The sequence below is a fragment of the Arthrobacter sp. V1I7 genome (assembly GCF_030817015.1).
In the GTDB taxonomy this organism is placed as follows: domain Bacteria; phylum Actinomycetota; class Actinomycetes; order Actinomycetales; family Micrococcaceae; genus Arthrobacter.
Genome location: NZ_JAUSYS010000001.1, coordinates 3713021 through 3826514 on the forward strand (window position 1 = coordinate 3713021; position 113494 = coordinate 3826514).

Here is a 113494-nt window from a genome sequence, read left to right on the forward strand (position 1 = left end):
CAGGCTAAGCCCGAAACCTCAACCGCGGCTGTGAGCGATCAGCCAGCCGGCCATCTCGCGGGAGCGGCCTGCGGCGGCGCGGTCGCCCTCCGCAGCGGAGACGATGGATCCCTTCATGAGGATGTGCCAGGACCGGGAAAAGTTTTCCGGATCGCGCAGCCCTGCCTCTTCGGCCAGTTGCTGAACATGGGTACGGATTTTCGCAAGGTAGTCGATACTGGCCTGGCCAAGCGGATGGTCCGGACCCATTTCGAGGAGGATGTTCACGAACGAGCACGCCTCGAAATCATCGCGTGCGAACCAGTCGGCAAAGACGTCAAAGATGGCGAGCAACTGCTCCTCCGGGGTCTCGCCCCGACGCCGGGCCTCTGTGATGATCTTGTCCACGGTCCACTGCTGGTCCCGGCGTTCGAGGAAGGCCAGCACCAGATCGTCCTTGGAAGCGAAATGCCGGTAAAAGCTCGCCTTGGCCACTCCAGAACGGCTGATTAGTTCGTTGACACCGACGCCCCGGACGCCCCGCCGGGAAAACAGCTCATAGGCGACGTCGAGAATCCGCTCCCGCACTCCCGGGACAGCGTCAGCGACAGACGCACTGTTCGGCAGCTCGGGCGGCGGGGACGATCTCCGAACGGGACTAGTTGAAAGTGACATCAAAAATATTCTAGCGTGTTGCGAGACAGAGTGGTCTGTCCGGAGTAGACTCCCTATTCGGGCCTTGGACTTGCAGTCCGCAGTGCTCGAAACTACTACGCACGCGGGAGAGCCAGATGTTGCATCAGCTGATGTCAGAGGAGTCACTGAGTCCCGACGCACCACGCTCCACGCCATCCTCCGTAGCCCGGTTAAACGACTACCGGCGGGCCAAAGGGGCTGACCCTGATGTCGAGCCCCTGCGCAGGCAGGTGTCGGCAATCATTGATGCGATTCTCGCTGACAACGCGCCCGATGAGGCGGAGGTGCGCGAAAAGCTTCGCCGGCATGTCGCCCGCAACCCCGGTCGGCCGGAAAAGGCGCTCCTGGGCCACTTGATCTCAATGTCAGACCGGCAGGACGAAGCAGGGTAACTGCGGAAATCGCCTGGCCGCCCCAACTCCCGCTCGGCGACCTTACTTTCACGCCAGCCTCCACGGAACCCTCATCGCCACGCCTACCGGCTGATCGTGGCCTGCCGCACGACTTCGCCCCAGGATTGTTGTGCAAGATCCGCCACGGAGGCCAGGATCTCCGCGGGCGACTTGGACAGATCCAGGGGAAACTCCACAATGTCGATGTCCGTGTTCAGGATCCGACGCAGCTTGATTTCCCCGGCACCCGGGTAGATGAGCCACGCCGTCGGGACGCGCAACGAGGTGCAGTACGCCAGCATCCGGTAATGGTCGCCGGAGAGTGAAGCCCCGACGTCGGATGCCGCCTGGTACTTCGCGTCGTAGACCATCACCGGCCGTCCGCCCAGCAGGTGCACGGCGCCCGGCTGCACGATGATCCGGTCCGAGTCCCGGACGGCTTCGTTGAGCAAGGCGTTGTACCGCAGCCGCATCTCCCCCGGGAAGGCGGTCATGGCCTCCCGCAGTGCGACCCCGACGAAGTCCTCGAACACGCTGGACATGTCCACCACAAACGACGCCGACTGCTGCTTGCCGTCGCCGGCTTCCGCGGAGGCGTTGCGCAGGATCAGTTCGGCGAGCCGCAGGGCAGCGTGGTAGCGGGTATTCATCCGGCTGGCCCGCCAGGCCGGCAGTGGCGCACCGGACTGAAGGCGGGTCACGGCGGCGAGCTTCCCGTTCAGTTGGCGCAGCCTGCTGAGGACTTCGGGGCGCACCCCCGGGACCTGGGACATCCGCTCGAGCGCGGCCCGAAGGATCCGGTTTTCCGCAATGTCTTCGGTGAACTCGTCATAGGAGACCTCCAGCGGGACCAGCATGCCGGGTCGGCGGGAGATCTGGTCCGAGATCCGGATCCTGCCCTTGACCGTCCGGAGGGATTCGTCCACGCTCAGGTAGCCTTGCAGGACTCCGCGGCTGAGGGCGCGGTTCGCGAGTTGCGCCAGCGATTCGGCCAGGGCGCTCCAGAGGTCTGTCTCCTCGACGGCGGAGACGGAATCCTCGCGGAAGCCCTGGTCCCCCGCGTAGCCCAGCAGGAACAGCAGCCGGCCCAGCCCGAGTCGCTCCTTGGGCCGCACCTCCAGTTGCACCGTCGGGGTGCGAACGGACCCGACTCTCCCGACGGGCTCGATTCGGTACAGCCCCATGCCCATCGGCGAGGCCTTCGCGAGCCCGCTTCCGTTGATGTAGGCCGCGCTGGCCGGGTCGAGCCGCTCCGCGACCCCGACGGAGAGCTCGTCCAGCACGATCCGGCGCAGCGAAGCCGCGCCCATGGCGCGCGCGCCCTGGCTAGGCGTGCTCAAGGCGGGCGAGCAGTTGGTCCAGTCCGAACCGTTCCTCCAGCTGGGCCCGGCTGAGCTGGCCGTGATAGTGCTCCTCGAGCAGCGGCATCAGCTCGTACTTCCAGATTCGGCGCAGGCCCTTGGGGCTCTGGGCGGACTTCTTCATGAAGTAGGACGGCCCGATCATGAGGTCGCGGTCCCACTCATCGATCGCATCGTTGAGTGCGTCCATCAGCAGCGCCGGCGTGGTGTCCAGCTCCCTGGCCTGCAGGAAGCGCAGCAGCGAGCCTTTCACCGGCTCGGTTTTGGGGTGCAGCTCGATGAAGTTGAAGCGTCGCCGGATGGCGGCGTCCATCATCGCGATGGAACGGTCCGCGGTGTTCATGGTGCCGATGATGTACAGGTTGTCCGGCAGCGTGAAGGGCTCGTTGGGGCTGTACTGGAGATAGATCCTGTCGTCACGGTACTCGAGCAGGAAGTACAGCTCGCCGAAAACCTTCGCGAGGTTCGCCCGGTTCATCTCATCGATGATCAGGAAGTACGGCTTGCTCTCATTGCCGGGTTTGGCCGCCTCCTCGGCGATGCGGCGCAGCGGACCGGCGACAAGCTTGAAGGACACCTGTCCCTCATCCGTCTTGTCCGGGCGGAAACCCTCGAAGAAGTCCTCGTAGGCGTACGAAGGGTGGAACTGCACCAGCTTCACCCGCTCGTCGGTGGTATCGCCGGCGAGCTGCGCCGCCAAGTGCTTGGCCAGATAGGTCTTGCCGGTACCGGGCGGCCCGTACAGCACCAGCTGCCGGTTTTCCTCCAAGAGTTCCGCGATCTCCTGCAACGGCTCCAGGTCCATGTGCAGGGAAGCGGCGAATTCCGGAGTCAGCGGGCGGAAACCCTCAGAAGCGAGTTCGACGACGATGTCAGCTGCGGCGCCGTCGCCGGCTTCGGCTTCCGCTTCGGCCGGCAGGAGGGCCTCGAGCGACTGGATCACCCGGGTTATGTCGACAACGATCCCCGAGGACGCCAGCTGCCGCTGCACGTGCCGGGGCAGCTCCGACATGCTGTGGGTTTCGTCGAACCAGCGGACCTTGCGGCGCAACCGCCGGTTGTCCTGATGGTGTTCGGGTTCACCCAGGACAACGCCCACCCGTACGGTGCCCGAGCTCTGGTACAGGGCGAGGTCGCCGGGCTTCATCACGGTCAGGAAGGCGAAGACGGCGGTCTTGGTGTCCTCGCGCTCCACGTAGCTGAGGTGCTTGTAGTCCTCATCCACGGCGTGCTGGACCAGCCCGGCGGTGACGCCCGGATCGAGCAGGCGGAGGTGTTCGACGTCGAGCGTCACCGTTTCATCGGCCTGCCAGGTGCCGAGCATGTCGGCGTTGTCCTGATGCGTGCGCAGCAGCCAAGCGCGGCGGCCGGGGTCTCCCACCTTGCGCCACTGGCTCACGAGCTGGCGGGAGTACCAGTCGATCCGCTGGCCGGCCTGCTCGTCCAGGTGCAGGCGGATGCGGTGGATGTCGGCCGAGATTTCCTCGTCGCTGTCCCCCTTAGCCCCGCCCACGAGCGAGGCAAAGGCGTCGCGGATTTCCTGGCGCTCGATGTCGGCCACGACCGGCTCGAAGTAGCTCGGCCAGACCAGGAATTCGATGCTGCGGCGGATCGCCGGCTGGTCATCGGGAGTGCCGGCAACCAGCAGGTGGAAGGCCAGCGGGTCCTTGACGGCGGCGGCGACGACACCAGCGGGCCGCCGGGCGACGTGCTGGACGAAACGGCAGAGCCACTTCAGGTGATCCCAGATGGTCCAGTTGAACTCCGCGGTACGGTCCCGGATCACGCCGTGGTCGGTCATGCCCGCATACAGCTCGTCCGGAAGTTCCAAAGGCGGTTCCAGCCACGTTGCGGCCTCGGCCACCCGGGCGCGTTTCACCTTGAGGGATTTCACCTCATGGGCCAATGGAAGGGACTGAAGAAACAGCAGCTCAACTGCCAGTTGCTTGGCTCCCCGGGAAGCATCCGCCAGGTTCTCCCGGAGGTTGGTCATCATGGGCGCCTTGGAGTCCGGCACACCCCGCTCGAGGCGTTCCAGCAACTCCGCGGCGGCCTGCACCGACCAGGTTTTGGTGCGTCCGTCCAAGGCCGAGGCCTTGCCGTGCAACCCCGGCCCCAAGACAAACCACGCCGCGTCCTCAATCTCCTTGGAGATGCCGAGGGCGCGGTGCATGGCAGGCTTTTTGGATGGGGTCATCCTTTCAATTTACAGGCTTAAGCTGAACGCCGGCATCATGGGTGCCTCAGGGCTCCTGCCAGGAAGGCGCTGGCAGCAGACCGGCCGCGCGGGGACCGACCCGCTGCTCGTGGCAGCAGACCGGCCACGAGGGACCGACCCGCTGCTCCTGGCAGCCGGCCCAGCACCGCGGCCCCGAACTGTCGCTATCGGACTGTGGGGTCGCGCCTGACGCCGAAGGTGAAATAACCGGCCGGGCCGATGAAGTTGACCAGGGTGGCCACCCGCCACAGCGCCTTGCTGCCACGGATCTGCTCGGCCGGACGGCGCGAGATATCACGTTGCGCCGCAATCAGGAGCGAGAGGTGAACGCCGGCCGCCGTGATGGTGCCGAACTTTGCCAGCGGCGGAAGTTCGGCCCAGGACTTCTTCCGGGCATTCATCTTGCTTCGTCTCGTCATAGGTCGTTACTCCTTCCTTCCGCGGGAGTGGATGCTTCCGCGGGAGTGGGTGCTTCCGGGGTGTTCATTCTAGAGGCGATCCGTGGCCCCGAGGTAGAGTCGCGGCGTGCAGGCAGAAGGGCGTACTGGCCGGCCGCGGGCCTACGGTGCAGCGCGGACGGCGTTCGGATGCGCGGGAGTGAACCGCGCAAGCGTCTCCTTCTGCTCCGGGGTCAGCCGCAGCACGCGCCCGGTGGCTTCTTCCACGAAGGCAAGGTGGCTCGTGGCGCGGACGCAGTCCTCCCGCGTCACGGGGTCCTGCACCAGGTAGTGGATGTCGAAGCTCGCTCCCTTCACCGCGCCGATCCAGAGCTGGACCAGCGCAGGAATGTTGCGGTATTCGAGCGTCCGCACGTAGCGGATCTTGTGCTCCACGACGAGGGCCAGGGTGCCCTCCGGGACCTCGCTGAACAGCGGCACCGGCGGCTCGATTCCGGGTAATCCGGCACCGCGGGGCGGGCCGAACGCCGCAATGCGGGCTTCCTCCAGGATGCGGACGACCTGCACATTGTTGATGTGGCCGTAGGCATCCATATCGCTCCAGCGCATCGGCACCTGCACCTCGATGCGCCGGGGGTCCTCAACGGCGCCCGGCCCGGAGGCGCTCAGCTGTGCACCGCCGTCGCATCGTCGGCTGTGTTTTCCGAAAAGGCCGCCTCGGCATCCTCGCCAGCGAACTGGGACATGTACAGGCGGTAGTAGGCGCCCTTCAGCTCCAGCAGTTCCGCATGACTGCCCTGCTCCACGATCCGCCCGGCTTCCATCACCAGGATGGTGTCGGCGTCGCGGATGGTGGAGAGACGGTGGGCGATCACAAAACTGGTCCGGTCCGTGCGCAGCGCCGCCATGGCCTTCTGGACCAGCACCTCGGTGCGGGTATCCACCGAACTCGTCGCCTCGTCCAGGATCAACAGCGACGGGTTCGCCACGAAGGCACGCGCGATGGTGATCAGCTGCTTCTCGCCGGCGCTGACGTTGTTGCCTTCCTCGTCGAGGACGGTGTTGTAACCGTCCGGAAGGGCCCGGACGAAGCGGTCCACGAAGGTGGCCTTGGCCGCCTCCATCACCTGATCCTCGGTGGCGTCCAGATTGCCGTAGCGGATGTTCTCGTAGATGGTGCCGCCGAACAGCCACGCGTCCTGCAACACCATGCCGACCTTGGAGCGCAGTTCCGCGCGGCTCAGCTGCGTGACGTCAACGCCGTCGAGAGTAATGCTGCCGCCCTGGAGTTCGTAGAAGCGCATCACCAGGTTCACCAGGGTGGTCTTGCCGGCACCGGTGGGCCCGACGATCGCCACGGTGTGGCCGGGCTCGGCCGTGAAGGACAGCTCCTCGATCAGCGGCTTGTCCGGGGTGTAGCTGAAGGTGACGCGCCGGAACTCCACGTGGCCGTCGGTCTTCGCGGGGAGCTGCCCGGTGGCGGTCTCCGCGTCCTGCTCATCGGCGTCGAGGAATTCAAAGACCCGCTCCGCGGACGCGACGCCGGACTGCAGCATGTTGGCCATGCCGGCCATCTGGCCCAGCGGCTGGGTGAACTCGCGGGAGTACTGGATGAACGCGGTGGCGTCGCCCAGGCTCATGCCGCCGGAAGCGACGCGGAGGCCGCCGACGACGGCGATGCCCACGTAGCTGAGGTAAGACACAAACTGCATGACCGGCATGATCATGCCGGAGACGAACTGCGCGCCGAAGCTGGCCTTGTAGAGGGCCTCGTTGCGTTCGTCGAAGCGGGCGAGCATGTCGGCGTCGCGGCCGAAGACGCGGACCAGGTCGTGGCCGGAGAAGGATTCCTCGATCTGGCCGTTGAGTTCGCCGGTGTTCTTCCACTGCGAGGCGAAGAGCTTCTGGCTCCGGGAGCCGATGATGCCGGCGGCAACGCCGGAGAGCGGCAGCGCGATGAGGGCGATCAGGGCCAGCTGCCAGGACACGATGAACATCATGATCACGATGCCGATCACCGTCAGCGCGGAGTTCACCAGCTGGGCGAAGGCCTGCTGGAGCGCCTGCTGGATGTTGTCCACATCGTTGGTGACCCGGGAGAGGATGTCGCCGCGCTGCCGGGTGTCGAAGTAGTTCAGCGGCAGCTTGTTCAGCTTCTTTTCGGTGTCATCGCGCAATTGGCGGACCACGCGCATGACGAGGACGTTCAGGACGTAGCCCTGCAGCCAGAGGAAAATATTGGCCACGAAGTACATCACCAGGACCACGCTGATGAGGAAACCGAGTTTCTGGAAGTCGATGCCGACGCCGGGGATCAGGTCCATCTTGGCGAGCATGTCCGCGAAGTTATTCTCGCCCTGGTCCCGGAGGCCCTCGACGAACTCATCCTTGGTGACCCCCGCGGGCAGTTGTTTGCCCACCACTCCCCCGAAGATCACGTCCATCGCCTGGCCGAGGATCCGGGGCGCGATCACATTGAGGACGACGGCGACGGCGACCATGAAGAAGACCGCGATGATACCGGTCCGCTCGGGCTTGAGCAGGCCCAGCAGCCGCTTCGCGGAGGGCCAGAAGTGCTCGGCTTTCTTGGATGCCACGGCGCCGAACATGCCGCCGTCGGCCTCGCCCGGGGTGTATTCCTCCTCGTAGAAATCATCGTCGGGGGCAGCGTCCGGAGTATTGGTAATGACCTTTTCGTTGGTGCTCATGCCACTGCCTCCGCGTTCAGCTGGGATTCGACGATTTCCTGGTAGGTGCTGGAGCTGTCCAGGAGTTCCTCGTGGGTGCCGCGGTCCACGATCCGGCCGTTGTCGAGCACCAGTATCTGGTCGGCGTCGGCGATGGTGGACACGCGCTGGCCGACGATGATGACTGTCGCGTCCGTGGTTTTTGCCTTCAGGGCGCGGCGGAGCCTGGCGTCGGTGGCGACGTCGAGGGCGGAGAACGAGTCATCAAACAGGAAGACCTTGGGTTCGGTGACGAGTGCCCGTGCGATACAGAGCCGTTGCCGCTGGCCGCCGGAGACGTTGGTGCCGCCCTGGGCGATGCGTGAACCGAGCCCGTTCTGCTTGTCCCGCACGAAGTCCGCGGCCTGGGCCACGGTCAGCGCCTCCCACAGGTCTTCGTCCGTGGCGTCGGGCTTGCCGAAGCGGAGGTTGTGCTCGATGGTCCCGGAGAACAGGTAGGGGCGTTGGGGCACCATGGCGACGCGCCGGGTGATGTCCGAGCGGTCAAGGTTGGTGACCGGGACGCCGTCGAGCAGTACTTCGCCCGAGGCGGCGTCGTAGAGGCGCGGCAGCAGGGCCAGCAGGCTGGTCTTGCCGGCGCCGGTGGAGCCGATGATGGCCACGGTCTGGCCGGGTTCGGCGGTGAAGCTGATGTCGCTCAGCACCGGCGCTTCGGCGCCGGGGTAGGCGAAGGACACGTTCCGGAACTCCACCCGGCCGGCCTTGTAGGCCGGGGCCACGGGGGTGAGCGGCTCGTGGATGGAGGGTTCGACGTCGAGCACCTCGCCGATGCGGTCCGCGCAAACCGAGGCGCGCGGAATCATCATCGCCATAAACGTGCCCATCATGACGGCCATCAGGATCTGCAGCAGGTACTGCAGGAACGCCGTCAAGGCTCCGACCTGCATGTCGCCGGCTTCGACCCGCTGGCCACCGAACCACAGCACGGCGGCGGTGGAGACGTGCAGGATCATCCCGATGGTGGGGAACATCAGCACGAACAAGGCGCCGATTTTCAGCGAAACATCGGTGAGTTCCTTGTTGGCCGCGCCGAAGCGTTCCGCTTCGTGCGGTTCGCGCACGAAGGCACGGACCACGCGGATGCCGATGATCTGCTCGCGGAGGATCCCGTTGAGCCGGTCGATCTTCGTCTGCATGGAACGGAAGAGCGGCATCAGCCGGACCACGAGGTAACCCACGACCACCACCAGCACCGGCACCGAAACCCAGACCAGCCAGGACAGGTTCAAATCCTCGCGGAGGGCCATGAAGATGCCGCCGATGCACATGATGGGCGTGGCCACCATGAAGTTCAGGCCCAGCAGCATGAGCATCTGGACCTGCTGGACATCGTTGGTGCCGCGGGTGATGAGCGTGGGCGCGCCAAACACGTTGACGTCCTTGGCGGAGAAGCTGGTGACCTTGCGGAACACTCCCCGGCGGAGGTCGCGGCCGAACGCCATCGCGGCCTTGGACCCGTAGTAGACGCCGGCGATCGCGGTTGCGACCTGGATCAGGGCGACACCGAGCATGACCCCGCCGGTCCGCCAGATGTAGTCCGTGTCGCCGCGGGAGACGCCCTCGTCGATGATTTGCGCGTTGAGGCTGGGGAGGTAGAGGGCGGCGATGGTCGATGCCAACTGGAAGATGATGACTGCCGCGATATGCGGCAGATACGGCTTGGAATAGCGCCGTATGAGGGTGACAAGCATGCCCACGCGTCCTTAGGAAGACCGAATAGATGAGGCTGGCGGGAAGACCGGAGAGGAACAATGAATCGTTGCTCCCAGTATTAGCAGAGGGGGCTGACAGCCTTAGCCCTCCCCACTCTACGAAATCCGTTGCCGACCGGGGAACACCGACACCAAAAATCATCCCCAGGGGTTAAGCCGCAGCCCGGAACGCCGCCGGCCCCGCTGCGCGGACCGAGGCTGCGCTTAAATACCGAGCGCGAACCGGCAGCGTGTGCTGCCGCTTCGCGCTCGGGTGGGTTCCTCAGGAAGTACTCAGACGTCCAGGTGGGTCGGGGCGAACATCTTCAGCAGGGTCTCGACGACGACGACGTTCGGTCCGTCCGCGGCGAAGCCCGCCTTAAGCGCCTCCCCCACATTCTCCGGCGCAACCCGGACGGCGGGGACGCCGAAGGCCTCGGCGAGTTTCACGAAATCGGGGCGGGCGAGCTCGGTCGCCGTGGCCTTGCCGAAGGCGCCCACCATGTATTCGCGCAGGATGCCGTAGCCGCCGTCGTCCACGATCAGCCAGGTGACCGGTACGTTGTGCTGCTTGGCGGTGGCCAGCTCCGCAATCGAGTACATCGCGGAGCCGTCACCGGAGACGGCCAGCACCCGGGCCGAACCGCCCGGCTTGCCCGTGGTCTCGAGGCCGACAGCACCGCCGATCGCGGCAGGGAAGCCGAAACCCAGCCCGCCGGCGCCCTGCGCGGAGTGGAATTGGCCCTCACGGGCATCCCAGCAGCTCCAGGCCCAGTAGGCGGAGATCGTCATGTCCCAGAACGTCTGCATGTCCGCGGGCACAGCCTCGCGGAGGTCCGCCATGAACTTCAGTTCCTTGGCCAGATCCTGGGATTCCAGCCGGGCCGTGACCTTGGCCAGGGTCTCCTTGACCAGGGCCTCGGGCACGGTGCCGTGCCAGTCGGCGCGTTCTCCGTGCGGTTCCACGAGCGCCTCATCGAGGGCCGCGAGCGCCTGACCGGCGTCGGCCCGGATGCCCAGTCCGGGGCGGTTGGATTCGAGCACGCGCGGTTCGGCGTCGATCTGGATGATCCGCCCGCGCGGTTCGAAGGTGAAGTAATTGGACGTGACTTCGCCGAGCGAGGATCCGATGACGATCAGCACGTCGGCGTCCTCGAGCAGCTCGGTCATGTACTGGTCCTCGATCCAGGACTGGAGCGAGAGCTCATGGTTCCAGGGGAACGCGCCGTTGCCGCCGGGGGTGCAGATCACCGGCGCCCGGAGCTTCTCCGCGATGGCGAGCAGCGACTTCTCCGCCCCGCCGCGGCGAGTGCCGCCGCCGGCGATGATCGCGGGACGTTTCGCCATCGAGAGCCATTTGACTGCTTCGCGCACCAGTTCCACACGGGGCGGGTTGTCCGCCGCTTCGGCGAGGGCGTCCTCCACCGGCGGCACCATGATGGGGTCCAGGAGCACGTTCTGCGGGATCTCGAGCCAGACCGGACCCTGCGGCGAGGAGATCGCCTCGGTCCAGGCGTCCTGGATGGCCGAGGGGATGCCGGAGGCGTGCTGGATCAGCCGCTGGCTCTTGGTGACGTTGGCCGCCGAGGCCTTCTGGTCATCGAGCTGGTGCAGCATGCCTTTGCGGCGTGCGCCGAGCCCTTCGAGCGGAATCTGGCTGGCGACCACGACCATGGGCACTCCGGTGGCGTAGGCCTCCTGCAGTCCGGCCAGCGAGGTCAGGGCGCCCGGGCCGGTGGAGAGGAACAGCACGCCGACTTCACCGGTGGCGCGGGAGTACCCGTCTGCGGCAAAGGCCGAGTTGTTTTCCACGCGGGAGGAGACGAAGTGCAGGTTCCCGCGGCCCATGGCGTCGAAAAGTCCCAGCGCGTGCTGGCCGGGGATGCCGAAGACGGTCTTTGCGCCGAGCGCCTCGAGGGTTTCGACGACGAGGTCCCCGCCGTTGCGCACGTCGCTCACCGGATCACTGCCGACGGCGCCGCGAAGCCGGCCGGACGGCGGGATTCCTGGCCGAGGGCCTGGGCCGCGTAGCCGTTCGCTGCGCCGAGCCTGTCCCCCGGTACGGCGCGGTCCGCCATCAGGGTGACCAGTTCATAAGCGACGTGGCTGGCGGCCACACCCGTGATGTCGGCGTGGTCGTAAGCGGGGGCGACCTCGACGACGTCGGCGCCCACCAGGTTCATGCCGCGGAAGCCACGGATGATTTCAAGCAGCTCCCGGCTGGTGATGCCGCCGGCTTCCGGCGTTCCGGTGCCCGGTGCGTGCGCCGGGTCCAGGACGTCAATGTCCACCGAGATGTAGAGGGGGCGGTTGCCGATCCGGTCCCGGACCTTGGCGACGGTCTCCAGCACGCCCTGGTAGTAGACGTCGGCAGAGGTGACGATCCCGAAGCCGAAGCGGTGGTCGTCGTCGAGGTCCTTCTTGCCGTACAGCGGCCCGCGGGTGCCGATGTGGCTGATCGCCTCGGTGTCGAGGAGGCCTTCCTCGACGGCGCGGCGGAAGGGAGTTCCGTGGGTGTATTCGGCGCCGAAGTACGTGTCCCAGGTGTCCAGGTGCGCGTCGAAGTGGAGCATCGCCACCGGTTCACCGGCGCGTTCCGCAGCGGCGCGCAGCAGCGGCAGCGCAATCGTGTGGTCGCCACCAAGGGTCAGCAGCTTGCTGCCGGAAGCCGTCAGGTCCAGCGCGTTCTGCTGGATGGTCTCGATGGCATCGTTGATGTTGAACGGGTTGACCGCCATGTCACCGGCATCGGCAACCTGGATGTTCTCGAAGGGGCTGACGTCCCACGCCGGGTTGTACGGGCGCAGCAGGCGGCTTGCCTCACGGATGTGGTTCGACCCGAAGCGGGCGCCGGGCCGGTAGGAGACGCCGGAGTCGAAGGGAACGCCGACCACCGTGACGTCGGCCTTGGCCACCTGGTCCAGCCGCGGCAGGCGGGCGTAGGTGGCAGCTCCGGCGTAGCGCGGGATGCGGGATGAATCGATGGGGCCAAGGTTGCCATTGGCCTCGATGCGCAGCTCTTCCAAAAGAAAGCCTCTCCTTCGAGGATTGACCGACGGGTGTGACAGCCATCATACACTCGAAGTTTCGCAATGCGCACCCTTTGTTTACTCAAGCACTCTCGGCAGGCACTGGCGGAGGCGCCCCGGTCCCCGGCGGGTTCTCCATCCCATCGCCTGGCTCACTGGTATTTGACGCTGAGCAGCAGCTGTTTCAGGTCGCCGTACTGCTTCGTGGCCATCCAGGCCTTCGCTGCGTCGACCGAGGCGAAGGCAGGAGTGTCGAAGAGCACGTGCGTGTCCAGGAGCCCGTTGGCCAACGGCACGTGGGTCGATCCGGAGCTCTCCGGCGAGGGCTCGAATTCGCGGCTCTTGCGGATGCCCATGTGGAACGCCGGGTGGTCGGCGAAGGAGTCAAAGGCGAACCCGAAGTCCAGCTGCTCGCCGGACGTGTCCTTGAGCCCGGGCACCGGGGCGTTATCGAGCACGGTTCGGAGCACCGGACCCGACGCGCCACTGCCGTAGGCATTACTCGTGATGGCGAGCAGTTCATTGCCCGTCTCGTCGGCCAGCACGGCCAGCACCGGATCGACCCCCGGGGGCTGGTTAGCCGACGGGGCGGTTTTCTCGACCCGGACGGTCCAGTTCTTGGGGTAGGAAAAGGACAGGTGGCCGTCGGGGAAAGTAAACGATGTCAGCCCGGCCGAGCCGTCCGGGCCAGGCGTCCCCGTTGACGTAGCCGCCGACGGAGTGGCCGCCGCCGACGGAGTGGCCGTCGCCGAGGGATTGGCCGTCGCCGAGGGAGAGCCCGTCGAGGGGGCCGCCGGTGACGGGGAGGACGCTGATGCGGCGGAGGACGCGTCCGACTCCTGTCCGGCCTGCCCGGTTTGCCCGGGCGCACCGCACGAGCTGAGGCCGAGGCCCGCGGCGAGCGCCGCGGAGAGGAAGACGGTCTTGGACTGGTTCATTTTGACCCCCGGTGGACTGGAAAGCGGACTGAAAAGTGGAAAAGGACAGGCTGCGGCAGAAGAGCCGACTGAGGCGGCCGGCCGGCGATTGAGGCGGCCTGCAGCTCGGCAGGCACGCCCGCGGCTTGCGGCGGGGCGCTAGCGGCTCGCAGCGGGGACCAGCACCCAGAGGACTTCGACGGCGTCGTCCGTGGGGTTCACCCAGGTGTGCGGCTCCCGGCCGGGGAACGTCACAGTGTCTCCGGCCGTGAGCTCAAACTCCTCATTGGCGAGGATCAGCCGGATGCTGCCCTTGATCACATGCAACACATCAACGTCGCAGTCCACGGCGTACAGCTCCGATTCGCCGCGGCCCCGCGGCTCGATCACGGCCTGGATGATCTGGACCCGGCGCTCCGAGCGGGCGGTCAGCAGCCGCTCCACGATCCCCTCACCGCCCAGGGAGATCCGCGGACCTTCATTCTGCTTGGTCAGGTGCGTTTCGGGGGCAGCAAAAAGGTCACCGATCGAAATGGAGAGCACCTGGCACAGCGTCACGAGCGAGGCAACGGAAGGCGAGGTCAGGTCGCGCTCGACCCGGCTGAGGAAGCCCTTGGTCAATCCCGTGGCGTCGGCGACCTGCTCGATGGTCAGCCGCTGCGACTGCCGGGCGGCACGGATCCGGGAACCTATAGCAACGGGAACATTGCTCGGTTCTACTGGTAAAGCCTTCATCATGGAACCTTTCACGGCCGGCCGCTCGGCCCCATCATTGGAGCCATACTAGCGGGGCGGATGGCCGCCGGCGCCGGAAGTGACACCGGCAGCGCAATGAGTCTTGACTGTTACCCGGATCACAACCTATCCTTTTGGCAACAAGTGTTGCCTATTGGGCAAATGGCGGTTTCCAGGGCAGTAACGTATCAGGAACCGCCCGGGACCGTCCCCACAATCCGTTATGAAGCAGCGGGACCGCCGTTCGCGCTCGTGCAGCGAAGGTTCGGCACTGCTCCGAACAGCTCCAAGGAGCCCCTTATGGAAGCAAATTTCGTCAATATCGCCATCGTGGTGGTGTACCTGGTCGCCATGCTGGCGTTCGGGTGGTGGGGTAAATCCCGCACCAAGAACAATAGCGACTTCCTCGTCGCCGGGCGCAGGCTCGGCCCGTTCCTCTACACCGGCACCATGGCCGCCGTCGTGCTCGGCGGTGCATCCACCGTCGGCGGCGTGGGCCTTGGCTACAGGTTCGGCATCTCCGGCATGTGGCTCGTTGTCGCGATCGGCGCCGGCGTGCTGCTGCTGAGCCTGCTCTTCGCCAGCACCATCCAGAAACTGAAGATCTACACGGTCTCGCAGATGCTGAGCCTGCGTTACGGCAGCCACGCCACCCAGACCTCCGGCATCGTGATGCTGGCCTACACGCTGATGCTGTGCGCCACGTCCACCGGAGCCTACGCCACGATCTTCGTGGTGCTCTTCGGCTGGGACCGTGCCCTGGCCATCGCCATCGGCGGCGCGATCGTGCTGGTCTACTCGACCATCGGCGGCATGTGGTCCATCACACTCGCCGACCAGGTCCAGTTCGTGATCAAGACGGTCGGCATCTTCTTCCTGATGCTGCCCTTCACGCTCAACGCCGCCGGCGGGCTCGACGGCATCCGTGCCCGTGTAGACGCCAGCTTCTTCCAGATCGACGGCATCGGCGTCCAGACGATCATCACCTACTTCGTGGTCTACACGCTGGGCCTGCTGATCGGCCAGGACATCTGGCAGCGCGTCTTCACCGCCAAGACCCCCACCGTGGCCCGCTGGGGCGGCGCCACGGCCGGCGTCTACTGCATCCTCTACGGTGCCGCCGGCGCCCTGATCGGCCTTGGCGCCCGCGTCGCGCTGCCGGATATCGACGTCGCCAACCTCGGCAAGGACGTTGTCTACGCCGAGGTGGCCACCAACCTCCTGCCGATCGGCATCGGCGGCCTCGTGCTGGCCGCTGCCGTCGCCGCCATGATGTCCACGGCGTCCGGGGCCCTGATCGCTGCCGCCACGGTGGCACGCGCCGACGTCCTCCCGTTCGTCGCCAGCTGGTTCGGCAAGGACATCAACACGGACGACTCGGACAACCCGGAACATGACGTCAAGGCCAACCGGATGTGGGTCCTGGGCCTGGGGATCGTGGCAATCGTCATCGCCATCATCACCAAGGACGTCGTCGCGGCGCTCACCATCGCCTACGACATCCTCGTCGGCGGGCTCCTGGTCGCCATCCTCGGCGGGCTGGTCTGGAAGCGCGGGACTGGCGTGGCCGCAGCGGCCTCGATGGCCGTCGGTTCCGTGGTCACCCTCGGCACCATGATCGTCCTCGAGATCAATGCCGCGGTTCCGCTCGACGGGATCTACGCCAACGAACCGATCTACTACGGCCTGGCTGCCTCAGCGGTTGTCTACGTCGCACTGTCCCTGCTGACCAAGCCGACCGATCCTGCGGTGATGGCGAACTGGCGCCGACGGGTTGCCGGCAGTGCCGCCAAGGAAGAACTCCCGGTACCGTCCCGCTAAGGGCCTGCGTCGCTCAGGCGCGCTGCCCCGAACGTCTGCGCTCCTAACGGCGGCCCGCGCCGCCAAGGCACCAGGGCGTGAAGTCCGACGGCGGTGCCTTCCCACCCGGGGAGGCACCGCCGTCGTTGTTCACGAGGTGGTGATCACTCCTCTTCGTCCGGCTCGAGGAATTCGTCGCCGTCCAGCGGCACTACCGTCTGCTCATCGCCGAGGAAGTCGTCCTCATCCAGCGGAACCCGGCGTTCGGCCTCGTCGAGCAGTTCCTCCTCCTCCGCGGGGACGGCAACGTCCACGGGGGCGTCGTCGGCATAGTCATATGCGGGATCCGACTCGAGGGAATCCCGGGCCGGCTGGATTGGAAGTGATCCGTTGCTGCCCATAGTGAAACCTCCATGCTCGGGCTGACGGCAAGGGTTCGAGTGAACCCGCCCTGGGTTTTCATTCGAACACCGGGAACCCTGACGGTCAAGGGTCCGCGCAGCTGCCGGAAGATCCCCGCCGGGCCGCACAGCGGAAGTGCGCGCTTTGCGGTCCACCTAAACTTTCCCCTGAGGATTGCCAGCCGGAAATCCGCGGAAAGACGCGGTAGGCTGGGTGAGCAATGGGGCCGGACCATGCCCTATCAAGCCCAGGAGTTTACGTGTCCCAGCACGCCAAATCTGACCCGTTCAACCCGGACCGCCACGATTCCGAAGCCAGCGCCGAAGCGGCCGGCCGCGCCGGCCAGCCGGACTCGTCGCCGAGCCCCGCGGACATCAAGCGCTGGCGGCAGCATCTCGCGGACGAACGTGCCGAAGCCGCCGTCTACCGGGACCTGGCGCAGAACCGCACCGGCGAGGAACGGGCCATCCTGCTTGCCCTGGCCGAGGCCGAGGGTCGCCACGAGGCCCACTGGCTCAAGCTGCTGGGCGACCAGGCCGGCCGTCCCCGCCCCGCATCCCTCCGCAGCCAGTTGCTCGGGTTCTTGGCACGCCACTTCGGTTCGGTCTTCGTTCTGGCCCTGGCCCAGCGCGCCGAGAGCCGCTCGCCGTACGCCGCCGACCCGTCCGCGACCCCCGCCATGGTCGCGGACGAACAGATCCACGAAGAAGTTGTCCGCGGGCTCGCCACGCGAGGCCGCAACCGCCTCGCCGGCACGTTCCGCGCGGCCGTCTTCGGGGCCAACGACGGGCTGGTCAGCAACCTTTCCCTCGTGATGGGTATGGCCGCCTCGGGGGTGGGAAGCTCCGTGGTCCTCCTCAGCGGCATTGCCGGACTGCTGGCCGGAGCACTGTCGATGGGCGCCGGAGAGTTCATCTCCGTCCGGTCCCAGCGGGAACTGCTCGCCGCGACGCGCCCCACCCAGATCACCCTGGCCGCCGCGCCGTCGCTGGACATCGAGCACAATGAGCTCCTGCTCGTCTACCTTGCCCGCGGTATGTCCCGGGAGGCCGCCGAGCACCGCGTCGCCGAGCGGATGGGCCTGCTGGACTGTGACTGCGACCCCAGCCTCTCACTGCATCCCGAGCTGCCCGGGGCCCAGGACCAGCACGAGGCCGTCGGCACGGCCTGGGGTGCGGCGTCGTCGAGCTTCTGTTTCTTCGCTTCCGGCGCCATCGTGCCGATCATCCCCTTCCTCCTCGGCATGACCGGCCTCGCCGCCCTGGCGGTGTCCGCCGTGCTGGTAGGCGTGGCGCTGCTGCTCACCGGCGGCATCGTCGGACTGCTGTCCGGCACGTCACCGACCACCCGTGGAGTCCGGCAGCTGGCCATCGGCATGGGCGCTGCGGGCGTGACGTACCTGTTGGGGATGGCGTTCGGCGCGGTGATCGCTTAGTGGACGGTCCTGAGTTCCGGGACCGGACGCCGCGGCACAGCCGCTCACGAACCACCTGGCGGATCTTCCGCGACCTGGCGGCGGCCGCTGTGATCGCCGGCGCCGCTTTCCTGGCCGCCGGGCTCATCTACGGCGACCCCCGCTTCATGGGACTTTTCGAGGTCAACCGCGGCGCCGGAGCGGACGCCCGGACGGCGGACCCGAACACCGCCCGGCCGGTCACCGGGCAGGCCGGCCACCCACCAGGGGTTCCCGCCGCTGCTCCGGGAATCGACGCTCCCCCGCCGGGGTTCGAGGAACAAGCCGAGCCGCTCGGCCGGCCGGAGACACCGGCTGGCGCCAGCGATTCGTATAACTTCCTTGCCACGAATGACGATGGCAGGCCGGTGGGCTATTCGCCATGCCGCCCGCTGCACTATGTGGTGAATTCCGAACTCGAGCCGGAAGGCGCAGAGCGCCTTGTCGAGGACGCCATCGACTCGATATCCCGCGCGACCGGCATCAAATTCATCAACGACGGCCCCACCACGGAGGCGCCCAGCCAGTCCCGCGCGCCGTATCAGAAGGACGCCTACGGCGAGCGGTGGGCCCCGCTGCTGATCGCGTGGACCACGCCGGAACAGGCGCCGCAGCTCAGGGGTCCCGTCATCGGCACCGGGGGCAGCACGCACTTCAGCTTTGGCGACGGCCCCAGGAGCTTCGTCACCGGCAGCCTCGAGCTCGACGCCCCGCAAATCACCGAGGACCTCCGCCGGGCGGCCGGCGCCGAGTATGCCACTGCCGTGATCCTGCACGAACTGGGCCATGTCATGGGGTTGGAGCATGTGGATGACCCGCTGCAGCTGATGTACCCGGAGATCGGGACCCCCGACGGCCTGGCCGACGGCGACCTGAACGGCCTGCACGAACTGGGCCGCGCGCAGTGCCGCAAGGATTTGTAGCCTTGCCGTAGAGGAGCCCTGGATTCAGAGGGCCCGGCGTTAACAGGAGGGTGCCCCCGCCGGAAAACCGGCGGGGGCACCCGTTCCTGGTTCAGTCCCAGGTCCAGGTCCCGGTCAGGAAACCTGGAGGCCGCCGTTGATGTCATAAGTGGCCGCGGTGATGTAGCCCGAATCCTGCCCGAGCAGGAAGGCGATCAGGGCCGCCACTTCCTCGCGGGTGCCGACCCGGCCCATCATGATGCCCTCGGACAGTTGGGCCTTGCGCTCATCGGTGAGGGTTCCCCCCATGATGTCGGTGTCGATCGGGCCGGGGGCAATCGCATTGACCGTGATCCCGAACTCGCCGACTTCGCGGGCCAGGGCACGGGTGAACCCGAGGATCCCGGCCTTGGTCGCGCTGTAGGCGACCTTCGAGAACGTGCCGCCGCCACGCTGGGCGGAAATGGACGAGATGCTGACGATGCGACCGAGCTTGCGCTCGATCATGCCCTTGAGGATCCGCTGGGAAACGATGAAGGTTCCGCGCATGTTGATGGCGAACACCTTGTCCCACTCCTCCACCGTGGTCTCCATGAACGTCGTCGGCGAGCTGATCCCGGCGAGGTTGGCGAGGGCAACGATCGGCGGGAGTGAGGCTTCGATCTCGGTGATGGCCCGGTCAACGGACGCCTCATCGGACACGTCGGCTCCGACGCCGATCGCCTTGACGGCACGGTTGGAGCCGATCTCCGCGGCAGCCGCCTTGGCGTCCTCCGCGTTGATGTCCAGGATGGCGATGGACCATCCCTCGCTGGCCATACGGTCAGCGGCGGCGCGGCCGATGCCACGAACCGACGCCGCGCCGGTCAGGACAACGGTGCGTTCGGAGGGGAAAGTGGTTGAGGTCATTGCGTGTTTTCCTTCGGAATTTCGGGGATTAGGAGACTTTGGCGGGGGCAGCGTCGGGGGCGACGGCGGCCGCTACAGCCGGATCCAGCGCCGCATCGCCTTCGGGGCGCTTGCGTGCATAGAGGTAGGTGGCCACCGCCGTGACGCAAAGGCAGAAGGACAGGAACAGCAGGCCGCTCTGGTTGTTGCCCGTGGCATCGTTCAGCAGGCCGACTGCGTACGGGGCCACGAATCCGCCGAGGTTACCCAGTGAGTTGACCAGGGCCAGGCCGGAAGCAGCGGCTGCTCCGGTGAGCGCCGCGGACGGCATGGACAGGAACGGGGCGATGGCGCCGTAGATACCCATGGCCGCGGCGGTCAGGGCGATCAGGGCGAGGATGGGATTGACCGGGAGCAGGTATCCTGCAGCAAGCAGGCCCATGCCGGCAAGAACCATGCTGACCGAGCTGTGCCAGGCACGCTTTCCGGTCTTGTCCGCACGCTTGCTCCAAAAGAATACGAAGACGGCAGCTATGGAGTAAGGAATGAGAACGATGAACCCGACCTGGGCGGTGGAGAACTTGCCCAAGGCGGCAACGATGGTCGGCATCCAAAGACCCAGGCCGTAGATGCCGCAGACCAGCCCGAAGTACAGGGCAGAGTAGGTCAGGGTGCGCTTGTCCTTGAGGCCGGCCAGGAAGTTGTGGCTGCCGCCCTTGGACTTGGCTGCCAGTTCGGCATCCATGGTGGTGGTGAGCCATTCGCGTTCGTCCGCGTTGAGCCACTTGGCGTCGCGGGGGCGGTCCGTCATGAGGATGGGGGTCAGTATGCCGAGGAGAATGGCCGGGATGCCTTCAATGATGTACAGCCACTGCCAGCCGTGCAGGCCCATGATGCCGTCCATCTGGAGCAGGAGTCCGGAGACCGGGGCGCCGAGGGCGTTGGAGATGGGCTGGGCGAGGATGAAGATGCCCAGTACCGTGACGCGCTGGGCGGCGGGGAACCACAGCGTGAGGTAGAAGAGGATAGCCGGGAAGAAGCCTGCTTCAGCGGCTCCGAGCAGGAACCGGATGACGTAGTAGGTGGTTTCGCCGTTCACCAGGGCCATGGCCGTGGCGAAGATGCCCCAGGTGATGAGGATGCGGGCCAGCCATTTGCGGGCGCCGAAGCGGTACATACCGGCGTTGCTGGGCACCTCGAGGAGCGCGTAGCCCAGGAAGAAGATACCGGCGCCAAGACCGTAGGCCGCGGCCGTCAGGCCGATGTCCTCGCTCATGGTCAGTTTGGCGAAGCCCACATTGTTGCGGTCAAGGTACGCAATGAAGTAGAGCAGGACAATCAGAGGCATAACGCGCCGGCGGACCTTGCGGAGCGTACGCTCGCCGAGCTCGCCGAGTCCGGCGGACTTTAAGGAGAGTGAAGTCATCATCGACCTTCTGTCTAACGGAAGCCGGCACCTGCGATGGTGACGGGAATCCGGAGGGATATTTGGGAGGTTCAATCCAGATGGAACTGAATCAGCTAGCGTTGAGTCAGATGTCAGACATCTGACGAAAGGACATGAGAAAAAGCATAAAGAGTGGCGTGGATTACGTCAAGCCTGTGCTGGTGTCAGTTGTTACGTCAGGATGCAGCGTTATGCACGTAGCGTTCGTAGTCCCGGTACGTCTGGTCCATGTGTTCGTCCATGGCGCGGCGGGCCAGTTCGGCGTCGCCGCTGAGGATGCTGTCCATCACCCTTTGGTGGTACTCAATGGCATGCAGTTGGATCTCTTCGACGGCTGACGTCTCGCGCCGCTTCACGTAAAGGAGCTGACCCAGCTGTGCGAACAGCGCCCGGATAAAAGGATTGCCGGAGGCCTTCAACACCGCGTCATGGAAGCCGATGTCCGCCATCACGAAGCCATCCAGGTTGCCGGAATCATGAAAGCGCTTCATATCCGCGATGCACTCACGCATCTGTTTGGCATGCTCGGAAGTATGGCGTTTTGCCGCCAGCGCGGCCGCCCCGGTTTCCACCATACGGCGCATTTCAATGAGCCCCACGGCCACCTGCTCCGCTCCGCTGCCGTACGAGGCGGCTTTGAAGATCGCGTCCAGCCCGGTCCAGTTGTCGGTTGGATTGACGAAAGTTCCGCGGCCGGCTTTCACGTAGAGGATGTTCTGCGCCCGCAAGGCCTTCAGCGCTTCGCGCACCGTGAGACGGCTGACATCGTAGGCCTTGGCGATGTCGGCTTCGGGCGGAATGGCCTCGTGGGGCTGCAGTTTGCCGTCAAGGATGTCGGCGAGCAGGCCGTCGACGAGATCGTCAACGAGTGTCCTGCGGCCCATCGTGGTTCCCACCTTCAGTCTTGCTTTTTGCTCCCGGTCTTTTTGCTCCCGGTGCCATCCACATTACAGAAGCCACCGGACGGACCGGGACCCGGCAATGCCACGGCCCGTATCAGCGCGGCCCTTAGCGTCAGGAAACCGCCGCGTTGTCAGAATCGTGCCCGGCGGCCGAAAGGTATGCGTCGAGCTTGGCCAGGGTCTTTTCCAGGTTGGCCGGGTGGCGGCGCAGGTAACCCGCGAGCCGCAGAAGGAATTTCCCGCGGACCTGCCGGGCGTCCCACTGTTCGGTCACCAGGGTGCCGGGCCGGCCGGCGTCGTCGGTGGCGGGCTCGAGGAGGTACCGCCAGACATGGCCGTAGAAGTGCCGCCACGCGATCCGGCGCCCTTCCTCGAACTCGCAGACGGTGTTGAGGATCTTATAGTCCACGCGGACGTTCATCTCCATGCCGAACCTGGTGCCGAGGGCCAGCCGTTCGGGGCCGCGGGGCTGGGCGCCCTTGACTGTGTCCGAGCCGTCGATCACGCTGTGCAGCGCAGGGCTGGCGAGTACCTCAAAGATGGCTTCCGGAGCGGCCGCGACCAAGCGGCTGCGGGACACGACGTATCTGTTGTTCATCCGGCAATCCTAGTCCGGCCGATCTGTTGCAGAATGAACCATGCAGATTCCGCCCCTCCCCCGCAGCAGCCGGCCCCGCATCGGTATTCCCGTCCGCCTGAGCGGCTCAACGGACCCGGACCCGGACCCGAGGGTGGGTGAGGCCAATGCCTTGTTCGACTACATCGTGGAGCTGGTGCGCGACGGCGGCGGCGAACCGGTGCTGCTTGCCGCGGTACCGGCGCCCGGCGAACTGGCGGACCCGGATCACCAGGCGCTCGACGGCGTCGTCCTTCCCGGCGGCGGCGATCTGGACCCCCGGCTCTACGGCGAGCAACCCGGCGGAGCCTGTTATGACGTCAACCAGGCCCAGGACCAGCTGGACCTGGGCGTGGCACGGCAAGCGATCGACGCCGGGCTGCCGGTGCTCGGGATCTGCCGGGGACACCAGCTCCTCAATGTCCTCTACGGCGGAACGCTCATCCAGGACATGACGCCCGGCCCCGTGGTGCACCACGAGCCCGCCCCGGTGCACGGGGCCGGGCCCTGGGCCTGGCACGAGGTCGAGGTGCAGCCCGGCTCCAAAGTGGCCGCTCTGTATGGGAGCACGTCCGGCACCGTGACCGTGAAGATTGCCTCCGGCCATCACCAGGCGGTAGCCCAGGTGGCCCGGGGACTCACGGTGACAGCGGTGGCCGAGGATGGCACGATCGAGGCGCTGGAGGATCCGGACCGCTGGGTGGCGTCCGTCCAGTGGCACCCCGAGGCGCTGGAGTTGCCCGCCGCGGAGCGGCTGGCGCCGTTCCGTGGCTTCGTGGAGGTGTGCCGCAACTCTCTGCCCCGGTGAGTCGTGGCTAGGTCCGCTGCAGCTCCTGGTCGGGGCTGCCCACGCCGACGGCGACTGAAGCGGCGTCGTTCCGCCTGGCCTTGGCTGCGGCGAACAGCATCACGCCAAGGCCCAGCAGGGTGATGACGGCACCGGCCCAGATCGGCGAGGTGTAGCCAAGGCCGGCAGTGATGGTCACGCCGCCCATCCATGCTCCAAGGGCGTTGCCCACATTGAAGGCGCCGATGTTGGCGCCGGAAGCCAGGGTTGGGGCGCTGTTGGCGTACTTCATCACCCGCATCTGCAGGCCGGGGACCGTGGCGAAGCCGAAGCCGCCCAGCAGCACCATGGACGCGATGGTCATCGGCTGGCTGCCCGACGTCAGGGCGAAGACCGCCAGCACCCCGACCAGGACGGCGAGAACCACGATCAGGGTGCGGTCCACGTTCTTGTCTGCGGCCTTTCCGCCGACGGTGTTGCCGATAAAGAGGCCCACGCCGAACAGGATCAGCAGCCACGGCACGGTGGCGGCGGCGAAGCCCGTGACCTCGGTCAGCGTGAAGGCGATGTAGGTGAAGGCCCCGAACATGCCGCCGTAGCCCAGGATCGTGACCAGGATGGAGAGCCAGACCTGGCCGGAGCGGAAGGCGCGCAGTTCACCGCGCAGTCCGCCGGAGGCAGAAGAGTCGGTCGTGCCCGATCCCGTTTTGGGCACCAGGGCCAGAATGCCGACCAGCGCGAGCACGCCGATGCCCGTGATGGCCCAGAACGTGGACCGCCAGCCTGCGGCCTGGCCCAGCATCGTGCCGAACGGGACGCCCAGTACATTGGCCGCCGTCAGCCCGGTGAACATGATGGCGATGGCGCCGGCCTTCCTGGTCGGGGCAACCATGCTGGCCGCGACCACAGCTCCGATGCCGAAGAAGGCACCGTGGGACAGGGCGGCAATGATGCGGCCCGCCATCATGGTCCAGTAGTCGGGCGCGATCGCCGAGACCATGTTTCCTGCTACGAAGACCACCATCAGTACGGCCAGGACCGGTTTTCGCTCGATACGGGTCACCGCGGCCGTCAGGAGCAGCGCTCCGACGACGACGGCGAGCGCGTAGCCGGAGATGAGCCAGCCTGCGGTAGCCTCGCTGACCCGGAAGTCGGCCGCTACTTCGGGCAGCAGGCCCATGATGACGAACTCGGTGAGTCCGATCCCGAACCCGCCGAGGGCGAGTGCAATCAGGCCAATAGGCATGGCTAAGCTCCTTCAAGACTGTACGGAAAGATTTGTCCGGCGTAAGCTAGTAGTTGCAGACGCGTTGTTTATCATTGCACAAGCAGATACAGCGCGCAAGCAACTACTTTGACTGCGCCGGCTCCGTTAGGAACTGGCCGATGGGAAGGGAAGAAACCATGGGCATCAAGGACGACGCCGTCGAGGTTCGGGCGCAAGGCTGGCGGACCCTGGCGGCCCTGCACGGGCTGATCGAGGCCGAGCTGGAGCGCTCGCTGCAGGCCGAAGCCCAGCTGTCCGTGGTCGAGTACACCGTACTGGACGCGCTGAGCCGGCAGGACGGCTGGCATATGCGGATGCAGCAGCTGGCCCGCGCCACGGCCCTGAGTGCCAGCGCCACGACCCGCCTGGTCAACCGGCTCGAGGACCGCGGCCTGCTCACCCGGATCCTGTGCGCCGATGACCGCCGCGGGATCTATACCGAGCTCACCCCGAGTGGCATTGCGCTGCTGGAGCAGGCCCGGCCCGCCCACGACGCCACCCTCGAGCGGGCACTGGCCCAGGCCCAGGAGATCCCGGAGCTGGCGCCGCTCGTCGACGCCCTCCCCCGGCTGCACGCCGGGGTCTGAATCCCGCGTCTGAACCCGGCGTCTCAACCCGGGGTCTGAAGCCGGAGCCTGGAAGCCCCGGGCTTCCAGGCTCGCACTGCCAGCCCGGGCTTCAGCTTCTGGCTGCCAGCCTGCGGCTCACCGCCCCGGGCTACGCGGCGGCGAGTTGCCTGAAGTGATGCTCCAGGTCCTCGAGGCTCTTGTCCTTGGTCTCCGGATGCACTTCGCGGCAAACAGGATCGCCCCGATACCCAGCAGGGCGAAGAGGAAGAAGGTAACAGTCCGATCGGGCTACCCGCTTCTGCTTTTCAAGGATTTCACCCAAAAGGGCATTGCGGAGAAAAGCTGCCGGCAGTAGCCTTAAACAACCAAGAGGTTGATCAACGTAGCGGTTGACCATATGACGGACGGAGGTGCAATTCCGGTGCCAGTCCGCGACGACGAACACCTTGATTCGGCGTTCCTGGCCCTGGCCGATCCCATCCGTCGCAGCATCATCTCCCAGCTCAGCCGGGGCCCGGCCACCGTGAATGAACTGGCGGAACCTTTCGCGATCAGCAAGCAGGCGGTCTCGAAACACATCCAGGTCCTCGAGCAGGCGCAACTGGTCACGCGCACCCGTGATGCCCAGCGCCGGCCCGTCCACCTGAATCCCGCACGGCTGGAGGCGCTCACCGCATGGATCGACCAGTACCGGCTGGTCCGCGAGGGGCAGTTCCGCAGCCTGGACGCCGTGCTCACATCCACCGCCGCGGGCACGCGGCACAGAGGCAAAGGACTTTTGATCATGACCAACGCCCTGAAAGTCAACGTTCCGGAGGGCCTGCCCTTCATCGACTACGAGCGGGAGTTCGATTTTCCCGTTGCCGACGTCTTCCGCGCCCACAAGGAGGCCGAGCTGATCGCCCAATGGCTCGGTCCGCGGGGCTACAAGATGGACATCGACCACTACGACTTCCGGACCGGCGGCAGCTACCGCTACAGCCACCTGGCACCGGATGGCAGCGCCTACGGATTCAGCGGCGTCTTCCACACTGTCAGGGAAAACGAGTTTGCCATCCAGACCTTCGAGTTCGACGGCTACCCGGACGTGGTGAGCATCGAGTTCCTGACCCTGGAAGACCTCGGGGGCGGACGCACCCGGCTCACCGGCCACTCGGTCTACCCCACAATAGAAGCCCGCGACGGCATGGCACAGTCCGGGATGGAGAGCGGTATGTCCCAAGGCTACGAGCGGCTCGATGAGCTGCTCAGTGGAGCGAAAGTTTAAGAACCCGGACGGTACGACGGCGGCCGGCCACCTTCCTTGAGAAGGTGGCCGGCCGCCGTCGCTGTCCAGAACCCTCCCCTGCTCGTGACGCTTGACACAATCCACTGCTGAGTCCTAAACTCGTGGAATCCATTCCATGGAAACGATTCCAAGGATGCCCGGCAAGAATTAGCAGCCCGGCACGGCCCACACGAAGGAGTGTCTGCGATGAGCACTGTCACCATCAAGGATGTCGCAGCACTGGCCGGAGTCTCCCCTGCCACAGCATCACGAGTGCTGTCCGGACACCCCGCGACGTCCAGTGCTTCCAGGGCAAGGGTGACCGCCGCCGTCGAGCAGTTGGACTTCCGCCCCAACGCCCAGGCCCGTAGCCTCCGCTCCACAAGAACCAATGTTGTTGGTCTCCTCGTCTCGGACGTGCGCAACCCGTTTTTCGCCGATCTGGCGCACGCAGTAGAGCAGGCGGCTCTTGAAGCGGGGTACGTAATCCTGCTCGGCAACGCCAATGAACTCGAAGACCAGCAGAATCGCTTCCTCGATACGCTCATTGATCAGCGTGTGGACGGTGTGATTGTGGCGCCTCAAGGTGATGGCAGCGGTTCCATCCGTTCGCTTCTCACCCGGGGGATCCCGATGGTTTTTGTGGACCGAAGGGTGGACGGTGTTGATGTCCCCAGCGTCACGACGGACAGCCGCGATGGAATAAAGCAGGCCGTGGCGCACCTTGCGGACCAGGGGCACCGCCGGATCGGCTACATCGCCGGACCGCAATCCATTTCCACCGGCCGGGAGCGCCACAGCGCTTTCATTGCTGCGCTGGGTACGGCGGGACTCGACCACGACCCGGCGCTGACAGTATTCGGGGACTTCCAGATTGCGAGCGGCGCAGCCGCCACTGAGCGGCTGCTTCAGCTCGACTACCCGCCCACGGCCATCCTCGCAGCCGACAGCCCCATGGCTGCTGGTTCCGTCTCCAAATTGCATGAGAGGGGCGTGCGGATCGGCCAGGACATTGCCCTCGTAGCGTTCGACAATATCGATTGGTTTTCTCTGCTCAATCCCCCGTTGAGCGTTATCTCGCACAGCGTTGAAGACATGGGCCGGATTGCCGTCGAACTGTTGGTGAACGTCATCGGCGGCGAACAACCTGCGTCCGTCTCGCTGCCAAGTGAGCTCATCATCCGCGAGTCCTCCTCCCACCGCTTTCCGGCTCCGCTGAACCCCCAGAGGAATAATTGATATGACTGATCCCTCCGCCAACCGCGACGTGGCGCAGAACCCCGGCCAGCCACTGGTCACGCTGAAAAACATCAGCAAGTCCTTCGGCCCCGTCGCCGTCATCAAAGGCGTCACCGTCAACGTCTACCCAGGCAAAGTACAGGTGCTCCTCGGCGAAAACGGGGCAGGTAAATCCACCCTGATCAAAATCATGGCCGGCGTTTACCAGCCGGATAACGGTCAGATTCTTATTGACGGTAAAGCTGTCACGCTCCCCAATACCCGTGCGGCAGAAGCTCACGGCATTGCCACCATCCACCAGGAATTGAATCTGGTGCCCAGCATGAGTGTTGCTGAGAACATCATGCTGGGGCGCACACCGAAGAAGTACGGCTTGGTGGATCGGCGTGAATTGCGCCGCCAAGCGAAGGCTGCCCTGGACCGCATCGGTCTCAACGTTGACGTCGACACTTTGGTCGGTGAATTGGGAATCGCCCAGCAGCAGCTGGTGGAAATCGCCAAGGCGTTGAGCATTGACGCCAAAGTGCTGATTTTGGATGAGCCGACGGCGGCCCTTACCAAGCATGAAACAGAGAGCCTGTTTCGGGTCGTCGAGGAACTCCGGACGCACCAGGTGGGCATGCTGTTCATCAGCCATCACCTGGAGGAGATTGCCGAGATCGGCGATTCCGTCTGCATACTGCGCGACGGCGAGTTCATCGCCGAAGTGCCCGGCTCAACCCCCGAAGACGAACTGGTCCGGCTGATGGTTGGCCGCAGCATCGACGAGCAGTTTCCGCGACGCGCCGGGGAGGACGCCTCAGCCCAGAACGTCCTCAGCGTCGAAGGACTGAGCTCGAAGGGCCGGTTCAGCGATATCTCCTTCAGCGTCAAGGCCGGCGAAATCGTAGGAATCGCAGGCCTGGTCGGAGCAGGGCGAACGGAGGTCATCCGCGCTATCGCCGGCGTCGACCGCCACGACGCCGGGACCGTGAGCATACGCGGCACGAGGCTCCCCAAAGGCGACGTCGGAGCGGCGATTGCTGCCGGCGTCGGGCATGTTCCCGAGGACCGTAAGGTCCAGGGGCTGGTGTTGGACGCCTCCGTGAACGAAAACCTTGGCTACGCCACGTTGAAATCCAGCTCGACGCTGGGCTTGGCGGACTTTGCCGGCCAGCGACGCAAGGCCGAGGAGATAGCCAAGACCCTGCGGATCAGGATGCACAGCATCGACCAACCCATCAGGTCCCTCTCCGGCGGCAACCAGCAGAAGGCTGTCTTCGGCCGCTGGATCATGGCCGGCTCCACGGTTCTGCTGCTCGATGAGCCCACCCGCGGCGTCGATGTGGGCGCCAAAGTGGAAATTTACGAACTGATGAACCAAATCACGGCTGCCGGCGGCGCGGTCGTGATGGTATCCAGCGAGCTTCCCGAGGTACTCGGAATGAGCGACCGCATTCTTGTGATGCGCGACGGCGAAATTGCCGGCGAACTCTCAGCCGCCGATGCCACGCAGGACGCCGTCATGACACTCGCCGCGCGGGATACCGACCCCCTAACGGAGGCAAAGCCTTGAACCAGTCCACAACAACCCCACTGAAGCCACAAGATGCGCCAAACCAGACAAGGAAAACCACAATGTCCATAGCCTCCCAGGCCCGGCCTAAGCCAGGCTTCGACATCAAGAAGTTCCTGGCCAACAATGGCGCCCTGGTGGGCCTGTTGGTCCTGGCCCTCGCGCTGTTCATCATCACCCCGGATTTCCTCACCGGCCCGAACCTCCTGAATATCGGCATTCAGGTTTCCACCGTTGCCATCCTCGCGTTCGGCATGACCTTCGTCATTGTGGCCGGCGGGATTGACCTTTCAGTGGGCTCAGTAGCAGCCCTCAGCGCCATGGTCTCCGGATACATGTTCGTTTCCTCGGGACTCCCTGGCGGGCTCGCACTCTTGATCGGCCTGCTGACGGGCCTGGTGGTTGGCATGGTCAGCGGCCTTGCCAGTTCCTACGGAAAACTGCCATCGTTCATCGCCACTTTGGCCATGCTCAGCATCGCCCGCGGCCTGACGCTCGTCATCTCGGACGGAAAGCCGATCAGAACCGCTCCGGAAGTTTCCTTTCTCGGCGGAAGCATTGGCCCCGTCCCCACACCCATCATTGTGATGGTCATCGCTGCCGGAATCGCCTCCTTCATCCTGAACCGAATGGTCATTGGCCGCTCCATGTATGCCGTTGGCGGCAATGCCGAGGCTGCCAGGCTTTCCGGCCTGCCAGTCAAGCAAATCACGGTGACCGTGTTCGCTTTGGCCGGGCTGTTCGCTGCCTTGGCCGGCCTGCTGCTCGCCGGCCGCTTGGACTCAGCCCAGCCGCAGGCTGCTGCGGGCTATGAACTTGACGCCATTGCCGCCGTCGTCATCGGTGGAGCATCGCTGGCAGGTGGTCTCGGGAGAATCTCCGGAACCATCGTCGGAGCACTCGTGCTCGTGGTCATCCGCAATGGCCTGAACCTGCTGAACGTCACATCGTTCTGGCAGCAGGTAGTGATCGGCCTGGTCATTGCCCTGGCCGTCGGCATCGACGTTCTTCGCCGTAAAACCCGCTCCAGTTAGCAACCTCCCACGACATTCATCCCCCCGCAGCAAACAACCTCCCCAAGAAAAAAGAGGAAAGAACAATGAAGCTCTCACTCCCCCGCACTGTGGCCCTTGCAGCCACTGCCGCAATGCTCCTCACAGGAGCCACCGCCTGCAACCGAGGCGGCGATTCTGCCACCGGCAGCAATCCGAAAGCAGTTCTGGCCCTTTCCACCTTGAACAACCCGTTCTTTGTTGAGGTCCGCGATGGCGCCTTGGCCGCTGCTAAGACGGCCAACATCCAGCTGGATGTTGTTGATGCCCAGAACGATTCAGCCACCCAGGCCAATCAGCTGGCCAACGCCCAGACGGCCGGCGCGAAAGCCGTGATCGTCAACCCGGTCGATTCAGACGCGGCCTCGACATCCGTATCGGCCCTGACCAAGGCAAGCATTCCAGTCGTGGCCGTGGACCGCACGGTTAACGGCGTGACCCTGAGCTCGCTCGTGGCCAGCGACAACGTCGCCGGCGGCAAGCAGGCTGCCATTGAACTCGCCACTGCATTGGGCGAGAAGGGCAGCATCATCGTCCTCCAGGGTGTTGCCGGAACCTCCGCCAGCCGCGACCGCGGCGCCGGTTTCACTGAGGGCATGAAGGCATTCCCGGACATCAAGATCGTGGCTCAGCAGACCGCCAACTTTGACCGGACTGCGGCCCTGGATGTCACCACCAACCTGTTGCAGGCCAACCCCGGCGTCACCGGTGTTTTCGCCGAGAATGACGAAATGGCTTTGGGCGCAGTCCAGGCTCTCGGCGCCAAAGCAGGTGCCGACGTCAAGGTCGTAGGCTTTGACGGAACCACGGATGGGCTTGCAGCCATCAAGAAGGGCACCCTGGTCGCCAGTATTGCCCAGCAGCCGGCGAAATTGGGGCAGCTGGCAGTCGAGCAGATCGCCAAGATCGTCAAGGGTGAAAACGTTGAAGCGACCGTACCGGTAAGCGTTGTCACCGTGAACAAAGCCAACGTTGGCGAATTCAGCAAGTGACAGAACAGCAGGCCGGGAAAGTCACCGTAGTCGGTTCCATCAACATTGATCAGGTGGTCCGGGTTGAGCGTCATCCACTCCCGGGCGAGACCCTGCTGGGCAGCTCCATTATGCTGCTGCCCGGCGGCAAGGGCGCCAACCAGGCCGTGGCCGCCGCTCAGTTAGGGGCCACGGTGCGCCTCGTCGGAGCGGTGGGAAACGATTCAGGCGCCGCCCTTGCCACAAGCCTGCTGAGCAAGGCGGGCGTGGATCTCGGTGCCCTCAGGACTGTGGACGGGCCAACCGGACTGGCGCTCATCTGTGTAGCGGACGGCGGCGAAAACACCATCGTGGTCATCCCCGGGGCCAACGCCTCGATGGACGCTCAAGCCGTTCAGGCTGCTGCGGCGCAGATAGCGGAAGCCGCCGTCGTGGTTCTGCAAGGTGAAATCCCGGCCGCCGGAATCGCGGCGGCGGCCGCGCTGGCGTCGGGCCGGGTGCTCTTGAATCTGGCTCCGGTTGTGTCCATTGACGCTGCCGTCATCCGCTCGGCAAATCCCCTGGTGGTCAATGAACACGAGGGCGCATTGGTACTTGCACAGTTGACTCCCGGTGCCGTGGCACCGGCTGACGACGAGGAACTCGTCGGTGCGCTCCGGTCGCAGGGCATCGCTTCAGTCGTGCTGACCAGAGGCCCCCTCGGCGCGATTTGTTCGGACGACGCCGGCACCTTCCTCGTGCCTGCCCCGCGGGTCAGCGCTGTGGACAGCTCCGGCGCAGGCGATGCATTTGTCGGCGCGCTCAGCGTCCGCCTGGCTGCCGGAGAGTCGCTGCTGGACGCTTCGGCCTTTGCGGCCAAAGTCGGCGCCTTCGCGGTGCAGGGCCACGGAACCCAGCCTTCGTACCCGAAGCTGTCCGATCTCCTTCCGGAGCCGGCGCAGTGAAGCGCGGCGGAATTCTGCATGCCGAGCTCAACGCGGCCTTGAGCCGCCTGGGGCACGGAGATCTGGTGCTGTTGGCGGACTGCGGCATGCCGGCGCCCGCCGGTGTTCCGGTGGTGGATCTGGCACTGGTCCATGGTGTGCCCCGCTTCGAACAAGTACTGACTGCTCTCCTTGACGATCTCGTCTTTGAAGACAGCGTCATGGCCCAGGAGGTCCGCGGCACCGAGGCGGAAGGGTGGGTCAGCAGCCGCTTTGAGCAGGTGAGCCACGTCAGCCACCAGGAGCTCAAGGAGCTGTCCGGCTCTGCCAAACTGTTCATCCGGACGGGCGAGGCAACCCCGTATGCCAACGTTCTGCTTAAATGCGGCGTCCCCTTCTAAATTGATTTGCGCTTAAAGTTCGACGGCGGCTGCTCACCTTCCCGGGGAAGGCGAGCAGCCGCCGTCGTGCTTAAACAAACAACGCGGGGTCACTTGCGCCCATCCTCGTTGTGGAGTGGGCAGTCAGTGACCCCGCGCTGCGGTGCTGCTTTGGTGCTGCGGACCTAGAGGGTGGCGAAGACTTCGCGCAGGAGCTTGGCGGTCTCGGACGGCGTCTTGCCGACCTTGACGCCGGCAGCCTCGAGGGCTTCCTTCTTGGCCTGCGCGGTGCCCGCGGAACCCGAGACGATGGCGCCTGCGTGGCCCATGGTCTTGCCTTCCGGAGCGGTGAAGCCTGCCACGTAGCCGACGACCGGCTTGGTGACATGTGCCTTGATGTAGTCGGCGGCACGTTCCTCGGCGTCGCCGCCGATTTCGCCGATCATGACGATCGCCTTGGTCTCCGGGTCGGCTTCGAACGCCTCGAGGGCATCGATGTGGGTGGTGCCGATGACCGGGTCGCCGCCGATGCCGATGGCGGTGGAGAAGCCGAGGTCGCGCAGTTCGTACATCATCTGGTAGGTCAGGGTGCCCGATTTGGAGACGAGGCCGATGGGGCCCTTGCCCGTGATGTTCGCCGGGGTGATGCCGACGAGGGCCTCCCCCGGGGTGATGATGCCGGGGCAGTTCGGTCCGATGATGCGGGTGACCTGCTTGCCGTTGGCGTCGACCTTGGACTGGGCCAGTGCCCAGAACTCGGCAGAGTCCTGGACCGGCACGCCTTCGGTGATGACGACGACCAGGCCGATGCCGGCCTCGATGGCCTCGACGACGGCGTCCTTGGTGAACGCCGGCGGGACGAAGACGATGGAAACGTCAGCGCCGGTCTCGGCCATGGCTTCCTTGACGGTGCCGAAGACTGTGATCTCGGTGTCGCCGTGCAGGACCGTGGTGCCGGCCTTACGGGCGTTGACGCCGCCAACAACGTTGGTGCCGGCCTTCAGCATCAGGGCGGTGTGCTTGGTGCCTTCGCCGCCGGTGATGCCCTGGACGATGACCTTGGAGTCCTTGTTCAGATAAATAGACATGATTAAGTCGCCTTACTTCCCGGTGCTTACTTCGAGTTGGCGAGCTCGGCAGCCTTGTCGGCGCCCTCGTCCATGGTGGCGGCCAGAGTGACCAGCGGGTGGTTGGCCTCGGCCAGGATGCGGCGGCCTTCCTCAACGTTGTTGCCGTCGAGGCGGACTACCAGCGGCTTGTTCGCGGAGTGGCCCAGCTCGGCCAGTGCACCGACGATGCCCTTGGCGACGGCGTCGCAGGCGGTGATGCCGCCGAAGACGTTGACGAAGACGGACTTGACCTGCGGGTCACCCAGGATGACGTCGAGGCCTGCTGCCATGACCTCGGCGGAAGCTCCACCGCCGATGTCCAGGAAGTTGGCGGGCTTGACGTTGCCGTGGTTCTCGCCGGCGTAAGCGACGACGTCGAGCGTGGACATGACCAGGCCGGCGCCGTTACCGATGATGCCGACTTCGCCGTCCAGCTTGACGTAATTGAGGTCCTGCGCCTTGGCCTTGGCCTCCAGCGGGTCAGCAGCGTCCTTGTCTTCAAGGTGGGCGTGCTTGGGGTGGCGGAAGTCGGCGTTCTCGTCGAGGGAGACCTTGCCGTCGAGCGCAACGATGTCGCCCGCCCCGGTCAGGACCAGCGGGTTGACCTCCACGAGGGTGGCGTCTTCCTTCTTGAAAACGTCCCAGAGCTTCAGGATTACGCCGGCGACCTGGCCGCGCAGTTCCGCCGCGAAGCCTGCAGCGGCGACGATTTCGTCGGCCTTGGCCTGGTCGATGCCGACGGCCGGGTCGATCGCGATCTTGGCCAGGGCTTCGGGCCGCTCAACGGCGAGCTGCTCGATTTCCATGCCGCCTTCAACCGAGCACATGGCCAGGTAGTTGCGGTTTGCCCGGTCCAGCAGGACGGAGAAGTAGTATTCCTCGGCGATGTCCGCACCCTGGGCAACCATGACACGGTGGACGGTGTGGCCCTTGATGTCCATGCCGAGGATGTTGGTGGAGTGTTCAAATGCCTCGTCGGCGGTCTTGACGACCTTGACGCCGCCGGCTTTGCCGCGGCCTCCGGCCTTGACCTGGGCCTTTACGACAGTTACGCCGCCGATTTTCTCGGCAGCTGCCTTTGCTTCTTCAGGGGTGTGCGCCACGATGCCAGCAAGCACGGGTACACCGTGCGCCTCGAACATATCGCGCGCCTGATATTCAAACAGGTCCACGGTTTAGTGTCCTTCTACGTCGAAGTAGTTTCTGTACAGCCGGACCCCACGTTCTCGCGGTTACCGGGCTGCGGAATAAACGCACCCTGCGACAGGCTTGGAAACGAGCCACACGGCGCAATGCTCCTCTTTCGAACTCTAGCCCTTTCTTTCGAGGAGCCCGTTCCAGAGTACCGGTTATGTGAGTAACGACACTATTCTATGGAGCGTAGAAAAACAGCTAGATTACGGGGTTTTTGAGGCCTCCGGCGGCGCCGGGGACGTTCGTTTCCCGGCGTCGCAGATTGATTCGTAACCGTCTCGTCCGGGGACGAAAACACTGCCCCCAGACGTTTCCGCAGGCGGCGCCGCCCTGGCGAGCGAAGCGCATCGGTTAGGTGGTTACACGTCGATTTTGGTGAGCGGGGCGTAGCGCAGCAGGAGCCGCTTCTCGCCGACGTCGAACTTCACCTTGGCCACCGTCTTGTCGCCGGCGCCTTCGACGGCCAGGACGGTGCCGTTGCCGAAGCTCGTGTGGTTGACCTTGTCCCCCACGCTGACGGCAACGACTTCCTTCTGCGGCTGCACCCGGTTCTTGGCGATGGCGGCCGGGACGTCGGCGTTGAAGCCCGCTGACGGGCTGGCCTCCGCGCCGCGGGCAGTGCCGGCGCCCCAGAACGATCCGCCGTAGCGGCTGGAACCGACGGCGGCACCGCTCCCCCAGCCGCCGCTCTGCCGGGAGGAGCCTTCCCGCTTCCACTCCACAAGCTCGGCCGGGATCTCCTCGATGAACTGGCTGGCCGGGTTGTACTGGCTTTGGCCCCACATGCTGCGCACCTCGGAACGGGTCAGGTACAGGCGCTTCCGGGCCCGGGTCAGGCCGACGTAGGCCAGCCGGCGTTCCTCCGCCAGTTCCTTCGGGTCGGTGGCGGAGCGCTGGTGCGGGAACAGCCCGTGCTCCATGCCGGTCAGGAACACCACCGGGAATTCCAGGCCCTTGGCCGTGTGCAGGGTCATCAGGGTCACGACGCCGAGCCGCTTGGCTTCGGCGACGGCGGCAGCCAGCTCGTCGGCGGTCCCCGCCGGCGCATCCGGGATCTGGTCGGCGTCGGCCACGAGGGAGACCCCTTCCAGGAAGGCCCCGAGCGACCCTTCCGGGTTATCGCGCTCGTATTCGCGTACGACGGCGACGAGCTCGGCGAGGTTCTCCACCCGGGACTCGTCCTGCGGGTCGGTGCTGGACCGCAGCGTTGCGAGATAGCCGGTTTGTTCGAGGACTGCTTCCAGGGCTGCGGCCGCCCCCGACCCGGTGGCCACCTCGGCGAGGTCGTCAAGCAGCTTTATGAAGCCCTGTACTGCGTTGACGGAACGGGTCGCCATGCCGGGAGCCTTGTCGGCGCGGCGGGCGGCTGCCATAAAGGAGATCCGGTCGCGCTGCGCGAGGGAGGCCACTGCCCCTTCGGCCCGGTCGCCGATGCCGCGTTTGGGCTCATTGAGGATGCGGCGCAGGTTGACGTCGTCGTCCGGGTTGACCAGCACCCGGAGGTAGGCGAGCGCGTCCTTGATTTCCTTGCGCTCGTAGAAGCGGGTTCCGCCGACCACCTTGTACGGGAGCCCGACCCGCACCAGCACGTCCTCGATCGAGCGGGACTGGGCGTTGGTGCGGTAGAAGATGGCGACGTCGCCGGGGCGCAGCTCGCCCTCGTCCTGCAGCCGGTCGATTTCCTTGGCGATGAACTGGGCTTCGTCGTGTTCGTTCTCGCCGACATAGCCGACGATCTTCTCGCCGTCGCCCTCCGCCGTCCAGAGGCGCTTCTCCGGCCGATTGGGGTTGCGGGAGATGACCGAGTTGGCGGCGCTGAGGATGGTCTGGGTGGAGCGGTAGTTCTGTTCCAGCTTGATGGTCCGGGCGTCCGGGTAGTCCTTTTCGAACTCCACTATGTTGCGGATGTCCGCACCGCGGAAGGCGTAGATGGACTGATCGGAATCGCCGACGACCGTCAGTTCGGCGGCGCCGGGGCCTTCGCCGACGATCTCGCGGACCAGGGCGTACTGGGCGTGGTTGGTGTCCTGGTATTCGTCGACCAGGACGTGCCGGAAGCGGCGCCGGTAGGAGTCGGCGAGCGCCGGGAAGGCCCGGAACATGTAGACGGTCTCGGCGATCAGGTCATCGAAGTCCATGGCGTTGGCCTGGCGCAGTCGCTGCGTGTAGCCCTCGAAGACCTCGGCGACAGCCCGCTCGAAGGGGTCGTTGTAGTTGGCGCTGGAGGAGTAGCTGTCGGCGTCGATCAGCTCGTTCTTGAGTGCCGAAATCTTGTGCCGGATCGCCTTGGGGGCGAAGCGCTTCGGGTCAATGTCCAGGTTCTTGGCCACGAGCGTGATCAGGCGCAGTGAGTCAGCAGAATCGTAGATCGAGAAGTTGGAGTTCAGGCCGACATTCTTGGCTTCGCGGCGCAGGATCCGGACACAGGAGGAGTGGAACGTGGAGATCCACATCGTCTTGGCCCGGCCGCCAACCAGGGCCTCGACCCGCTCCCGCATTTCGGCCGCGGCCTTGTTGGTGAAGGTGATCGCGAGGATCTCGCCGTGGTGCGCCCGCCGGGTGGCGATGAGGTAGGCGATGCGGTTACTCAGAACGCGGGTCTTGCCCGAGCCGGCGCCGGCGACGATCAGCAGGGCACCGCCGGCGTGCTTGACCGCTTCTTCCTGCTGCGGGTTCAGGCCCACCAGGAGCTCGTCGGCGCCGGGGAGCTGGGGCCGGTCCGGGTCCCCTGCGTGCCCGCGGTCGGAGCCCTTGGGCATCCATCCGGCACCGGAACCCACGGCTGCCGTGCCTGTTCCGGCGGAGGATTTGGTGGCCATCGCCGTCCTGGAGGCAGCTTGGAAGGGTCCGTCGGCGAAAGGGGCAAACAACATATCCATGGTGTTAACAAGTCTAGGCGGTGCCGCTGACAGCGGCGTCCGCCCCTCGGGACATGCCCTCCCCTGCCTGCAGCCAGTGGACATGTGCCCACTATGTCCAGTCCTCGCAGCCAAGAATGCGCATGTCCCACGGCGGTGGTGCCGAGGAATGAGCATGTCCCGTGGCGGGAGGTGGCGGTGGAGGTGGCGGTGGCGCCGAGGAATGAGCATGTCCCGTGGCGGGAGGTGGCGGTGGAGGTGGCGGTGGCGCCGAGGAATGAGCATGTCCCGTGGCGGTGGCGGTGGCGGTGGCGAGGAATGAGCATGTCCCGTGGCGGTGGCGGTGGCGGTGGCGCCGAGGAATGAGCATGTCCCGTGGCGGTGGCGGTGGCGAGGAATGAGCATGTCCCGTGGGGACGTGGCGCCGAGGAATGAAGCATGTCCAGCGCACACCGAGACTTTGCATGCATGCCGGGCTTGCAGGACTCGGGCGCAGGTTTGGGCATGTCCCCTTCTGGCCCGCTGCATGGGACATGCCCATGGCGCGACCGGCCCCGGATGAACATGCCCGCCCCTGTCTGCGACCACTGGACATAGCGGCACCATGTCCATGCCCCGTGGCCAAGAATGGGCATGTCCCACGGGCAGGGTGCGTGTTCACGGGCGGCGTGTGTAACGGCAGGTGCTAGCCGACGGAGCCTGATTCGAGGGCGGCACGGAGCTCCTGCACCGCCGTCGTTCCTCCCGCGAGGAACCATTCGAGTCCGTTGACCCGGACGACGTCGGCCGCACCCCCGGCGGCGAGGACGATCGCCTTCCCGGGTAGCCAGTCCCATTCCGGACAGCTGTGCTGGAACCAGCAGCCCAGCTCTCCGTCGGCCACGCGGCTGAGGTCGCACGAGCCCGAGCCGAACATCCGCAGCGCCGCGGCGGACGTTGCAGCGGCATGCCACGGCATCGCGCACATCGGATCCGCGAGCCAGCTGGGATGGATGTAGGTGGCGGCTCCGAGTTCCGCGAGCGGGATGTTCGAGCGGCCCGAACCGTCGGCTCCACGGGGTGCGAAGCTGGTCAGCCGTTCCCCATTGAGCGTCGCGGCCCGGGCGGTCCCGCCCAGCCAAAGCTTGTCCTCCTCCGGCTGGAAGACCGCGCCCAGCAGCACCCCGGAGGAGTCTTTCAACGCGATCGCCGAGCACCAGTATGTCGATCCGTGCAGGAAGTTATAGGTTCCATCTACCGGGTCGATAACCCAGGTGCGGCCGCTGGTGCCCGCCACGGAGGCGCCCTCCTCACCGAGGATGCCGTCGTCTGGACGGCAGCGCCGGAGCTGTTCCAGGACATAGGCCTCAGCGGCGTGGTCAGCGGCGGTGACAACATCCGAGATGGAGGTCTTCTGCTGGCTTTCCAGCCCGGCCTGCCTCATCAGCAGTGCCAGCTGCCCGGCTTCCCGCACGAGAGCTTCGGCGAGTTGGTAGTCATCCACTCCGGGGTCCAGATCTGCAGTGCTGTGCCGGCCGAGCCGGTGTTTTCCTAGTTCGGTCACGCGTTCCAGCCTATCGGCGGCTGGTGGCGGTGAACAGGCAGCGCCGGCCTGGCCGCTGGGCCGGGAGATAATGGAGCCATGGCCAAGACTCCCGCACAGCGAATCAAGAAGCACGGCGCCAAAGCAGTCGTGCCACAGCATGAGCTGCCGCCGGTGATCAATCCCAGCACCAGCCGGACGCCGCAGAAAGCGCAAAGCAACAGCAATTTGATCCTGATCGCCGGCGTCGTCGCCAGCCTGTTCCTGTTCTGGTACCTCCACCTGCTCACCCTGAACCAGCTCACCCAGCTCTCCGGCGGCCTGGCCATGCCGGACTCTCTGATCGGAGGCTTCGACCAGGGCTTCGTGGAGCGGCTGCGAACCGCAATGGATCAGGACGCCCGTGGGCAGCTCAACTACATTCATAAGACGGCGGGCACGCTCTTCCCCCTGATCTTCGGCTTCAGCTGGCTGCTGCTGATCGGAACGAACGTGGCGCGAAAGCCCTTGCGCTGGGCGCTCTGGGCCGTTCCGCTGCTCTTTGCCGCCGTGCGGCTGTGGGGCAATGCGGCCATTGACGCCGTGATGTCCGCCGAGACGGTCGACGCCGGCCAGGTTGCTCTCGCGTCCGGGCTCACGGTAGCCGGTTGGGTGCTGCTGGTGCTCAGCCTCCTGACCGGTGCCGCAGCGGTGTTCCTGGGCCGGAAGTCCTCCTCGCCCGCGGCCCAAACCACCGAACATGCCCAGCCCTAATCCCGAGCACCACAGGACATGCCAGCCCTAATCCCGACCACCACGGGACATGCCCAGCCCTCGTCGCTACCACTGGACATAGTCCCACTATGTCCATCCGTGGCGGGACCCGGAGGGCATGTCCCCCGGAATGAGCACGCTCGGGCCGCCAGGCACGCTCGGGCGTCACGCTCAGGCTTCGGTTGCGAGGAACCCCCGGGCCAGGTCGGCACGCTGCTGGGCGCCTGCCCTGTCGAAGTGCTGCGCGGCCTCCAACAGGTGTCGCTCAGCTGCAGGGGCATTCCCCAGGGCCTTGTACGCCCGCCCAAGCAGGAGGCATGATTCCCCCATCGTCTGCGGTGGGAGGACGTCATCATTGCTGCACAAACCTTCCAGCAGCTCGACCGCCGCTGCCGGGTCCCCGGCCAGATAATTCCAGTGTCCTCGGTTCAGCTTGAGCAGCAGGAGGATTTCTTCGCTTCCACCAATGACATCCGTTGCCAGTTCAGCCCGTTCGATGCAGCGGAGGGTGGCCGCGTCGGCCACATCCGCAGCGAGCCGCATGGCAGCCGAGGCGTTGTTGAATTTAGCCCACACATTCAGGTTTCGTGCGGGGGAAAACGTAGCTGCGGCCAGCTCGTGGTATTCAAGGCCGGCGTCGACTCTGCTGTTCAGGAATGCGGCGTTTCCGATGGCCCAATATGCCTTGCCCAGCAACTGATCATCGACTTCAACCGAGATGATCTGCGCGAGATGAAGGCTCTCCGCCCACGCCTCGTCAAGCCGGCCACTCTCGCCCAGTGCTGCGATCAAAGCCAAGCGGGCCGTCACATTGATTTCGATGTCGGCCTCGTCTGTCATCAGCTCGGCGCCCGCCCGCGCCTCGTCCGCAGCCCTTTCGAGAAGACCGGCCCCTTGCCACGCCTTGGACAGGAGAATGCGTACCCTCGCCTGCAGTTGCAAGCCGGTGGGGAGCGGTTCGCGGATCAGCGCTTCGGCGACCTCCGCGCATGCCTCGAACTGTCCGGCCGCCAGAAGGCTTTCGGCCCGAAAGAACGTCATATTCCACCACGAGTCGGCGTCGCCGTCATTTAGGGCAAGCTCCGCAGCGCTGCCAGCGCTGGTGGCGGCGTCGCCATAATCGTGGCTGGCCCACTGGTCGCGGGCGCGCAGTTCTGCGGCGACGTAGGAGGGCGAGACAGAGTTTTGTTGCATGATTCATTATCCGTTGCCCCGGAAGTGAAATTGAACAGAGCGCACAAGCAGTACCGGCACAGGGTTGGCGCAGGATTGGCGCAGTTCACCCGCGTTAGCGCAGGCTTCCGAATTCGCCCACTAACTCTTAACCGCTGGCGCCTTTGAGCTTCTATACTGATCTCGCATCATGGGTCACATCAGCCACGTAAGTATCAGGAGTTATTTTATGAAGAAATCTCTCGCGATCCTCCTAGTCGCCGGCGCGCTGGCTGTTACAGGCGTTTCAGCCACAGCAGCCGTTTCGGCATCCGGCGGCACCGCCGACAACACTTCCGTGGCAGGTCCGGGCTGGTGGCCGGACGCCAAGCCGCAGGCAGGTCCGGGCTGGTGGCCGGACGCCAAGCCGAGCGTCTAGTCTCGGGGGCAACAAGCCTGGCGGTGGGTGTCGGATTCACGTCCGATACCCACCGCTTTTTGTGCCTGGCGCTATTTCCCTTGGCCGATCATCTCGGCGAGTTTGGCGGCAGGGGCGGGTCGGCCAAAGTAGTAGCCCTGGCCGCTGGCACAGCCCAGCCGTACCAGCTCTGCGGCCTGCTCCGCCGTCTCGATGCCTTCGGCGACTGCCTTGAGGCCGCACGCATGGATAAGGTGCAGCACCGCTTCGACGACGTTCCCCTGTTGTTCGTCGGCGCCCAGCCCGTCGATCAGGCTGCGGTCGATTTTAACGACGTTGACGGGCAGTTTGCGGAGGTAGCTGATGGAGGAATAGCCGGTGCCGAAGTCGTCGATTTCCAGCTGCACGCCGAGCCGCCGCAGCCCGCTCAGGGAGTATTTGTCCACGTCTCCGCCGTTGACAGCCATCGATTCGGTCAGCTCGACAACGAGGTTCGCCGCGTCAACGCCGGTTTCACGGAGGATGTCGCGGACGTGTTCGATCAGGTCCAGGTTTTGCAGTTCGGTGGTCGAGATGTTGACCCGGACGTTGAAACTGGGGTCCAGATTCAGCTCTAGCTGCCAGTCCCGCAGCTGACGCACCGCAGTCCTGAGGACCCAGTGGCCAAGATCCACGATCATGCCGGTCTCTTCGGCCAGCGGAATGAACTGGTCCGGCATGAGCAGGCCTCGGCTTGGGTGGTTCCACCGCACGAGCGCCTCGACGCCTTCGATCCTGCCGCTCGCGAGCTCCACTACCGGCTGGTAGTGCAGGGTGAGCTGGTCCTGGCGGATTGCTTCGCGCATTTCCGTGATCATCACGCTCTGGAGCCGGCGAGCGTACAGCAGGGCGGGTTCGAACACCTTGATGCTGCCGTGTAGCTGGGCCTTGGCCGCATACATGGCGGTATCGGCTTCCATGACCAGTTCGTCGACCGACTGCCCGGGCTCGGCAACCCGCAGGCCGATGCTCGTGCCACAGGTGACCCGCAGGTCCCCGACGTCGAGGCTCTCGCTGAGGGCCCTAAGGATCCTGTTGGCCACCCGCCGCGCCCGGACGAGTGTCGATTTGGGCAGCATGACGGCGAACTCGTCGCCGCCGAGGCGGGCGACGGTATCCGTCTCGCGCACCGAGTCCTGCAGCCGCCGGGCGATCATCCGGAGGACGTCGTCGCCCGCGCTGTGTCCCAGCGTGTCGTTGATGCCCTTGAACGAGTCCAGATCGAGGATCAGCAGCGCCGGAGGCATCTCACCCCTCGAGGTCTCTGCAAGGGCATGGCTCAACACGGAATTGAGGGCCGTTCGGTTGGCCAGTTGCGTCAACGGGTCCGTCAGTGCCATCCGCTCAAGCTCAACCTGGGCATCACGCAGCATCGCCGTGCGGCTCTCAACGCGCTGTTCGAGCTCCTGGTAGATGGTCTGCAGGTCGTCCGCCATGAGGTTGATACCGGTAATGACGGCAGCGACGTCGTCCCGGGCACCCGAGTGCGGGATCCTGGTGCTCAGGTCACCGCTGGCTATCCGGACTATGCCCTCTACAAGGGCATGCAGTCTGGGGTCCGGAGGATCAGTGCTCACTAGCGTATTGCCCCAACCACTCGAGTGCTTCGGCCTCGGACGTGAAGAACTGCGCTGGAATCGTCTCGGTTTTCGAGCGCAGCAGATAGTGCGCGATGACGCGGTCCACCGGACTTTCTCCGACCAGGGCGAAGGCGGAGGCAGCAATGGATGACACGTAAACCTTCCTTGCCTCGACGCTGACTCCGACTACTCCGGTAATGACAAGCATCACCGGCACTCGCCTGCCGTTGGCAAGGGCACGGACCGCCGCCCCGGCAACCCGTGCTTCGGCACCCGCGATTTCCTCGTTGGGGGGAAGTGTGACTAGAATCATGCCGCGCTCAAGGGCGCGCACCCCGATAGGGGCCGCCACGCCGGCGTTCCCCGCCACGACCCCGACAAGGGCCGCCACGCCGGCCATCGCCTTGCCAATTCCCGCCGCGCCAATCATCGCCGCGCCAATCCCTGACGCGACAGGCCCCGCCGCGCCGGCCACCACGGCGCCGGCGGTGGCGTCAGGGCCGGGAGCCGGGGAAAGTGCGGGTGCGGTGGCCGCCGTCGGGCCTTCGGGGAGCCGCTCATCGGGCGCGGCGAGGGCTTCAACTGTCATCGGACTGCAGTCCCCCGGCATCGGTCCCCGAAGGCAGTCGCTGCATCCAGACGCGGCGAGACTCGCTGATCAAACATCCGTCCCCCTAGACTACGAAATCGGCAACCCGGCACACTAGAGACTGCTCGCGCACGAACTGCCGGAACATTCCGGTGAGTGCCCTCATGATAATGCAAGCCACCGCACTTATGAGACATAAGACACCAAACGTTGCCCATGGTCATCCGGAGGGCAGCGCCCGGACACCCAAGGCGGCCAATGGCACAATGCCGCGGACGCCTGCCGCTGCGCTCCGATGGCGCTCCGGACTGGCTCCGACCGCGCTCCGACCGCCGCCCTAACGCTGCGCGGTGGCCCCGCTGCGCGCCCGCTGCCGCGCAACTGCCGAGCTCCGGACCCGCTGGGCGACCACCAGGCCCTCTGCAGCCATGCCGACGGTGATGGGGTATCCCATCAGCCGCTCCAGGGTTCCCGGCTCCGGTACGGCCAACCCGGTCACTCCAGCCGTGATGACCGCGCCCAGGGACACGCCACCGCAGACCAGAATGAACCAGCCCAGCGCCGTCTGCCGGACCCAGAGCCAGCCCAGGAGCAGTAGGGCCAACGCTCCGGCCACGAAGTACATCACCGCCCCGGCGTCGTGCCAGCCGGAGCCGACATCCTCCGGCACCAGTCCCACAATGACGGTTCCGGCCCCGGCGGTGAAACTGAGCAGCCGTGCGGCCAGCGCTGTGCGCGACGGCGAGCGACGGCCCGGGCGCCGCTGGATCCGGACGCCTGTCCGCGCCGCGACGCACAGCAGGGCCGAGCTCAACAGCCAAGCCCCAACCATCATGCCGACGCCCTGCACCACGAACGAGGCGTTCATCAGCAGGTGGGCCGGGGAGCACACGTTCCGGCCGTCGAACACGCCGCAGCCCACGGCGCCGAGATCGCTGATGTAGCCCGTCCGGCGGCTGTAGGGTTCCGGCCCGGCCCACGCGCCGATGACGGCCGCCTCGGCCACGAAATACTGCAGCACGCTGAGCAGGGCCAGGGCTCCGAGGTAGAACCTTGTGGATGCCACATCCGGGATGTAGAGAACGTCTTCCGGGGCGTCTGAGGCTGGGGCTGTCATGCCAAGAGCGTAGTACGGGCCCTCACCTTGTATGCTTATATCCGTGTCCGAACGGGCCGGCCAGCGGCCGGCCAGCGAAGACGCCCGCCCTCGTAGCTCAGTGGATAGAGCACGGCTCTCCTAAAGCCGGTGTCGTTGGTTCGATTCCAATCGAGGGCACTTGAATTCGCCAGCATCGGGCACCGCTCCGGACTTCGACCTCCGCGCCTATCTGCAGGGCAGCTGGAGCGTGGAACGCACGCTGCTGGACCGGTCCACCGGCACCCGCGGAACCTTCACCGGCGTCGCGCGCTTCACTCCCGTCACCGGCCCCGACGACGACGACGGCGCCCTCCACTTCCGTGAGGAAGGCACCTTCGTCTGGACTTCCACCAGCGGCGCTCCCTTCACCGCACCGGCCAGCCGGGAGTATTTGCTGCGCCCTTCCGGTTCCCGCGGCACGATGGACATGTTCTTTGCCGACGGCCGCCCCTTCCACCGCATGGGGTTCGGCACTGACAGCAGCCACGCGCAGCACTGGTGCGATCCGGACAGCTACCGGGTGGGCTACACCCTGATCGGGCCCGACGAATTCCGCTACCGCTGGGACGTCACCGGCCCGGCCAAGGACCAACTGCTCGAATCCGTGTTGCGCCGAGCCCCAGGCCCGGACGCGTGAACGCACTCATTGTGGTCTCCGCCGTCTGCGTCTTCGACGACGCCGGACGCCTCCTGACCGTCCGTAAACGCGGCACCGACAAGTTCATGCATCCCGGCGGCAAGCCCGAGGCGGGCGAGAGCCCTGCCCAGACCGCGTCCCGCGAGCTCGAAGAAGAGGTCGGGATCGTGCTGGCGCCGGAGGCGTTGGCGCTGCTGGGCACCTGGCTCGCGGACGCCGCCAACGAGGCGGCCACCCAGATCGAGGCCACGGTCTTCACCGCGCCCGGCGTCTGGAGTGCCCGGCCCTCAGCGGAGATCGCCGAGATCCGGTGGCTGGACCTGGCCGCCGAACTGCCGGATGATCTCGCCCCGCTGCTCACCGACCACGTGCTGCCCGCCCTGACAGCCGGCGGCCGGTAAACCTCCGGACACCGGGCCTCCGACCCCTGGCCCGGCCGGAGCTCCAGGACTAGTGCTCCGGCACGGCCTCTTCGGCCACCGCCGTCGCCTCGGCGAACTGGGTCCGGTACAGCTCCGCGTAGCGGCCGTCCGCGGCGAGCAGCTCGGTGTGGGTTCCCCGCTCCACGATGGCACCGTCCTCCACCACCAGAATCGCGTCCGCGGCGCGGATCGTGGAGAGCCGGTGCGCGATCACGACGGCGGTGCGGCCCTCCAGCGCGGCCCCGAGGGCCTCCTGCACCGCGGCTTCGTTGGTGGAGTCCAGCGCGGCCGTGGCCTCGTCCAGGATCACCACGCGCGGCTGCGCAATCAGCAGGCGCGCGATCGTCAGGCGCTGCCGTTCGCCGCCGGAGAGCCGGTAACCGCGCTCCCCCACCACGGTGTCCAGGCCATCGGGAAGGGACCGGATCATGTATTCGAGCCGGGCGCGGCGCAGCACGTCCCACATCTGCTCCTCGGTGGCGTCCGGGCGGGCCAGGCGCAGGTTTGAGGCGATGCTTTCGTGGAACAGGTGTCCGTCCTGCGTCACCATGCCGAGGGTCTGGCGCATTGAATCGAAGGTGAGGTCGCGGACATCAACGCCGCTGCCGGGCCCGGTGCCGCCGAAGCGGACGGCGCCGGAATCGACGTCGTACAGCCGCGAAAGCAGCTGCGCGATGGTGGACTTGCCGGCGCCCGAGGAGCCCACCAGGGCGACGGTCTGGCCGGGTTCGACCCGGAAGCTGATTCCGTGCAGCACCTCTTCGCCGCCGCGGGTGTCCAGCGTGGACACGTCCTCCAGCGAGGCGAGCGACACCTTGTCCGCCGCGGGGTACGCGAAGCGGACGTCGTCGAACTCGACCGAGAGCGGGCCAGCAGGCGAAGGAACCGCGTCCGGCTTCTGCTGGATGAGCGGCTTGAGGTCCAGGATCTCAAAGACCCGCTCGAAGCTGACCAGCGCGCTCATGATCTCCACCCGGGCGTTGGAGAGCGCGGTGAGCGGCGCGTAAAGGCGCGTCAGGAGCAGGGCCAGCACGACGACGTCGCCGGCGGCCAGCTGCCCCTGCAGCGCCAGGAAGCCGCCGAGGCCGTAGACCAGCGCAAGGGCCAGGGCCGAGACGAGCGTCAGGGCGGTCACGAAGGTGAACTGCAGCATCGCAGTCCGGACGCCGATGTCCCGCACCCGTCCCGCCCGGACGGCGAACTCGCGGGACTCCTCGTCGGGACGGCCGAAGAGCTTCACCAGGGTGGCGCCGGGGGCGGAGAACCGCTCGGTCATCTGGGTGCCCATCGCGGCGTTGTGCTCCGCGGCTTCGCGGCGCAGGTCGGCCAGCTTGGAGCCCATCCGGCGGGCCGGGATCAGGAAGATCGGCAGCAGGATCATGGCGAGCACGGTCACGAGCCAGGACTTGCCCAGCATCACCACCAGCGTCAGGGCGAGGGCCACGACGTTGCTGACGACGCCGGACAGGGTTCCGGCGAAGGCCGACTGCGCCCCGATCACGTCGTTGTTCAGCCGGCTGACCAGGGCCCCGGTGCGGGTGCGGGTAAAGAAGGCGATCGGCATCTTCTGCACGTGGTCGAAGACCTTAGTGCGGAGGTCCACAATCACGCCTTCGCCGATCGTGGAAGACAGCCAGCGGGTGACGAGTCCCAGCCCGGCCTCGGCGACCGCCACGATGGCGATCAGGACGGCCAGCCAGACCACGACGTCGGTGCCGGCGCCGGCGATGATCGCGTCCACGACCTGGCCGGCGAGGACCGGGGTGGCGACGGCCAGCACGGCCATCAGGATCGACAGCAGGACGAAGGCGATCAGCTTGCCCTTATGCGGACGGGCAAAGCCGAGAACGCGCTTGAGCGTCTCCTTCGAGAACGGCTTGGAGCCGCTCGAGGCGCGCGTGATGTTGTAGAGGGAGCTCCAGGCCACCCGGTCCATGCTCATGGGTTGTTGCCTTTCGGGGCGGTGCCTCGTCCGCTGGGTGCGCCAGTCCGGGAGCCGGGTGCGGGGTCGGCAGCAGTCAGCAGCTCGGTGACGACGCCGTTTTCCACGTCCCAGCGCGCGTCCAGGCGCACGTTCTCCAGCAGCCGGCGGTCGTGGGTGACCAGCAGCAGCGCGCCGTCGTAGCTTTCGAGGGCTTCCTCGAGCTGTTCGATCGCGGGCAGGTCAAGGTGGTTGGTGGGTTCGTCGAGGACGAGCAGGTTCACGCCGCGGGCCTGCAGCAGCGCCAGGGCGGCCCGGGTGCGTTCTCCCGGCGAGAGCGAGTCGACCGGGCGGGACGTGTGGTCCGCCTTGAGCCCGAACTTGGCCAGCAGGGTGCGGACTTCGGCCGACGTCAGGTCCGTGAGCACGGCTTCGACGGCATCGCCCAGCTTCAGCGCACCGGCCAGCAGCCCGCGGGCCTGGTCGATCTCGCCCACGGCCACCGAGGCGCCCATGGAGGCCTCGCCGGAATCGGGCCGCTGCACGCCGAGCAGAAGGCGCAGCAGGGTGGACTTGCCGGCCCCGTTGGGCCCCGTGATGCCGATCCGTTCACCCGCGTTCAGCTGCAGGTTCACCGGTCCCAGGCTGAAGTCCCCCTGGCGGGCCACGGCGTCGCGCAGTGTCGATACGACGGCGCTGGACCGCGGGGCCTGGCCGATGCTGAATTGCAGCTGCCACTCCTTGCGGGGCTCTTCGACTTCTTCGAGGCGGGCGATGCGGGATTCCATCTGCCGGACCTTCTGGCCCTGTTTCTCCGAGGATTCGGTGCTGGCCGCGCGCCGGATCTTGTCATTGTCCGGGTTTTTCTTCATGGCGTTCCGGACGCCCTGGGAGCTCCATTCACGTTGGGTCCGGGCCCGGGAAACGAGGTCCGCCTTGGTGTTCGCATACTCCTCGTAGCGTTCCCGGGCGTGCCGGCGGGCGACGGCGCGCTCCTCCAGGTACGCCTCGTAGCCGCCGTCGTAGACGGCCACCGAGTTCTGCGCCAGGTCCAGTTCCACGATGGTGGTCACGCAGCGGGCGAGGAATTCGCGGTCGTGCGAGACCAGGACCACGCCGCCGCGCAGGCCCTGCACGAAGGCTTCGAGTTTGGCGAGGCCGTTCAGGTCCAGGTCATTGGTGGGTTCATCCAGGAGCACGACATCGAAGCGGCTCAGCAGCAGGGCCGCCAGTGCCACCCTGGCGGCCTGGCCGCCGGAGAGCCCGGTCATCCCGGCATCGGGTCCCACGTCGAGGCCAAGGTCGGCGAGCACCGGCGGGATGCGGTCCTCCAGGTCGGCGGCGCCGGACGCCATCCAGCGGTCGAAGGCAAGGGAGTAGGCGTCGTCGGCGCCCGGGGCCCCCGAGCCGAGGGCCTCCGCGGTGGACTCCATCTCGAGGGTCGCCCGGGCGCACCCGGTGCGGCGGGCAATATATCCGCCCACTGTTTCGCCGGCGAGGCGTTCGTGTTCCTGCGGCAGCCAGCCCACGAAGGCGTCCGCGGGGGCCAGGCTGACGGTGCCCTCCTGCGGCGCGTCGACGCCGGCCAGCAGCCGGAGCAGGGTGGATTTGCCCGCCCCGTTGGCGCCCACGACGCCAACCACGTCGCCCGGCGCGACAGTCAGGGAAAGTTTTGAGAAGAGGGTGCGGTGGTCGTGACCACCGGAAAGGTCTTTGGCAACAAGGGTTGCAGTCATTAGTCCATCCTCTCACCGTGGCCCAAACCGGGCCCCCGCAGGCGTATCCCCTAACGGCAGTCAACACCGGGCAGAAAGGAACCCGCTGGTCCGGACTTGGGGGGTGTACGGACCAGCGGGTTCGACCATTTAGCATAGTTGAATCAGGTCCTCCCGTAAAATCCGCCCCGGAAGATCCCCTGCGCCAGCGCACGACCATTGCCGCCCGCCCCACCGAGCCCGCAGGAAGCCGTAGATGCCCTTACCAGCCAAAGCGTTTCAACTCTGGCTTCTTAGTGTTGCTCCGACGGCAAGCACCGCGGATATCTGCAGGATCTCCGGCATCAAGCGCACCACCCTTGCCCAGCAACTGGTGCGCGGAAAGGTGGCGGAAACCACCCTCGTCAGCATCAGCCGGGCCTTGGGGCTCAGTCCCTTGGCGGCTTTGGGCTCCTTTGCGAACTACTCGGAACTTGCGGGGGAACCGCAGCCGCCCACCGCCTCCGAGCTCGTCAGCCAGATCGCCACGCTGGACCTGCTGCGAGCCGTCATCGAGCGCTCCTCCCTTGCGCACGGGGGCCTCGGGGACGGGGCCGCCGGGGAAGGACACCCCGGGGAGGGGCATGCCGCCCCGCCTGCCCTCAGCCCCGCCCCGCATGCGACCTCGGTGCGGAACTGGGTGGACGCGATCGACGACGGCGAGCTGCGGCACCGGGTGTCGGCAGCCACCGGCGTTGCACCCCAAAACTTCTCGGCGCAGTTGACGGCGAACCGGCTCTCCCCGGAGCTAGCCGTCGCCACCGCGCGCGCGGCAGGGGTAGGATTCACGGGCGGACTCGTCGCTACCGGTCTTATCACCGAGGAAGAGGCCGGCTGGGCGCCGGGGGCGAAGCAATCAGCCCTGGACGCGCTCTCGGACGGTGAGCTGACAGCGCTGGCCGGCGAGCGCCTGCAAATACTGGGAAAGACCCTCCGCCGCCAGGAGCATGAACAAGCACAAACAGAAAAGATTTGGGAGAACCTCGGATGATCGCAATCCTGCAATGGACCACGCTGGCGGTCTGCGCCATTATGGCCATCGCCCGGGCCCCCAGCGCACTGCGGGGTGAGAACAGATCGCTGTTCTTCATCTACGCCCTTATGACGGTGGCGATCCTGCTGAGCCTGACAGGCCCGTACGTCGCCGTCGACCAGGCCCTGGGCGGCACCAACCTGGCCAACCTCATCCTCCGCTTCATCATCTTCGGCGCCATTCTGGCCCTCGGCCTCCGGGTGGCACGGGGCTTCGGTGCCGACGACGCTCTGCGGCTCATCACCGGGCGGCCGGGAATCGCAGTACTGGGAGCAGCCTCGGTGACAGTGCTGGTGGTCTTTCTGCTGATGGACACAGAAGGGTCCTCCGCCGGGATGGCGGCGGTGTCCGCCAAAGACGACCACCATGCCGCATTGGTGGAGTACTACGGGGCAGCGGGCCGACTCTACCCCGCGTACGTGACCCTCGCCCTGCTGCCGGCCATGCTTCGGACTCTCGCCAGCAGGCTGCCGCCCCTGGTGCGGCTCAGCGCGGGTTTCCTTGCCGTTGGATCGGTTGCCATCACCCTGAGCCTGCTGTCCCCGATAATCCCGCCCGAGCTGGGATACCTGCGCTTCCTGTTCAACTACTCCGCCATCCTCAGCCTCGTCCTAGGCCTTGCCCTGATCTGGCTCGGGAAGATAGTGGCGAAGCGGGCTCCGAAGAAGCAGACTAGCCGCAATTGATAGGGGTCAGCGTTCCGGGGTCCTTGGCCCCGCCGGCCTGGGCGCTCGGACAGCATCTGGCCAACTATTCGGCGGTCCTGGGCTACGTGCTGGTTCGCCGGGCTGATTGCCCAGCCGCGCGGCACCGCCGACGCAACAATTCGCAAGAAGACCGGGTAGCCATTCACAAAATCATTAGACCATGAGAGAATCATGAATGTGTGAAAGCGACGATCGCTTCGCGAACGGAAGTCAGCCGTGCGGAGCCGAGTCAGTCGCCCAAGCGCCATTGGGGGGGATGAGTGGTAGCGGTCCGATAGGACCGCTACCACTCAGCCTGTTTAACGCTTCCGTTGCGGAGCCGATGGACGCTTCCGCTGTGGAGCGGATGGACCGCTCGCCCGCCTCAGCAAAAACCCCTCAGCGCACAAAGCGCAGGGTCACCAGCTGGAAGGGCCGGAGCACCAGCTCGGCCGAATCCCGTCCCGCGGTCACGCCGGGGGCGGCCACGGGCCGCTCCAACAGGTCGACCGTGTGCACGCCCGTGACCCCGAAGTTGGCCCTCAGCAGTCCGCTGGAACGCTCCCCCAGGGATTCGTACAGGCGCACGATCACGTCGCCCGAACCGTCCTCTGCCAACTTGACGGCCTCGATGACGAGACCCTGGTTGAACACCGTGAACAACGGTTGGACGCCGTGGGCACCCTGAACGATCCGGGGTGCAAGATTGGTGCGGTAGCCCTCTTCGACGGCGTCGGCGATGCTGGCGCCGGGCCTGATCGTCGCCGTCAGTTCATGCCGGCCGCGGTCTGCTGCGGGGTCCGGGAACTTCGGCGCCCGCAGCAGCGACAGGCGCACCGTGGTGGTGGTCCCGCCGTCGTCCTCCCGGACATTCCGGGTGACGTCGTGGCCGTAGGTGGAGGCATTCGATATCGCGACGCCGTAGCCGGCTTCGGCAACGTGGATCCAGCGGTGCGCGCAGATCTCGAACTTTGCCGCTTGCCAGGAGGTGTTGAGGTGGGTATCGCGGAAAACGTGCCCAAACTGGGTCTCGGCCGCTGACCGGTCCGCACGGACGTCGAGCGCAAAGCCGAGCTTGAGCAGCTTCTCCCGCTCCTGCCAGTCCACCAGCGTCGTAATCGACAGGGAATCGGCACCTGCTGCCAGCGAAATCCGCTGGGTCACCGGGGAGGACCCGGCCACCCGCTCCACCACCACGACGGCGGCTTCCTGGTCCGGGGGGTTTTCCCCTCGGGGCTCGCGTTCGAGCGTCACCGATCGCGCCGCGGTCAGCGCGAGGGCGTTGCGGCGGTAGAAGGCATCGATGTCCCAGGCGTCCCATTCGTTGGGGGTGTCCCGGTGGAGTTCCAGGAGGTTTCCGAACTGCCCCGGCGCGATCGCCTCCCGCCCGCTGGCGTAGTCCATCAGGGACGCCAGCAGCCCGTCGGGGTTGATCACGGCCCGGATCACCCCGTTGTCCAGGATGTAGCCGCCCTCGGCTTGGGTCACGCGCACCGGCTGCTCCGCGCGGACCGGTTCGGCTGCAGCCAGGGCAGGCACGCCGTGCCGCTCGTGCGGGGCCGCGTTGAGCAGGAAGTCCCGTCCGCCCGTGCCGAGCACTGCCTTGGCAGCACCAGCGATGATCGCTTCGAGCTGCTTTCCGACGGCGGCGTAGTTGCGTTCGGCGTCCTGATGGACCCAGGCAATGGCGCTGCCCGGAAGGATGTCATGGAATTGCTGCAGCAGGACCAGCCGCCAGAGGCGTTTGAGCTCCGAGGCCGGGTAGCTGTAGCCGGTCCGGACCGCGGCGGTGGCACACCAGAGTTCCGCCTCCCGCAACAGGTGTTCGCTGCGTCGGTTGCCGAGTTTGGTGTTGGCCTGGCTCGTGTACGTTCCGCGGTGGAGTTCCAGGTACAGTTCCCCCACCCAGACGGGGAGGGAATCGTACTCGGCCTGGGCCCGGGCGAAGAAGCTGGCCGCCGAGCCGAGCTGCACCTTGGGGGATCCCTCCAGGTCCGCCGTGCGGTGCGCGGCCGCCAGCATCTCCCGCGTGGGTCCGCCGCCGCCGTCCCCGTAGCCGAACGGGACCAGCGACATGCCTGCCGCGGCCGTGGTCGCGGTAGTTCCGTTCGGCATGGGCCAGCTCGCGGCCGCTGAGCTCGGAGCTGTAGCTGTCCACCGGCGGGAAGTGGGTGAACAGCCGGGTGCCGTCGATGCCCTCCCAGTTGAAGGTGTGGTGGGGCATCCGGTTGACCTGGTTCCAGGAGATCTTCTGGGTCAGGAACCATTTGCTGCCGGCGGCCTTGACGATCTGCGGGAGGGCTGCAGAGTAGCCGAACGTGTCCGGAAGCCACGCTTCCAGGCACTCCACGCCGAACTCGTCCAGGAAGAAGCTCTTGCCTTCCAGGAACTGGCGGGCCATCGCCTCACCGCCCGGCATGTTGGTGTCCGACTCGACCCACATGCCACCCACGGGAACGAACTGGCCGGACTTGACCTTTTCCCGGATGCGCCCGAACAGCTCCGGGTAATATTCCTTGATCCAGGCCAGTTGCTGGGCCGAGGAGCAGGAAAACACGAACCCGGGATTCTCGTCAATGAGCGCGACCACGTTGGAGAACGTCCGGGCGCACTTGCGGATGGTCTCCCGCACCGGCCACAGCCAGGCGGAGTCGAGATGCGCATGTCCGGTGGCGAGCAGCCGGTGCGCCGAGGCGTAGGCCGGCCGGGCCAGGACCCCGGCGAGCGCGGCGCGGCCGGCGGCGGCGGTTCCCGGGACGTCGTCGGGATCCATCAGGTCCAGCATGCGCTCCAGCGCCCGCAGGATTTCGTGCCGGCGCGGCAGTTCCATCGGCAGTTCGTGCATGAGTCCGCTGAGCGTCCAGATGTCCTGCTGCAGCTCCCAGACGGTCTGGTTGAGCTCGGCAATGAAGATCTGCCCCAGCCGGTATTTCGGCTCGTTGCCCGACGTCGCCTTGTCTCCGTAGGGGGTGGCCGCGAAGGTCCATCTCTGCGAGAGGTCCGGGTTCGCCGCGGCTTCGACGTAGAAATCCACGGACATTCCGCCGCCGAGGAGCTTCAGCGGGATGTACTGGTTCCGCGGGGAGATAGCTTTGACGATGGTCCCGTCGGGCCGCCAGGCGATGCCTTCGCACTGGAATCCCGGAAGGTCGCGGCTGAACCCCAGGTCCACGACGATTTCCACCGCGGTGTCCGGTTGTGTTCCCCAGGAGGCCGGCACTTCACCCTGGAGCCGAAGCCAGGTGGTGCTCCAGGGCCGGCCCCAGGCCGCAAAGTGTTCCTGCGGTGCGAAGTCCTGCCGGAGGGCCTCCAGAACCGGGACCGGTTCATCGGGGACCTGCCAGCTGCTCAACGCGAGCGGGATACTGCGTGGGTAAACCGCGGGGACGATGCGTTCGCGCAGAAAGCGGTCCAGCCGGACTTCCGTGAGACGGCGGTCGTCGTGCAATGTGTTCCTCTTAGCGCCGGAATGGATAAAGCCCGATTGAATCCAGTCGATGGCTAAAACTTACTTCGCGCGTCGGCGTTCAGCCAAGGCGCCGCCTAAGTCACGGCCGTCGGGACGGAGATCCGGTCGCGGCCCGCATACACATTCAGGGTGGTGCCGCGGCTGAACCCGGCGAGCGTCATTCCGCTGGCCTCGGCCAGCTCGACGGCAAGGCTGGAGGGTGCGCTCACGGCCGCGAGCACAGGGATGCCGGCCAGCGATGCCTTCTGGACAAGTTCAAAGGAGGCCCTGCCGGAGACCTGGAGCACGGTGCCGCTCAGTGGCAGCAGTCCCTCCCGCAGTGCCCAGCCGACAACCTTATCCACGGCGTTGTGGCGGCCGACGTCCTCGCGCAGGCACAGCAGCTCTGCGGAGCCGTCGTCGGCAATCCGGAACAGCCCCGCCGCGTGCACCCCGCCGGTGACATCGAACACGGCCTGGGCTTCCCGGAGCGCGTCGGGCAACGACGCGAGGACCCCCACCGGGACGGTGAGCGGGTCAGCAGCCGGGCTGAAGTGCGAGGACTTGTGGACGGCCTCGATGGAATCCGTGCCGCAGATGCCGCAGGAACTGGAGGTGTAGACGTTCCGTCCGGTGTCGGGCCGTGCCACGTCGGGCCGCAGCTGCGCCTCCACGACGTTGAAGGTCTGGACCCCGTTTTCGTCCTCCCCCGCACAGAACCGGAGGGAGACAAGCTGGTCAGGGCTCCAGATCACACCCTCGGAGACGAGGAAGCCGGCAACCAGGTCGAAGTCGTTTCCGGGCGTCCGCATGGTGACGGAGTAGGAGAGCTGGCCGAGCCGGATCTCCAGCGGTTCCTCCACGGCGAGCACGTCCTCCCGGAACCGGACCGGGAACTCGAGGGCCTGCGGAGAACCGTCCAGGACAAACTTGTGCACCTTGCGGCGCTGCGTCACGCGACCCATCAGAAACTCCTTAGCAACATGTAATCATTTTCGCTTGCACCGGCCGCGGTGGCCAGCGCAAGCCACAGCGGCGGCTCCCGGCTCCCGGCATCACTCAAACAGGGCGCTCCAGTCAACGGGACCGGCGGCGCCGGCCGGCTTCCGGACCGGACGCTTCGGAGAGGTCTTGGCCGTCGACGCGGCGGCGCCCGGTTCCGGGATCGGAGGGCCCCACGGCAGGGCGAAGGCGGGGACGAGCTCCCCCAGCTGGACGCCATGCGGCGGCATGACCAGCACGCCGTCGGCCGCTGCCAGGCCCCGCATCATGCCCGGTCCGGTGTGTTGGGCCGGCGATGCCATCCCGTAGAGCAGCCGGAAGGGCATCAACCTGGTCCGGCCCGGGTCGGGTTCAATCGTCGAACCGCACGGAACCTCCACGATCGGCGGGATTGTCCCGTGACCGAGGGCGGCCAGAAGCGGTCCCGCCAGGGTCGACAGAGCCATCATGGCCGCCAGCGGATTACCGGGCAGGCCGATGATGAAGCGGCCATCGGGCAGTTCGGCCAGCACGGCGGGGTGGCCCGGCCGCATCGCGATGCCGTCGATCAGCAGCCGCCCGCCGAGTTCGGCCACGGCGCGGCGCAAGTGGTCGGTGCCGGAGCGGCCGGTGCCCCCGGTGGTGATGACGACGTCGGCGGGCAGGTTCTCCAGTCCGGCATCCCCTGCGGGCCCGGCCTCCGGATCGGCCGGTTCCTGATCCTCGAGGGCGGAGAGCCATTCGCTGTAGCTGTCGCCGATCTTGGCCTCGCCGCTGCAGATCCCGCCGAGCATCTCAACCACACCGGCGAGTTGCGGGCCGAAGGTGTCACGGACCTCCCCCGGTTGCGGGACTCCCGCCGGAACGACTTCGGAGCCGGTAAGCACGAGCCGGACGACCGGCTTGCCCAGGACGGACAGCGTGTCGTGGCCGGCCAGGGCCGCCAGGGCCAGATGGGCCGGGTTGAGCACGGTGCCGGTCTTGACCAGCAGCTCCCCGGCGGCAGCCTCCTCCCCGGCTTTACGGATGTGCTCGCCGTTGCGCGGTTCGCCGGGCTTGGCGGCACCGCTGGTCTTGAGGGCCGGCAGGCCGTCCTCATCCGGCGAAATGAGGCCGCTCTCGCTGCGGAGAACGGCTTTGGCCCCGGGCGGGATCAAGCCGCCGGTGACGATCGGGCTCGCCTGGTGCGGTGCCAGCCGCTGGCCGGGTTCGGCCAGGATCCAGGGTCCGCTGCCGTTGACGGCCCAGCCGTCCATCGCCGAGGAGGCGTAGTGCGGGATGTCCTGCAGCGCTTCGAGGTCGGCGGCGAGGATCCGCCGCAGGGCGTTCCTGAGCGGCACGGGAGCGGCGGGAATGGGTGCGGCGCAATCGAAGGCGAGTTGCCGGGCCTCCTGCCAGGTGTGGGCCAGGTGGTGGTGCGGCTCCTGCGGTTCACCCGCCGCGCCCTCTTCCTCCCCTGCTGCTGCCTGGATCCCGCCGGGTGCGGAGTTCTCTCCGGCGGCAGCCGCGCTGCCGGAAGGGGGTGCAGGCGTCATGCCCCGGAGGCTTCGGCGGACGCGTAGTCCTGGGCAAGTTTCCGGGCCACTCCGATTGCGGACTGCATCGACACGGCGTCCGGGGCCTGCCCGGACCCCGAGGCCAGGCCCGCGGCGAAGCCCGCGATGAAAGTGGTCAGCGGGGCCGCGGGGCGGACTATGGAGTGTGCGGCTACTCCGGCAAGGGCCAGGACTTCGTTGACATCAATCTCGACGTCCTCCAGTTCGAGGGCCTGGAGCAGGGCACGGCACCAGTCTTCCAGCGTTTCATCCTGGCTCTTCACCGTTTTCCTCCAAAGTCGGGTTCAGTCCCGGAGCACCGGACCGTTCGTCCGGTTCATGGACCGGAGTGTGGCCGGACACCCCCAGGGCGGCGGCATCGTCCCAGGTGTCCACGTCGTCCGTGGAACCGGGAGGAACGCGAAGTCCCCGCACGTCAAGACTAGCAAGAAGGGCGAACACGGAGGCGTTCGCCAGTGCGCCCCGCCGCGCGGCTTCCGCAACTGAACGTTCTAGCGCCCCCGTGCCATAAAAACCGGCGAGGGGCTGCCGGCGCCCGTCCGCGGAGACGGCCAGAACGCCGTCGCCCTCCAGTCCAGCCACCAGCGCCTCGCGCATTGCCGTCACGGCGGCGGTGACCCGGGGCATGTCGCAGGCCAGCACGAGGGTCACCGCCGGCACCGGCAGTGCGGTGCCGGCCGCCGAGTGGTGGGCCGCCAGGGCCGCGAGACCGGCGGCGATGGCGGCGGCCGGGCCGGCGAAGGGCGGTTCTTCGCGGCATGTCAGCACGCCCGCCGGAAGCGGTCCGGGGTCCGGGCCGACGACGACGATCGTGCCCGCGCCGTGCGCGGCCTCCAGCGAGTGATCGAGGAGGGTCCGGCCGCCGGAGACCAGGCGGGACTTGGGCGAGCCGCCCAAACGTGAGGACCGCCCGCCGGCGAGGATGACAGCATCGAATTCCACCGGCCCAGCCTAGCGCGGCGTTGGCTCGATCCGGTCCTGGCCGTAGGGTCCCGCATCGGAAAATGGCGCTCGCGTCAGGCGGCGGATTCCGGGAGCAGGAACGGATCCCAGTCCGGCGCCGGCTTTTCGAGTTCCTTGATCTGCCAGACGGTGCCCTTGGGCGGTCCCGGGGCAAAGCCGAGCTTCCACCCCATCTCGGCGGGCGTATGGTCTCCCTTGGCGTTGTTGCACCGCAGGCAGGCGGCCACCAGGTTTTCCCACGAATCGGCGCCGCCCCTGGACTTGGGCTGGACATGGTCAATGGTGTGGGCGGCCTTACCGCAGTAGGCGCAGCGCTGCCCGTCCCGGCGAAGCACACCCCGCCGGCTGACCGCCGTGATGGTGTTGTACCGGGGCCGGATGTAACGGTGCAGCAGAATCACCGACGGCCGGCCCAGTATGTCTTGTGGCCCGACGACCGGGTCGTCGCCCTCGGCCACCACACTGGCCTTTCCGGTAAGCACAAGAACGAGCGCCCGGCGGAAGGTGACTACCGCGAGCGGTTCATATCCAGCATTCAGAACGAGAGTGCGCATCCGCATACCTCTTCACGGCCGCACCCGCCAGGGGCACGAGGGCCGGCTGCCCTCTGCATGGTCGGGCTATGGATCGACACCACAAGAGTAAACACCCAAGGGCCGGATCACCGAATTTTTATCCCCCGGCAGTGCGCGTGTCTGCCGGACGACCACGGCCGCAACCGCAAAGAGGACCCCCGCCACAAGGCGGAGGTCCTCTCAATGCTGGAGACCGGTGGTATCTCGGTGCTTAGCCGCCGACGCGGATGAAGACCGGGCCGGAACCCACGTTGGCGCTGTACAGCGCGGTTGTTCCGCCGTTCCAGCCGCCGTGGACGGCCATGCCGTTGCCCACGTACACAGCGATGTGGGGCATGCCGACGCCACCGTTCTTGTAGTACGCGAGGTCGCCCGGGCGAGCCTCAGCCGCGCCCACGGTGCGGCCAAGGGACAGGTAGCCGGCCGGCCAGCCGTGGAAGTTGACGCCCGCGGCAGCCAGGGCGTTCGAGGCCAGGCGCGTGCAGTCCTGCGACACGCCGATCTGGGCGTAGGCGGCGGCAGCGATCGCTGCGCCGCTGCCGCTGGCAACGGACAGTCCCTGCGTGGTGGCCGAGGCGCCGGAGGCAGCCTGGGTGCCGGCTGCAGAATTGGAATCCTGGACCTTGAGGACCGGCTTCGCAGCCTCGACGGCCGGAGCCGGCGAGGTGGAAACGGCCGGCTTCTCGTACGAGATGGCAATGGTTGATGCTGCCGAAATCGTTGCCGGAGTGGCGGACTGGATTTCGAGGGCGGAAGCCGAGGTGGATTCGCGCTGAACGTTGGTCTCGGCAGCGTTGGCTGCGATACCGCTGGTCAGGACGAGGCCGGAAGCGGCTGCTACGACTGCAGCCTGGCGGCCCATGGTGCCAGCGTTCTCGCCGACAGCCTTGGCAATGACAGCAAGCGAGCCGGTCTTGGTGACCTCGGCGCGGTGCCGTGCAGAGTTCGCACGAGTAGTCATTAAGTTCTCTCTTTCGTGATCCTTGGACCGCGCTTTCAGGCGCGGAGTAAGGACGCTCCGGCATCTTGGGGGTACGCCGGATCGCCCCGAAATGGGTTACTTAGCGAAGGGTGTACTGCGAAGACGCGCCAAAAGCGGGAACTGCGTGCAGGTGCGTGGCCTGCGGGCCGGACTCAGTAGAGATCGAGTCGGCGGAGTGAGATCCGTTCCGGGCGCCGGCAAGGGCAGCACGGGACTTGGATTTCAGCGGGCTCAACAGAGCCGCGCCAGCGCGCAGGCGCGCAGCATTGTGGCGTGAAGACACGAAAGTAGCCTCTCCCAATGCCTACGAGGTGAGCTGTCGGATTCGGATGGGAGTCACCCGGCCGCGCTGCTTCCTGGGAAGCTTTGCGACTTAACCCCAAGGTCTTCTTGCGAAGACCAAAATTGGTTCCCCCGCCCCTGCCAGACGATGTCATGCGAAAGGACCTTGAGCGGTGGCAGAGTTAGGCAATCCACTCAAGAGCGCCAACTTCGGAGAAGTTGGCGTGGTTCAAACGTTACCGCAATAGGGATGCAATGTCACATTCAGATCACGGCGTGTCGCAATAATGTGAGAGTCATCACTCGGCTAGAGCCAGCCGGTGGGGTCGACGACGTCGCCGTTGACCATCACTTCAAAGTGCAGGTGGCAGCCCGTGGACGCGCCGGTAGTGCCACTCATCGCCACAACGTCACCGCGGGAGACCTGCTGGCCAACGCGCACGCTGGATGAGGACAAGTGGTTGTACGTGGTCTCCAGGCCGTTGCCGTGGTCGATCACCACGCGGTTGCCGCCGCCGAAGGGGTGCCAGCCGGTGAACGTGACGCTGCCGCTGGCAGCGGCCAGGACTGCCGTTCCGCATTGCGCGGCGTAGTCCTGGCCCCGGTGGAACTCGCCGGAGCCGCCGGTGATGGGACTGACCCGGTAACCGAAAGGCGATGCTGTCACCATCTTGTCCATGGGCGCGCCGAGGCTCCCGGAGGAGGCGGCGCGGGTGATGCTTCCCGCTGACTGGGCGCTCAGCAGCTGCTTGAGTTTTCCGTCGGGGTCGCCCTTGGTGGTCACGGCGGTGCGGCTGAAGTCGATCTTTGCGGCGGAAGCGGCGGTCACGTCAGGCTGCGAGGCGGCGGCGATCGCACTCGAGGCGCCTCCGTCGGTGGCCATGACCGGGCCGGTGGCGGGAACTGTAACCGTCAAGACCAGACCGGTAGCGGCCAGGGCGATGCCGGCCCGCTGCCCCACGCCACTGGCGGCGGCAAAGTCCGTTACCTGCCGGAACGGGCTCCGGCGGCCGCGGCGTTCATCGCGGTGCGCATCACGCGGGCGGTCCGTCAAAACGACGACGGCCGGGCGCGGCTCCGGAGCGGGGCCGGTCGCACGACGACGGCCCCGGGTGGTCTGGGTGGTCAAGAACGGTTCCTCTCTGGATAGCCTGCGGAGTTAGCTGTCGGATTCGGGTCAGAGAGATCAAAGACCCGGTCCGCCGTGAACAAGCATCCAGACACAGGGGAATTCAGAAGAGTCCCTCGGTGGAGTGTGCTTGCCGCTGACGGACTTCACCCCAAGGCTGTTCGGAAACAGCCGGAAGTGGTTCCCCCGCCTCTGCCAGAAGGTGATTCGGCGACTGATCCGCTGGCAGAGCTCGGCTTCGGATCAGATAACGCTTTGGTATCGGTACTGGTCATTAACTATAGGCGATTAAGGCACCTAGTAATAATCCCGTTATCTTCCATGTGCACAACTCATGGGTGGTCCCACGAGCAACGAGTCACGGCTGGTTAACCGACGGTAACAAAGACGTGGGCGGCGACCTCTGGGGGCAGTTCGAGGGCGCCCTCGATATCCGGCACCCGGACCGAAATGTACTCCCCGACGCGCTCCAGGGACACGAGTGCACCGGGACGAATGCCGCCTTCGTCCAGCTGGACGAGCAGTTCGGGTTCCACCTGGATGGGCTCGGCGAGCCGGTTCACCGTAATCCGGGAACCGGCGCCGTAGCCGGTCATCGCCTCGAGCAGGTTCACGACGCCGACGCCGACTGCGTACGGCTGGGACGGCAGGCCGCCGAGCTCCGCGAGCCCGGGGATCGGGTTTCCGTAGGGAGAAACGGTCGGGTGGTTGAGCATCTCGAAGATCCGCCGCTCCACCCGCTCACTCATCACGTGCTCCCAGCGGCAGGCTTCCTCGTGGACGTAGGCCCAGTCGAGGCCGATGACGTCGGCCAGAAGCCGCTCGGCCAGGCGGTGCTTGCGCATGACCCCGATGGCCCGTTTCCGGCCCGTTTCGGTCAGTTCAAGGTGCCGGTCCCCGGAAACAACCACCAGGCCGTCCCGTTCCATCCGGCCGACGGTCTGCGAGACCGTGGGTCCGGAGTGGCGCAGCCGTTCGGCGATGCGGGCGCGGAGGGCGACAATGTTCTCTTCTTCAAGTTCCAGAATGGTCCGCAGATACATCTCGGTTGTATCGATCAGATCCGTCATTGAGTTCAGCTCCTCGAGCGCCGTCCTTGCGTCATTTCCACCGTACCGCGTGCCGATGCGCGCGGCGTGCCTTGGCGGGGTCCGCCGTACGTTCGCAGCACAGCCTAGCCTATTTTGAATTACTCCGGATAATCACCGGCTCTCCCCGACGGCCTCCGGCTGCGTGCACACGTCTCAATGACCGGACTATGACGGCCCCATTTCCCGCCCGCGCGCGGCAGTCAGGCAGAATGAAAAGGAGGCTTCGTTGCAGCCACCCCTGCCGGGCCGCCCCCAAGCCACGCTTTGTACCAGCCGAAAATTGGAGCCCCTGTGAGCGACACCAGCATCACGATTCCCGCAAATCTCCTCCCCAAGGACGGCCGGTTCGGCGCCGGACCGTCCAAGGTCCGTCCGGAACAGATGGATGCCCTCTCGGCTGCCTCGGCGACGCTGCTGGGAACTTCGCACCGCCAGGCTCCGGTCAAGAACCTCGTGGGCTCGGTCCGGAACGGCCTCAGCGAGTTCTTCCGCGCCCCCGAGGGCTATGAGGTCGTCCTTGGCGTCGGCGGTTCCACCGCGTTCTGGGACATCGCCAGCTTCGGACTGGTGGAGAGCAAGGCCCAGCACCTTTCGTTCGGCGAGTTCGGCTCGAAGTTTGCCGCGGCCACCAACAAGGCGCCGTTCCTGGCGGACTCCTCCATCATCAAGTCCGAGCCCGGCACCCGTCCGGCGGCGCGGGCGGAGGCCGGCGTCGACGTGTATGCGTGGCCCCAGAACGAGACCTCAACCGGCGTGGCCGCCCCGGTCCGGCGCGTGGCCGGCGCCGATGAGGGTGCCCTCGTGCTGGTCGACGCCACCTCCGCGGCCGGCGGACTCGACGTCGACGTGGCCGAAGCGGATGTGTACTACTTCGCCCCGCAGAAGAATTTCGCGTCCGACGGCGGCCTGTGGCTTGGCCTCTTCTCCCCCGCCGCCCTGGAGCGTGCGGCACGGATCAAGGCCAGCGGCCGCTGGATCCCGGACTTCCTGGACCTGCAGACGGCGATTGACAACTCCCGCCTGAACCAGACCTACAACACCCCGGCACTGGCAACCCTGATCACCCTGGACGCCCAGACGCAGTGGCTCAACTCCAACGGCGGCCTGGACTTTGCCACCGGCCGGACCACGGACTCGGCCGGGCGGATCTACCGCTGGGCCGAAGCCTCCGACTACGCCACCCCGTTCGTGGCCAAGGCCGAGGACCGTTCCAATGTGATCGCCACGATCGACTTTGACGACTCGATAGACGCCGCGGCCATCGCCAAGGTGCTGCGGGCCAACGGCATCGTGGACACCGAGCCCTACCGGAAGCTGGGACGCAACCAGCTGCGCATCGCCACGTTCGTCGCGATCGAACCGGACGACGTTTCGGCGTTGCTCGAATGCATCGATTTCGTCGTCGCGGAGCTGAAGAAGTAGCTCAGCGCTCAACTCAATGCTTCAGCGTTCCAACTCAGCGCTTCAGCGTTCGACGGCGTCGTCCGGGTTTGACTCCCGGCCGACGCCGTCCGCGTCGGTACGGGCGCGCGGAGCGCCGGATTCGAGGCGGAAATGGTGCATCGCCGGGGCCCGGCGGTCGAACCGGATCCTCAGCTGGCGGGCGCGGACGATCCAGACCAGGCCGATCACGGCGGCGAGGACGCCGGCTGCTGCCGCGACGCCCATCGACCAGCGGGGACCGGCGACGTTCGCCACCCAGCCCACCAGCGGGGCGCCGATCGGCGTGCCACCCATGAAGATCGCCATGTAAAGTGCCATCACCCGCCCCCGCATAACGGGGTCCGTCGTCGTCTGGACGTAGCCGTTGGCGCTCGTCATCATGGTGATCGCGAAGAGCCCCACCGGCACCAGCGCCACCCCGAACCAGAAATAGTCGGGGGCGAGCGCGGCGATGCCGGAGGCCACGCCGAACGCGCCGGCTGCCCCGAAAATGATCCGCAGCCTGGGCTTGCCCCGTCCGGCCGAGAGCAGCGCGCCGGCAACCGAGCCGATCGCCATGATCGAATTCATCAGCCCGAAGGCGCTGGCATCGAGGCCGAACTCGGTGCCGACCATCGCCGCGATGAACAGCACGAAGTTCAGCCCCAGGGTCCCCACGATGAAGACCGCGACCAGCACCACGACGATGTCGGGGCGGAAGCGGACATAGCGCAGGCCCTCACGGATGCGGCCCTTGCCCGCTGCGGCCCGCGGCAGCTGGCGCAGCGAGGCGGCGGGAATCCTCCACAGGCTCAGCAGCAGCGCCACGAACGTGGCGGTGTTGATCAGGAAGACCCAGCCCGGGCCGACGGCGACCGTCAGGATGCCGGCCACAGCGGGTCCGATCATCCTGGCCACGTTGAAGGAGGCACTGTTGAGCGCCACCGCATTGGGCAGGTAGTCGTCCCGGACCAGCTCGGAGACGAAGGTCTGGCGCACGGGTGCGTCCAGGGCGGACACCACGCCGAGCAGCAGGGCAAAGCCATAGACGTGCATGAGCTGCGCGGTGCCGGAGAGCACGAGGATCCCGAGGCCCGCGCTCAGCAGGGCCATGGCGGACTGTGTGAGCACCAGCAGCTGTCTGCGGTTGAAGCGGTCGGCCACCAGCCCGGCTACGGGCGCAAGGAAGAGTTGCGGGCCCAGCTGCAGCGCCATCGTGAGGCCCATGGCTCCGGCGTCGTGCTCGGTGAGATGGTCAAAGACCAGCCAGTCCTGCGCCGTGCGCTGCATCCAGGTCCCGATGTTGGAGATCAGTGCCCCGATGAACCAGATCCGGTAGTTCAGGATGTGCAGGGACTTGAAGGTGGACGTCATGCCCGGCCCTCACCCCGCGTTCTCCCGAAGCGTTCCAACCCCTAGTCAGCCTCTTCGGCCGGCCGCACCGGCTCGGCATCGCGGTCGGTATTACCCTCGTCGTCGTCGTACTCTTCGTCGTCGTCATACTCGTCGGCGGCATCGCCGACGACTGCGGCGTCGTCGACAACAGCGGCCTCGTCGTCGTCCGGGGCGCTGGCGTGCGGCTCCGCAGCCGCGGCCGCGGCCGAAGGCTCAGCGGATTCCTCGTCCTGGGCGTCTTCCGGGCGGACCCGCTCGGCCCAGGGGACCCACTCGGGCGCCAGGATCGAACCTTCGGAGGGCAGCAGGCCCAGCTCGTCGACCGTGACCACCTTGGACCGTGAATTGCGCGTCAGCACGGCGTACCACTGCCAGCCACCGTAGCCGGCCAGCTTCGATTCAAAGAGGTGCGTGACCAGGCGGTCGCCCTCGGTGCGGGCGCCCAGGTGCCGGCCGATCTGCTCGGCAGGGGCAATGCCTTCCACTGCGGCGCGGGCGACGTCGACGGCGGCGGCGAGGACGGCGTCGGGCTTGCCCGTGCGCCAGACCGGAACGCCGGTGCGCGGCTTGGACGCGGATCCCGGTGCTTTGGATCCCGGTGCTTTGGATCCGGCTGTGCTTGATCCGGCTGCGCCGGGGGCATTCTGTGCGTTCTGCTCACGTTCCACTGACATCAGGAGCCTTACGCGTCCAGCTCGTCGGCGACTTTACGGAGGGCGGCCGCGATCGCCTTGGCCTTGTTGCCTTCCGGGTACTTGCCCGCGGAGAGCGTGCCGGAGAGGTTGTCCAGTACCGTGACCAGGTCCTGGACCAGCGGGGCGAGGTCCTTGGCGCTGGGGCGCTTGGCCTTGGCGATGGACGGCGTTTTGTCCAGCACCCGCAGGCCCAGTGCCTGTGCACCCTTGCGGCCGTCTGCCACGCCGAACTCCACCCGGGTCCCGGCCTTGAGTTCCGTTACACCCTCGGGCAGTGCCGATTTAGGCAGGAAGACCTCCTGGCCGTCCTCCGCAGCGAGGAATCCGAAGCCCTTTTCCTTGTCATACCACTTGACCTTGCCGGTAGGCACGTAATCAACCTTCTTCGTTCCGCTGGTGACACGGCCGACGGCCACCGCATCCGCATTGAGATGCGGGTTCAAGGGATGACTGCCCGGACCGTGTTGGTCTGTTCCTTCAAGGTTATCCTGCCACGCCCACTATGACAGTGTGAGGCACGGAGGAAGCGGGACTGTTAGCGTTGGCCACATGACACCATTGCGCTTCCGGCGGCCCCTGCAGATCATTGCGGCAGCGGTCGCCGTTTTGTCACTGCTGGCGGTAGGAGCAGTGATGGCCTTGGCGTTCGGCAATCTGGTTGCCCCGGCCTGGATCACCTCCACGGCGCTCTACGGGTTGCCCTTTGCCTTCCTGCTGATGCTGGTGCTGGTGGTCGACGGCGTTGCGGCCCGCCGCCGGACGCGAGAGCCGGGTGAAAGGTAACGTTGGACTGATGTCCCTTATTCGCGCGCTCAGCAAGGAACTGGAGGCACGCAGCGACGACTCGCTGCGGGCCTTGTTCTCCGCGCGGCCGGACCTCATCTCGCCCGGCGTTCCGGACTTCGCAGCCCTCGCCGCCCGTGCGAGCGGCCGGGTAAGCGTGCAACGTGCCTTGGAGCGGCTCAACCGCCCCGAAATGCAGGTGCTGGAAACGCTGCACCTGTGCACCAACACGGACACCGGACACAGCGCCTCATCAGCGATGCTGAAGAAGCTGATCAACGGCGCTTCGCTGACCTCGATCGACCGCTTGCTGCACTCCTTGCAGGAACTGGCGCTGGTGCACCGGGCCGAGCCACCGCATGGGATCGCTCCGGCACCCGCGCGGCAGCGGTACTACCTTCCGGTGGGCAGCCTCAAGGACGTCATCGGCATCTACCCCGCCGGTCTGGGACGCAGCTACACCGAGCTGGTCCGGCTGCAGCCTGCGTTTGCGCAACGCGTGGTCCAGCTCGTAGGGGAACTGCACCGCAGCGGCGCGGCCGTCGCCCCCGCCACGACGCCGATGGAGGCAGCCCTGTCGCTGCAGCACTGGACGGCCTCGCCCGCGTCGCTCCAGGAAATCCTCGCCGACGCCCCGGAACGCACCACCGCGCTGCTCGCCCGGTTCGGGAACTGGGCCATGGGGGCCGTCCCCCAAGCGCAGCGCCGCGCTTCCGTGATCCACGAAAGCTCCGACCTCGGTCCGGTGGACTGGCTGCTGGCCCGCGGCCTGCTGGTGCCGCTGGACGCCGCGCATGTCGAGCTACCCCACAGCGTCGGCGTCTCGCTGCGCGGTGGCTTCGTCATTGAGAACTTCGCGTTGACTCCCCCGGTACCCCGGCTGGGTTCCACGAGTGCTGCACTTCGGCGCAACGCCGCCCTGGGTGCGATCGCCGAAACCCTGCGGCTCGTCGGCGAGCTGCTCCACCTCGTCCGTGAACAGCCGCTGCTCACGCTGCGCAGCGGCGGCGTCGGGGTGCGCGAGATGAAGCGGCTGGCCGATTCGCTGCGGATCGAACTGCACGAGGCCGGCGTCCTCGCCGAGCTCTGCGCCCTCGCCGGCCTGCTGCGCCTCGACGTCGACAGTTCCGCCTGGGTCCAGCCCCCGCAACTGGAGTGGCTCACGCTGCCGCGCCAGGAGCAGTGGCTCTGGCTGGTCAACGCCTGGCTCGCGAGCGAGCGTGCCCCGTCTCTTGTGGGCCAGCCCGTCAACGGCGGAGGCCCCGGGCCGTCCGCGCACCGGGGACCGGCAGGCACCACCATCAACGCGCTCTCGGCAGAGGCGCAGCGGCCGGACGCCCCCGTGGTCCGCAAACGGATCCTGGAAATCCTCAATGAACTCACCCGGGAAGCCTCGGCACTGGACGGGCAGGCACCCGTGCTCGACGCCGCCGCCGTGCTGGAACGGGCAGACTGGTCACAGCCCCGGATGGCCCGGCGCTTCAGCTCGCTGATCCGTGGTGTCCTGGCGGAAGCCGAAATGCTGGGGCTTATCGGCTCCGGCGCCCTAAGTCAGATCGGCGCCGCGATCGCAGCCGGGCAGCCCGACGAGGCACTCGGGACCCTGGGCGAACACCTGCCCGCCGCGCTGAACCATGTCCTGCTGCAGGCGGACCTGACCGCTGTGGCCCCGGGCTACCTCGCCCCGGAACTGAGCGAGAAGCTCCTGACCATGGCCGATGCCGAGGGCCAGGGACCGGCCACCATCTACCGGTTCTCCGTCTCGTCGGTCCGCCGGGCGCTCGACGCCGGACAGGACGCCCAGACCCTGTTGGACTTCCTGCGCCAGCACTCCGCCACTGCCATCCCGCAGCCGCTCAGCTACCTGATCGAAGACACCGCTGCCCGGCATGCCAGGCTCCGCGTCGGCGCCGCGGCCAGCTTCATCCAGAGCGACGACGAAACTGCGCTGCTGGAACTGCTCCACGCCTCCGCGGCGTCCGGGCTGGGCCTGGCCCGCATCGCCCCCACCGTACTCATCTCCTCCGCCCCGCCACGGGAAACCGCCCAGCTGCTCCGGAACCTGGGCCTGTCACCGGCCGTCGAGGACGAGTCCGCGCTCGTCCGGCTGCGCCGCAGCAGCACCGCCGTGCCCGGCAGCGCGCGGCCGGTGTACACCGCGCCGCGGACCGCCCCGCCGGAAGCCGACGTCGACGCGCAGCTGGCGGTGCTGCGCGGCGGGCGCCCGGCAGCCGACGGTCCGGGCGGGCACCCCGCGCAGGGCAGCGAAGAGGCCACACCAGCTGGGGCTGGAGACATTGCTCAAGGCGATCAGGCTCAAACAGCGGGTGGTGATGAACGTCGTGGACAGCATGGGGAATGCCGTCCGCGAAACGGTTGTTCCGGTAGCTGTGAACGGTGGACGGGTGCGGGTCTTCGATCCGGAAAAGGAAACCGAACGCGTCCTGTCCATCCACCGGATTATTGATGTAGAAGCCGCTGAGGAATTGCTCCAGTGAATGACGGACCCCTGATCGTCCAGAGTGACAAGACCATCCTGCTCGAAGTCGACCACGAACTGGCCACCGAAGCGCGCCACGCCATCGCCGCCTTTGCCGAGCTGGAGCGCGCCCCGGAGCACGTGCACAGTTACCGGCTGACGCCGCTGGGCCTCTGGAATGCCCGGGCCGCCGGTCTCGACGCCGAAAAGGTTCTGGACACGCTGCTGAAATACTCCCGGTTCCCGGTGCCGCACTCGCTGCTGATCGACGTGGAAGAGACCATGTCCCGTTACGGCCGGCTGCGGCTCGAAAAGGATCCGCAGCACGGCCTGGTGATGCGCACCTCCGACTATCCGGTGTTGGAGGAGGTCAGCCGCGCCAGGAAGATCGCTCCCTTGCTGGGTCCGCGGATCGACGGTGAGACCGTGGTAGTGCATTCCTCCCAGCGCGGGCAGCTCAAGCAGCTGCTGCTCAAGCTCGGTTGGCCCGCCGAGGACCTGGCGGGCTACGTCGACGGGACGCCCCATCCGATCATGCTGGACGAGTCCGGCTGGAAGCTCCGCCCCTACCAGCAGCTGGCGATGGAAAACTTCTGGGCCGGCGGCAGCGGCGTCGTCGTGCTCCCCTGCGGAGCCGGCAAGACGCTGGTAGGCGCCGCGGCGATGGCCACGAGCTCCACCACTACCCTGATCCTGGTGACCAACACGGTGTCCGCGCGTCAGTGGAAGGATGAGCTGCTCAAGCGGACCTCGTTGACCGAAGAAGAGATCGGCGAATATTCGGGCTCCGTCAAGGAGGTCCGTCCGGTCACAATCGCCACGTACCAGGTCTTGACCACGAAGCGGGGCGGGTTGTATCCCCATCTGGAGCTCGTGGACGGCAATGACTGGGGACTCATTATCTACGACGAGGTCCATCTGCTGCCCGCCCCGATTTTCCGGATGACGGCCGACCTGCAGGCGCGCCGCCGGCTGGGCCTCACCGCCACCCTGGTCCGCGAGGACGGGCGTGAGGGCGAGGTCTTCAGCCTGATCGGGCCCAAGCGCTATGACGCGCCGTGGAAGGACATCGAGGCGCAGGGGTACATTGCACCGGCGGACTGCGTGGAGGTCCGGATCGACTTGCCGCGTGACGAGCGCGTCGCCTACGCCATGGCCGAGGATGCGGACAAGTACCGGCTGTGCTCCACCTCGGAGTCCAAAACCCTCGTGGTGGAGCAGCTCGTCGCCGAGCACGCCGGTGAGCAGCTCCTCGTGATCGGGCAGTACATCGACCAGCTGGACGAGATCGGCGAGCGCCTGAAGGCGCCTGTGATCAAGGGCGAGACCTCCGTGAAGGAGCGCCAGAAGCTCTTCAACGCTTTCAGAGCCGGCGAGGTCCAGACCCTGGTGGTGTCCAAGGTTGCCAATTTCTCGATCGACCTGCCCGAGGCCTCGGTGGCAATCCAGGTCTCCGGGTCCTTCGGCTCCCGCCAGGAGGAAGCCCAGCGGCTCGGGCGGCTGCTGCGGCCGAAGAAGGACGGCCGCGCCGCCCGCTTTTACTCGCTCGTGGCCCGCGACACCCTGGACCAGGATTTCGCCGCCAAGCGCCAGCGCTTCCTCGCCGAGCAGGGCTACGCGTACCGGATCATGGACGCCAAGGACGTGGGCGCCGCAGGCTAGCTCGCCCAGAAAACGCACATCCGCCATTCAGAAAACTCCCAGAGTCTGGGAGCATCATGGGAATTATGAAAAAGACCGGTCCCGAAGCCAAGCTCCTCGTCGTCGATGATGAACCGAACATCCGCGAGCTGCTCTCCACCTCCCTCCGCTTCGCCGGCTTCGAGGTAGTCTCGGCGGCTAACGGGCGGGACGCGCTGGCCGCGGCCGAGCTGCACTCCCCCGACCTGGCCGTGCTGGATGTCATGCTGCCGGACATGGACGGCTTCACCGTCACGCGCCGGTTGCGTGCCGCGGGCAAGCATTTCCCCGTGCTGTTCCTGACCGCGAAAGACGACACGGAGGACAAGGTGATGGGGCTGACGGTCGGCGGCGACGATTACGTCACGAAGCCCTTCAGCCTCGACGAAGTCGTGGCGCGCATCCGCGCCGTGCTGCGCCGCACCCAGCCGCTGCAGGACGATGACGCGGTGATCCGGGTGGACGATCTGGCGCTCGACGACGACGCCCACGAGGTACGTCGCGGCGGCACCGTGATCGAGCTCTCCCCGACCGAGTTCAAACTCCTGCGCTACCTCATGCTCAACCCGAACCGGGTCCTGTCCAAGGCCCAGATCCTGGATCATGTCTGGGAATACGACTTCAACGGGGATGCCTCGATCGTCGAGTCCTACATCTCCTACCTGCGCCGCAAGGTGGACATCGATCCGGATGCCCCGGCGCTGATCCAGACCAAGCGCGGCGTCGGCTACGTGCTGCGGACGGCAGAGAAGCGCTGACCTTGCTGCGGCGTTGGAAGTCGGCCCCACTAAGGTCCCAGCTCGTCGCCATCATGACGGCGCTGATGCTGGTGGCACTCACCGCCACCGGCGCCGGCACCCTGACGCTGCTGCACAGCTACCTGCAGGGGCAGGTGGACGACAAGCTCAAAGCCGCCGTCGACTCCGTGCGCCAGCAGAAGTCCTTCAGCCAGCTGCAGGAACAAAACCCCAACATCCCCACCGACTATTCGCTGATGCTCTTCAGCCCCGGGCTGCCCGCCTATCCGTTCGGCGGCGACAAGGAATCACGCCCCGACATCAGCAACATCTCCGCCGCCGAGGCCCGGGTCCGCCAGCAGGCGCCCTACCAGGTCCGCGGAACGGACGGGCACAACTGGCGGGTGGTGGCCCTCAGCGTGGTGGATTCGAACGGGCGCACCTCGGTGGTGGTGATCGGGCTTCCCCTCGCACCGGTGGACTCCGTGATGGAACACGCCGTCCTGGTGGTGGTCGGCGTCGGACTGCTGACCCTGGTGCTGGCCTTCCTGATCGCCACCTGGAGCATCTCCCGGTCCTTCAGGCCGTTGGCCCGGGTGGAGAAAACCGCGGCGGCCATCGCCGCCGGGGACCTCTCGAGACGCGTGGAAATCGAAAACCCTAACACCGAAGTCGGCAGGCTGGGCAGTTCCCTCAACGCCATGCTGGCGCACATTGAATCGGCCTTCGCCGCCCGGATGGCGTCCGAGGAGCGGATGCGCCGCTTCGCCGCCGATGCCTCCCATGAACTGCGGACCCCGCTCGTGACCATCCGCGGGTTCTCCGAACTGTACCGGCACGGCGCCCTGTCCACCCCGGAGGACGTCGCCACGGCGATGGGGCGGATCGAAAGTGAAGCCAAGCGGATGGGAACCATGGTCGAGGACCTGCTGCTGCTGGCCCGGATCGACGAGCAGCGCCCGCTTGCCCGGAAGCCTGTGGACCTGTTGCTGCTCGCGCACGACGCCGTAGTGGACACCCAGGCCAGCGACCGCAACCGCACCATTTCCCTCACCGGTCTCGACGGCGGTCCTGCCACCGCCGCCCCCGTGCTGGGCGACGAGGCAAAACTGCGGCAGGTGATCGGCAACCTTGTCGGCAATGCCTTGCGCTACACACCGGAGGGCACGCCCATCGAACTCGCCGTCGGTGTCCGGACCTCCGAGGACGGGACGCGGCACTCGGTGATGGAGGTCCGCGACCATGGTCCGGGCGTCCCCGAGGAGGAAGCCGCACGGATCTTTGAGCGCTTCTACCGCGCGGACACCTCACGGACGCGGGAAACCGGCGGCAGCGGGCTGGGGCTCGCGATCGTTGCGGCCATCGTCGGTTCCCATGCCGGCACGGTCCAGGTCAAGAAGACCGACGGCGGCGGCGCCACCCTGGTCGTGAGCCTTCCGTACCTGGACGAGGCCTTGACCGAGGAGGCCTCAGCGGAGGAGGCCTCAGCGGACGGCGGCAGGGCACACGGCGGCAGGGCAAGCGCAGGCCCCGGAGACGCAGCCGCCGCCTAGATTTCTTTGGTGGCACGCTGTCGCTTGGGCTGCCGGTGTCCCGCCCGCCCGGGCCGGCCTGCGGTTGTCCACATAGCCAAGCCGGCCGCAGTCAGCGCCAGCCTTCCCTGCCTAGTCTGGTGGTGTCCGGAAAGCCCGGACGAGCCAGCCCCCTCCGGCGTCGCCTGCGCGACGACGGACCGGGGCTGCTCCCAGACTCCGGGAGGCTAATCCATGAGCATCATCTCCGTCGACACTGAACTGCTCCAGCTGAAGTCAGCAAATGTAAAGGCAACGGTCGAGCGGATCAGCTCCGACGTTCAGGCCATGAAGCTGGGCCTCGACGAGCTGCAGGCCAGCTGGCGCGGCGCGGCGGCGAGCAACTTCCAGGCCCTCGTCGCCGAGTGGACCCTGACCCAGGGCAGGGTCGAAGCGTCCCTGGCCTCCATCAATCTGGCGCTCACCGCGGCGGCGGCCAGCTATGACCAGACGGAGTTGAACAACACCCAGCGCTTCGGATAGCAGCGCGCCAGGCCGGCCCCGTGCGGACCTCAGGCCTGCTGAAGGCCCTGATGACGGACCTCAAACCTCGGAAGGACCCGTACCGGACCCAGGCCCCGGAAGGCCCCGTGCCGGACCCCAGGTCTCCGGGGTGCCCTGATGGAAGCGGAGCCGCCATTGGGCGCCGTCACGGACCCATAGGGAGCTGCGCAGGGTCGTCCGGGAGCGGGCGTAGCTGCGGTAGGTCAGCAGGACAGTGCTTTCACTCAGGCGGTCGGCGCCCAGCAGCTCCAGCTCGATGGGGCCCGCAGGGCTCTCCTCCAGCTCCATCATCACGGCATCCCGGGTCCAGATCCGGCCCGAGCTCCCGATCTCGGTGAAGTCCGGATGCAGCAGCACGCCCGTGCGTCCGAGGTCTGCCCGGGTTTCCGGCCGGAGGAGCTCGCGTTCCAGCGCTTCGACGATGGCCTCCGGGCTGGCGTCCGTGCCCGGGGCAGGCGTGGACTCCTCCTCGAGCTCGCTGAAGAGATCCGGCTCCTCGAATCCTCCGGCCTGGCCGAAGAGCTCCTGCTGGCTTGGCCGCGGCGACACTGCCGGAAGCGTTGGCGGCGCAGTTATGGGCGCGCGTGCTGCTGCGGGGTGCGGAACCTCGCTGGGGCTCTCCGCCGTCGTGCCGAAGCCGGGGCCCTGCCGCACCGCGACGCCCTGCTGGTAGGCAGTGGCCGCGGCTCTGGCGCGCTCATCGGCAGCCTCGTTCAGGTCGTGCCCGGCATGGCCGCGGACCCACTCGAACGTGTACTTGCGGCCACGCAGTTCCTGGTCGATCTCCTTGAGCAGTTCCACGTTCAGAACGGGCTTGCCGTCCGACTTGCGCCAGCCCTTCCGCTTCCAGCCCGGCATCCACTTCGTGACGGAGTTGATGACGTACTGGCTGTCACAGAGGATGTGCAGATCCTCGCCCGGGAGGTGCGCCGTGGACCGGAAAAGGTCCAGGACGGCCATCAGCTCACCCTGATTGTTGGTGCCATGCGGCCATCCCCCGGCCCGCCAGCAGTCATCGTTCACGTACCAGGCCCATCCGGCCGGGCCGGGATTTCCTAAAGCCGAACCGTCGGCCGCTGCTGTAATCGTCACTGCACTATCCTGCCAGACCTCCCGCTCCGCACCCACGCATGCCTCCCCGCCCCGCCAGGACCCACCCCGCCAGGACCTGGGCTCGCCCGGCCACCCGGCCCCCGCCAGGACCTGGGCCGGAAGGACCTGGGCCCGCCCAGGCCGCCCTGCCACCCGCCGGCCGGGACCGGGGGCAATGCCGGGCAGAGCGGCGGGTTAACGCCGGCGGCGGTCCCACCCTGAGGTGGAACCGCCGCCGTTGAACTATGCGTTCAGCGCTGATGTGTTCAGCGAAGGGAGAGCCGGGTGGTTAGAAACCGCCCATGCCGCCCATACCGCCCATGTCGTCGCCGCCGCCCATGGCCGGAGCGTTCTTCTCCGGCTTGTCGGCCACAACGGCCTCGGTGGTGAGGAACAGGCCGGCAATGGAAGCCGCGTTCTGCAGGGCAGAGCGGGTGACCTTGACCGGGTCGTTGATGCCGGCAGCCAGCAGGTCGACGTACTCGCCGGTTGCTGCGTTCAGGCCGTGGCCTGCAGGCAGGCCGCGTACCTTGTCGACCACAACGCCCGGCTCGAGGCCGGCGTTGAAGGCGATCTGCTTCAGCGGGGCGTCGATGGCAACGCGGACGATGTTCGCACCGGTTGCTTCGTCGCCGTCGAGCTGCAGGTTGGCGAATGCCTTGGCGCCGGCCTGGATCAGGGCAACGCCACCGCCGGCGACGATGCCCTCTTCAACAGCAGCCTTGGCGTTGCGGACTGCGTCCTCAATGCGGTGCTTGCGTTCCTTGAGCTCCACTTCGGTGGCGGCTCCGGCCTTGATGACTGCAACGCCGCCGGCCAGCTTGGCCAGGCGTTCCTGCAGCTTCTCGCGGTCGTAGTCGGAATCGGAGTTCTCGATCTCGGAGCGGATCTGGGAAACGCGGCCGGCGATCTGGTCGGCGTCGCCTGCACCCTCGACGATGGTGGTCTCGTCCTTGGTGACAACAACCTTCCGGGCGTGGCCCAGGAGTTCGAGGCCGGCGGTCTCGAGCTTGAGGCCGACTTCCTCGGAGATGACCTGGCCACCGGTGAGGATGGCGATGTCCGCGAGCTGCGCCTTGCGGCGGTCGCCGAAGCCCGGAGCCTTGACGGCAACGGACTTGAACGTGCCACGGATCTTGTTCACGATCAGGGTGGCCAGGGCCTCGCCCTCGATGTCTTCGGCAATGATCAGCAGCGGCTTGGAAGACTGCATGACCTTTTCGAGGACAGCAACCAGTTCCTTGACGCTGGAGATCTTGGAGTTGACGATCAGGATGTACGGATCCTCAAGGACCGTTTCCTGGCGCTCTGCGTCGGTGACGAAGTAAGCGGAGATGTAGCCCTTGTCGAAGCGCATGCCTTCGGTGAGCTCAAGTTCCAGGCCGAAGGTGTTCGACTCCTCGACCGTGATGACGCCTTCCTTGCCGACCTTGTCCAGGGCTTCGGCAATCAGGGCGCCAATCTCGTCGTCGCCGGCGGAGATGGACGCGGTGGCGGCAATCTCTTCCTTGGTTTCGATTTCCTTGGCTGAAGCCAGGAGTTCGCGCGTGACGGCTTCGACAGCCTTCTCGATGCCGCGCTTGAGGGACAGGGGGTCAGCTCCGGCCGCGACGTTGCGCAGGCCTTCCTTGACCAGGGCCTGTGCCAGCACGGTTGCGGTGGTGGTTCCGTCGCCGGCGACGTCGTCCGTCTTCTTGGCAACTTCCTTGACCAGCTCGGCGCCGATCTTCTCGTAAGGGTCGTCCAGCTCGATCTCCTTGGCGATGGAAACACCATCGTTGGTGATCGTGGGGGCGCCCCACTTCTTTTCGAGGACGACGTTGCGTCCACGCGGGCCGAGGGTGACCTTGACGGCGTCGGCGAGGATGTTCAGGCCCCGCTCAAGACCGCGGCGTGCCTCTTCATCAAATGCAATGATCTTGGCCATAACGGCAGTAGTCCTTTCGGGACAGTCGTTAAGAATGAACCTCGCTGCGGTGCCCGCGACGGACGATCCAACACCCGGCAGCCTCTGTACGCCGCCAGGTCCGGGATCTCACCCAGCCAGGTATTTCTTTCGCTCCCAGTCCGTCTGCCGCACTTCGTTACCGGTGGAACCGGGCGTCGTTTTAGCAGTCGATACGCGGGAGTGCTAAGTCAATAATTAGCACTCCCCCGGGGAGAGTGCAAGCAGTGCACGTCCCGCTGGGGGCCGTTTCGGCTCCCTGCCCGCCTTCTGTTGCGGCACAATTCGCTACGGGCGATCAACCGCCGCTGCTGCTGGCCGTTTCGCTTCCGCTCAAGGTGGCGTGGTTATCCGAGCCATAGTCGAACACCATGTAGTTCGCTGAGGTGACATCGCCATTGGAATCGAAGTTGATTACTCCGGATTGGCCGTCGTAGTCGGGGCGCTTGCCCGCGCGCAGGACGTCGATACAGGCCTGGTAGGACGTGCAGACCGCCGTTTCGCCGGCGGGCTGTGCCCCGCCGGCGGGCTGCACCGCGCCTCCGGAGACGGCGATCAGCCGGGCCGCGATGGAGGTGCCTGCGTCGTCGTTTGCCGCTGCCGCCGCGATAACGGCCAGGTTGACCGCGTCGTATGTTTCTGCGGCAAAGGTCATGTCTTTCAGGCCTGGATCAACGGACACCAGCTCGCCCTGGAAATGGGCCGAGGGAAAAACACCGGGCAGGATGCCGCGTGCCCCGTCGAGGGCTCCTGACCCGAGACCGGAGCCGTACTCGTTGACTGCGCCGTCGCTGAGGATGAGCTTTCGTCCCCCCAGACCGGCGTTGTTCAGCTCCGCGATGGCGCCTTGCGCACCGTCCCGGGCGACGAGCACGACGGCGTCCGGGGCTGCCGCCTTGGCGGCGGCGGCCGCCTGTTGCGCATGACCTGGCCTGAATTCCGCGACGGCCACCGGCCCCAGTCCGGCGTCTTTGGCCGCGGCGCCGACGGCGGCAGAGACGCCTTTGCCGTAGCCGCCTTCCTCGTACACGATGGCAAGGGTCTTGGCGCCGCCGTCCTTGGCGAGCTTGACGAGGACGGCGGCCTGGGCGACGTCGGCTGTGGAGGTCCGGAAATAGTACCCGCCGCTGTTGTAGGTGCTCAGTCCGCTGGCCGCGTTGGCAGGGGAAATCAGTGCGACCTTGGCGTTGGACAACACATCGATGGCGGCGGGGGCGCGGCTGGAGTCGGTCGGACCGATGACGACGTCCGCCTTGGCGGCCGCGAGCTCCTTGGCCTGGGCGGCGGTGTCTTCGCTGATGGTCTCGGGTAGCAGCTCGACCGGTTTGCCTTCATGTCCGCCGGCGGCGTTGATTTCGCGAACGGCAAGTTGTGCCGCCGCCAGCTGGGCGGTGTTGAGGAAGCCTTGCCTGCCGGTGTTGTCCAGGAGCAGGCCTACCCTGAGCGTGCCGTCGCCGCTGGCCTCAGCGCTCTGCACCCGGTCGCCGCCCGCGGGTGCCAGGCAGCCGGTCAGCGCCAGCAGCGCTGCGGCGCCCCCCGCGGCGGAGCGGCCCAGCCGCAGGGCGGCAGTCCGGCGTCGGACGGGTTTGGGTCCGGCAGGATCACGCCTGGCGTGCGCTGCCGCAGGGACTGCCACTAGGCCGGCCGGACGCTTTCGGCCTGGGGGCCCTTCTCGCCCTCGCCCACTTCCAGTTCCACGCGCTGGCCCTCATCGAGGGCACGGTAGCCCTCGCCCACGATGGCTGACCAGTGCACGAAGACGTCATCGCCGGAGTTGTCCACGGTGATGAAGCCGTAGCCCTTTTCGGCGTTGAACCACTTGACGGTTCCCAAGGCCATGGTGCCCACACTTTCAGCTAGCTGGCGGTCGCCGCACCTCGATGTGCGCCGCGGAATGCGAAAACGAAGTCCGCAAAACACTGTACCCGCGGCGGTGCGCCGGTGCGCAGGGTGCAGGCCGCGCCGGTGCCTAATAGTTATTCAGGCGTAACCGAACAGGGCTGCTGGAAGCCGGACCCCGGGGCTACTGGAAGCCGGGCCCGAGGACGACGACAAGCGGCATGTTGAACTGGGCGGAGTCGACAAGGGACTGGATGCCGAGCAGGGAGGCCAGGGCCTCGGCGTTGGACCTCTGCTGCGCCCCGTTGTAGAAGATCACCGAGCTCGTCTGCCGCGCGCCGCCCCAGTTGCCCCGCGGGCCCAGGATCCAGCCGTCGGAAGCGACGGTATCGCCGACCCGTCCCGCCAGTCCGGGCGTCCCGGTGGCGTTATAGATTGCGACGGGCTGCGTCTTGTCCACGACGGCGGCGTCCTCCGGCGTGGCCGTGGGCGACGGCGCGTCTGACGGCGTTGCCGTGGCCGACGGTGACTCACTTGCGGCGGCGGGGCTGCCGGCGCTGGGCGCCGGTGAAGCGGTCGGGCTGGCGGACTGTTCCGCGGTCACGGCCGAGGAGTTGCCGGCCGAGTTGAAGCCAAGCTTCGGCAGGAACAGGAAAGCCACCAGGCCGATGACCAGCGCCGCGGCGCCGACGGCCAGGACGGGGGCCAGGCTGCGGCGTCGGGATTCGGCCGCTGCCCGGTGGACACCCTGCCGGGTGGGGGTCTCCGGGACCTGGTCAAATTCATCCCGCGCATATTTGGTCATGGTAAAAACGACGTCCTTGCTGATTTCTTACGAGTTGCCAGGGCCTTATCGGCGCGGAAATGTCCGCGCGTCCGGCCGGTGCTTTACGCGTCTGAGCCCAAGCGGCGAGCAGTGCGGGCACGTTGCGCGTGACGTACGTAGTCTACGCAATCTCTTCACCAGCATGGGATCGTGGGCCAGCGCATCCTCGGTATCGATCAGCGCATTGAGGATCTGGTAGTAATGCGTCGCGGAGAGGTCGAAGAGTTCCCGGATGGCCTGTTCCTTGGCCCCGGCGTACTTCCACCACTGCCGTTCGAGGGACAGCATCTGCTGATCGCGGCTGCCCAGCGGCGACTCGCTGCGGGTATGCACGGTAAACGATTCCGGCGTCGAAAAGTGCTCTTGCGCTGCTTCGGACACGACACACTCCCTGACTGGATCCGACTGAAGGACAATCCCATGTTACGGGCGAATAACACCCTTGTCATTTGGGACCCTGCGAGAATGGAGCGGTGCCTGCCTCCGACTCCTCCCGCGCCGACTCCTCCCGTACCGGCCGGCCCCGTACCCGCAACGCTGTTGCAGCGCCGCTGTTCGAGCTGGAACCGGCGCCGGCTGACATTTTGGGCTTTGCGCAGCTGGCACGGCTGCCGCTGGCGGAGCTCGTGGCTCCCGACTGGGCGGAGGCGCTGACCCCCGTGGAGGGTCAGCTGCGGGACGTGCTGGGATTCCTCGAGGCGGAGGCCGCCGGCGGGCACGAGGTGCTGCCCCGGCCGTCGAACGTGCTGCGGGCCTTCCGGCAGCCACTGGCCGGCGTCCGTGTCCTCGTTGTGGGCCAGGACCCCTATCCGACGCCGGGCCATGCTGTCGGATTGTCCTTCGCGGTCGATGGCGGCACCCGTCCCGTCCCGCGCAGTCTCGCCAACATCTACCGGGAACTCGACGCCGATCTGGGGCTCCCGCCGCGGATCCATGGGGACCTCGGCCGCTGGGCGGAGCAGGGCGTCCTGCTGCTGAACAGGGTGCTCAGTGTCCGGGCAGGGGCGGCAGGATCGCACCGCAACAAGGGCTGGGAGGCGATTACGGCGGCCGCCATCAGTGCCGTGGCGAACCGCAGCGCTGCAGCCGGCGGACCCGCGCCCCTCGTGGCGATACTTTGGGGCAAGGATGCCGAATCCGTCCGCCCGTTGCTGGGTCCGACGCCGGTGATCGCCAGCGCGCACCCCAGTCCGCTGTCGGCCGCACGGGGTTTCTTCGGCTCCCGTCCCTTCAGCCGGGCCAATGCCCTGCTGCAGGCCCAGGGAAACGGCACTGTGGACTGGGAGCTGCCCCCGTGTCCGTAACCCGGGTTCCCGGCACGGAGAATTAACAGCGTAGTTGGCTAGGCTTGGCCCATGACCACACTTCCCGCCACCACCTCGGCCAGCCGAAAATCGCGACCACAAGTCAACCTCACGGTGCTGCGCCGCGAACAGCTCTCTCCGCACATGGTCCGCATCGTCGCAGGCGGTCCGGGCTTGGACGGGTACGTCAACAACGACTTCGTAGACCGCTACGTCAAGATTGCGTTCCCGCAGCCCGGGATCGAGTACTCGGAACCGCTGGACCTCTGGACCATCCGCGAGACCATGCCGCGCGAACAGTGGCCGCACACCCGCACCTACACGGTCCGCTGGGTCGATGAGGCGGCCGGCGAGCTCGCGATCGACTTCGTCATCCACGGCGATGAAGGCCTCGCCGGCCCCTGGGCGGCTTCCGCGCAGCCCGGTGACAGCATCGTCTTCACCGGCCCCGGCGGCGGCCACAACCCCGACCCGGCCGCGGACTGGTACCTCTTCGCCGGCGACGAATCCGCCCTGCCGGCGATTGGCGCCGTGATCGAGGCCCTGCCGCAGCACGCCCGCGGCCTCGCGTTCCTGGAGGTGGACAGCGAGGCGGACGTCCAGGCGATCGCCGCACCCGCCGGCATCGACCTGCGATGGCTCTTCCGTGCAGGCGTCGCTGCCGGCGCCAGCGAGGTATTGATCAACGCCGTGCGCGACTCTGAATGGCCCGAAGGCCGGGTCCAGGTCTTCGCCCACGGCGAGCGTGGCTACATGAAGAGTCTGCGGGACGTCTTCTATGCCCAGCATGGACTTGACCGCGGACAGGTTTCGCTCTCCGGTTACTGGGCTATGGGCCGGGTGGAAGACGACTTCCAGGCGGAGAAGAAACTGCCCGTAGGGCAGATCTAACAGCAAGATCCAACCGGCCAAACCCAGCCAGCCGGGCCGGTGCTAGCGACGCCGTGCCCGGCCGGCCCCGATGAGCCGGGCCGGTGCTAGCGGCGCCGTGCCCGGCGTCGTTCGTTGCTGGCCAGGCTCTTCGTCAGGGGCCGGGCGAGGGTGTCACCGAGCACGATGCCGGCCGCAACGCCCAGCACGATGGCCCCGGCGTTGAGCATCCCGCCGGCGCCCATCAGGATCTCGGATTCCTCGATCGTCAACACATACATCGACCGGAATATAGTGAGTCCGGGCAGCAGGATCAGCGCGGCCGGAACGGCCACCACCAGCTGCGGTGCGCCCATCCGGAGGGCGACCACGCGGGCCAACAGGCCGATCACAACCGCGGCGAGCGCCGGCGAGAACCGCGGCCCGACCCCGAGGGCCTCGCCGCCGAGCAGGACGAGGTAGCCAACGACGCCGATGGTCGCCGTGGGCAGCAGCAGCTGCCAGCTGGTCTGCTCGGTGATGCCAATCGCGACGACGGCGACGGCGATCATGATGCCCACCGCCCACCAGGGATACGCGGGCGGGAATGTTTTGGTGACGTCGATCGGCTCCATCCCGGTCATGTCGCCCACCACGAAGCCGACCGCAATGCCGGCAACGAGCGCGCCGAAGGTCAGCATGGTGGAGAGGAAACGGCCGGCCGCCGTGACCGGGAATCCGTTGATCGCATCCTGCACCGAGGAGACGAGCCGACCGGTCGGCAGCAGCAGCAGGATTCCGCCCACCACCACGATCTCGGGGGCGATCTGGATCCCTAGCGGGCCGCCGAACCGCCACAGGAGCAGGGCGATGAAGGTGACCAGGAAGGAACACGACGCCGTGATGAAGAAGTCCGGCGTGCGCCAGCGCCCCAGCTGCCGGGCCAGCAGGCTGACCAGCAGGTTGGACAGGAAGGCGACCGCCGAGGCGCCGGGCCCGCCGCCGAGGACACCGACGAAGACGGCGGAGAATACGCCGAACGCTACCGTGACCATCCAGCGGGGGAACGGCTTGGGGCTGCGGGTGATCTCCTCGAGCCGGCGCACGGCCTCCTCGCGTCCGACGCCGCCAACGACGATGTCCGTGACCAGTTGGTGCACCTTCGCCAGGCCAGCGTAATTGTTGGTCCAGGACCGCACCACGCGCAGCAGGGAGATGGGCGTCTGGTCCTTCGGGGCGTAATTGATGGCCACCGACTGGTTGGTGATGTCCACCTCGATGTTCTTGAGGCCCAAGGCCGCGGTGATGGCGATGATGCTGGTTTCCACTTCGAGGGCTCCGGCACCGTACCGGAACATGGACTCTGCCAGATGCAGTGCGAAGTCGATGGTCTTGCGCGCCGAGGTGTCAACGCCGCCGACCTGGATCATCGGATTGGCGTAGGGGCTGCCGGCAAGCCGGTCCACGATGCTCATGGGCGCTGTCGGCGGATTCTCGCCCTGCACCAGCCTGCGCAACATGCGCTTCGCGGCGACGTTCTGGCGCACCTGCATGGGCGACATCGGCTCGGTCCGGGGCAGTCCGTCCGTGTGCGGCCTGCGTCGGCCGTCGGATTCTTTGGTCATGTCCGGCCTCCTAAGTTTCGGTTGCAGCCGGTTCAGTAAAACTGCTGGCCCGTGCGGCGTGTGTGGATCTGGCGGGCCAGCCGCTCCCCGGCGGCCATCCACGCCTTGTACTTCAGCGGGCTCAGCACCTGGTCGTAGCAACCGACGAAATCTGTGACGGTCTTGCTGAAACTGGTCTTGAACAGGCCCAGCCCGTGGAACGGGTTGGACGTGTCCTTGAGCTGGTCGCTCGGGGGCGTGCCGCAGAAATCGTATTCGGTGCAACCCAGCTCTTTAAGCTGGTTGATGGCGGTCCACTGGACGAGGTGGGAATCGCCGTACTGGCTGCGCTTCTGCAATGAACCGCCATCCTTGTAGGTCGCTTTGCGGCCGTAGTTGATGACGAAGGCGCCCACGGACGGAACGCCGTTCTCATAGACGAACAGCAGGCGGCCCTGGCCCCGGTTGAGGAAGTTGGTCCAGAATTGGCGGTAGTACTCGAATTCGCGGACCCGGACCTGCGATTTGGCTTCCACCGTCGTGGTCATGAGCGCATACATGGCCCGGAAGTTCTCCTCGGTGGGCTTCACGTTGTGGACTTCAACGCCTTCCCGGATGGCCCGACGGACGGCGTTCCGCCCGCGTGAATGAAGGTTGCGCAGGAGCTGATTCTCCTCCGGGGAGATATCCAGCAGGGCCGTCGAATCGTTGGGCTGCAGGTTGTGGGTCTTGACGAGTCCTGCCCCTTCGATGACTGTCCTCGCTTTGTCAAACAGCACGATGTCCGGCTCGATCTTGATCGCGAAGACGCCCAGCCTGGCGCGTTTGACGAAGTCGGCGTTGGCGGCGGCGATGCCGGGGATGTCCTCGACCGAGGCAACGTCCGGGCCCTTGATCAGGTACCAGAGTTTGCCCAGGAGTGGGAAGGACTTCTCCAGCACGAGGTTGTAGCTGGTGTAGTCAGCCGTCTCATAGACGAGGTGCAGGGGCTTCCAGCCGAAATGCTGCTTGACCTCTGCAAAGGCCTCCGATTGGAGGAGATTGCCGCCATTGGGGTTCGCGGTGACGTGGGCATCCCAGTTGGCGATCTCTTCGGCGGAGGCAAAGCGGGCAGTGAATTCACGCAAGGGTGCGGTATCCAATCATTGCGGTACGAGCTTCGGCGGCATGCGGACATGCACGCTCAAGTCTATCTGCCCGCCCCTGTGCTCCTGCCCGGAACGCAGCCTGAACGGACGCTGAATGGAGGGGTTGCGCTGGGATCATGCCGGCACACGACCAACCGCCCGCGCCACTGTCGGCGGCACCCTTGCAGGGCTCGCAGGGCAGCACTTTACGGGTTCCCTGCTGCTCGGGCTGCTGGTGTCCCTGGCCGCCTCCGCCCCCGTGGCCAGGCCTGGGCGGGCTGGATACTCCGGTCCGATCAGCCGTACGGCAGGGCTGCTGATGCTGCCGTACCTGTCGTGGATCGTGTTCGCCTCGTCACTGAACCTGTGGGCAGCGCTCCACAACTAAGGCCTCAGCACTCCACCACGTTCACGGCGAGGCCGCCCATGGCCGTTTCCTTGTATTTGGAGCTCATGTCCTTGCCGGTCTCACGCATGGTCACGATGACCTCGTCCAGCGACACCCGGTGCGACCCGTCACCCCAGAGCGCCATCTTGGCGGCGTTGATCGCCTTCGCGGCGGCGATCGCGTTGCGTTCGATGCAGGGGATCTGGACGAGCCCGCCGATGGGGTCGCACGTCAGCCCCAGGTTGTGTTCCATCGCGATCTCCGCGGCGTTCTCCACCTGCGCCGGCGTCCCGCCCATCACCTCGGCCAGGCCGGCGGCGGCCATCGACGACGCCGAGCCCACCTCGCCCTGGCAGCCCACCTCCGCCCCGGAAATCGAGGCCTGCTCCTTATAGAGCACCCCGACGGCGGCGGCGGTGAGCAGGAACTTGACCACGACGTCGTCGCGGTCCTGCTGCGTGGCCTTGTCCATGCCCGGGGCGAAGTGCAGGGCGTAGTAGAGCACCGCCGGGATGATGCCGGCCGCGCCGTTCGTGGGCGCGGTGACCACCCGGCCGCCGGAAGCGTTTTCCTCGTTGACGGCGAGGGCGATCAGGTTGACCCATTCCTGCCAGTACTTCGGGTCCCGGTCCTTGTCCTCCTTCAGCAGGCGGTCATGCCAGTCGGGAGCCCGACGGCGGACCTTCAGCCCGCCGGGCAGCAGGCCAACGCGTCCGAGGCTGACCTGGACACAGCCCTCCATCACGGAGTAGATGTGCAGCAGGCCCTCGCGGATCTCCTCCTCCGAGCGGCTGTCTTCTTCATTGATCCGCATCACCTCACTGATGCTCAGGGAGGTGATGCGGCAGTGTTCCAGCAGCTCCGCAGCGGTGCGGAACGGCAGCGGAAGCTCTTTCTTGGACTCGTCGAGCTCCTCGAGCGCGGCGTCCTCCTCGCCCTCACTCACGATGAAACCACCGCCGACCGAAAAGAAGGTGGCACTGTGCAGGACTTCGCCGTCGACGCCGGACACCGTGAACGTCATGCCGTTGGTGTGCCGCGGCAGGATGGTCAGCGGGCGCAGCACCATGTCCTTCACCCCGTAGGGCAACGGAACGGATCCGGCCAGCTGCAGCAATCCGGTTTCGGCGATCACGGCCAGCCGTTCCTCCACGTCCTCGGGCAGGATCAGCTCCGGGTGGAAGCCCTCCAGGCCCAGCAGGATCGCGGTCATGGTGCCGTGGCCGTGCCCGGTGGCGGCGAGGGAGCCGTAGAGGTCCACCCGCAGCGACGCCACCCGGTCAAGGACCCCGGATGCCTTGAGCTCTTCGGCGAACACCGCTGCGGCCCGCATGGGACCCACGGTGTGCGAACTGGACGGTCCTATCCCGATGGAAAAAAGGTCAAAGACTCCAACAGCCATTGTCGGTTCCTAACTAGGTCTAACTGTGGCCCGGCAGATGGTCCTGCCGGAAAGCTGTGGGACCGCCGGTCGGCGGCAACACGGCCGCATGCACGGCGCCGGGCGGCAGCTTATGGCGGCGGCCCGGGCATCGTGATCTGAACTGACACTTCTCTACTGCTACTTCTGTGCTGCTACTTCCGTTCTACTACTTCTGCACTGCGGACCCTAGGAGAGGTTCAGCATGGAGCCCTGCGCCTGCATCACGGCAGCGGCCGTGCGGTTCTCCGAGGCGATCATCTCCAGGCCGTCCCGCTGGCGGGTCAGCTCATCGTCGATCTCCGCGGCGATCTCCGGGTCCAGCGCGGACAGGTCCGCGTCAGGGACGGGGACATGACCTACTCAAACGATGCCGTCGCGAGTGCTTTGCCGGGGCGCTCACAGTTCGCCGCCGTTGGTTGCTGCGTACTCTTCAGCGGACATCAGCGGACCTTCTTCGGTCACAGCGACCTTGAACAGCCAGCCGGCACCGTACGGGTCGCTGTTGATCAGCGCGGGGTCGCTCACGACGGCGGGATTGATCTCCACGACCTCGCCGGTCACCGGGGCATACAGGTCCGAGACGGACTTGGTGGACTCCACCTCGCCGCAGGTCTCCCCCGCGGTCACCGCCGAGCCCACCTCGGGCAGGTCCACGTACACAATGTCACCCAGGGCATCGGCGGCCACGGCCGAAATGCCGATCCCGACAGGGCCGGATCCGTCCGCAGCAACCCACTCGTGCTCTGCGGAGTACTTCAGTTCAGCAACAACCTTGCTCATATGTGTCCTTAATTTGGTTTGTGAAAGTGAGAGAGCGCTGGCTCAAACCCTGCAAGATGTGAGAGAGCGTTGGCTCAAACCCTGCAGGAAGTGAGAGAGCGTCTGGTGGGGGTTGGCTACTTTGCGCGCTTGTAGAACGGCAGTGCCACGACTTCGAACGGCTCTGCCTTGCCGCGCAGGTCGACGTCCAGGGCGGTGCCGGGCTCGGTGAACGCGACGTCGACGTAGGCCATGGCGATGGGGTAGCCCAGGCTCGGGCTGGGCTGGCCGGAGGTGACTTCGCCGACAACGTTGCCGTCCTTGAGGACCGGGTAGTGGCCGCGGCCGGCGCGGCGGCCGAGGCCATTGAGGCCCACCAGCTTGCGGCCCGTGGTGGCTCCGGCGCCGGCTTCCTTCTTGGCGGCCAGGGAGGCCTTGCCGACAAAGTCGCCTTCCTTGGACAATGCGACGACGGGTCCCAGCCCGGCGGCGAACGGGTCGCCTTCGAGGGAAAGTTCGTTGCCGTACAGCGGCATGCCCGCCTCGAGGCGGAGCGAGTCGCGGCAGGCGAGCCCGGCCGGCGTCAGCTCGCCCTCCTCGGCGACGGCGATGAGCGCCTGCCACAGGGCCGCGGCGGCGTCGTTCGCGACGAAGATCTCGAAGCCGTCCTCACCGGTGTAGCCGGTGCGGGCCAGCAGGAGCTCCTGGCTGGTGCCGCCGGACAGAAACGGGACCTCCACGGCGGCGTAGTATTTCAGGCCGGTGACGAGCTCGTGCTGCGCGGCCGGGACCAGACGGAGCAGGATCTCCTCGGCCCTGGGACCCTGCACGGCGATCAGCGAGGTCTCGGCGGAGGCGTCCTCGACGGTGACGTCGAAGCCCCCCTCTTTGCCGGAACCGGCCCTTTCGGCCAGGGCCGCGGCCACGACCTTGGCGTTGCCGGCGTTGGGGACCACGAGGAACCTGTCGGCGCCGTCAGCGCCTGCCGGGCGGCGATAGGTGATGAGGTCATCGATGATGCCGCCGTCCTCGTTGCTGATCAGCGAGTACTTGGCCTTGCCGACCGCCATGGCGGAGATCTTGCCGACGAGGGCGTAATCCAGGAAGGCGGCGGCGTCCGGGCCGGTGACCCAGACTTCGCCCATGTGGGAGAGATCGAAAAGGCCCGCGGACTTGCGGACGGCGTGGTGCTCGGCCAGTTCGGAGCTGTACTTGAGCGGCATCTGCCAACCGCCGAAGTCCGTGAAGGAGGCGCCCAGCTTCGTGTGCTCTTCGTACAGGGCCGTGTAGTTCTCAGTCATCGCTGGCTGTCCTTACTTGGCGGAGTCGTCGGAGTGGTCCTCGAAGGCTGATGTGCTTTCCTCGAAGGCTGCTGTGCTTTCCTCAAAGGCCTCGAGGGGCGGGCAGGAGCAGACCAGGTTGCGGTCGCCGGCGGCGCCGTCGATCCGGCCGACCGGCGGGAAGTACTTGTCCTGCCGGAGCGTGTGGGCCGGGAAGGCGGCCTGCTCGCGCGGGTATTCGCGGCTCCAGTCGGTGCTGATGACGGCGGCGGCGGTGTGCGGGGAATTGCGCAGCGGGCTGCGCTCCACGGTGAAGTCGCCGTGAGCCACCTGATCGATTTCGGCGCGGATGGAGACCATGGCGGTGATGAAGCGCTCGATCTCGCCGAGGTCCTCGGACTCGGTGGGCTCCACCATCAGGGTGCCGGCCACCGGGAATGACAGTGTGGGTGCGTGGAAGCCGTAGTCGATCAGGCGCTTGGCCACGTCCTCGGCGGTCACGCCCGTCTTGGCCGTGAGTTCGCGCAGGTCCAGGATGCATTCGTGGGCCGCGAGTCCGCCTTCGCCGGTGTAGAGCACCGGGAAGAAGTCGTTGAGACGGGCCGCGATGTAGTTGGCCGCGAGCAGCGCCGACTTCGTGGCCTCGGTCAGGCCCCGGCCGCCCATGAGCTTCACGTAGGCCCAGGAGATCGGCAGCACACCGGCCGAACCGTAGCGGGAGGCGGAGATCGGGGTGCCGTCGGCGCCGTTGGCCGGATCCGCGGCGTTGCCGGGCATGAACGGTGCCAGGTGCGCCTTGGCCGCGACCGGGCCGACGCCGGGTCCGCCGCCGCCGTGCGGGATGCAGAAGGTCTTGTGCAGGTTCAGGTGCGACACGTCGCCGCCGAACAGCCCGGGCTGGGCCAGCCCGACGAGGGCGTTGAGGTTGGCGCCGTCAATGTAGACCTGGCCGCCGGCTTCGTGGATCGCGTCGCAGACCTCGCGCACGTCGGCGTCGTACACCCCGTGGGTGGACGGGTAGGTGATCATGATGCAGGACAGGGCGTCCTTGTGGGCCTCGATCTTGGCGGTGAGGTCCGCGTGGTCGATCGTGCCGTCGGAGGCGGTGGCCACGACGACGACCTTCATGCCGGCCAGCACGGCCGAGGCCGCGTTGGTGCCGTGCGCGGAGGCCGGGATCAGGCAGACGTTGCGCTGCTGGTCCCCGCGGGAAAGGTGGTAGCCGCGGATCGCCAGCAGCCCGGCGAGCTCACCCTGCGACCCTGCGTTGGGCTGGATGGACACCTGGTCGTAGCCGGTGATCTCGGTGAGCTGGGCTTCCAGGTCCTCGATCAGTTCGCGCCAGCCTTCGGTCTGGGAGTCCGGGGCGAAGGGGTGGATGGAGGCGAATTCCGGCCAGGAGATGGCTTCCATCTCGGCCGTGGCGTTCAGCTTCATGGTGCAGGAGCCCAGCGGGATCATGGTGCGGTCCAGGGCGAGGTCGCGGTCCGAGAGCCTGCGGATGTAGCGCAGCAGCTGCGTCTCGGAACGGTGGGTGTTGAACACCGGGTGCTGGAGATAGTCGGAGGTGCGCTCGACGGCAGGGTCCAGGCCGAAGGCAGTCCCATCGTCAGCGCCAGCGTCTGTTTCTGCGTCGGTGACGCTCGCGCCGAAGGCGGCAACGACGTCGGCAACGATCGCCGCCGTCGTGGCTTCGTCGGCGGAGATGCCGACCGTGTCGGCGTCGATGCCGCGCAGGTTGATGCCCTTGGCCTCAGCGGCGGCGACGATCTGTTCCGCCTTGCCGGGGACCGAAAGGGTGACGGTGTCGAAGAAGCTGGTGTGCAGCACGTCCAGGCCGGCGGCCTTCAGCGAGGCGGCGATGGTCCGGGCGTGGCCGTGCGTGGTCTCGGCGATGGCCTTGAGGCCGTCCGGGCCGTGGTAAACGGCGTAGAAGGAGGCGACGATGGCCAGCAGCGCCTGCGCGGTGCAGATGTTGGACGTGGCCTTCTCACGGCGGATGTGCTGCTCGCGGGTCTGCAGCGCCAGCCGGTAGGCGGGGACGCCGGCGTTGTCTTTGGACACGCCCACCAGGCGGCCGGGCATGGACCGCTCCAGGCCCTTCTGCACTGCCATGTAGGCCGCGTGCGGGCCCCCGAAGAACAGCGGGACACCGAAGCGCTGGGCGGAGCCGACGGCGATGTCCGCGCCTTGCTCGCCCGGGGAGGTGATCAGAGTGAGGGACAGCAGGTCCGCGGCGACGGTGACGAGGGCGCCGCGTTCCTTGGCGTCCGCGATGACGGCGGTGTGGTCGAACACGCGGCCGGAGACGCCGGGCTGCTGCAGGACGACGCCGTTGATGGCGCCGTCGGGCAGTCCCTTGGACAGGTCCGCGACCTCGACCTCGAAGCCGAGCGCTTCGGCGCGGCCCTGAACGATCGCGATGGTCTGCGGCAGGCAGTCGGCGTCGAGGACGGTCTTGCCGTCGCGGGCCCCTTTATCCTTGTTGGCGCGGCGCATCATCAGCACGGCCTCGGCGACGGCGGTGGCTTCGTCGAGCAGCGAGGCGTTGGCGATCGGCAGGCCGACGAGGTCCTGGACCATGGTCTGGAAGTTCAGCAGCGCCTCGAGCCGGCCCTGCGAGATTTCCGGCTGGTAGGGCGTGTACGCGGTGTACCAGGCAGGCGCCTCGAGGATGTTCCGGCGGATGACGGCCGGGGTGAGGGTGTCGTAGTAGCCCTGGCCGATCATCTGGACCGCGGTCTTGTTCTTCGCGGCCAGCTTGCGCAGTTCGGCGAGGACCTCGACTTCGCTGAGGGCTTCGCCGAGCGCCAGCGGGGAGTCCTGCCGGATGTCCTTCGGAACGGCGGTGTCCACGAGCGCGTCGACGGTGTCGTAGCCGACAGCCTTCAGCATGGCGTCGACGTCGGACTGCCGACGCGCGCCGATGTGCCGGTCAACGAAGGACGTGGAGGCTGAGGTAACAGTCACAAGGAACTCCATAACTAAAGCGGCGCAGGGTACGCCACATCGATTCGGGTTCCTCCCCGCTCTGTATTGGACCTGAGAGTTTCCGCACAGCCGTGCTCTCGCATGACTCCGCTTGCACCGTCGGTGAGCACAGCATGTCAGCGGACAGCCTGCTACTTTCCAGAGTTGCCTTGCCGCGGCGGTACATGGGCCTGAGAGATTCCTGGGGAGGGTTTGCTCCTACGGCGCCTGCTTGTACCTACTTGCAGGACTCTCCCGCCGCAGATCAATGGCATATTCAATTGCTCGTGACAGCAGTCACAGCTTCCATTCTCCTATGCCCGGCCCCGCTCCGCAAACCAATGATCCGCCCGCCGGTGGATGACGCCGGGCGGTCGCGGCGGATGATGCCGACGGTCGCGGCGGGCTGCGGAAACCATTGGCAGAAGCGAAATCACGGGAGCGCTGCAGGGTCGCCGGAAGGTTGCGGCGACCTCGAGCGCTTCCGGCGACCTCGGCGGGCGGGGGGCTGGTTGGAGGCCCCAGTTCCGGCGACCCCGCACGCTTCCGGCGACCTCGGCGGGCGGGGGGCTGGTTGGAGGCCCCAGTTCCGGCGACCCCGCACGCTTCCGGCGACCTCGGCGGGCGGGGGGCTGGTTGGAGGGTCGCGGCGGATGACGTCGGGCGGTCTGGGGCTGGGCTGCGGGCTGGGCTGCGGAAGCCATTGGCGACATCGCGGGAAAGCTGCGACGTCGCCGGGAGGTTCCGGCGACCCCGCAGCTTTCCGGCGACCTCGGCGCGCTGGGGGCCGTTCGCCAGCGCTCAGCCGCGCAGCCGTTCGACGGCGGCCAGCAGGCTTTCGACGTCGCCCTCGACTTCCGGGAGCGGCCCGCCGTGGCCGCGGGCCAGCATGGCGTTGAAATACAAGCCATCCCCCATATAGAGCACGGCTTTCGCCATGCCCGGCCCGACGTCGGCCGCCAGCAGGTCCAGCCAGCCGGCCTGGGCGGCGGCAATGCGCTGCAGGGTTTCTTCGTGTGCCACTTCGGCCAGCCGGGTGGCGGACACGAAGACGCGGTCCATCGCGGTGTCCGCCCAGACCGAGGATTTGATGAAGTATGCGGCAGCCCCTTCCGGCGCGGCAGCCATCCTCTCAAGATCCTCACCGAGGAGCCGGTCCAGGCCTTCCAAGAGGACGGAGACCATGGCCTCCTTGTTGGGGAAGTGGTACAGCAGCCCGCCCTTGGAAACGCCGGCCCGCCGGGCCACCGCGTCCAGCGTGGCGGCGCGTTCGCCCTCTTCGATCAACAGGGATTCGAACGCATCGAGGACGGCTTCGCGGGCAACGGGTTTTCTGGCCATGGGTCCCATCATGCATGCCTTGTCCCGCATTTCTAACTATACCGTCTGGACGGTATAGTTAAGTCATGAACAGGACGTCATTGACCACGAGCAGCGTGACCAGCGCACCCATCCGCCCGCGGGCGGCATGGCGCGACTGGCTGGCGCTTTCCCTGCTGATGTTCCCGGTGCTGCTGGTCGCCGTGGACAACACGGCCCTCACTTTCGCGCTGCCCGCCATCGCCCGCAGCCTCGACGCCTCCGGGGTGCAGCTGCTGTGGATTGTGGACGCCTATCCCCTGGTCCTGGCCGGTCTCCTGGTGGCAATGGGCAGCCTCGGTGACCGGATCGGACGCCGGCGGCTGCTCTTCATCGGCAGCACCGGCTTCGCCGCGGTCTCGGCCGTCACTGCCTTCGCGCCCAGCGCCGAATGGCTGATCGCCGGGCGGGCGGGGCTCGGGTTCTTCGGCGCCATGCTGATGCCCTCCACCCTGTCCCTGATCCGCAACATCTTCCCGGAGCCGAACCGCCGCCGGCTGGCCGTGGCCATCTGGGCCGCGGGCTTCTCCGGAGGTGCCGCCCTGGGCCCGATATTCGGGGGCTGGCTCGTGGAGCACTTCTGGTGGGGCGCGATCCTGCTGGTCGCAGTGCCGATCATCCTGCCGCTGCTGGCCCTCGGACCCTTCCTGATTCCGGAGTCGCGCGATCCGAATCCCGGCCGGGTGGACGTGCCCAGCATCATCCTGTCCCTGCTGGTGATGGTGCCGGTGGTCTACGGCATCAAGGAGCTGGCCACGCACGGCCTGTCCCCGGCGCCGCTGGCAGCGATCGGCTTCGGCCTGCTTATGGGGTACGTCTTCATCCGGCGGCAGCGGGCCCTGCTGCGGGAAGGCTTGGAACTCCGCCGTCCCGGCAGGATTGCCGCGGGCGCGACTGCGCCGGGCGCGACTGCGCCGGGCGCGACTGCGCCGGGCGTGACTTCAGCGGGCGCGACTGCGCCGGGCGTGACCTCGCCACTGCTGGACGTCAGCCTGTTCGGCAACCGGGTCTTCAGCACGGCCATTACGGCGAACGTCCTGGCCCTGTTTTCCTTCAACGGCTTTATTCTTTTCCTCGCCCAGCACCTACAGCTGCTGGATGGACAGTCCCCTTCGGAGTCCGGCGTCGCCATGGTCCCTGCCCTGATCGCCACCGTTGCGGCCGGCCTGCTGGTGGTTCCGCTGGTGCGGAGAATCCGGCCGGGCTTCGTCGTGGCCGGCGGGCTGCTGCTGAGCGCCGCGGGGTACGGCGTTGTGGCCTTCGGCGACCACGGCAACGGCCCGGCACTCCTGCTGGCCGCCCTGTTGATCCTCTGCCTGGGCGTCGGCACCGCGGAGACCATCTCCAATGACCTGATCCTCGGTGCGGCGCCCGCAGAGAAATCCGGCGCGGCGGCGGCAATCTCCGAGACCGGTTACGAGATCGGATCCCTGCTGGGCACCGCCATCCTCGGCTCCATCCTGACCGCCTCCTACCAGGGCAACCTCCGGCTCCCCGACGGCGTCGCGGAGGCCGCACCGGCCGAGGGGGTTGCCCAGGCCCAGGAAACGCTGGCCGGTGCCGTGGACCTGGCGCAAGCCCTTCCTAGCCCGCTGACGGAAGCCGTGACCGCGGCTGCGCGTGCCGCCTTTGATTCCGGCGTGCATGTGACGGCGGCGATCGCAATGGTGCTGATGGCAGGCGCCTCGGTGCTGGCCGCCGTCGTCCTCCGGAAGGTGCCGACCGCCAAATAGCGGGGTGGGAGTCAGCTGCCCTTGACGCACGCAGTGAGGGCGTCCAGCAGGTCGCTGGTGCCTGGCTTGCGCCCCGCGACCTGCGCCTGGTCGCTCTCCCGGGTGCCGTCGCCGTCGGGCTCGAACTCGAGGGTGCTGCCGCCAGTGTCCGGCGCTGGCCCAGCCAGGTCTCCGCGCGCCGGGGAGAATCCGGGCACGGCAGCACCTGGCTCGGACGCCTGGACTGGGGCCTGGCTGAACGCTGAGGGCTATTTCTTGCTCTCGGGGGTGGTGACATTGGCGGTGGCGCGCATGGTCTCCGCGTTGACCATCCAGGCGTACTGCTCCAATTTGGCGATGAACTCGTGCAGCAGGTCGGCCGTCGTCGGGTCCTCTTCGTCCACTTCGTCATGGACCTTGCGCATGGTGCCGACCGCGGCCTCAAGTGCCGCGACGATCTTGTCGATAGCGTCCTTGGTGTTGATCAGGCCGGCCGGGAACTCGGCGAGGGACGTGGACTTGGAAACCGTCGAACTGCGGCCGTCCGGCAAAGCGTGCAGGGCGCGCATGCGCTCGGCCATGTCATCCGCGAAGGCGCGGGCGGCGTCGACGATTTCATCCAGCTGCAGGTGTAGATCCCGGAAGTTCGTTCCCACGATGTTCCAGTGCGCCTGCTTGCCCTGGACGTGCAGTTCGATCAGGTCCACGAGCACTGCCTGACAGTTGGCTGTGAGGGTAGGTGAAGCCTTCATGCGTCCTCCTGAGTAGGTCCGATACCGTTAGGTCCGATAGCTCCGACGCTACCCCAGAGCGATACCGACGGCGACCGGCGTACTGGAATTTCTCGGTCAGCTTACTAAGTCGGCTTACTACCCCGGTTGCGGACGGAGACTAGACCGCCTCGTTGAGCATGGGTCCCGCGGGGAAGATGGCGCGGGTAATGCCGCCGGTGGTGGCCTCGGCCAGCTGGGACAGGTAATCATTGCGGCGCCGCGGGGTGATCCGAGACTGCGGTTCGAAGCCCTGCCCGGGATCGTCCGCGTAGTGTGCCGTGAGTCCGTCGCGCATCAGGCGGATGGCTTCGGAGCGCTGCTGGGACACTGCCGCGTGGGTGGAGCCGAGTTCCGCAGCCAGTTCCTTCACGGTCCTGTCGCCGAAGTAGATCTCCTCCACGACGTAGCGCATCCGTTCCGGCAGAGACTTCACGGCCGCGCGGAGGTATTGCAGCCGTTCGTCCGCGAGTACGGAGTGTTCGGGGGACAGGGTCTCCGCTGCCAGTGTGTCGACGACCGCTTCATCAAGGGGGGTCAGGGTGCGGGACGCGTCGGCCAGGGCGGCCTCTACGACGCTCTGCTGCACGCCGAGGGCCGAGGCGATCTCGTCAACGGTGGGGGTGCGTCCGAGCGCGGCCGCCAGGGTCTCCTGCACGGACATGGTTTCCTTGATCCGGCGCCGCGCCGAGCGGGTGGCCCAGTCGCTCGCCCGCATCTCATCCGCGAAAGCGCCCAGGATACGACGGCGGGCAAAGGCTCCGAAAGGCACGCCAAGGTCCGGGTCAAAGGAATCGGCTGAAGTAATCAGGGCGACGGCACCCGCTGACGCCAGGTCGTCACGCGAAAGGTGCGACGCTTTCGAACACAAATCTGAAACGAGGTAGCCCACCAGCGGAAGGTGCTGTGTGACCATCTCGTTGCGTTCCGCGCGATTCACTAGTTTGTCCCCCCATGAGACCGGATCCGGAGCTTAAAAACACCGAGAGCCGCACCCGCAAACGGTCCCTCACTCCCCCAAGGGAGGCGGTGTTCGATACGCGGGCGCAGCACCCATGGAGGAAACTTATCACCATAACTACAATGTCCGTGTACCCTCAGGAAAAAGCTTGGCAGAAACTGCGGGAACACGGTTTCGGCGGGGCCGCAACAAGAGGGGGCGCATGGGTGCAGGTGATCTTTCGGCGGCTCTCTGGCAGGAGCGCCGCGAGCTGGAACTGCTCTTGTTCAAGCTTGAGACACAACGATTGCACATCAAGGCCGGAAACCTTCAGTGGCTCAGTTTTACCGCTTCCGAAGTGGAGAATGTCCTGGACCGCCTGCGCTTTGAAGCCCTGGCCCGGAGCGTCGAGTCAGCGGCCGTGGCGGCGGAATGGGGACTGCCTGCCCAGGCCACGTTGGTCGAACTGATCGCGGGTGCACCGGCCGGTTCCTGGGTGGAAATCCTGCGGGAGCATCTGGCCGGCCTCCGGGACTTGCTCGGCCAACTCGGCGAGGCCGCGCGCGCCGGCGAACAGCTCCTGCGGAACCTGAATCTGCCGGCATCTTCCGGCGCTTCCCCGGGCGGGGCGGCCGGAACGGGACCAGGCACCGGACCCGGCACCGACACAGCGCAGATCCTCGAGCAGCTCACCACGGCGGCCAACATCGAGCGGGCCCTGATCATTCTGCAACGGACTCCTCAGCCCCTGCTGGCCCAGTACCTCGACGGCGAGCAGGGCCAGTAACCGAAACCGGACGGTCCAACGGCCACGCGTGCGCCCACGCGCCTCGCCGGAAACCCCGCGGGGCAAAACCGGGGACGCCTCGGCATCACGGGGAACCGGTCAGTCGGAGCTTCCGGCGGGGGCAGGGGGCAGGAGTCCTCGCAGGGCGTCCTCGGCGTCCGGGCCGGCCCCGGCGCCGGCTTCTGCCGCGGCAAGGTTTGCGGCGGCAATGGCCTCGATGACTTCCTTGCGCTGGATCGGAACGCCCCGGGGTGCCTCGATGCCAATCCGGACACCGTCGCCGCGGCCTTCCAGAACCGTGATGACGATGCCGTCGCCGATCATGATCTGTTCGCCCGGCTTGCGTGTGAGTACCAGCATCCTCTCAATCTACCCTTCGCAGGGGGTCGCTGAGGACGAATCCACGCCAGCGGATCAGCGGTGATACGCGCAACTTATCTCCCCACGGCCGCAGCGTCGTCGTAGTCGGCCCAGCCCACGGGCAGCCCGAGCCCACGCACGGTTTCAGGCGTGGCGGTTCCTTCCGCTCCGACGACGGCGACGGCAGTGACGTTGAGCTGCGAGGCGAGAACCTTGACCCAGCGCGCGGTGTCCTCATGCTTGCGCCCGGCGTCCACCACAACCCAGAGCTGGTCGGCGGAGATCGCGGCGACAGACTGCAGCCGCGCGACGGTGTCACGGGCTTTTCCCAGCCCGAAGGCAACAAGCACAGTCTGGTCCGTCAGCACCGCGTGGGCCCGGGCCGCCGTCGCGCTTTGACGACCGTCCACGTGCAGATGACCATAGGCGGACAACGTCCCGGCCGTGCGCACGTCCGCGCCGCCGGCCGCCATGGACATGGCCAGGGCCGCGTCGAGCGCGTCCTCCCCGAGGCCGACGAGAATCACAAGGTCGCCGGCCCCGGATAACAGGACCGGAACGGTTTCGCGTGGCTGCGCCGGCGCGGGCGGGCGTTCATCAACCGCCGGATACGCCGGAATCGGCGTGACCGGCACGCCCGGCACGTCCGCGCTGCCGGTGGCTGTGGCGGCGGCGGGGGCGGAGGTTCCCGTCGAGCTGCCGGTGGCGGTGGCGGCGGCGGCCGCTCTGCCGGTGGGGGCGGGGGCTCTGGCGGGGACGACGGCGGCGGTGGCGGGTTCCCGCAGCCCGGCGCCGAGCTGTTCGAGCAGTTGGGCAAAGTCCGGCGACTCCGTTGACACACCGGCACTCCCGGGGCGGTGCAGGTTGAGCTCGGCCGCGTCGGCCTCTTCGAGCAGCGCCGCGATGGCGGAACCCTGCAGCTGGTGGGAGGGGACGGCAGCCGCGGCCCGGACACGAGCCAGGACGGGGCGGGACGGGACCGCGGGCGGGACCGCGCGGGAAGCGGCGGAGGCGATGCGGGAAGCCGTCGCCGGCGCGCCGGTTCCGGAGCCTTTTTCGGCGACGGGCGGCCCAAGGGCATCCGCGTCGGGCGGGACATCCGCGTCCGGCCGGGCGTCCGCGTCGGGCCGGACATCCGCGTCCGGCCGTACATCCGCGTCTGGCCGGGCGTCCGCGTCGGTGAGGATGTCAGGGTCGGGCACCACTTCGCCCGTGACCACGTCATGACTGGGCAGCACTTCGACGATCGCCTCGTAGCGGTCGCCGGCGAAGAGGCCCGCGATCCCGGGGCTGATGACGCGTTCCGCGGAGACGATCCGGGCCGCGGGGCCGTGCTGCTGTTCCGCCTTGCGGCGGATTTCCTCGAGCGAGGCTCCCTTAAGCCGATAGCGGTTCGGCATGGCGTACCACTCCTACTGTTTCGATCCGGACGTTGGCTGAAGTGACTTCGCGGTAGGACAGCACCGGCACGGAGCCGGGCTGGCTCCCCACGAGGCGGCGGATCGCCGGGCGGAGCGCCGGCGCGCAGACCAGCACGGCCTGGCGGTTGGCAGCGGCAGCGGAGTCGACGGCGGACGCAACCGAGCGCAGCACGGCGTCGAGCCGGTCCTGGCCCATCACGATCTGGCTGCCGCCCTCGGCCGGCCGCATGTCCTCGAGCATGGACTGCTCCAGGAGCGGGTCGATCATGATCACGTTGAGCACGGGGCCGTCCATGAACTTGGCCGTCAGCGCGGGGCCCAGGGCCTGGCGGGCTGATTCCACCAGGGATTCGGGATCGGTGGAGATCTTGGCGCGCAGGGTGAGCGCCTCGTAGATCCGGGCCAGATCGTTGATCGGCACCTGCTCATCCAGCAGGCCCTGAAGCACGCGCTGGAGTTCAGCCAGGGAGAGCAGCGACGGGGTGAGCTCGTCGACGGCGGAGGGGCTCTGCTTGCGCACGCCCTCGGTGAGCACCCGGACGTCCTCGCGGGACAACAGGCGGGAGGCGTTGGCTGTCACGATCGAGGACAGATGCGTGACCAGGACGGAGACACGGTCGATCACGGTGGCACCGGTCATCTCCGCATTGTGGCGCATTTCCGCCGGAATCCATTTGCCGGCGAGGCCGAACACCGGCTCGATCATCGCGGCGCCGGGAAGTGAATCGAGGTTGTCGCCCAGGGCCAGCATCTGGCCGGAGGGGGCAGTGCCGCGGCCGGCCTCCACCCCGGCGATCCGGATGGCATAGCTGGCCAGCGGCAGGTCCACGCTGTCCCGGGTGCGGACCGGCGGGATGACAAGCCCCAGCTCCATGGCGATCTTGTGCCGCAGGGACCGGACGCGGGCCAGCAGATCGTCCGAGGCGCCGGAGACCATGTCCACGAGGTCGGGGGCGAGCAGGATTTCCACCGGATGGATGCGCATGTCCTCGAGCAGTTTTTCGTTCGGGTCCAGCTCCGGAAAGCTCAGCGCCGTCGCCTCGGCTTCGGCGGACTTCTCGTCCTGCCGTTGCTTGGCGGCGACCCGGCGGGACGCGAAGAGCAGCCCGGCACCGACCAGGATGAACGGCAGGGGCGGCATGCCGGGGATCAGGGCCATGGCGATCGCGGCGAAGCCGGCAATCATCAGTGCGCTGGGCGACTGCATCAGCTGCGTGGACGCCGTGCTGCCCATGTCCGATTCGGCGTTTGACCGGGTCACGATCATGCCGGTGGCGACGGCCATCAGCAGGGCCGGGATCTGGGTGACCAGCCCGTCCCCCATCGTGAGGAGGCCATAGGTGTTCAGGGCGTCACCGATCTCCATGCCGCGCTGCAGCAGGCCGATGGCAATGCCGCCGACAAAGTTGATGATGATGATGATGAGGCCGGCAATTGCGTCGCCCTTGACGAATTTGGACGCGCCGTCCATGGCGCCGTAGAAGTCGGCCTCCGCCGAGACCTCGGCCCGCCGCTCCCGGGCCTGCGTGTCCGTGATCAGCCCCGCGTTGAGGTCGGCGTCGATCGCCATCTGCTTGCCGGGCATGGCGTCGAGGGTGAAGCGGGCGCCGACTTCCGCGACGCGCTCGGCGCCCTTGGTGACGACCACGAACTGGATGACCACGAGGATCAGGAACACGACCGCACCGATGATCAAGGATCCGCCAACGGTGACATGGCCAAAGGCTTCGATCACCTGCCCGGCGTACCCCTCCCCCAGCACCAGCCGGGTGGAGGCCACGTTGAGACCCAGCCGGAACAGCGTGGCGACGAGCAGCAACGAGGGGAACACGGAGAAGTCCAGCGGCTTCTTCACGAACATGCTGGTCAACAGGACGAGGAGCGCCAGCAGGATGTTGCAGATAATGAGGAAGTCCAGCAGCGGCGCGGGCAACGGAACGACCAGCAGCATCACAATGCCCACAATGCCGACGGGCACACTCAGTCGGGCGAGCCTGTTGTTCATGGTGCGGTCCTTTCACAGACGCTGGTTCGAAAACTGTTCAGCCCGCGCTTCATACCGGGCTCCCTACGGCGGCGGGTGCGCTCATCCGGTGCATTCCCGAGGCGGCGCCGCGAGCCTTGAGCGCCATGACGAAGGCGAGGACCCCGGCCACGGCGCGGTAGAAGTCCACCGGGATCTCGTGGCCGAGCTCGCAGGCCTCGTGGAGTGCCCGCGCCAGCGGGATGTCCTGGACCATCGGCACGTTTTTCGCCTCGGCCTCTTCCCTGATCCTGGCCGCCACGTGGCCTGCACCCTTGGCCACCACGCGCGGCGCGGACTTTCCCGGTTCGTACTTGAGGGCCACCGCCACGTGCGTTGGGTTGACCAGCACGACGTCGGAGTCCCCGATCGCGGCAATCATGCGGTTCCGGCTCATCGCCATCTGCCGTGCCCGGCGCTGGGACCGGATGAGCGGATCGCCTTCGCTGTTCTTGTTCTCGTCCTGGACTTCCTTCTTGGACATCCGGGTCTTCTTCCGGTTGCGCCGCATCACCACAAAGAAGTCCGCGGCGGCCAGCACGATTCCTGCGGCCACGGCGAACTGGACCAGGGCGGAGACCCCGCCGGCTGCCGCCTGCACCACGCCCGCCACCGGCAGCCCCCCGGCTGTCAGCAGGACGGGGATGAGTCCCTGCACGACGCTGTACAACACGAGGCCCACCACGGTGGCCTTCAACAGGGCCTTCACCCCGCCCCAGACTGCCTGGGCACCGAAGCTCCGCTTCAGCCCGCTCAGCAGGTTGAAGTGTTCGAAGTCGAATTTGAACTTCTTGAAGTGCACTCCGCCCTGCACCGCGGAACCGGCAAGGACCACAATAAATACGACGATCAGCATGGGCCCGACGATCCCGGCGATGGCGGCGAGTCCGTCCTCCAGCGCCTTGATGGCCTTGCCCGGGTCCGGTTCGGCGATAATGCCCCGGATACTGAAGAGCTGGTCCGTGGCGGCGTTGGAAGCACGCTCAACCGTGGACGGGATCATGATAGCGGCCGCGCCCACGCCCACCCATGCGGTGAGGTCCTGGGACCTGGAAAGCTGGCCCTTGGACCGGACCTCCTTCATCCGTTTGTCGGTGGCCTCCTCGGTTTTTTCCTGGGAATCAGCCATCAGCCCACCCCCAGCACTGTCTTCGCGGCCTGGCCGGCGAGGCTGGAGACGATTCTCGGCAGGGCCAGGAACATGAAGCCGGCCAGCGCCAGCGTCATGAGGATTTTCAGCGGGAACCCCAGGGAGAATGCATTAAGCGCCGGTGCCACGCGGGTCAGCAGGCCGAGCCCGACGTCGGCGAGGAACAGCACCACGATCAGCGGTCCGGCGATCTGGACGGCGGCGAGGAACATGCCGGTGACCGCCGTCGTCATCGCCTGTACCGGCTGGCCGAGGTCGATTCCGCCGGCGAGGGGCAGTGCGGCGAAGCTGCCGGTCAGGCCGGTGATGACGAGCTGGTAGCCGTCGGACGCGAACAGCAGCGCCAAGGCCGCCATCTGCAGGAGCCGGGTGAACTGGGCGCCGTTGACCATCATCTGGGGGTCGAAGGCCTGGGCCATCTGGAATCCGCTGAAGAGGTCGATCAGGCTGCCGGCGGACTGGATGGCGGCGAAGATGACCATAACGAGGAAGCCCAGGGCCAGTCCGGTGATGAGTTCGAGCACCACGCCCGTGAGGAAGCCTGCGGTGTCCCGGGGGGCGTAGCCTCCGGCGACACGCTGCGACACGGCGAGGCCCAGGCCGAGCCCGAGCATCGCCTTGATCCTGGCCGGGAACGCGTGGTGGGCGAAGGGAGGTGCCACGATCAGGAACGCCGTCATCCGGACGGTGGCCAGCAGGAGCACCTCCAGCCACGTCGGGTCGATCGGGATGCCCACGTCACAGGCCTCCGAGCAGGGACGGGATCCTGGCGAAGAGGTCGTTGGTGAAGGCGACCATCTCGGAGATCATCCAGTGCCCGCAGATCACGAGGGCAACGGCGACGGCGGCGGCCTTGGGTACGAAGGACAGGGTGGCTTCCTGCAGCTGGGTGATGGACTGCAGCAGCGAGATGGCCAGGCCGACGACCAGCGCCGTGACCAGCACGGGGGCGGACAGTTTGGCGGCCACGATCATCGCCTGGAGGCAGATGTCCAGGACGGCGTTGGCGTTCATCCGGTGCCCGAATAACTTTGGATCAGCGAGGTGATGATCAGTCCCCAGCCGTCCACGAGGATGAACAGCAGGATCTTGAACGGCAGCGAGATCATCACCGGCGGGAGCATCATCATGCCCATCGACATGAGCGCCGCGGAGACCACGAGGTCGATCACGAGGAACGGGATGAAGATGACGAAGCCGATGATGAAGGCGGCGCGCAGCTCGGAAATCATGAAGGCGGGGATGAGGGTCTGCAGCGGCACGGCCTCCGGGGTGGCCGGGTTCTCGGCTCCCGCGGCCCGGGACATGAGGGCGATGTCCTCTTCCCGAGTGTGGGCCAGCATGAACTGCTGGAGGGGTCCGGAGGCTGCGCTGACGGCGCCGTTGAAGTCCAGGCTTCCGTTGAGGTACGGCTGGATCCCGAGGTTGTTCATCTCGTTGATGACGGGCCACATCACGAAGATCGAGAGGAACAGCGACAGGCCGGCGAGCACCTGGTTGGGCGGGATGGACGGCAGAGACAGCGCATTGCGGGTCATGGCCAGGACCACGAAGATCTTGGTGAAGGACGTCATCATCAGCAGCAGCGCCGGCGCGACGGAAAGAATCGTGATCCCGATCAGGGTCAGCACGGCCGTGGACGGTTTGCCGTCCATGCCGTTGATCTCGATGTTGACGCTGCCGCCGTCGGGGTTCGCCGGATCCGTCGGGGCCACCGGCGGGGTGGGATCGATGGGGGCGGCGTGGCCGGCGGAGGCGTTCAGCCACAGCAGCAGGACGGCGAGCAGGACGGCGGCGAGCCCCACCACGAACGCCCTGGCCGGCCGGAACCGGTCAGGGGCGGCAGTTGCCGGGCGCGCGGAAGGAGGGCGGGCGGCGAGCGGGCGGATCAATTACGGCGCCCGCTCCTGAGCGCGGCAGCGGCCTGCTTCCAGGTGGAGCCGGCAAGAATCGATCCGTGCATCGGCGGGTGCCCGGAGGCGGCGGCGCGGCTGGCGGGCCCGCGTCCATGGGAGTCCCGGTGGAGGGTGCTGCGGCGGGACAGCGGCACGGTGTCGTCGGATTCGCCGGAACGAGCCCGGGCCTCCCCGCCGTCGCTGGCCAGGGCCGCTGCCGGCGCGCCTGCCGGCCCGGCTGCCGGCGAACCTTCCGCGCGGCCGTCCCTGCCAAGGTCCGGTCCATTGGAGACGGGCCCGATGCCGGAGAGGATCCGGGCGAAGTCCGCGGATCGGCGCTGGGTCTCGGGAGCGGCTGGCTCGTCGGCTTCGGCCGGGATATCGCCGGTGTGCAGGACATTGACGGCGTGCTCGGTGACGCCGAGCAGGAATCGTTGGCCCGCGGCGTCGACCACGACGACGGAGGCCTTTTGGCCGACGCTCTGGCGGCTGACGATGGTCAGCGCGCGGTCAGCCCTCCGACGGCCGGTGCCCTGGCCTAGCCGTCGTTGCAGGAACCACATGAGGCCCAGCACCGCGCCCAGGGCCACGAGTACCCGCAGCCCGAGGATCAGTGTGTCCATTCAGCTGAGCCCCTCGGCGACGTCGAGGATCCGGGTGATCCGGACGGCGTAGTCCTGGTCCAGGACCACAACTTCGCCGTGCGCGATCAGCCGGCCGTTGAGCAGGACGTCCGCGGGGGCGCCCGCGGAGCGGTCCAGTTCGATGATTTTGCCCGGTTCAAGGGAGAGCACGTCGCGGACAGACATCCGGGTGCGTCCGATTTCCACGGTCAGGGCCATCTCGATGTTGTTGATCCGGCCCAGGCGGCCGGCCGCGACGTCCCCGCCGCCGAACAGCTCGCCGCGGTCCTGGCCGGCGCTGTGCTCGCGGAGGCGGACGGCGAACCAGGCCGCGGCGTTGGCGCCGTCGGAAAGTTCGAAGACGGCCGTGTCCGGGTCGGAGAGCAGCCCGGAGGCATCGGATTCGCGCAGGTCGCTCAGGACGCCGGCGCCGAAGACGGAGCTGGCGCTTTCCATCGCGGGGCGCAGCACATCGGTCACGGCGACGTGCCCCAGCTGGGATCCTGCCCCGGCCGCTTCATCCAGGAAGGTCCGGTCGCTGAGCATCAGCGCGAGGTCCGCCGTGACGGAACCGACGAAGGTGGCGGTGACTGCCTGGCGGGCGTAGGCGGCTGCCGCCCGGGGAGGCACGAGTGCGACAACCTTGAGGGCCACCGGGCTCGGCAGCTCCTCGACAAGCCGCTCCGCCGACAGTTCATGCTGGGTCAGGGTGATGCTCATCGGTGGTTCTCCTCGATTGTGACAATGACGGCAGCGGCCCGGGATCCGTTGCGGGCCGGGGCTGCGGTGGCCAGCCTGGTACCGTCCAGGGTGACGTCAAACGGCCGGTTTTCCAGGTGCGGCAAGGTCAGGACGTCCCCCACGGCGAGTCCGAGGACCTGGTTGGGGGTGACGAACGAGGTCGAGAGCCGGACCGACAGTTCGACCGGCACCCGCTCCAGCTGGGCGCTGACCCGCGCTGAGTCATCCCCGCGGTTGTCCGTGGGATTGACCTTCTTGAGCCGCCCCAGCAGGATGCTGGCCGGGACAGCCAGGGTGGCCGGGGCGCTGATGTTGCCGACGTTCATGGTGAACGAGGCCACGATCATCAGTTCGCTCGGCGCGGCGGCCTGGGCGAACTGGGAGTTGTACTGGATGGTGTCGACCCGGATGGTTTCGCTCAGCAGGGGTCCGAGGGAGTAGCCGAGGTCTTCGAGGGCCTCGTCCATGAGCCCCTTGATGAGGGCCTGTTCGATCTGCGTGAACTTACGGTCCGGCATCGGCGCATCGTTCGAGGCTCCAAGCATGCGGTTTACCCAGCCGAGCGCCGCGGGGGCGGGGAACTGCACAACGAGTTTGGAATCGTGGGCCTCGACGGCGCACAACACCATGGCCGTGACGGCAGGCAGCGACGCGGCGTATTCGTCGTAGCTGACCATGCTCACGTCTTCAAGCCGGACCACGGACTTGACGCGGACTTTGGCGGTCAGCTGGGTGCCCCATTGGCGGGCGAAGGTTTCAAAGGCCAGTTCCAGGACCCGGCTGTGTTCTCGTGCGAGCGTCGCGGGACGCCGGAAGTCATAGACGCTGACGGTCCGCTCCCGTGCCACTTCCCGCTCATCCATAACACTCACGGTTGCCACTATCGGCCGGGGATCCGCCGCCGTAAGCAGCCGGGCGGCTATTTCTCGTTGAGCTTCAGGACCTCGGGAATCAGGGCACGGACGACGTCGGGCTGGTCGGAGATGATCACGATGTCCACCCGGCGGTTGCGTTCCATCAGCTCGGGGGTGGAATCGTCGTTGACCTGCCGGGCGGACCCGAAGGCGACGGCGCCGATGGTCCCGGGAACGATCCCGCCGCGGTCCACCATGTACCGCAGGACGTTGACGGACCGCGCCGAGGACAGCTCCCAGGTGGACGGGTATGCGGTGATGCCGTTCGCCGCGTGGCCCTCCACCATGATTTCCAGGGCGGCGGAGCCGAGGATGGGGGAAATGATCTGCAGGACCTCGGAGGCGCGGGTTGTCAGTTCCGGCCGGTCCGGGGCGAAAAATGTCTGCGATCCGATGAGTTTGACGGTCAGCCCGCGCTGGTCGATCTGGAATTCCACGTTCTCGGTGAGTCCGGCGGCAGCCAGCCCGGCCTTCATCTGCTCCTCGAGGGCGCGCAGCCGGTCCGCTTCCTTGATTGCCGCTTCCAGCGCCTCGGGCGGAGTTGCGGGGGCGGCCGGAGCGGCGGGCGGAGTCGCGGGATTGGCTGCTTGTGCGGCGGGGTTGGCTGCTTGTGCGGCGGCGAAGGCTTCCAGGTCGGCGTCCGCCAGTTCCGGCGGCACGACGGTACCCTCGGCCGTGTCGACCGTCTGCGTCGACTCCGTGCCAAAACCGGTGGCGAGGGAATTGCGCAGCTTCTCGAACTTGTTCGCGTCCACCGTGGACATGGCGTAGAGGACGATGAACAGGCACATGAGCACCGTGACCATGTCCATATAGGAGGCCATCCAGCGTTCGTCGACGTGGTGCTCTTCCGGCTTTTTGCGTGGGCGCCGCCTGGAACTCACGCGGCCTGGTCCATCTTTTCTGCAATGTTGCCCGCCGTCTTGCCGTCTTTTCCGGGGCTCCTGAGCTGGTGCTCCGGGACCATGGCACGGAGCCGCTCGGCAAGCAGCAGCGGCTGGGCGCCGGCCTGCACGGCGAGCATGCCTTCCATGAGCAGTGTGCGGCGTTCAATGTCCAGCTCGGACAGCCGCGCAAGGCGTCCGCTGAAGGGAAGCCAGATGAAGTTGGCGGACAGCAACCCCCAGAGGGTGGCAACGAAGGCGGCGGCAATCATGTGGCCCAGTTCGTCCGGCTTGGACAGGTTTTCCAGGACGTGGGTCAGGGATACAACGGTTCCGACGATGCCGACGGTGGGGGCGTAGCCGCCGAGGCTCGCGAAGAACTTGGAGTTGGCGTGGTCGCTGCGAGCCTTCGTGTCGATTTCGTCCTCCATCTGCATCCGGAGGTCTTCGGCGTCAGTTCCGTCGGCGATGTTCTGCAGCGCGCGGGCCAGGAAGGGATCCTTGACGCTGACGGACTCTTCCTCGAGGGACAGCAGGCCCTCACTGCGCGCCTTTTCGGCGAACCGGACCACCTGGTCAATGCTGTCCTGCGGCTTCGATGTTTTCCCGATGAACATTCCTGGCACGGCTTTGAACGCCTGAATGACGTCCTTCAGCGTGTTACCGGCAAGCCCGATCGCCAGGGTTGCCCCGAATACGAGGATCATGGGGGCAGGCAGCAGCAGGGAGCTGATGCTGCCGCCTTCCAGGAGGACCATGACGATGAGGGAGCCAAAGGCGATGAGCAGCCCGATGACTGTTGCGGGATCCATGGCTTTACTTTCTTGGTTTTTCAGGTGCGGGGCGGCTGGCGTCGCCCGCGGAGTCCGACGCCGGGACCAGACTCAGCGGGTAACGCGCCACCGCGGGAAAGTCCCGCGCCTTGCTGAGGACGTAGGCCCGGTAGTCGGCGATGAGTTCGACGACTTCGGCGAGGCTTTCAAGGACGACGTACGCGGCGCCGTCGAGCGTCACCAGGTGCGTGTCCGGACTCTCGTGGATCCGTTCAATCAGGTCCGGATTGACCGCGAAGCGCGTTCCGTTGAGGCGTGTGACGACGATCATGGGCCGATTCTGCTCTGTTATTCGGCTCAGCGTTTCAGCTAAGCGGCGGGAAGGGGTGTTCTCCTCCCTACTGTCGGCAGGCCCGGCACCTTCGTTAGGCGCCTGGGCTTCCTACGGGTTAGCTAAATTGCTGAAGCGAGCCACCGTGAACCGACGCCGACGATTGGTCGCCGCCGGCGCGGCCTTTAAATGTCGGTGCCTCCTCTTAGGCTGGGTGTGTGGACAGCAGAACAGCCTGGAGTGTCGAAAGCAGGGAGGCCCTGGAGGCCGTCGCCGTGTCCGCTGCTGTGTTTGCTGCCGGCACCGGCTCCGGCGCGGACCGCCCGGATCCGCCCGGCGTCGTTTCCCTGCACGACGCCGATCCGCTGCGGGATCTGGCGGATGATTGCCTGGACGCTCTCGCCGAGGTGGCCCGGTTGGAAGCCCGGACGGCGGCGCTGAAGGTGCGGCTGGCGGCGGAATACGTGCAGGCAACCCGGGCCCTGGCGTCACCGGCGGCGTCCCCGCGGGAATGCACCGTCCTGGAGATGGCCCTGGTCGCTGAGGTCGCCTGTGTCCTGACCGTCAGTGAACGGACCGCCGGTGCCCTCCTGTCTGAATGCCAGGCACTGATGACGGCGCTGCCGCTGACCCTGACGGCCCTGCAGGCCGGAGCGATCTCCTGGCAGCACGCCCGGATCATCGTCGAGGAGACCAGCGGCCTGGACCCGGACGGGGCGGCCGCGCTGGAAGCGCACTTCCTGGACCCCGACGCCTCAAACCCCGCCCGCGGGGCCCCGGCCGGGGACCTTGTCCCGTCCCGGTTCCGGGCCAAGGCACGCGCCTGGCGCGAACGCCACCACCCGGTCAGCATCGAAAAACGCCACAGCACAAGCGCCGGGGACCGGCGGGTCGACTTCCTCCCGGACCGGGACGGTATGGCCTGGCTCTCCGCCTACCTCCCGGCCGACACGGCCGCCGGGATCTGGGAACGGACCACCGCCGCCGCCCGCGCCCTCCAAGGCCCCCACGAGGCCCGGCCCCTCTCCCAGCTCCGCGCCGACATCACCGCCACCTGGCTGCTCACCAGCCACAGCACCGGCACCGGCGGCGATATGGTCGGGGGCGGGGGCATGGGCATGGCCGGCGGGGGCACCGGCCTGGCCGGGGGTGCGGGCGGGGGTGTGCCGTCCCCGCGGGCGCAGGTCCTGATCACCGTCCCGGTCCTGTCCCTCCTGGGCGCCACCGATGAACCAGCCACCCTGGACGGGTACGGGCCGATCCCGCCGTCCATGGCCCGCCGCCTGATCACCGACGGCGCCGACTCCTTCTACCGCGTCCTGACCGACCCCCGCGACGGCGCCCCGCTGGAAATCGGACGGACCAGCTACCGCCTCAACAAGACCCAGCGGCAATGGCTCCGCCTCCGCGACGGCAGGTGCCCCTTCCCCGGCTGCAACAACCACTCCCTGGACAACGAAGCAGACCACCTCCTGGCCTGGGCCGACGGAGGCACCACCGGCATCTCCAACCTCGGCCAACCATGCCCCCGGCACCACCGCCTCAAACACGGCTCCGCCTGGAAACCAACCGGGGCCAGCAAAGACAACCCACCCGGGTGGACCTCCCCGTCACGGCGGCACTACCCCAGCGAACACCAGGACTGGGAACCACCCCACTGGCCACACCACATCCCGACCACCGACCCAGACACAGACACCGACCCAGGCCCAGGCCCAGGCCCGGACCACGGCCTGCCCGCAGATCCAGGCCATCATCCGGACCCGGCGCTCACCGGGCACCCCGGCCAGGACCCCGGCCAGGACCCCAGGCGCGATCCAGAACCGGAGCGGTCCCGGAATCTCGAACCGGAACTGCCCACCGACCCCTTCCCGGACTGGCACCACTTCACAGCCCGGCAACACTTCACAGACTGGCACCAATTCACGGCGTGGCATCCATTGCCCGCCACGGACACGGACGATCCGCGCTGGCCAACGCCCCTCGACGACCCCGCGGCTCTTCAAGTCCTAGAGGGCGAATGTCTGCAGCCCGGAAAGTCACCGTCTGTACTTTCGGCGAACGGACCCTGACCCAGCTGTTCATTACGATCACTAGGAGCAGCTCGAACTCGGGAAGATCCGCTGGCGGGACCCTCTTCCGAGCCAACGTCCTGAAAACATGGGAATACCTCTGGCCGAGGTGGGGCTGATCATCGGGGAACGGGGCGTCATGACCTATGCAGCCTTAGGGTTCGGTGTGAACGAAGTCATCGGGCACACGGCGATCGACTACCGAATAGTTAATTCGGCCCCCGCGTAGTGAGCCTCTTTGAACAGCTCCGTAGGCCGAAGGTCATCCCGGCGAGCTGCTGGGCGCTTTACGGGCGTCGAGCAGATTTGGCGAAGCAGCACCTATGCGTCGTGTGTCTGTACCACCGTGAAGACGGCGTGCGAGTGCTCGGCTCCGAGACGGTCGAGCAAAGCGAGAGCCGCGGGCGTCTCTCCGCTGTTGCGCAGAACCATGATGGCGTCCAGGTCGCGCCACGTCGTCTGAAGGCGCCAAGCGCCGCCCTGACCGCGAAGGAGCTCCGCGCGAATGAGGCCATCGGGCTTCTGACCCGTAAACAACTGGCTGAACCCATCAAGCAACTCCTGCTCGCGCTCTGCCTTAATCGTCGTGTCTATGGCTGTAACGACCGGTGTGCTCATGAGGAATCTCGTCTCTGTGTCGGAGTCGCAAAAGGCTAGCTCCATAGTACTTAGCGAGTTCCGAAAGCCGGTTCTTCACCGACAAACCGTCGGCTGACCAGACGGCTCCGGGGAGACCGTCTACTTCAGTGAGACGGTCATCGTTTTCACCTCCAATCTCGGCACTTACCGCTCATCCAGCGGAGCCGAAGCGTCCGATAACTTTGCCCGCTGGGGCGATTCCTACCTCGACACCGAAGCTAAGGTCCGGCGCGCCATTGAGGTGCACTTCACAGAACAACTCCAGCGACCCGAACTACTCAGCCGCATAGGGGACAACATCGTCGTCTTCGACTTCATCTCGGAAGCAGTCGGTCGCGAGCTCGTCCGGAAATACCTCTCCGCCGTCGTCCGCCGCGTGCAAACACGCCACGGCATCACGCTCCAGATACTCCCGGACGTCGTAGATACCATCGAAGAAATAGCCGTCAAGAACCTCGCCTTCGGCGGCCGCGGCGTCGGCTCGATCGTCGAAACACTCTGCGTCCGCTCACGCGCGCACTCATGTCGGCCGAAAAATCAGCGCCAGTGCTGGCGGCGAGCCAACTGACTCGACGCGAGTCATTCTGGGAACTGAGGCTCACTAGCGCCGAGGCCATCGTCTTGGGCACTAGCCAGGACGGCTGACTTCCGCCATGACGGCTTCGCCCGGACGGTGTCCCCGGAGACAGCCCTGCTCCGTAGTTGAACAGGGACCAGAGCCGCCCGCGGTAGTCATTTACGAGACAGCCAGTTCTTCCGTAGTTTTAGCGCTTAAGGCTGCCGAGCTCCTGGAGCACTTCGTCGGAGGTGGTGATGATGCGGGCGTTGGCCTGGAAGCCTCGCTGCGCAACAATCAGGTTGGTGAATTCCTGGGACAGGTCCACGTTGGACATTTCCAGGGCTCCGCCGGTCAGGGTGCCCATCCCGGGGTCGCCGGCGGCACCCAGCTGCACCCCGCCGGAGTTGCCGGTGGCCACATAGGACGATCCGCCGGACTTCTCCAGACCCGCCGGGTTCGTGAACTTGGCGAGCGCAATCTTGGCCAGGACCTCCTTGATGCCGTTGCTGAAGGATCCGATCAGGGAGCCGTCGTTGCCCAGCGTGTAGGACTCGAGCTTGCCGACGGGGGCGCCGTTCTGGCCGCTGACCGTCAGGGAGCTCATGGTTGCGAAGCCGGACACCTTGGAAAGATCCACGGAGACAGCGCCGATAGTGAAGGGTCCGCTGGGTGTCAGGACACCGTTCGGTTCCTGCGCCAGAGTGATGTTGGAGCTGGCGCCGTCATCGTCGACACCACCGACACTCCACCCGCCCGCCGTCTTGGCGAACGTCAGGGTCAGGTTGCGCTCTACGCCGGCGCCGTCGTAGACCTTGACGACTCGCTCCATGTCGGCGCCCGTGTAGTCGCTGGGCAGGTTCCCGTCCAGAGACACCGTGTCTGTTGCCTTCGCAACCATGGTGTTGGGGTTCAGGGTGATGGCGCCGACGGGACCGCCAGCGTTAATCACACCGTCGGTGGCGGTCCAGCCCTGCAGGATGCCGCCGTCGGGGCTGACCAGTTGGTTGGCCGCGTCGGGGCTGAACGCGCCGGCGCGGGTGAACAGCTGGCTGCCGCCCTTGCTGGTGACGAAGAAACCGTCGCCGGAAATCATCAGGTCGGTGGCGCGGCCGGTGCTCTGCGACGAGCCTTGGCTGAAGTTGGTGCTGACGCCCGAAACGCGCACGCCCAGGCCGATCTGGGCGGGATTGCTGCCGCCGGTCTCGGCCTGCGGGCCGGTGGCACCCTGCTGCACCTGCGAGAGGGCGTCCTGGAACTGGGTGGAGGACGCCTTGAAGCCGGCCGTGTTGACGTTGGCGATGTTGTTGCCGGTAACGTCCAGCATGGTCTGGTGGGCGCGAAGGCCGGAGATTCCGGAGTACAGCGAGCGGAGCATGGGAACTGCCTTTCTACGGTTGAAAAACTATTCAGGAAGCAGCCGGAGCAGTGAGCCCGGTGATGGAGTCGAGAGGAATGGAAAGGTCGCCGACCTTCACGGTCGGGACCGTTCCGGCGTAGGACACCGAACTGGCGATGCCCGTGCCGGTGGTTCCGTCGTCGAGCGTGTAGCCGACGGAGTGGCCGATCAGTTGGGCGGCGGCCGAACGCATCTGGAGCGAGAACCCTTCCTTGCTGCTGGTGGTCAGCTCAGACATCTTTTCCATCATGGAGAGCTGGATGGTCTGGCTCATCATCTGGTTGGTGTCCATGGGAGCACTCGGGTTCTGGTTCTTGAGCTGTGCCACCAGGAGGGACATGAAGACATCCGAATCCATGGTTTGCACGGGTGCCCGTACGGCAGCACCCGGGGAGGTCTCCCCCGCGGCCGCGACGGGCTGGGAGGCGATGGGCTGGATCGTCATGAGTCGCTTTCCTTTGGGTCAGACAAGAATGTCGAGGGTGGTTCGGGGGCGGTTCAGGGTTCTGGCAGTGCGCACGGCCGCTTCATCTGCCAGCGCATCCCAGCGGTGACCGCTGCGCTGCTCGTCGGGGGCGTTTCCGCCGCCCGGGTCGGCGCCGTTTCGGCTGCCACGACCGCCGTCCTGGGCGTCCCGACCTGCGCCGTCGCGGCCGGCACCGTCCTGGCTGGAGCCGCCGGGGCCGCTGCGGTCGGAAACGTCGAGGCTGGCGCCGAAGCCGGAATCAGCCAGTTCCTTCCGAAGCTCGGGCAGGATGCCCCTTATTGCCTCGCGCCCCACCTCCCCCGGCGCAAACAGCTCAATCCGGACGCCCGCTGCATCGATCTGCGCCCGGACCGTCAGCGGACCGAGGTCCTCCGGTGTCACCTGCAGGGTCATGGTGTGCTGTCCGTCGGGGGCCCCGGCCAAGGTGAAGAGTGGCCTGGCCAGCTGCGGCTGCAGGGTTGGCGCGGGGTAGGCGGGACTGGGCGGCTGCGGTGCGGCCGGGGTCGCCGAGGCCGAGAACTGTACGGGCGCCGACACCGGCTGCGTTGCGACGGTACCGGCAGCCGTCAGGGCGTCCGCGCTTGCCGCGGC

Annotated in this window: 102 protein-coding genes, 1 tRNA gene, 5 pseudogenes and 3 riboswitches (1 of these 111 only partly in view); of the genes and pseudogenes, 35 read left to right on the forward strand and 73 right to left on the reverse strand. The window is 66.9% G+C overall.

What is annotated here, in order from left to right:
• Window positions 1-18: 18 nt before the first annotated feature.
• From QFZ69_RS17020 to QFZ69_RS17070, 11 genes are all read right to left on the reverse strand, one after another.
• Window positions 19-654, reverse strand: a complete 636-nt coding sequence (locus QFZ69_RS17020) for a TetR/AcrR family transcriptional regulator (protein ID WP_306913007.1) — start codon at window positions 652-654, stop codon at window positions 19-21.
• A 496-nt stretch (window positions 655-1150) separates the two neighbouring features.
• Window positions 1151-2377 (reverse strand): restriction endonuclease, encoded by a 1227-nt coding sequence (locus QFZ69_RS17025; protein WP_306919482.1) that lies wholly within the window; start codon window positions 2375-2377, stop codon window positions 1151-1153.
• 16 nt (window positions 2378-2393) lie between these two features.
• Complete coding sequence (locus tag QFZ69_RS17030) at window positions 2394-4625, reverse strand: McrB family protein (RefSeq protein ID WP_306913009.1); 2232 nt, start codon at window positions 4623-4625, stop codon at window positions 2394-2396.
• 185 nt (window positions 4626-4810) lie between these two features.
• Window positions 4811-5065 carry a hypothetical protein gene (locus QFZ69_RS17035; protein WP_306913011.1) on the reverse strand — a complete coding sequence of 85 codons (255 nt, stop codon included), beginning with the start codon at window positions 5063-5065 and terminating at the stop codon, window positions 4811-4813.
• A 141-nt stretch (window positions 5066-5206) separates the two neighbouring features.
• The gene (locus tag QFZ69_RS17040; protein ID WP_306913013.1) at window positions 5207-5653 is read right to left on the reverse strand and encodes a thioesterase family protein; all 447 of its coding nucleotides are present in this window, start codon (window positions 5651-5653) and stop codon (window positions 5207-5209) included.
• A gap of 56 nt (window positions 5654-5709) precedes the next feature.
• The gene (locus QFZ69_RS17045; protein WP_306913015.1) at window positions 5710-7752 is read right to left on the reverse strand and encodes an ABC transporter ATP-binding protein; all 2043 of its coding nucleotides are present in this window, start codon (window positions 7750-7752) and stop codon (window positions 5710-5712) included.
• The gene (locus tag QFZ69_RS17050) at window positions 7749-9482 is read right to left on the reverse strand and encodes an ABC transporter ATP-binding protein (protein WP_306913017.1); all 1734 of its coding nucleotides are present in this window, start codon (window positions 9480-9482) and stop codon (window positions 7749-7751) included. The genes QFZ69_RS17045 and QFZ69_RS17050 overlap by 4 nt, the downstream gene beginning before the upstream one ends.
• A 294-nt stretch (window positions 9483-9776) precedes the next feature.
• Entirely contained in the window at window positions 9777-11441 is a 1665-nt protein-coding gene (locus QFZ69_RS17055; protein ID WP_306913020.1) for a thiamine pyrophosphate-binding protein, read from the reverse strand.
• A complete protein-coding gene (speB, locus tag QFZ69_RS17060) occupies window positions 11438-12508 on the reverse strand; it encodes an agmatinase (protein ID WP_306913021.1) in 1071 nt (356 codons plus the stop codon). The genes QFZ69_RS17055 and speB overlap by 4 nt, the downstream gene beginning before the upstream one ends.
• Window positions 12509-12663: 155 nt before the next feature.
• Window positions 12664-13449, reverse strand: coding sequence for a hypothetical protein (locus QFZ69_RS17065; RefSeq protein WP_306913023.1), 786 nt, complete (start codon window positions 13447-13449; stop codon window positions 12664-12666).
• Window positions 13450-13587: 138 nt separating this feature from the next.
• A complete protein-coding gene (locus tag QFZ69_RS17070) occupies window positions 13588-14163 on the reverse strand; it encodes a cupin domain-containing protein (RefSeq protein WP_306913024.1) in 576 nt (191 codons plus the stop codon).
• A gap of 300 nt (window positions 14164-14463) precedes the next feature.
• Here QFZ69_RS17070 and QFZ69_RS17075 point away from each other — a divergent pair, with 300 nt between their 5' ends.
• The gene (locus QFZ69_RS17075; RefSeq protein ID WP_306913025.1) at window positions 14464-15984 is read left to right on the forward strand and encodes a sodium:solute symporter; all 1521 of its coding nucleotides are present in this window, start codon (window positions 14464-14466) and stop codon (window positions 15982-15984) included.
• A 143-nt stretch (window positions 15985-16127) separates the two neighbouring features.
• Here the strand turns inward: QFZ69_RS17075 and QFZ69_RS17080 are convergent, their stop codons facing one another.
• On the reverse strand, window positions 16128-16364 hold the full coding sequence (locus tag QFZ69_RS17080; protein ID WP_306913026.1) for a hypothetical protein: 237 nt from the start codon (window positions 16362-16364) through the stop codon (window positions 16128-16130).
• Window positions 16365-16624: 260 nt separating this feature from the next.
• Here QFZ69_RS17080 and QFZ69_RS17085 point away from each other — a divergent pair, with 260 nt between their 5' ends.
• Both QFZ69_RS17085 and QFZ69_RS17090 read left to right on the forward strand, forming a co-directional pair.
• Window positions 16625-17800, forward strand: coding sequence for a VIT1/CCC1 transporter family protein (locus QFZ69_RS17085; protein ID WP_306913027.1), 1176 nt, complete (start codon window positions 16625-16627; stop codon window positions 17798-17800).
• Entirely contained in the window at window positions 17800-18741 is a 942-nt protein-coding gene (locus QFZ69_RS17090) for a matrixin family metalloprotease (protein WP_306913028.1), read from the forward strand. Before QFZ69_RS17085 ends, QFZ69_RS17090 begins: the two co-directional genes overlap by 1 nt.
• Before the next feature lie 114 nt (window positions 18742-18855).
• On the opposite strand, the gene QFZ69_RS17095 is transcribed toward QFZ69_RS17090, so the two are convergent.
• The 4 genes from QFZ69_RS17095 to QFZ69_RS17110 all read right to left on the reverse strand — a co-directional run bounded on the left by QFZ69_RS17095 (window position 18856) and on the right by QFZ69_RS17110 (window position 22555).
• Window positions 18856-19629, reverse strand: a complete 774-nt coding sequence (locus QFZ69_RS17095) for an SDR family NAD(P)-dependent oxidoreductase (protein WP_306913029.1) — start codon at window positions 19627-19629, stop codon at window positions 18856-18858.
• Between the two features lie 28 nt (window positions 19630-19657).
• Window positions 19658-21037 carry an MFS transporter gene (locus tag QFZ69_RS17100; protein WP_373461714.1) on the reverse strand — a complete coding sequence of 460 codons (1380 nt, stop codon included), beginning with the start codon at window positions 21035-21037 and terminating at the stop codon, window positions 19658-19660.
• A 194-nt stretch (window positions 21038-21231) separates the two neighbouring features.
• On the reverse strand, window positions 21232-21939 hold the full coding sequence (locus QFZ69_RS17105; protein WP_306913031.1) for a FadR/GntR family transcriptional regulator: 708 nt from the start codon (window positions 21937-21939) through the stop codon (window positions 21232-21234).
• 130 nt (window positions 21940-22069) lie between these two features.
• Window positions 22070-22555: an SRPBCC family protein gene (locus tag QFZ69_RS17110; RefSeq protein WP_306913033.1), complete on the reverse strand. Its 486-nt coding sequence runs from the start codon at window positions 22553-22555 to the stop codon at window positions 22070-22072.
• A gap of 40 nt (window positions 22556-22595) precedes the next feature.
• Between QFZ69_RS17110 and QFZ69_RS17115 the strand changes: the two genes are divergently transcribed.
• Window positions 22596-23381, forward strand: a complete 786-nt coding sequence (locus QFZ69_RS17115) for a gamma-glutamyl-gamma-aminobutyrate hydrolase family protein (protein ID WP_306913035.1) — start codon at window positions 22596-22598, stop codon at window positions 23379-23381.
• 7 nt (window positions 23382-23388) lie between these two features.
• Here QFZ69_RS17115 and QFZ69_RS17120 read toward each other — a convergent pair whose 3' ends face one another.
• Window positions 23389-24606: an MFS transporter gene (locus QFZ69_RS17120; protein ID WP_306913037.1), complete on the reverse strand. Its 1218-nt coding sequence runs from the start codon at window positions 24604-24606 to the stop codon at window positions 23389-23391.
• Window positions 24607-24764: 158 nt separating this feature from the next.
• On the opposite strand from QFZ69_RS17120, the gene QFZ69_RS17125 reads away from it, so the two are divergent.
• The 9 genes and pseudogenes from QFZ69_RS17125 (at window position 24765) to rbsD (ending at window position 32604) form a co-directional block, all read left to right on the forward strand.
• Window positions 24765-25214 carry a MarR family winged helix-turn-helix transcriptional regulator gene (locus QFZ69_RS17125; protein ID WP_306919484.1) on the forward strand — a complete coding sequence of 150 codons (450 nt, stop codon included), beginning with the start codon at window positions 24765-24767 and terminating at the stop codon, window positions 25212-25214.
• A gap of 379 nt (window positions 25215-25593) precedes the next feature.
• Window positions 25594-25978, forward strand: a pseudogene (locus QFZ69_RS17130) (ArsR/SmtB family transcription factor).
• Between the two features lie 2 nt (window positions 25979-25980).
• On the forward strand, window positions 25981-26463 hold the full coding sequence (locus QFZ69_RS17135; RefSeq protein WP_306919485.1) for an SRPBCC family protein: 483 nt from the start codon (window positions 25981-25983) through the stop codon (window positions 26461-26463).
• 207 nt (window positions 26464-26670) lie between these two features.
• On the forward strand, window positions 26671-27702 hold the full coding sequence (locus QFZ69_RS17140; protein ID WP_306913041.1) for a LacI family DNA-binding transcriptional regulator: 1032 nt from the start codon (window positions 26671-26673) through the stop codon (window positions 27700-27702).
• 1 nt (window position 27703) lies between these two features.
• Complete coding sequence (locus QFZ69_RS17145) at window positions 27704-29257, forward strand: sugar ABC transporter ATP-binding protein (RefSeq protein ID WP_306913042.1); 1554 nt, start codon at window positions 27704-27706, stop codon at window positions 29255-29257.
• A 62-nt stretch (window positions 29258-29319) separates the two neighbouring features.
• A complete protein-coding gene (locus QFZ69_RS17150; RefSeq protein WP_306913045.1) occupies window positions 29320-30291 on the forward strand; it encodes an ABC transporter permease in 972 nt (323 codons plus the stop codon).
• A gap of 65 nt (window positions 30292-30356) precedes the next feature.
• On the forward strand, window positions 30357-31301 hold the full coding sequence (locus QFZ69_RS17155) for a substrate-binding domain-containing protein (protein ID WP_306913047.1): 945 nt from the start codon (window positions 30357-30359) through the stop codon (window positions 31299-31301).
• Window positions 31298-32224, forward strand: coding sequence for a ribokinase (locus tag QFZ69_RS17160; protein ID WP_306913049.1), 927 nt, complete (start codon window positions 31298-31300; stop codon window positions 32222-32224). Before QFZ69_RS17155 ends, QFZ69_RS17160 begins: the two co-directional genes overlap by 4 nt.
• Window positions 32221-32604, forward strand: coding sequence for a D-ribose pyranase (gene rbsD / locus QFZ69_RS17165; RefSeq protein ID WP_306913051.1), 384 nt, complete (start codon window positions 32221-32223; stop codon window positions 32602-32604). Before QFZ69_RS17160 ends, rbsD begins: the two co-directional genes overlap by 4 nt.
• 164 nt (window positions 32605-32768) lie before the next feature.
• On the opposite strand, the gene sucD is transcribed toward rbsD, so the two are convergent.
• The 4 genes from sucD to QFZ69_RS17185 all read right to left on the reverse strand — a co-directional run bounded on the left by sucD (window position 32769) and on the right by QFZ69_RS17185 (window position 39287).
• The gene (gene sucD, locus QFZ69_RS17170; protein ID WP_018776033.1) at window positions 32769-33671 is read right to left on the reverse strand and encodes a succinate--CoA ligase subunit alpha; all 903 of its coding nucleotides are present in this window, start codon (window positions 33669-33671) and stop codon (window positions 32769-32771) included.
• A gap of 26 nt (window positions 33672-33697) precedes the next feature.
• A complete protein-coding gene (sucC, locus tag QFZ69_RS17175) occupies window positions 33698-34864 on the reverse strand; it encodes an ADP-forming succinate--CoA ligase subunit beta (protein ID WP_306913056.1) in 1167 nt (388 codons plus the stop codon).
• Window positions 34865-35245: 381 nt separating this feature from the next.
• Window positions 35246-37759 (reverse strand): DNA helicase PcrA, encoded by a 2514-nt coding sequence (gene pcrA, locus QFZ69_RS17180; RefSeq protein WP_373461715.1) that lies wholly within the window; start codon window positions 37757-37759, stop codon window positions 35246-35248.
• 670 nt (window positions 37760-38429) lie between these two features.
• The gene (locus tag QFZ69_RS17185; protein ID WP_306913060.1) at window positions 38430-39287 is read right to left on the reverse strand and encodes an inositol monophosphatase family protein; all 858 of its coding nucleotides are present in this window, start codon (window positions 39285-39287) and stop codon (window positions 38430-38432) included.
• Between the two features lie 78 nt (window positions 39288-39365).
• Between QFZ69_RS17185 and QFZ69_RS17190 the strand changes: the two genes are divergently transcribed.
• Window positions 39366-40019 carry a hypothetical protein gene (locus QFZ69_RS17190; protein WP_306913062.1) on the forward strand — a complete coding sequence of 218 codons (654 nt, stop codon included), beginning with the start codon at window positions 39366-39368 and terminating at the stop codon, window positions 40017-40019.
• Between the two features lie 171 nt (window positions 40020-40190).
• On the opposite strand, the gene QFZ69_RS17195 is transcribed toward QFZ69_RS17190, so the two are convergent.
• Window positions 40191-41213 (reverse strand): hypothetical protein, encoded by a 1023-nt coding sequence (locus tag QFZ69_RS17195; RefSeq protein ID WP_306913063.1) that lies wholly within the window; start codon window positions 41211-41213, stop codon window positions 40191-40193.
• Between the two features lie 208 nt (window positions 41214-41421).
• Here QFZ69_RS17195 and QFZ69_RS17200 point away from each other — a divergent pair, with 208 nt between their 5' ends.
• Window positions 41422-41610, forward strand: coding sequence for a hypothetical protein (locus QFZ69_RS17200; RefSeq protein ID WP_306913065.1), 189 nt, complete (start codon window positions 41422-41424; stop codon window positions 41608-41610).
• Between the two features lie 71 nt (window positions 41611-41681).
• Here the strand turns inward: QFZ69_RS17200 and QFZ69_RS17205 are convergent, their stop codons facing one another.
• The 3 genes from QFZ69_RS17205 to QFZ69_RS17215 form a co-directional block, all read right to left on the reverse strand.
• A complete protein-coding gene (locus QFZ69_RS17205) occupies window positions 41682-43205 on the reverse strand; it encodes a bifunctional diguanylate cyclase/phosphodiesterase (protein ID WP_306913066.1) in 1524 nt (507 codons plus the stop codon).
• A complete protein-coding gene (locus QFZ69_RS17210) occupies window positions 43195-43797 on the reverse strand; it encodes a hypothetical protein (RefSeq protein WP_306913069.1) in 603 nt (200 codons plus the stop codon). The genes QFZ69_RS17205 and QFZ69_RS17210 overlap by 11 nt, the downstream gene beginning before the upstream one ends.
• Window positions 43798-44134: 337 nt before the next feature.
• The gene (locus QFZ69_RS17215; RefSeq protein WP_306913071.1) at window positions 44135-44914 is read right to left on the reverse strand and encodes a DUF998 domain-containing protein; all 780 of its coding nucleotides are present in this window, start codon (window positions 44912-44914) and stop codon (window positions 44135-44137) included.
• Window positions 44915-45000: 86 nt separating this feature from the next.
• On the opposite strand from QFZ69_RS17215, the gene QFZ69_RS17220 reads away from it, so the two are divergent.
• The 3 genes from QFZ69_RS17220 (at window position 45001) to QFZ69_RS17230 (ending at window position 45973) form a co-directional block, all read left to right on the forward strand.
• A tRNA-Arg gene (locus tag QFZ69_RS17220) sits at window positions 45001-45073 on the forward strand.
• A gap of 1 nt (window position 45074) precedes the next feature.
• A complete protein-coding gene (locus tag QFZ69_RS17225; protein WP_306913073.1) occupies window positions 45075-45572 on the forward strand; it encodes a DUF6314 family protein in 498 nt (165 codons plus the stop codon).
• Window positions 45569-45973 carry an NUDIX domain-containing protein gene (locus QFZ69_RS17230; RefSeq protein ID WP_306913075.1) on the forward strand — a complete coding sequence of 135 codons (405 nt, stop codon included), beginning with the start codon at window positions 45569-45571 and terminating at the stop codon, window positions 45971-45973. Before QFZ69_RS17225 ends, QFZ69_RS17230 begins: the two co-directional genes overlap by 4 nt.
• Window positions 45974-46022: 49 nt before the next feature.
• Here the strand turns inward: QFZ69_RS17230 and QFZ69_RS17235 are convergent, their stop codons facing one another.
• Window positions 46023-47936, reverse strand: coding sequence for an ABC transporter ATP-binding protein (locus QFZ69_RS17235; RefSeq protein ID WP_306913077.1), 1914 nt, complete (start codon window positions 47934-47936; stop codon window positions 46023-46025).
• Window positions 47933-49651 (reverse strand): ABC-F family ATP-binding cassette domain-containing protein, encoded by a 1719-nt coding sequence (locus tag QFZ69_RS17240; RefSeq protein ID WP_306913079.1) that lies wholly within the window; start codon window positions 49649-49651, stop codon window positions 47933-47935. Before QFZ69_RS17240 ends, QFZ69_RS17235 begins: the two co-directional genes overlap by 4 nt.
• 235 nt (window positions 49652-49886) lie before the next feature.
• Here QFZ69_RS17240 and QFZ69_RS17245 point away from each other — a divergent pair, with 235 nt between their 5' ends.
• Together QFZ69_RS17245 and QFZ69_RS17250 are read left to right on the forward strand one after the other, a co-directional pair.
• On the forward strand, window positions 49887-50660 hold the full coding sequence (locus tag QFZ69_RS17245) for a hypothetical protein (protein ID WP_306913080.1): 774 nt from the start codon (window positions 49887-49889) through the stop codon (window positions 50658-50660).
• Window positions 50657-51388, forward strand: coding sequence for a hypothetical protein (locus QFZ69_RS17250; RefSeq protein ID WP_306913081.1), 732 nt, complete (start codon window positions 50657-50659; stop codon window positions 51386-51388). Before QFZ69_RS17245 ends, QFZ69_RS17250 begins: the two co-directional genes overlap by 4 nt.
• 399 nt (window positions 51389-51787) lie before the next feature.
• Here the strand turns inward: QFZ69_RS17250 and QFZ69_RS17255 are convergent.
• The 9 genes and pseudogenes from QFZ69_RS17255 to QFZ69_RS17295 form a co-directional block, all read right to left on the reverse strand.
• Window positions 51788-54836 (reverse strand): annotated as a pseudogene (locus QFZ69_RS17255) (alpha-mannosidase).
• Between the two features lie 95 nt (window positions 54837-54931).
• Complete coding sequence (gene fdhD / locus QFZ69_RS17260; protein WP_306913084.1) at window positions 54932-55801, reverse strand: formate dehydrogenase accessory sulfurtransferase FdhD; 870 nt, start codon at window positions 55799-55801, stop codon at window positions 54932-54934.
• 90 nt (window positions 55802-55891) lie between these two features.
• Window positions 55892-57352: a molybdopterin molybdotransferase MoeA gene (locus QFZ69_RS17265; RefSeq protein WP_306913085.1), complete on the reverse strand. Its 1461-nt coding sequence runs from the start codon at window positions 57350-57352 to the stop codon at window positions 55892-55894.
• Window positions 57349-57636: a DUF6457 domain-containing protein gene (locus tag QFZ69_RS17270; protein WP_306913087.1), complete on the reverse strand. Its 288-nt coding sequence runs from the start codon at window positions 57634-57636 to the stop codon at window positions 57349-57351. Before QFZ69_RS17270 ends, QFZ69_RS17265 begins: the two co-directional genes overlap by 4 nt.
• A complete protein-coding gene (locus tag QFZ69_RS17275) occupies window positions 57620-58315 on the reverse strand; it encodes a molybdenum cofactor guanylyltransferase (RefSeq protein ID WP_306913089.1) in 696 nt (231 codons plus the stop codon). The genes QFZ69_RS17270 and QFZ69_RS17275 overlap by 17 nt, the downstream gene beginning before the upstream one ends.
• Before the next feature lie 74 nt (window positions 58316-58389).
• Complete coding sequence (locus QFZ69_RS17280; RefSeq protein ID WP_306913092.1) at window positions 58390-58890, reverse strand: HNH endonuclease; 501 nt, start codon at window positions 58888-58890, stop codon at window positions 58390-58392.
• Window positions 58891-59122: 232 nt separating this feature from the next.
• The gene (locus tag QFZ69_RS17285; protein ID WP_307000302.1) at window positions 59123-59872 is read right to left on the reverse strand and encodes an NlpC/P60 family protein; all 750 of its coding nucleotides are present in this window, start codon (window positions 59870-59872) and stop codon (window positions 59123-59125) included.
• Between the two features lie 308 nt (window positions 59873-60180).
• Window positions 60181-60374: riboswitch (cyclic di-AMP (ydaO/yuaA leader) on the reverse strand.
• 108 nt (window positions 60375-60482) lie between these two features.
• On the reverse strand, window positions 60483-61304 hold the full coding sequence (locus QFZ69_RS17290) for a M23 family metallopeptidase (RefSeq protein WP_306913094.1): 822 nt from the start codon (window positions 61302-61304) through the stop codon (window positions 60483-60485).
• A gap of 4 nt (window positions 61305-61308) precedes the next feature.
• Window positions 61309-61527: riboswitch (cyclic di-AMP (ydaO/yuaA leader) on the reverse strand.
• Between the two features lie 145 nt (window positions 61528-61672).
• Entirely contained in the window at window positions 61673-62374 is a 702-nt protein-coding gene (locus QFZ69_RS17295; protein WP_306913095.1) for a metal-dependent transcriptional regulator, read from the reverse strand.
• A gap of 312 nt (window positions 62375-62686) precedes the next feature.
• Here QFZ69_RS17295 and serC point away from each other — a divergent pair, with 312 nt between their 5' ends.
• Window positions 62687-63817, forward strand: coding sequence for a phosphoserine transaminase (gene serC, locus QFZ69_RS17300; RefSeq protein WP_306913097.1), 1131 nt, complete (start codon window positions 62687-62689; stop codon window positions 63815-63817).
• Between the two features lie 42 nt (window positions 63818-63859).
• On the opposite strand, the gene QFZ69_RS17305 is transcribed toward serC, so the two are convergent.
• From QFZ69_RS17305 to QFZ69_RS17315, 3 genes are read right to left on the reverse strand one after another with little or no spacing between them, the layout of a single operon-like run.
• Window positions 63860-65191, reverse strand: a complete 1332-nt coding sequence (locus QFZ69_RS17305) for an MFS transporter (protein WP_306913099.1) — start codon at window positions 65189-65191, stop codon at window positions 63860-63862.
• Between the two features lie 41 nt (window positions 65192-65232).
• Window positions 65233-65886: a DUF3027 domain-containing protein gene (locus QFZ69_RS17310; protein WP_306913101.1), complete on the reverse strand. Its 654-nt coding sequence runs from the start codon at window positions 65884-65886 to the stop codon at window positions 65233-65235.
• Window positions 65887-65894: 8 nt separating this feature from the next.
• On the reverse strand, window positions 65895-66278 hold the full coding sequence (locus tag QFZ69_RS17315) for a cold-shock protein (RefSeq protein WP_306919486.1): 384 nt from the start codon (window positions 66276-66278) through the stop codon (window positions 65895-65897).
• A 178-nt stretch (window positions 66279-66456) separates the two neighbouring features.
• On the opposite strand from QFZ69_RS17315, the gene QFZ69_RS17320 reads away from it, so the two are divergent.
• From QFZ69_RS17320 to QFZ69_RS17345, 6 genes and pseudogenes are all read left to right on the forward strand, one after another.
• Window positions 66457-66690, forward strand: coding sequence for a hypothetical protein (locus QFZ69_RS17320; RefSeq protein WP_306913103.1), 234 nt, complete (start codon window positions 66457-66459; stop codon window positions 66688-66690).
• A 10-nt stretch (window positions 66691-66700) separates the two neighbouring features.
• Window positions 66701-69188, forward strand: a pseudogene (locus tag QFZ69_RS17325) (helicase-associated domain-containing protein).
• A complete protein-coding gene (locus QFZ69_RS17330) occupies window positions 69185-70831 on the forward strand; it encodes a DNA repair helicase XPB (protein ID WP_306913106.1) in 1647 nt (548 codons plus the stop codon). Before QFZ69_RS17325 ends, QFZ69_RS17330 begins: the two are co-directional and overlap by 4 nt.
• A gap of 65 nt (window positions 70832-70896) precedes the next feature.
• Complete coding sequence (locus QFZ69_RS17335; RefSeq protein ID WP_306919487.1) at window positions 70897-71607, forward strand: response regulator transcription factor; 711 nt, start codon at window positions 70897-70899, stop codon at window positions 71605-71607.
• 2 nt (window positions 71608-71609) lie between these two features.
• Window positions 71610-73139: a cell wall metabolism sensor histidine kinase WalK gene (locus QFZ69_RS17340; RefSeq protein WP_306913108.1), complete on the forward strand. Its 1530-nt coding sequence runs from the start codon at window positions 71610-71612 to the stop codon at window positions 73137-73139.
• 213 nt (window positions 73140-73352) lie between these two features.
• A complete protein-coding gene (locus tag QFZ69_RS17345; RefSeq protein ID WP_306913110.1) occupies window positions 73353-73640 on the forward strand; it encodes a WXG100 family type VII secretion target in 288 nt (95 codons plus the stop codon).
• Between the two features lie 60 nt (window positions 73641-73700).
• Here the strand turns inward: QFZ69_RS17345 and QFZ69_RS17350 are convergent, their stop codons facing one another.
• From QFZ69_RS17350 to QFZ69_RS17375, 6 genes and pseudogenes are all read right to left on the reverse strand, one after another.
• Window positions 73701-74753 (reverse strand): ribonuclease HI family protein, encoded by a 1053-nt coding sequence (locus QFZ69_RS17350; RefSeq protein WP_307000304.1) that lies wholly within the window; start codon window positions 74751-74753, stop codon window positions 73701-73703.
• A 289-nt stretch (window positions 74754-75042) separates the two neighbouring features.
• Complete coding sequence (gene groL / locus QFZ69_RS17355) at window positions 75043-76680, reverse strand: chaperonin GroEL (RefSeq protein ID WP_306913112.1); 1638 nt, start codon at window positions 76678-76680, stop codon at window positions 75043-75045.
• Window positions 76681-76996: 316 nt separating this feature from the next.
• Window positions 76997-78259 (reverse strand): ABC transporter substrate-binding protein, encoded by a 1263-nt coding sequence (locus tag QFZ69_RS17360; protein WP_373461910.1) that lies wholly within the window; start codon window positions 78257-78259, stop codon window positions 76997-76999.
• A gap of 74 nt (window positions 78260-78333) precedes the next feature.
• Complete coding sequence (locus QFZ69_RS17365; RefSeq protein WP_306913114.1) at window positions 78334-78537, reverse strand: cold-shock protein; 204 nt, start codon at window positions 78535-78537, stop codon at window positions 78334-78336.
• Between the two features lie 184 nt (window positions 78538-78721).
• On the reverse strand, window positions 78722-79342 hold the full coding sequence (locus tag QFZ69_RS17370) for a LytR C-terminal domain-containing protein (RefSeq protein WP_306913115.1): 621 nt from the start codon (window positions 79340-79342) through the stop codon (window positions 78722-78724).
• 83 nt (window positions 79343-79425) lie between these two features.
• Window positions 79426-79744 (reverse strand): annotated as a pseudogene (locus QFZ69_RS17375) (DUF3263 domain-containing protein).
• A 170-nt stretch (window positions 79745-79914) separates the two neighbouring features.
• Here QFZ69_RS17375 and QFZ69_RS17380 point away from each other — a divergent pair.
• Entirely contained in the window at window positions 79915-80667 is a 753-nt protein-coding gene (locus QFZ69_RS17380; RefSeq protein WP_373461911.1) for a uracil-DNA glycosylase, read from the forward strand.
• Between the two features lie 51 nt (window positions 80668-80718).
• On the forward strand, window positions 80719-81558 hold the full coding sequence (locus QFZ69_RS17385) for a siderophore-interacting protein (protein WP_306913117.1): 840 nt from the start codon (window positions 80719-80721) through the stop codon (window positions 81556-81558).
• Window positions 81559-81644: 86 nt separating this feature from the next.
• On the opposite strand, the gene QFZ69_RS17390 is transcribed toward QFZ69_RS17385, so the two are convergent.
• Together QFZ69_RS17390 and QFZ69_RS17395 are read right to left on the reverse strand one after the other, a co-directional pair.
• Window positions 81645-83141: a threonine/serine exporter ThrE family protein gene (locus QFZ69_RS17390; RefSeq protein ID WP_306913119.1), complete on the reverse strand. Its 1497-nt coding sequence runs from the start codon at window positions 83139-83141 to the stop codon at window positions 81645-81647.
• A gap of 32 nt (window positions 83142-83173) precedes the next feature.
• Entirely contained in the window at window positions 83174-84247 is a 1074-nt protein-coding gene (locus tag QFZ69_RS17395) for a peptidoglycan bridge formation glycyltransferase FemA/FemB family protein (RefSeq protein ID WP_306913121.1), read from the reverse strand.
• A 115-nt stretch (window positions 84248-84362) separates the two neighbouring features.
• Between QFZ69_RS17395 and QFZ69_RS23395 the strand changes: the two genes are divergently transcribed.
• Window positions 84363-84635 (forward strand): tryptophan-rich sensory protein, encoded by a 273-nt coding sequence (locus QFZ69_RS23395; protein ID WP_373461719.1) that lies wholly within the window; start codon window positions 84363-84365, stop codon window positions 84633-84635.
• A 4-nt stretch (window positions 84636-84639) separates the two neighbouring features.
• Here QFZ69_RS23395 and QFZ69_RS17405 read toward each other — a convergent pair whose 3' ends face one another.
• The 6 genes and pseudogenes from QFZ69_RS17405 to QFZ69_RS17430 all read right to left on the reverse strand — a co-directional run bounded on the left by QFZ69_RS17405 (window position 84640) and on the right by QFZ69_RS17430 (window position 92408).
• A complete protein-coding gene (locus tag QFZ69_RS17405; RefSeq protein ID WP_306913124.1) occupies window positions 84640-86037 on the reverse strand; it encodes an L-serine ammonia-lyase in 1398 nt (465 codons plus the stop codon).
• Window positions 86038-86256: 219 nt separating this feature from the next.
• A pseudogene (locus QFZ69_RS17410) lies at window positions 86257-86388 on the reverse strand (serine hydroxymethyltransferase); the annotation flags it as partial.
• A 66-nt stretch (window positions 86389-86454) separates the two neighbouring features.
• On the reverse strand, window positions 86455-86838 hold the full coding sequence (gene gcvH / locus QFZ69_RS17415; protein WP_306913125.1) for a glycine cleavage system protein GcvH: 384 nt from the start codon (window positions 86836-86838) through the stop codon (window positions 86455-86457).
• A 116-nt stretch (window positions 86839-86954) separates the two neighbouring features.
• Entirely contained in the window at window positions 86955-88118 is a 1164-nt protein-coding gene (gene gcvT, locus QFZ69_RS17420; protein ID WP_307000307.1) for a glycine cleavage system aminomethyltransferase GcvT, read from the reverse strand.
• A gap of 12 nt (window positions 88119-88130) precedes the next feature.
• The gene (gene gcvP / locus QFZ69_RS17425; RefSeq protein WP_373463156.1) at window positions 88131-91079 is read right to left on the reverse strand and encodes an aminomethyl-transferring glycine dehydrogenase; all 2949 of its coding nucleotides are present in this window, start codon (window positions 91077-91079) and stop codon (window positions 88131-88133) included.
• Window positions 91080-91236: 157 nt separating this feature from the next.
• Window positions 91237-91335, reverse strand: a riboswitch (glycine riboswitch).
• A 533-nt stretch (window positions 91336-91868) separates the two neighbouring features.
• Entirely contained in the window at window positions 91869-92408 is a 540-nt protein-coding gene (locus QFZ69_RS17430) for a TetR/AcrR family transcriptional regulator (RefSeq protein WP_306913129.1), read from the reverse strand.
• A 65-nt stretch (window positions 92409-92473) separates the two neighbouring features.
• On the opposite strand from QFZ69_RS17430, the gene QFZ69_RS17435 reads away from it, so the two are divergent.
• Window positions 92474-94159 (forward strand): MFS transporter, encoded by a 1686-nt coding sequence (locus QFZ69_RS17435; RefSeq protein ID WP_306913132.1) that lies wholly within the window; start codon window positions 92474-92476, stop codon window positions 94157-94159.
• Window positions 94160-94170: 11 nt separating this feature from the next.
• On the opposite strand, the gene QFZ69_RS17440 is transcribed toward QFZ69_RS17435, so the two are convergent.
• The 3 genes from QFZ69_RS17440 to QFZ69_RS17450 form a co-directional block, all read right to left on the reverse strand.
• Complete coding sequence (locus QFZ69_RS17440; protein WP_306913134.1) at window positions 94171-94356, reverse strand: hypothetical protein; 186 nt, start codon at window positions 94354-94356, stop codon at window positions 94171-94173.
• Between the two features lie 51 nt (window positions 94357-94407).
• A complete protein-coding gene (locus QFZ69_RS17445) occupies window positions 94408-94890 on the reverse strand; it encodes a Dps family protein (RefSeq protein WP_306913136.1) in 483 nt (160 codons plus the stop codon).
• A gap of 139 nt (window positions 94891-95029) precedes the next feature.
• Window positions 95030-95848 (reverse strand): sigma-70 family RNA polymerase sigma factor, encoded by an 819-nt coding sequence (locus QFZ69_RS17450; RefSeq protein ID WP_306913138.1) that lies wholly within the window; start codon window positions 95846-95848, stop codon window positions 95030-95032.
• 223 nt (window positions 95849-96071) lie between these two features.
• Between QFZ69_RS17450 and flgN the strand changes: the two genes are divergently transcribed.
• The gene (gene flgN / locus QFZ69_RS17455; RefSeq protein WP_306913140.1) at window positions 96072-96635 is read left to right on the forward strand and encodes a flagellar export chaperone FlgN; all 564 of its coding nucleotides are present in this window, start codon (window positions 96072-96074) and stop codon (window positions 96633-96635) included.
• A gap of 99 nt (window positions 96636-96734) precedes the next feature.
• Here flgN and QFZ69_RS17460 read toward each other — a convergent pair whose 3' ends face one another.
• From QFZ69_RS17460 to QFZ69_RS17520, 13 genes are all read right to left on the reverse strand, one after another.
• On the reverse strand, window positions 96735-96995 hold the full coding sequence (locus tag QFZ69_RS17460) for a carbon storage regulator (RefSeq protein ID WP_306913142.1): 261 nt from the start codon (window positions 96993-96995) through the stop codon (window positions 96735-96737).
• Window positions 96996-97069: 74 nt separating this feature from the next.
• Window positions 97070-98395 carry a hypothetical protein gene (locus QFZ69_RS17465; RefSeq protein WP_306913144.1) on the reverse strand — a complete coding sequence of 442 codons (1326 nt, stop codon included), beginning with the start codon at window positions 98393-98395 and terminating at the stop codon, window positions 97070-97072.
• On the reverse strand, window positions 98373-100421 hold the full coding sequence (locus QFZ69_RS17470; RefSeq protein WP_306913145.1) for a flagellar biosynthesis protein FlhA: 2049 nt from the start codon (window positions 100419-100421) through the stop codon (window positions 98373-98375). Before QFZ69_RS17470 ends, QFZ69_RS17465 begins: the two co-directional genes overlap by 23 nt.
• A 49-nt stretch (window positions 100422-100470) precedes the next feature.
• A complete protein-coding gene (locus tag QFZ69_RS17475) occupies window positions 100471-101568 on the reverse strand; it encodes a flagellar biosynthesis protein FlhB (RefSeq protein ID WP_306913148.1) in 1098 nt (365 codons plus the stop codon).
• Window positions 101568-102326 carry a flagellar biosynthetic protein FliR gene (locus tag QFZ69_RS17480; protein ID WP_306913149.1) on the reverse strand — a complete coding sequence of 253 codons (759 nt, stop codon included), beginning with the start codon at window positions 102324-102326 and terminating at the stop codon, window positions 101568-101570. Before QFZ69_RS17480 ends, QFZ69_RS17475 begins: the two co-directional genes overlap by 1 nt.
• A 1-nt stretch (window position 102327) precedes the next feature.
• The gene (gene fliQ, locus QFZ69_RS17485; RefSeq protein WP_306913151.1) at window positions 102328-102603 is read right to left on the reverse strand and encodes a flagellar biosynthesis protein FliQ; all 276 of its coding nucleotides are present in this window, start codon (window positions 102601-102603) and stop codon (window positions 102328-102330) included.
• Window positions 102600-103481: a flagellar type III secretion system pore protein FliP gene (fliP, locus tag QFZ69_RS17490; protein ID WP_373461721.1), complete on the reverse strand. Its 882-nt coding sequence runs from the start codon at window positions 103479-103481 to the stop codon at window positions 102600-102602. Before fliP ends, fliQ begins: the two co-directional genes overlap by 4 nt.
• Window positions 103478-104107 (reverse strand): flagellar biosynthetic protein FliO, encoded by a 630-nt coding sequence (gene fliO / locus QFZ69_RS17495; protein ID WP_306913153.1) that lies wholly within the window; start codon window positions 104105-104107, stop codon window positions 103478-103480. The genes fliP and fliO overlap by 4 nt, the downstream gene beginning before the upstream one ends.
• Complete coding sequence (gene fliN, locus QFZ69_RS17500; protein WP_306913154.1) at window positions 104108-104827, reverse strand: flagellar motor switch protein FliN; 720 nt, start codon at window positions 104825-104827, stop codon at window positions 104108-104110.
• Window positions 104824-105711 (reverse strand): flagellar motor switch protein FliM, encoded by an 888-nt coding sequence (locus QFZ69_RS17505; protein ID WP_306919492.1) that lies wholly within the window; start codon window positions 105709-105711, stop codon window positions 104824-104826. The genes fliN and QFZ69_RS17505 overlap by 4 nt, the downstream gene beginning before the upstream one ends.
• A gap of 56 nt (window positions 105712-105767) precedes the next feature.
• Complete coding sequence (locus QFZ69_RS17510; RefSeq protein WP_306913155.1) at window positions 105768-106646, reverse strand: flagellar motor protein MotB; 879 nt, start codon at window positions 106644-106646, stop codon at window positions 105768-105770.
• Window positions 106643-107458 carry a motility protein A gene (locus QFZ69_RS17515; RefSeq protein ID WP_306913156.1) on the reverse strand — a complete coding sequence of 272 codons (816 nt, stop codon included), beginning with the start codon at window positions 107456-107458 and terminating at the stop codon, window positions 106643-106645. The genes QFZ69_RS17510 and QFZ69_RS17515 overlap by 4 nt, the downstream gene beginning before the upstream one ends.
• 4 nt (window positions 107459-107462) lie before the next feature.
• Window positions 107463-107750 carry a flagellar FlbD family protein gene (locus tag QFZ69_RS17520; protein WP_306913158.1) on the reverse strand — a complete coding sequence of 96 codons (288 nt, stop codon included), beginning with the start codon at window positions 107748-107750 and terminating at the stop codon, window positions 107463-107465.
• 218 nt (window positions 107751-107968) lie between these two features.
• Between QFZ69_RS17520 and QFZ69_RS17525 the strand changes: the two genes are divergently transcribed.
• Window positions 107969-109822, forward strand: a complete 1854-nt coding sequence (locus QFZ69_RS17525; protein WP_306913160.1) for an HNH endonuclease signature motif containing protein — start codon at window positions 107969-107971, stop codon at window positions 109820-109822.
• Window positions 109823-109910: 88 nt separating this feature from the next.
• Entirely contained in the window at window positions 109911-110051 is a 141-nt protein-coding gene (locus QFZ69_RS17530) for a hypothetical protein (RefSeq protein WP_306913163.1), read from the forward strand.
• A gap of 92 nt (window positions 110052-110143) precedes the next feature.
• Here the strand turns inward: QFZ69_RS17530 and QFZ69_RS17535 are convergent, their stop codons facing one another.
• Window positions 110144-110440, reverse strand: a complete 297-nt coding sequence (locus tag QFZ69_RS17535) for a hypothetical protein (RefSeq protein ID WP_306913165.1) — start codon at window positions 110438-110440, stop codon at window positions 110144-110146.
• Window positions 110441-110702: 262 nt separating this feature from the next.
• Here QFZ69_RS17535 and QFZ69_RS17540 point away from each other — a divergent pair, with 262 nt between their 5' ends.
• Complete coding sequence (locus QFZ69_RS17540; RefSeq protein WP_306913166.1) at window positions 110703-111029, forward strand: hypothetical protein; 327 nt, start codon at window positions 110703-110705, stop codon at window positions 111027-111029.
• Window positions 111030-111225: 196 nt separating this feature from the next.
• Here the strand turns inward: QFZ69_RS17540 and QFZ69_RS17545 are convergent, their stop codons facing one another.
• The 3 genes in view from QFZ69_RS17545 to QFZ69_RS17555 are tightly spaced (at most 31 nt apart) and all read right to left on the reverse strand, a layout consistent with a single transcriptional unit that may run on beyond the window.
• The gene (locus QFZ69_RS17545; RefSeq protein WP_306913168.1) at window positions 111226-112395 is read right to left on the reverse strand and encodes a flagellar hook protein FlgE; all 1170 of its coding nucleotides are present in this window, start codon (window positions 112393-112395) and stop codon (window positions 111226-111228) included.
• Window positions 112396-112426: 31 nt separating this feature from the next.
• A complete protein-coding gene (locus QFZ69_RS17550; RefSeq protein ID WP_306913170.1) occupies window positions 112427-112861 on the reverse strand; it encodes a flagellar hook assembly protein FlgD in 435 nt (144 codons plus the stop codon).
• 18 nt (window positions 112862-112879) lie between these two features.
• Window positions 112880-113494 carry the 3' portion of a flagellar hook-length control protein FliK gene (locus QFZ69_RS17555; protein ID WP_306913172.1) on the reverse strand. Its footprint extends 561 nt past the window's final position, so 615 of the gene's 1176 nt are visible here — the last part of the coding sequence; its start codon lies beyond the right edge, outside the window; its stop codon occupies window positions 112880-112882.

Bases quoted from the DNA above. Each gene is read 5' to 3' on its own strand.
- QFZ69_RS17020 (WP_306913007.1), bottom strand. From the start codon at position 654: ATGTCACTTTCAACTAGTCCCGTTCGGAGATCGTCCCCGCCGCCCGAG.
- QFZ69_RS17025 (WP_306919482.1), bottom strand. From the start codon at position 2,377: ATGGGCGCGGCTTCGCTGCGCCGGATCGTGCTGGACGAGCTCTCCGTC.
- QFZ69_RS17030 (WP_306913009.1), bottom strand. From the start codon at position 4,625: ATGACCCCATCCAAAAAGCCTGCCATGCACCGCGCCCTCGGCATCTCC.
- QFZ69_RS17035 (WP_306913011.1), bottom strand. From the start codon at position 5,065: ATGACGAGACGAAGCAAGATGAATGCCCGGAAGAAGTCCTGGGCCGAA.
- QFZ69_RS17040 (WP_306913013.1), bottom strand. From the start codon at position 5,653: ATGCGCTGGAGCGATATGGATGCCTACGGCCACATCAACAATGTGCAG.
- QFZ69_RS17045 (WP_306913015.1), bottom strand. From the start codon at position 7,752: ATGAGCACCAACGAAAAGGTCATTACCAATACTCCGGACGCTGCCCCC.
- QFZ69_RS17050 (WP_306913017.1), bottom strand. From the start codon at position 9,482: ATGCTTGTCACCCTCATACGGCGCTATTCCAAGCCGTATCTGCCGCAT.
- QFZ69_RS17065 (WP_306913023.1), bottom strand. From the start codon at position 13,449: ATGAACCAGTCCAAGACCGTCTTCCTCTCCGCGGCGCTCGCCGCGGGC.
- QFZ69_RS17070 (WP_306913024.1), bottom strand. From the start codon at position 14,163: ATGAAGGCTTTACCAGTAGAACCGAGCAATGTTCCCGTTGCTATAGGT.
- QFZ69_RS17075 (WP_306913025.1), top strand. From the start codon at position 14,464: ATGGAAGCAAATTTCGTCAATATCGCCATCGTGGTGGTGTACCTGGTC.
- QFZ69_RS17080 (WP_306913026.1), bottom strand. From the start codon at position 16,364: ATGGGCAGCAACGGATCACTTCCAATCCAGCCGGCCCGGGATTCCCTC.
- QFZ69_RS17095 (WP_306913029.1), bottom strand. From the start codon at position 19,629: ATGACCTCAACCACTTTCCCCTCCGAACGCACCGTTGTCCTGACCGGC.
- QFZ69_RS17100 (WP_373461714.1), bottom strand. From the start codon at position 21,037: ATGATGACTTCACTCTCCTTAAAGTCCGCCGGACTCGGCGAGCTCGGC.
- QFZ69_RS17105 (WP_306913031.1), bottom strand. From the start codon at position 21,939: ATGGGCCGCAGGACACTCGTTGACGATCTCGTCGACGGCCTGCTCGCC.
- QFZ69_RS17110 (WP_306913033.1), bottom strand. From the start codon at position 22,555: ATGAACAACAGATACGTCGTGTCCCGCAGCCGCTTGGTCGCGGCCGCT.
- QFZ69_RS17115 (WP_306913035.1), top strand. From the start codon at position 22,596: ATGCAGATTCCGCCCCTCCCCCGCAGCAGCCGGCCCCGCATCGGTATT.
- QFZ69_RS17120 (WP_306913037.1), bottom strand. From the start codon at position 24,606: ATGCCTATTGGCCTGATTGCACTCGCCCTCGGCGGGTTCGGGATCGGA.
- QFZ69_RS17125 (WP_306919484.1), top strand. From the start codon at position 24,765: ATGGGCATCAAGGACGACGCCGTCGAGGTTCGGGCGCAAGGCTGGCGG.
- QFZ69_RS17135 (WP_306919485.1), top strand. From the start codon at position 25,981: ATGACCAACGCCCTGAAAGTCAACGTTCCGGAGGGCCTGCCCTTCATC.
- QFZ69_RS17140 (WP_306913041.1), top strand. From the start codon at position 26,671: ATGAGCACTGTCACCATCAAGGATGTCGCAGCACTGGCCGGAGTCTCC.
- QFZ69_RS17145 (WP_306913042.1), top strand. From the start codon at position 27,704: ATGACTGATCCCTCCGCCAACCGCGACGTGGCGCAGAACCCCGGCCAG.
- QFZ69_RS17150 (WP_306913045.1), top strand. From the start codon at position 29,320: ATGTCCATAGCCTCCCAGGCCCGGCCTAAGCCAGGCTTCGACATCAAG.
- QFZ69_RS17155 (WP_306913047.1), top strand. From the start codon at position 30,357: ATGAAGCTCTCACTCCCCCGCACTGTGGCCCTTGCAGCCACTGCCGCA.
- sucD (WP_018776033.1), bottom strand. From the start codon at position 33,671: ATGTCTATTTATCTGAACAAGGACTCCAAGGTCATCGTCCAGGGCATC.
- pcrA (WP_373461715.1), bottom strand. From the start codon at position 37,759: ATGTTGTTTGCCCCTTTCGCCGACGGACCCTTCCAAGCTGCCTCCAGG.
- QFZ69_RS17190 (WP_306913062.1), top strand. From the start codon at position 39,366: ATGGCCAAGACTCCCGCACAGCGAATCAAGAAGCACGGCGCCAAAGCA.
- QFZ69_RS17195 (WP_306913063.1), bottom strand. From the start codon at position 41,213: ATGCAACAAAACTCTGTCTCGCCCTCCTACGTCGCCGCAGAACTGCGC.
- QFZ69_RS17200 (WP_306913065.1), top strand. From the start codon at position 41,422: ATGAAGAAATCTCTCGCGATCCTCCTAGTCGCCGGCGCGCTGGCTGTT.
- QFZ69_RS17210 (WP_306913069.1), bottom strand. From the start codon at position 43,797: ATGACAGTTGAAGCCCTCGCCGCGCCCGATGAGCGGCTCCCCGAAGGC.
- QFZ69_RS17215 (WP_306913071.1), bottom strand. From the start codon at position 44,914: ATGACAGCCCCAGCCTCAGACGCCCCGGAAGACGTTCTCTACATCCCG.
- QFZ69_RS17235 (WP_306913077.1), bottom strand. From the start codon at position 47,936: ATGAGCATGGACCGGGTGGCCTGGAGCTCCCTCTACAACATCACGCGC.
- QFZ69_RS17240 (WP_306913079.1), bottom strand. From the start codon at position 49,651: ATGACTGCAACCCTTGTTGCCAAAGACCTTTCCGGTGGTCACGACCAC.
- QFZ69_RS17245 (WP_306913080.1), top strand. From the start codon at position 49,887: ATGCCCTTACCAGCCAAAGCGTTTCAACTCTGGCTTCTTAGTGTTGCT.
- QFZ69_RS17250 (WP_306913081.1), top strand. From the start codon at position 50,657: ATGATCGCAATCCTGCAATGGACCACGCTGGCGGTCTGCGCCATTATG.
- fdhD (WP_306913084.1), bottom strand. From the start codon at position 55,801: ATGGGTCGCGTGACGCAGCGCCGCAAGGTGCACAAGTTTGTCCTGGAC.
- QFZ69_RS17265 (WP_306913085.1), bottom strand. From the start codon at position 57,352: ATGACGCCTGCACCCCCTTCCGGCAGCGCGGCTGCCGCCGGAGAGAAC.
- QFZ69_RS17280 (WP_306913092.1), bottom strand. From the start codon at position 58,890: ATGCGCACTCTCGTTCTGAATGCTGGATATGAACCGCTCGCGGTAGTC.
- QFZ69_RS17285 (WP_307000302.1), bottom strand. From the start codon at position 59,872: ATGACTACTCGTGCGAACTCTGCACGGCACCGCGCCGAGGTCACCAAG.
- QFZ69_RS17295 (WP_306913095.1), bottom strand. From the start codon at position 62,374: ATGACGGATCTGATCGATACAACCGAGATGTATCTGCGGACCATTCTG.
- QFZ69_RS17305 (WP_306913099.1), bottom strand. From the start codon at position 65,191: ATGACGTCCACCTTCAAGTCCCTGCACATCCTGAACTACCGGATCTGG.
- QFZ69_RS17310 (WP_306913101.1), bottom strand. From the start codon at position 65,886: ATGTCAGTGGAACGTGAGCAGAACGCACAGAATGCCCCCGGCGCAGCC.
- QFZ69_RS17320 (WP_306913103.1), top strand. From the start codon at position 66,457: ATGACACCATTGCGCTTCCGGCGGCCCCTGCAGATCATTGCGGCAGCG.
- QFZ69_RS17335 (WP_306919487.1), top strand. From the start codon at position 70,897: ATGAAAAAGACCGGTCCCGAAGCCAAGCTCCTCGTCGTCGATGATGAA.
- QFZ69_RS17345 (WP_306913110.1), top strand. From the start codon at position 73,353: ATGAGCATCATCTCCGTCGACACTGAACTGCTCCAGCTGAAGTCAGCA.
- groL (WP_306913112.1), bottom strand. From the start codon at position 76,680: ATGGCCAAGATCATTGCATTTGATGAAGAGGCACGCCGCGGTCTTGAG.
- QFZ69_RS17365 (WP_306913114.1), bottom strand. From the start codon at position 78,537: ATGGCCTTGGGAACCGTCAAGTGGTTCAACGCCGAAAAGGGCTACGGC.
- QFZ69_RS17370 (WP_306913115.1), bottom strand. From the start codon at position 79,342: ATGACCAAATATGCGCGGGATGAATTTGACCAGGTCCCGGAGACCCCC.
- QFZ69_RS17385 (WP_306913117.1), top strand. From the start codon at position 80,719: ATGACCACACTTCCCGCCACCACCTCGGCCAGCCGAAAATCGCGACCA.
- QFZ69_RS17390 (WP_306913119.1), bottom strand. From the start codon at position 83,141: ATGACCAAAGAATCCGACGGCCGACGCAGGCCGCACACGGACGGACTG.
- QFZ69_RS23395 (WP_373461719.1), top strand. From the start codon at position 84,363: ATGGAGGGGTTGCGCTGGGATCATGCCGGCACACGACCAACCGCCCGC.
- QFZ69_RS17405 (WP_306913124.1), bottom strand. From the start codon at position 86,037: ATGGCTGTTGGAGTCTTTGACCTTTTTTCCATCGGGATAGGACCGTCC.
- gcvH (WP_306913125.1), bottom strand. From the start codon at position 86,838: ATGAGCAAGGTTGTTGCTGAACTGAAGTACTCCGCAGAGCACGAGTGG.
- gcvT (WP_307000307.1), bottom strand. From the start codon at position 88,118: ATGACTGAGAACTACACGGCCCTGTACGAAGAGCACACGAAGCTGGGC.
- gcvP (WP_373463156.1), bottom strand. From the start codon at position 91,079: ATGGAGTTCCTTGTGACTGTTACCTCAGCCTCCACGTCCTTCGTTGAC.
- QFZ69_RS17430 (WP_306913129.1), bottom strand. From the start codon at position 92,408: ATGGCCAGAAAACCCGTTGCCCGCGAAGCCGTCCTCGATGCGTTCGAA.
- QFZ69_RS17435 (WP_306913132.1), top strand. From the start codon at position 92,474: ATGAACAGGACGTCATTGACCACGAGCAGCGTGACCAGCGCACCCATC.
- QFZ69_RS17445 (WP_306913136.1), bottom strand. From the start codon at position 94,890: ATGAAGGCTTCACCTACCCTCACAGCCAACTGTCAGGCAGTGCTCGTG.
- flgN (WP_306913140.1), top strand. From the start codon at position 96,072: ATGGGTGCAGGTGATCTTTCGGCGGCTCTCTGGCAGGAGCGCCGCGAG.
- QFZ69_RS17460 (WP_306913142.1), bottom strand. From the start codon at position 96,995: ATGCTGGTACTCACACGCAAGCCGGGCGAACAGATCATGATCGGCGAC.
- QFZ69_RS17465 (WP_306913144.1), bottom strand. From the start codon at position 98,395: ATGCCGAACCGCTATCGGCTTAAGGGAGCCTCGCTCGAGGAAATCCGC.
- QFZ69_RS17470 (WP_306913145.1), bottom strand. From the start codon at position 100,421: ATGAACAACAGGCTCGCCCGACTGAGTGTGCCCGTCGGCATTGTGGGC.
- QFZ69_RS17475 (WP_306913148.1), bottom strand. From the start codon at position 101,568: ATGGCTGATTCCCAGGAAAAAACCGAGGAGGCCACCGACAAACGGATG.
- fliQ (WP_306913151.1), bottom strand. From the start codon at position 102,603: ATGAACGCCAACGCCGTCCTGGACATCTGCCTCCAGGCGATGATCGTG.
- fliO (WP_306913153.1), bottom strand. From the start codon at position 104,107: ATGGACACACTGATCCTCGGGCTGCGGGTACTCGTGGCCCTGGGCGCG.
- fliN (WP_306913154.1), bottom strand. From the start codon at position 104,827: ATGAGCATCACCCTGACCCAGCATGAACTGTCGGCGGAGCGGCTTGTC.
- QFZ69_RS17505 (WP_306919492.1), bottom strand. From the start codon at position 105,711: ATGGATGAGCGGGAAGTGGCACGGGAGCGGACCGTCAGCGTCTATGAC.
- QFZ69_RS17515 (WP_306913156.1), bottom strand. From the start codon at position 107,458: ATGGATCCCGCAACAGTCATCGGGCTGCTCATCGCCTTTGGCTCCCTC.
- QFZ69_RS17520 (WP_306913158.1), bottom strand. From the start codon at position 107,750: ATGATCGTCGTCACACGCCTCAACGGAACGCGCTTCGCGGTCAATCCG.
- QFZ69_RS17530 (WP_306913163.1), top strand. From the start codon at position 109,911: ATGGGAATACCTCTGGCCGAGGTGGGGCTGATCATCGGGGAACGGGGC.
- QFZ69_RS17535 (WP_306913165.1), bottom strand. From the start codon at position 110,440: ATGAGCACACCGGTCGTTACAGCCATAGACACGACGATTAAGGCAGAG.
- QFZ69_RS17545 (WP_306913168.1), bottom strand. From the start codon at position 112,395: ATGCTCCGCTCGCTGTACTCCGGAATCTCCGGCCTTCGCGCCCACCAG.
- QFZ69_RS17550 (WP_306913170.1), bottom strand. From the start codon at position 112,861: ATGACGATCCAGCCCATCGCCTCCCAGCCCGTCGCGGCCGCGGGGGAG.